General features: G+C 34.7%; 100 protein-coding genes, 2 tRNA genes and 6 pseudogenes (2 of these 108 only partly in view). 52 read left to right on the top strand and 56 right to left on the bottom strand.

Annotated features, from left to right (window positions below; all coding sequences use genetic code 11):
* A protein-coding gene (locus AC0J6S_RS03350; protein WP_474955428.1) for a succinate dehydrogenase/fumarate reductase iron-sulfur subunit crosses the window boundary here: on the top strand, window positions 1–116 show its 3' portion. Its footprint begins 631 nt before the window's first position; only the last 116 of its 747 coding nucleotides appear in the window; its start codon lies beyond the left edge, outside the window; it ends in the stop codon at window positions 114–116.
* A gap of 82 nt (window positions 117–198) precedes the next feature.
* Here the strand turns inward: AC0J6S_RS03350 and AC0J6S_RS03345 are convergent, their stop codons facing one another.
* Window positions 199–762 carry a hypothetical protein gene (locus AC0J6S_RS03345; protein WP_474955427.1) on the bottom strand — a complete coding sequence of 188 codons (564 nt, stop codon included), beginning with the start codon at window positions 760–762 and terminating at the stop codon, window positions 199–201.
* A gap of 71 nt (window positions 763–833) precedes the next feature.
* On the opposite strand from AC0J6S_RS03345, the gene AC0J6S_RS03340 reads away from it, so the two are divergent.
* A complete protein-coding gene (locus AC0J6S_RS03340) occupies window positions 834–1,604 on the top strand; it encodes an amidohydrolase (protein ID WP_474955426.1) in 771 nt (256 codons plus the stop codon).
* Here AC0J6S_RS03340 and AC0J6S_RS03335 read toward each other — a convergent pair.
* Entirely contained in the window at window positions 1,601–3,259 is a 1,659-nt protein-coding gene (locus AC0J6S_RS03335; RefSeq protein ID WP_474955425.1) for an Ig-like domain-containing domain, read from the bottom strand. The genes AC0J6S_RS03340 and AC0J6S_RS03335 overlap by 4 nt on opposite strands.
* 218 nt (window positions 3,260–3,477) lie before the next feature.
* Here AC0J6S_RS03335 and mce point away from each other — a divergent pair, with 218 nt between their 5' ends.
* Both mce and AC0J6S_RS03325 read left to right on the top strand, forming a co-directional pair.
* Window positions 3,478–3,879, top strand: coding sequence for a methylmalonyl-CoA epimerase (gene mce, locus AC0J6S_RS03330; protein WP_474955424.1), 402 nt, complete (start codon window positions 3,478–3,480; stop codon window positions 3,877–3,879).
* 142 nt (window positions 3,880–4,021) lie between these two features.
* Window positions 4,022–4,095, top strand: a tRNA-Ile gene (locus AC0J6S_RS03325).
* A gap of 403 nt (window positions 4,096–4,498) precedes the next feature.
* Here AC0J6S_RS03325 and AC0J6S_RS03320 read toward each other — a convergent pair.
* Window positions 4,499–5,086: a riboflavin synthase gene (locus AC0J6S_RS03320; RefSeq protein WP_474955423.1), complete on the bottom strand. Its 588-nt coding sequence runs from the start codon at window positions 5,084–5,086 to the stop codon at window positions 4,499–4,501.
* 58 nt (window positions 5,087–5,144) lie between these two features.
* Here AC0J6S_RS03320 and pdxA point away from each other — a divergent pair, with 58 nt between their 5' ends.
* The 9 genes from pdxA to AC0J6S_RS03275 all read left to right on the top strand — a co-directional run bounded on the left by pdxA (window position 5,145) and on the right by AC0J6S_RS03275 (window position 12,490).
* On the top strand, window positions 5,145–6,188 hold the full coding sequence (gene pdxA / locus AC0J6S_RS03315) for a 4-hydroxythreonine-4-phosphate dehydrogenase PdxA (protein WP_474955422.1): 1,044 nt from the start codon (window positions 5,145–5,147) through the stop codon (window positions 6,186–6,188).
* Window positions 6,189–6,279: 91 nt separating this feature from the next.
* The gene (locus AC0J6S_RS03310; protein ID WP_474955421.1) at window positions 6,280–6,822 is read left to right on the top strand and encodes a YceD family protein; all 543 of its coding nucleotides are present in this window, start codon (window positions 6,280–6,282) and stop codon (window positions 6,820–6,822) included.
* A 9-nt stretch (window positions 6,823–6,831) separates the two neighbouring features.
* A complete protein-coding gene (rpmF, locus tag AC0J6S_RS03305; RefSeq protein ID WP_007137315.1) occupies window positions 6,832–7,026 on the top strand; it encodes a 50S ribosomal protein L32 in 195 nt (64 codons plus the stop codon).
* Between the two features lie 171 nt (window positions 7,027–7,197).
* Entirely contained in the window at window positions 7,198–8,196 is a 999-nt protein-coding gene (locus tag AC0J6S_RS03300; RefSeq protein ID WP_474955420.1) for a beta-ketoacyl-ACP synthase III, read from the top strand.
* A gap of 23 nt (window positions 8,197–8,219) precedes the next feature.
* On the top strand, window positions 8,220–8,699 hold the full coding sequence (accB, locus tag AC0J6S_RS03295) for an acetyl-CoA carboxylase biotin carboxyl carrier protein (protein WP_474955419.1): 480 nt from the start codon (window positions 8,220–8,222) through the stop codon (window positions 8,697–8,699).
* Window positions 8,700–8,797: 98 nt separating this feature from the next.
* Window positions 8,798–10,144, top strand: a complete 1,347-nt coding sequence (accC, locus tag AC0J6S_RS03290) for an acetyl-CoA carboxylase biotin carboxylase subunit (protein WP_131908176.1) — start codon at window positions 8,798–8,800, stop codon at window positions 10,142–10,144.
* 265 nt (window positions 10,145–10,409) lie between these two features.
* Window positions 10,410–10,706: a hypothetical protein gene (locus AC0J6S_RS03285; RefSeq protein WP_474955418.1), complete on the top strand. Its 297-nt coding sequence runs from the start codon at window positions 10,410–10,412 to the stop codon at window positions 10,704–10,706.
* Between the two features lie 33 nt (window positions 10,707–10,739).
* Window positions 10,740–11,030: a hypothetical protein gene (locus AC0J6S_RS03280; protein ID WP_474955417.1), complete on the top strand. Its 291-nt coding sequence runs from the start codon at window positions 10,740–10,742 to the stop codon at window positions 11,028–11,030.
* 116 nt (window positions 11,031–11,146) lie between these two features.
* The gene (locus tag AC0J6S_RS03275; RefSeq protein WP_474955416.1) at window positions 11,147–12,490 is read left to right on the top strand and encodes a sigma-54-dependent transcriptional regulator; all 1,344 of its coding nucleotides are present in this window, start codon (window positions 11,147–11,149) and stop codon (window positions 12,488–12,490) included.
* Here the strand turns inward: AC0J6S_RS03275 and AC0J6S_RS03270 are convergent.
* The gene (locus AC0J6S_RS03270; protein WP_474955415.1) at window positions 12,483–14,918 is read right to left on the bottom strand and encodes a hybrid sensor histidine kinase/response regulator; all 2,436 of its coding nucleotides are present in this window, start codon (window positions 14,916–14,918) and stop codon (window positions 12,483–12,485) included. The two genes, AC0J6S_RS03275 and AC0J6S_RS03270, sit on opposite strands and share 8 nt — an antisense overlap.
* 112 nt (window positions 14,919–15,030) lie before the next feature.
* Window positions 15,031–16,944, bottom strand: a complete 1,914-nt coding sequence (locus AC0J6S_RS03265) for a S9 family peptidase (protein WP_474955414.1) — start codon at window positions 16,942–16,944, stop codon at window positions 15,031–15,033.
* 237 nt (window positions 16,945–17,181) lie between these two features.
* Between AC0J6S_RS03265 and AC0J6S_RS03260 the strand changes: the two genes are divergently transcribed.
* Both AC0J6S_RS03260 and mtgA read left to right on the top strand, forming a co-directional pair.
* Window positions 17,182–18,294 carry an NAD(P)/FAD-dependent oxidoreductase gene (locus AC0J6S_RS03260; protein ID WP_474956317.1) on the top strand — a complete coding sequence of 371 codons (1,113 nt, stop codon included), beginning with the start codon at window positions 17,182–17,184 and terminating at the stop codon, window positions 18,292–18,294.
* A complete protein-coding gene (gene mtgA, locus AC0J6S_RS03255) occupies window positions 18,294–19,040 on the top strand; it encodes a monofunctional biosynthetic peptidoglycan transglycosylase (protein ID WP_474955413.1) in 747 nt (248 codons plus the stop codon). Before AC0J6S_RS03260 ends, mtgA begins: the two co-directional genes overlap by 1 nt.
* 119 nt (window positions 19,041–19,159) lie before the next feature.
* On the opposite strand, the gene AC0J6S_RS03250 is transcribed toward mtgA, so the two are convergent.
* Both AC0J6S_RS03250 and AC0J6S_RS03245 read right to left on the bottom strand, forming a co-directional pair.
* Window positions 19,160–19,399, bottom strand: coding sequence for a GIY-YIG nuclease family protein (locus AC0J6S_RS03250; protein ID WP_474956316.1), 240 nt, complete (start codon window positions 19,397–19,399; stop codon window positions 19,160–19,162).
* A gap of 63 nt (window positions 19,400–19,462) precedes the next feature.
* Window positions 19,463–19,539: transfer RNA gene (locus AC0J6S_RS03245), tRNA-Ala, on the bottom strand.
* Window positions 19,540–19,664: 125 nt separating this feature from the next.
* Here AC0J6S_RS03245 and AC0J6S_RS03240 point away from each other — a divergent pair.
* From AC0J6S_RS03240 to AC0J6S_RS03225, 4 genes are all read left to right on the top strand, one after another.
* Complete coding sequence (locus AC0J6S_RS03240) at window positions 19,665–20,432, top strand: enoyl-CoA hydratase/isomerase family protein (RefSeq protein ID WP_474955412.1); 768 nt, start codon at window positions 19,665–19,667, stop codon at window positions 20,430–20,432.
* Window positions 20,433–20,767: 335 nt separating this feature from the next.
* A complete protein-coding gene (locus AC0J6S_RS03235) occupies window positions 20,768–21,232 on the top strand; it encodes a 6-pyruvoyl trahydropterin synthase family protein (protein ID WP_474955411.1) in 465 nt (154 codons plus the stop codon).
* A 4-nt stretch (window positions 21,233–21,236) separates the two neighbouring features.
* Complete coding sequence (locus tag AC0J6S_RS03230; protein ID WP_474955410.1) at window positions 21,237–21,989, top strand: UDP-2,3-diacylglucosamine diphosphatase; 753 nt, start codon at window positions 21,237–21,239, stop codon at window positions 21,987–21,989.
* A 162-nt stretch (window positions 21,990–22,151) separates the two neighbouring features.
* The gene (locus AC0J6S_RS03225; RefSeq protein WP_474955409.1) at window positions 22,152–22,964 is read left to right on the top strand and encodes an alpha/beta fold hydrolase; all 813 of its coding nucleotides are present in this window, start codon (window positions 22,152–22,154) and stop codon (window positions 22,962–22,964) included.
* A 127-nt stretch (window positions 22,965–23,091) separates the two neighbouring features.
* On the opposite strand, the gene AC0J6S_RS03220 is transcribed toward AC0J6S_RS03225, so the two are convergent.
* The 7 genes and pseudogenes from AC0J6S_RS03220 to AC0J6S_RS03190 form a co-directional block, all read right to left on the bottom strand.
* On the bottom strand, window positions 23,092–23,448 hold the full coding sequence (locus AC0J6S_RS03220; protein ID WP_474955408.1) for a hypothetical protein: 357 nt from the start codon (window positions 23,446–23,448) through the stop codon (window positions 23,092–23,094).
* A 148-nt stretch (window positions 23,449–23,596) separates the two neighbouring features.
* Window positions 23,597–24,864 (bottom strand): annotated as a pseudogene (locus tag AC0J6S_RS03215) (MFS transporter).
* Window positions 24,865–24,874: 10 nt separating this feature from the next.
* The gene (recJ, locus tag AC0J6S_RS03210; RefSeq protein WP_474955407.1) at window positions 24,875–26,575 is read right to left on the bottom strand and encodes a single-stranded-DNA-specific exonuclease RecJ; all 1,701 of its coding nucleotides are present in this window, start codon (window positions 26,573–26,575) and stop codon (window positions 24,875–24,877) included.
* 103 nt (window positions 26,576–26,678) lie between these two features.
* Complete coding sequence (locus tag AC0J6S_RS03205; protein ID WP_474955406.1) at window positions 26,679–27,026, bottom strand: HopJ type III effector protein; 348 nt, start codon at window positions 27,024–27,026, stop codon at window positions 26,679–26,681.
* A 14-nt stretch (window positions 27,027–27,040) separates the two neighbouring features.
* Window positions 27,041–28,093 carry a flavin monoamine oxidase family protein gene (locus AC0J6S_RS03200; protein WP_474955405.1) on the bottom strand — a complete coding sequence of 351 codons (1,053 nt, stop codon included), beginning with the start codon at window positions 28,091–28,093 and terminating at the stop codon, window positions 27,041–27,043.
* A gap of 2 nt (window positions 28,094–28,095) precedes the next feature.
* The gene (gene rsmI / locus AC0J6S_RS03195; RefSeq protein WP_474955404.1) at window positions 28,096–28,809 is read right to left on the bottom strand and encodes a 16S rRNA (cytidine(1402)-2'-O)-methyltransferase; all 714 of its coding nucleotides are present in this window, start codon (window positions 28,807–28,809) and stop codon (window positions 28,096–28,098) included.
* Between the two features lie 78 nt (window positions 28,810–28,887).
* On the bottom strand, window positions 28,888–29,937 hold the full coding sequence (locus AC0J6S_RS03190; protein ID WP_474955403.1) for a hypothetical protein: 1,050 nt from the start codon (window positions 29,935–29,937) through the stop codon (window positions 28,888–28,890).
* 249 nt (window positions 29,938–30,186) lie between these two features.
* Here AC0J6S_RS03190 and AC0J6S_RS03185 point away from each other — a divergent pair, with 249 nt between their 5' ends.
* Window positions 30,187–30,777, top strand: coding sequence for a thymidine kinase (locus AC0J6S_RS03185; RefSeq protein WP_073352621.1), 591 nt, complete (start codon window positions 30,187–30,189; stop codon window positions 30,775–30,777).
* A 130-nt stretch (window positions 30,778–30,907) separates the two neighbouring features.
* Here AC0J6S_RS03185 and AC0J6S_RS03180 read toward each other — a convergent pair.
* The 6 genes and pseudogenes from AC0J6S_RS03180 to asnS all read right to left on the bottom strand — a co-directional run.
* Window positions 30,908–30,988: pseudogene (locus AC0J6S_RS03180) on the bottom strand (transcriptional regulator); the annotation flags it as partial.
* Window positions 30,989–31,020: 32 nt separating this feature from the next.
* Entirely contained in the window at window positions 31,021–32,391 is a 1,371-nt protein-coding gene (locus tag AC0J6S_RS03175) for an energy transducer TonB (RefSeq protein WP_474955402.1), read from the bottom strand.
* A gap of 84 nt (window positions 32,392–32,475) precedes the next feature.
* On the bottom strand, window positions 32,476–33,228 hold the full coding sequence (locus AC0J6S_RS03170; RefSeq protein ID WP_474955401.1) for a hypothetical protein: 753 nt from the start codon (window positions 33,226–33,228) through the stop codon (window positions 32,476–32,478).
* Between the two features lie 8 nt (window positions 33,229–33,236).
* Complete coding sequence (locus AC0J6S_RS03165; RefSeq protein ID WP_474955400.1) at window positions 33,237–33,497, bottom strand: hypothetical protein; 261 nt, start codon at window positions 33,495–33,497, stop codon at window positions 33,237–33,239.
* Between the two features lie 301 nt (window positions 33,498–33,798).
* Entirely contained in the window at window positions 33,799–35,265 is a 1,467-nt protein-coding gene (rpoN, locus tag AC0J6S_RS03160; RefSeq protein ID WP_474955399.1) for an RNA polymerase factor sigma-54, read from the bottom strand.
* Window positions 35,266–35,358: 93 nt separating this feature from the next.
* Window positions 35,359–36,794 (bottom strand): annotated as a pseudogene (asnS, locus tag AC0J6S_RS03155) (asparagine--tRNA ligase).
* 308 nt (window positions 36,795–37,102) lie between these two features.
* Here asnS and AC0J6S_RS03150 point away from each other — a divergent pair.
* Window positions 37,103–37,561 carry an RNA methyltransferase gene (locus AC0J6S_RS03150; RefSeq protein ID WP_474955398.1) on the top strand — a complete coding sequence of 153 codons (459 nt, stop codon included), beginning with the start codon at window positions 37,103–37,105 and terminating at the stop codon, window positions 37,559–37,561.
* Between the two features lie 89 nt (window positions 37,562–37,650).
* Here the strand turns inward: AC0J6S_RS03150 and AC0J6S_RS03145 are convergent, their stop codons facing one another.
* Entirely contained in the window at window positions 37,651–40,077 is a 2,427-nt protein-coding gene (locus AC0J6S_RS03145; protein ID WP_474955397.1) for an efflux RND transporter permease subunit, read from the bottom strand.
* Window positions 40,078–40,274: 197 nt separating this feature from the next.
* Here AC0J6S_RS03145 and AC0J6S_RS03140 point away from each other — a divergent pair.
* Both AC0J6S_RS03140 and AC0J6S_RS03135 read left to right on the top strand, forming a co-directional pair.
* Window positions 40,275–42,545, top strand: a pseudogene (locus tag AC0J6S_RS03140) (cation:proton antiporter).
* A 1-nt stretch (window position 42,546) separates the two neighbouring features.
* A pseudogene (locus AC0J6S_RS03135) lies at window positions 42,547–42,877 on the top strand (DMT family transporter).
* A 241-nt stretch (window positions 42,878–43,118) separates the two neighbouring features.
* Here the strand turns inward: AC0J6S_RS03135 and AC0J6S_RS03130 are convergent.
* The 10 genes from AC0J6S_RS03130 to AC0J6S_RS03085 all read right to left on the bottom strand — a co-directional run bounded on the left by AC0J6S_RS03130 (window position 43,119) and on the right by AC0J6S_RS03085 (window position 51,342).
* The gene (locus tag AC0J6S_RS03130; protein ID WP_474955396.1) at window positions 43,119–43,586 is read right to left on the bottom strand and encodes a hypothetical protein; all 468 of its coding nucleotides are present in this window, start codon (window positions 43,584–43,586) and stop codon (window positions 43,119–43,121) included.
* Window positions 43,587–43,649: 63 nt separating this feature from the next.
* On the bottom strand, window positions 43,650–44,087 hold the full coding sequence (locus AC0J6S_RS03125; protein ID WP_474955395.1) for a hypothetical protein: 438 nt from the start codon (window positions 44,085–44,087) through the stop codon (window positions 43,650–43,652).
* 485 nt (window positions 44,088–44,572) lie between these two features.
* The gene (locus AC0J6S_RS03120; protein WP_474955394.1) at window positions 44,573–44,941 is read right to left on the bottom strand and encodes a hypothetical protein; all 369 of its coding nucleotides are present in this window, start codon (window positions 44,939–44,941) and stop codon (window positions 44,573–44,575) included.
* Between the two features lie 132 nt (window positions 44,942–45,073).
* Window positions 45,074–45,691, bottom strand: a complete 618-nt coding sequence (locus tag AC0J6S_RS03115) for an IS3 family transposase (RefSeq protein WP_474956315.1) — start codon at window positions 45,689–45,691, stop codon at window positions 45,074–45,076.
* A 360-nt stretch (window positions 45,692–46,051) separates the two neighbouring features.
* Entirely contained in the window at window positions 46,052–46,372 is a 321-nt protein-coding gene (locus tag AC0J6S_RS03110; RefSeq protein ID WP_474955393.1) for a transposase, read from the bottom strand.
* Window positions 46,373–46,939: 567 nt separating this feature from the next.
* Complete coding sequence (locus AC0J6S_RS03105; RefSeq protein ID WP_474955392.1) at window positions 46,940–47,536, bottom strand: hypothetical protein; 597 nt, start codon at window positions 47,534–47,536, stop codon at window positions 46,940–46,942.
* A gap of 9 nt (window positions 47,537–47,545) precedes the next feature.
* On the bottom strand, window positions 47,546–48,808 hold the full coding sequence (locus AC0J6S_RS03100; RefSeq protein ID WP_474955391.1) for a hypothetical protein: 1,263 nt from the start codon (window positions 48,806–48,808) through the stop codon (window positions 47,546–47,548).
* A gap of 304 nt (window positions 48,809–49,112) precedes the next feature.
* A complete protein-coding gene (gene frr, locus AC0J6S_RS03095) occupies window positions 49,113–49,676 on the bottom strand; it encodes a ribosome recycling factor (RefSeq protein WP_474955390.1) in 564 nt (187 codons plus the stop codon).
* A gap of 112 nt (window positions 49,677–49,788) precedes the next feature.
* Entirely contained in the window at window positions 49,789–50,496 is a 708-nt protein-coding gene (gene pyrH, locus AC0J6S_RS03090) for a UMP kinase (protein WP_315209481.1), read from the bottom strand.
* Window positions 50,497–50,562: 66 nt separating this feature from the next.
* Entirely contained in the window at window positions 50,563–51,342 is a 780-nt protein-coding gene (locus AC0J6S_RS03085; protein WP_474955389.1) for a patatin-like phospholipase family protein, read from the bottom strand.
* 105 nt (window positions 51,343–51,447) lie between these two features.
* Between AC0J6S_RS03085 and AC0J6S_RS03080 the strand changes: the two genes are divergently transcribed.
* On the top strand, window positions 51,448–52,047 hold the full coding sequence (locus AC0J6S_RS03080) for a thioredoxin family protein (protein WP_474955388.1): 600 nt from the start codon (window positions 51,448–51,450) through the stop codon (window positions 52,045–52,047).
* A gap of 377 nt (window positions 52,048–52,424) precedes the next feature.
* Here the strand turns inward: AC0J6S_RS03080 and AC0J6S_RS03075 are convergent, their stop codons facing one another.
* The 5 genes from AC0J6S_RS03075 to AC0J6S_RS03055 all read right to left on the bottom strand — a co-directional run bounded on the left by AC0J6S_RS03075 (window position 52,425) and on the right by AC0J6S_RS03055 (window position 55,679).
* Complete coding sequence (locus tag AC0J6S_RS03075) at window positions 52,425–52,955, bottom strand: hypothetical protein (RefSeq protein WP_474955387.1); 531 nt, start codon at window positions 52,953–52,955, stop codon at window positions 52,425–52,427.
* 4 nt (window positions 52,956–52,959) lie between these two features.
* The gene (truB, locus tag AC0J6S_RS03070) at window positions 52,960–53,661 is read right to left on the bottom strand and encodes a tRNA pseudouridine(55) synthase TruB (protein WP_474955386.1); all 702 of its coding nucleotides are present in this window, start codon (window positions 53,659–53,661) and stop codon (window positions 52,960–52,962) included.
* 6 nt (window positions 53,662–53,667) lie between these two features.
* Window positions 53,668–54,489 (bottom strand): undecaprenyl-diphosphate phosphatase, encoded by an 822-nt coding sequence (locus AC0J6S_RS03065; protein WP_474955385.1) that lies wholly within the window; start codon window positions 54,487–54,489, stop codon window positions 53,668–53,670.
* On the bottom strand, window positions 54,490–54,732 hold the full coding sequence (locus tag AC0J6S_RS03060) for a DUF3098 domain-containing protein (RefSeq protein ID WP_474955384.1): 243 nt from the start codon (window positions 54,730–54,732) through the stop codon (window positions 54,490–54,492).
* A gap of 71 nt (window positions 54,733–54,803) precedes the next feature.
* Window positions 54,804–55,679, bottom strand: a complete 876-nt coding sequence (locus AC0J6S_RS03055; RefSeq protein WP_474955383.1) for a cell division protein FtsX — start codon at window positions 55,677–55,679, stop codon at window positions 54,804–54,806.
* A 170-nt stretch (window positions 55,680–55,849) separates the two neighbouring features.
* On the opposite strand from AC0J6S_RS03055, the gene AC0J6S_RS03050 reads away from it, so the two are divergent.
* The 5 genes and pseudogenes from AC0J6S_RS03050 (at window position 55,850) to AC0J6S_RS03030 (ending at window position 62,088) form a co-directional block, all read left to right on the top strand.
* Window positions 55,850–59,092 (top strand): leucine--tRNA ligase, encoded by a 3,243-nt coding sequence (locus AC0J6S_RS03050; RefSeq protein ID WP_474955382.1) that lies wholly within the window; start codon window positions 55,850–55,852, stop codon window positions 59,090–59,092.
* A 258-nt stretch (window positions 59,093–59,350) separates the two neighbouring features.
* On the top strand, window positions 59,351–60,199 hold the full coding sequence (locus AC0J6S_RS03045) for an alpha/beta fold hydrolase (protein WP_474955381.1): 849 nt from the start codon (window positions 59,351–59,353) through the stop codon (window positions 60,197–60,199).
* A gap of 2 nt (window positions 60,200–60,201) precedes the next feature.
* Window positions 60,202–60,673: pseudogene (locus AC0J6S_RS03040) on the top strand (RNA polymerase sigma factor).
* Entirely contained in the window at window positions 60,663–61,259 is a 597-nt protein-coding gene (locus tag AC0J6S_RS03035; RefSeq protein WP_474955380.1) for a DUF485 domain-containing protein, read from the top strand. The pseudogene AC0J6S_RS03040 and the gene AC0J6S_RS03035 overlap by 11 nt, the downstream one beginning before the upstream one ends.
* A gap of 139 nt (window positions 61,260–61,398) precedes the next feature.
* Window positions 61,399–62,088 (top strand): zinc metallopeptidase, encoded by a 690-nt coding sequence (locus tag AC0J6S_RS03030; protein ID WP_474956314.1) that lies wholly within the window; start codon window positions 61,399–61,401, stop codon window positions 62,086–62,088.
* Between the two features lie 113 nt (window positions 62,089–62,201).
* Here AC0J6S_RS03030 and AC0J6S_RS03025 read toward each other — a convergent pair whose 3' ends face one another.
* The 3 genes from AC0J6S_RS03025 to AC0J6S_RS03015 all read right to left on the bottom strand — a co-directional run bounded on the left by AC0J6S_RS03025 (window position 62,202) and on the right by AC0J6S_RS03015 (window position 64,270).
* Entirely contained in the window at window positions 62,202–62,672 is a 471-nt protein-coding gene (locus AC0J6S_RS03025; protein WP_073352582.1) for an Lrp/AsnC ligand binding domain-containing protein, read from the bottom strand.
* Window positions 62,673–62,836: 164 nt separating this feature from the next.
* Window positions 62,837–63,586 carry a uroporphyrinogen-III synthase gene (locus tag AC0J6S_RS03020; RefSeq protein ID WP_474955379.1) on the bottom strand — a complete coding sequence of 250 codons (750 nt, stop codon included), beginning with the start codon at window positions 63,584–63,586 and terminating at the stop codon, window positions 62,837–62,839.
* Window positions 63,587–63,598: 12 nt separating this feature from the next.
* On the bottom strand, window positions 63,599–64,270 hold the full coding sequence (locus tag AC0J6S_RS03015; RefSeq protein ID WP_474955378.1) for a DUF4271 domain-containing protein: 672 nt from the start codon (window positions 64,268–64,270) through the stop codon (window positions 63,599–63,601).
* A gap of 103 nt (window positions 64,271–64,373) precedes the next feature.
* On the opposite strand from AC0J6S_RS03015, the gene AC0J6S_RS03010 reads away from it, so the two are divergent.
* The 3 genes from AC0J6S_RS03010 to AC0J6S_RS03000 are packed head-to-tail and all read left to right on the top strand — an operon-like array spanning window position 64,374 to window position 66,888.
* Window positions 64,374–65,099 (top strand): polyprenol monophosphomannose synthase, encoded by a 726-nt coding sequence (locus AC0J6S_RS03010; protein ID WP_474955377.1) that lies wholly within the window; start codon window positions 64,374–64,376, stop codon window positions 65,097–65,099.
* 12 nt (window positions 65,100–65,111) lie between these two features.
* Complete coding sequence (locus AC0J6S_RS03005; RefSeq protein WP_474955376.1) at window positions 65,112–66,452, top strand: dihydroorotase; 1,341 nt, start codon at window positions 65,112–65,114, stop codon at window positions 66,450–66,452.
* A 10-nt stretch (window positions 66,453–66,462) separates the two neighbouring features.
* Window positions 66,463–66,888 (top strand): DUF4296 domain-containing protein, encoded by a 426-nt coding sequence (locus AC0J6S_RS03000; protein ID WP_474955375.1) that lies wholly within the window; start codon window positions 66,463–66,465, stop codon window positions 66,886–66,888.
* A gap of 15 nt (window positions 66,889–66,903) precedes the next feature.
* On the opposite strand, the gene AC0J6S_RS02995 is transcribed toward AC0J6S_RS03000, so the two are convergent.
* Window positions 66,904–67,905 (bottom strand): NAD-dependent epimerase/dehydratase family protein, encoded by a 1,002-nt coding sequence (locus AC0J6S_RS02995; RefSeq protein ID WP_474955374.1) that lies wholly within the window; start codon window positions 67,903–67,905, stop codon window positions 66,904–66,906.
* Between the two features lie 127 nt (window positions 67,906–68,032).
* Here AC0J6S_RS02995 and tyrS point away from each other — a divergent pair, with 127 nt between their 5' ends.
* Entirely contained in the window at window positions 68,033–69,325 is a 1,293-nt protein-coding gene (gene tyrS, locus AC0J6S_RS02990; protein WP_474955373.1) for a tyrosine--tRNA ligase, read from the top strand.
* Here tyrS and AC0J6S_RS02985 read toward each other — a convergent pair.
* The 5 genes from AC0J6S_RS02985 to AC0J6S_RS02965 form a co-directional block, all read right to left on the bottom strand.
* Window positions 69,322–70,302, bottom strand: coding sequence for a LuxE/PaaK family acyltransferase (locus tag AC0J6S_RS02985; RefSeq protein ID WP_474955372.1), 981 nt, complete (start codon window positions 70,300–70,302; stop codon window positions 69,322–69,324). The genes tyrS and AC0J6S_RS02985 overlap by 4 nt on opposite strands.
* 144 nt (window positions 70,303–70,446) lie before the next feature.
* Window positions 70,447–70,785: a T9SS type A sorting domain-containing protein gene (locus AC0J6S_RS02980; RefSeq protein ID WP_474955371.1), complete on the bottom strand. Its 339-nt coding sequence runs from the start codon at window positions 70,783–70,785 to the stop codon at window positions 70,447–70,449.
* 134 nt (window positions 70,786–70,919) lie between these two features.
* Entirely contained in the window at window positions 70,920–71,477 is a 558-nt protein-coding gene (locus AC0J6S_RS02975) for a hypothetical protein (protein ID WP_474955370.1), read from the bottom strand.
* Between the two features lie 80 nt (window positions 71,478–71,557).
* Window positions 71,558–72,958 (bottom strand): hypothetical protein, encoded by a 1,401-nt coding sequence (locus AC0J6S_RS02970; protein ID WP_474955369.1) that lies wholly within the window; start codon window positions 72,956–72,958, stop codon window positions 71,558–71,560.
* A 32-nt stretch (window positions 72,959–72,990) separates the two neighbouring features.
* The gene (locus AC0J6S_RS02965; protein WP_474955368.1) at window positions 72,991–75,795 is read right to left on the bottom strand and encodes a TonB-dependent receptor; all 2,805 of its coding nucleotides are present in this window, start codon (window positions 75,793–75,795) and stop codon (window positions 72,991–72,993) included.
* A 177-nt stretch (window positions 75,796–75,972) separates the two neighbouring features.
* Here AC0J6S_RS02965 and AC0J6S_RS02960 point away from each other — a divergent pair, with 177 nt between their 5' ends.
* The 4 genes from AC0J6S_RS02960 to AC0J6S_RS02945 all read left to right on the top strand — a co-directional run bounded on the left by AC0J6S_RS02960 (window position 75,973) and on the right by AC0J6S_RS02945 (window position 82,014).
* Window positions 75,973–76,656, top strand: coding sequence for a response regulator transcription factor (locus tag AC0J6S_RS02960; protein WP_474955367.1), 684 nt, complete (start codon window positions 75,973–75,975; stop codon window positions 76,654–76,656).
* A complete protein-coding gene (locus tag AC0J6S_RS02955; protein ID WP_474955366.1) occupies window positions 76,657–77,715 on the top strand; it encodes a sensor histidine kinase in 1,059 nt (352 codons plus the stop codon).
* A gap of 345 nt (window positions 77,716–78,060) precedes the next feature.
* A complete protein-coding gene (locus tag AC0J6S_RS02950) occupies window positions 78,061–80,322 on the top strand; it encodes an inorganic phosphate transporter (RefSeq protein ID WP_474955365.1) in 2,262 nt (753 codons plus the stop codon).
* A gap of 474 nt (window positions 80,323–80,796) precedes the next feature.
* Window positions 80,797–82,014 carry a porin gene (locus AC0J6S_RS02945; protein WP_474956313.1) on the top strand — a complete coding sequence of 406 codons (1,218 nt, stop codon included), beginning with the start codon at window positions 80,797–80,799 and terminating at the stop codon, window positions 82,012–82,014.
* Between the two features lie 99 nt (window positions 82,015–82,113).
* On the opposite strand, the gene AC0J6S_RS02940 is transcribed toward AC0J6S_RS02945, so the two are convergent.
* From AC0J6S_RS02940 to AC0J6S_RS02920, 5 genes are all read right to left on the bottom strand, one after another.
* On the bottom strand, window positions 82,114–83,172 hold the full coding sequence (locus tag AC0J6S_RS02940) for a glycosyltransferase (RefSeq protein ID WP_474955364.1): 1,059 nt from the start codon (window positions 83,170–83,172) through the stop codon (window positions 82,114–82,116).
* Between the two features lie 178 nt (window positions 83,173–83,350).
* On the bottom strand, window positions 83,351–83,872 hold the full coding sequence (locus AC0J6S_RS02935) for a hypothetical protein (RefSeq protein WP_474955363.1): 522 nt from the start codon (window positions 83,870–83,872) through the stop codon (window positions 83,351–83,353).
* A gap of 82 nt (window positions 83,873–83,954) precedes the next feature.
* Complete coding sequence (locus tag AC0J6S_RS02930) at window positions 83,955–87,398, bottom strand: hypothetical protein (protein WP_474955362.1); 3,444 nt, start codon at window positions 87,396–87,398, stop codon at window positions 83,955–83,957.
* Window positions 87,399–87,591: 193 nt separating this feature from the next.
* A complete protein-coding gene (locus tag AC0J6S_RS02925) occupies window positions 87,592–88,848 on the bottom strand; it encodes an aspartate kinase (protein WP_474955361.1) in 1,257 nt (418 codons plus the stop codon).
* Between the two features lie 27 nt (window positions 88,849–88,875).
* Window positions 88,876–89,382: an N-acetyltransferase family protein gene (locus tag AC0J6S_RS02920; RefSeq protein WP_474955360.1), complete on the bottom strand. Its 507-nt coding sequence runs from the start codon at window positions 89,380–89,382 to the stop codon at window positions 88,876–88,878.
* Between the two features lie 170 nt (window positions 89,383–89,552).
* Here AC0J6S_RS02920 and fbp point away from each other — a divergent pair, with 170 nt between their 5' ends.
* Window positions 89,553–90,572, top strand: a complete 1,020-nt coding sequence (fbp, locus tag AC0J6S_RS02915; RefSeq protein WP_474955359.1) for a class 1 fructose-bisphosphatase — start codon at window positions 89,553–89,555, stop codon at window positions 90,570–90,572.
* A gap of 51 nt (window positions 90,573–90,623) precedes the next feature.
* On the opposite strand, the gene AC0J6S_RS02910 is transcribed toward fbp, so the two are convergent.
* Window positions 90,624–91,055 carry a tellurite resistance TerB family protein gene (locus AC0J6S_RS02910; RefSeq protein ID WP_474955358.1) on the bottom strand — a complete coding sequence of 144 codons (432 nt, stop codon included), beginning with the start codon at window positions 91,053–91,055 and terminating at the stop codon, window positions 90,624–90,626.
* A 178-nt stretch (window positions 91,056–91,233) separates the two neighbouring features.
* Here AC0J6S_RS02910 and AC0J6S_RS02905 point away from each other — a divergent pair, with 178 nt between their 5' ends.
* From AC0J6S_RS02905 to AC0J6S_RS02895, 3 genes are read left to right on the top strand one after another with little or no spacing between them, the layout of a single operon-like run.
* Window positions 91,234–91,827 (top strand): HupE/UreJ family protein, encoded by a 594-nt coding sequence (locus AC0J6S_RS02905; protein ID WP_474955357.1) that lies wholly within the window; start codon window positions 91,234–91,236, stop codon window positions 91,825–91,827.
* A gap of 1 nt (window position 91,828) precedes the next feature.
* Complete coding sequence (locus AC0J6S_RS02900; RefSeq protein ID WP_474955356.1) at window positions 91,829–92,260, top strand: deoxycytidylate deaminase; 432 nt, start codon at window positions 91,829–91,831, stop codon at window positions 92,258–92,260.
* On the top strand, window positions 92,261–93,835 hold the full coding sequence (locus AC0J6S_RS02895; protein WP_474955355.1) for a S41 family peptidase: 1,575 nt from the start codon (window positions 92,261–92,263) through the stop codon (window positions 93,833–93,835).
* 82 nt (window positions 93,836–93,917) lie between these two features.
* On the opposite strand, the gene AC0J6S_RS02890 is transcribed toward AC0J6S_RS02895, so the two are convergent.
* The 3 genes from AC0J6S_RS02890 to AC0J6S_RS02880 form a co-directional block, all read right to left on the bottom strand.
* A complete protein-coding gene (locus AC0J6S_RS02890; protein WP_474955354.1) occupies window positions 93,918–94,523 on the bottom strand; it encodes an FAD-dependent oxidoreductase in 606 nt (201 codons plus the stop codon).
* A gap of 5 nt (window positions 94,524–94,528) precedes the next feature.
* On the bottom strand, window positions 94,529–94,729 hold the full coding sequence (locus tag AC0J6S_RS02885) for a hypothetical protein (protein WP_474955353.1): 201 nt from the start codon (window positions 94,727–94,729) through the stop codon (window positions 94,529–94,531).
* 129 nt (window positions 94,730–94,858) lie between these two features.
* Window positions 94,859–95,434, bottom strand: a complete 576-nt coding sequence (locus AC0J6S_RS02880) for a MarC family protein (protein ID WP_394335933.1) — start codon at window positions 95,432–95,434, stop codon at window positions 94,859–94,861.
* Between the two features lie 186 nt (window positions 95,435–95,620).
* Here AC0J6S_RS02880 and AC0J6S_RS02875 point away from each other — a divergent pair, with 186 nt between their 5' ends.
* The 7 genes from AC0J6S_RS02875 (at window position 95,621) to AC0J6S_RS02845 (ending at window position 103,812) form a co-directional block, all read left to right on the top strand.
* On the top strand, window positions 95,621–96,439 hold the full coding sequence (locus tag AC0J6S_RS02875; protein ID WP_474955352.1) for a DUF4412 domain-containing protein: 819 nt from the start codon (window positions 95,621–95,623) through the stop codon (window positions 96,437–96,439).
* 85 nt (window positions 96,440–96,524) lie between these two features.
* Entirely contained in the window at window positions 96,525–97,100 is a 576-nt protein-coding gene (locus AC0J6S_RS02870; RefSeq protein ID WP_113634085.1) for a DUF3109 family protein, read from the top strand.
* A 252-nt stretch (window positions 97,101–97,352) separates the two neighbouring features.
* A complete protein-coding gene (locus tag AC0J6S_RS02865; protein WP_113664963.1) occupies window positions 97,353–98,330 on the top strand; it encodes a ribonucleotide-diphosphate reductase subunit beta in 978 nt (325 codons plus the stop codon).
* 294 nt (window positions 98,331–98,624) lie between these two features.
* Window positions 98,625–101,039 carry a ribonucleoside-diphosphate reductase subunit alpha gene (locus tag AC0J6S_RS02860; RefSeq protein WP_474955351.1) on the top strand — a complete coding sequence of 805 codons (2,415 nt, stop codon included), beginning with the start codon at window positions 98,625–98,627 and terminating at the stop codon, window positions 101,037–101,039.
* A gap of 236 nt (window positions 101,040–101,275) precedes the next feature.
* Complete coding sequence (locus AC0J6S_RS02855) at window positions 101,276–101,758, top strand: GyrI-like domain-containing protein (RefSeq protein ID WP_474955350.1); 483 nt, start codon at window positions 101,276–101,278, stop codon at window positions 101,756–101,758.
* A 126-nt stretch (window positions 101,759–101,884) separates the two neighbouring features.
* Window positions 101,885–102,361 carry an RDD family protein gene (locus AC0J6S_RS02850; protein WP_474955349.1) on the top strand — a complete coding sequence of 159 codons (477 nt, stop codon included), beginning with the start codon at window positions 101,885–101,887 and terminating at the stop codon, window positions 102,359–102,361.
* A gap of 104 nt (window positions 102,362–102,465) precedes the next feature.
* Window positions 102,466–103,812 (top strand): deoxyguanosinetriphosphate triphosphohydrolase, encoded by a 1,347-nt coding sequence (locus AC0J6S_RS02845; protein WP_474956312.1) that lies wholly within the window; start codon window positions 102,466–102,468, stop codon window positions 103,810–103,812.
* A 3-nt stretch (window positions 103,813–103,815) separates the two neighbouring features.
* Here the strand turns inward: AC0J6S_RS02845 and AC0J6S_RS02840 are convergent, their stop codons facing one another.
* Together AC0J6S_RS02840 and AC0J6S_RS02835 are read right to left on the bottom strand one after the other, a co-directional pair.
* Window positions 103,816–104,850, bottom strand: a complete 1,035-nt coding sequence (locus tag AC0J6S_RS02840; protein WP_474955348.1) for a DUF3078 domain-containing protein — start codon at window positions 104,848–104,850, stop codon at window positions 103,816–103,818.
* A 38-nt stretch (window positions 104,851–104,888) separates the two neighbouring features.
* Complete coding sequence (locus AC0J6S_RS02835) at window positions 104,889–106,670, bottom strand: 1-deoxy-D-xylulose-5-phosphate synthase (RefSeq protein WP_474955347.1); 1,782 nt, start codon at window positions 106,668–106,670, stop codon at window positions 104,889–104,891.
* Window positions 106,671–106,763: 93 nt separating this feature from the next.
* Here AC0J6S_RS02835 and AC0J6S_RS02830 point away from each other — a divergent pair, with 93 nt between their 5' ends.
* The 4 genes from AC0J6S_RS02830 to pbpC all read left to right on the top strand — a co-directional run.
* A complete protein-coding gene (locus AC0J6S_RS02830; RefSeq protein ID WP_474955346.1) occupies window positions 106,764–107,207 on the top strand; it encodes a nucleoside deaminase in 444 nt (147 codons plus the stop codon).
* 274 nt (window positions 107,208–107,481) lie between these two features.
* Window positions 107,482–113,142 (top strand): alpha-2-macroglobulin family protein, encoded by a 5,661-nt coding sequence (locus tag AC0J6S_RS02825; protein ID WP_474955345.1) that lies wholly within the window; start codon window positions 107,482–107,484, stop codon window positions 113,140–113,142.
* A gap of 128 nt (window positions 113,143–113,270) precedes the next feature.
* On the top strand, window positions 113,271–113,861 hold the full coding sequence (locus AC0J6S_RS02820; RefSeq protein ID WP_474955344.1) for a transposase: 591 nt from the start codon (window positions 113,271–113,273) through the stop codon (window positions 113,859–113,861).
* Between the two features lie 228 nt (window positions 113,862–114,089).
* Window positions 114,090–115,343: the 5' portion of a penicillin-binding protein 1C gene (gene pbpC / locus AC0J6S_RS02815; protein ID WP_474955343.1), read on the top strand. The gene runs 1,122 nt beyond the window's last position; only the first 1,254 of its 2,376 coding nucleotides appear in the window; the start codon lies at window positions 114,090–114,092; the stop codon falls past the right edge of the window.

Below are 115,343 nucleotides of genomic sequence, written 5' to 3'. Positions count from 1 at the left end.
GTTTTGGTAACTGTACTAATACTGGAGCTTGTGAAGTGGAATGTCCAAAAGGAATTTCTCTTGAAAATATTGCCAGAATGAATAGAGAATATTTATCTGCAAGTTTAAAAGGATAAAAAATTTAGATTATATAGTTAAAAAACGCATTCAATGTCAAATTTAAATGCGTTTTTTTTATGTAAAATAATCAATCTTAAATTAATCTTTCCAGCCCCAAGGTGCGGAAGGTGTTGTTACTGTTTTTGTTAAGTCAAATTTCACGGTAAAAAGTCGGTCAGAACCGATGCGTCTTAAGTTGTATGTAAATGAAGTTTCATCTAAAGTAATCCACCATACATTTGCAGCAGCATTTGGGATTAAATCACACGTTTGTTGATCTGCTGGAAAAAACTGAAGCGTTGATGAACCAGAATTAGATGCTTTTCCGCCGTATTGCGTCACCTTATCTTCGGAGCCGTCTTCGTGGCGGTGGTCGTGTTTCAATTGGATTCGGTCATTTTTATAGGTTAACACCCAAGTTCTTGATTTGTCCTCTCCCACAAAAAACGGAATCCTAATCGTATTTTCGTCACAATTGCGTACGTGCATTACTAATTTTTTATCCCGGAAAGTGTCATTGGCAGCGCCTTCTGTGATTTCGCCTTCAAATGATTTGCCACATTGTTTTTGTAAGTTTTCCCAAAATTGTTTTGCTCCTGATTTTTCTTGTCCAAAAATCAAAAGAGAGAATAACATGGTGCATACAAGAAGTATCTTTTTCATAAAATTGTTTTTTGCTAATATAATGAACTTCTGGTATTGTGATATTTCTTATTTTTATAAAAAATAAAATCATGCAAGTCACCCTGATCCAAGCTCCTTTAATTTGGGAAAATCCACAGTCAAATCGCAATTACTTTGAAGCAATAATCTATTCAATTACTGAAAATGTTGATTTAATTGTTTTACCGGAAATGTTTACGAGCGGCTTTACAATGAATCCCGAACACGTGGCTGAAACCATGGAAGGTGAAACAATAACTTGGCTTCAAGTATTGGCAAAAGTTAGAAACTGCGCCATTACGGGAAGTTTAGTTATTGCAGAAAATGGAAATTTTTACAATCGGTTAGTATTTGTATTTCCTTCCGGAGAAATTCAGTTTTATGATAAAAGACATTTATTTACTTTGGCTGGCGAAGACAAAGTCTATACCTGTGGAAACCAAAAAAAAGTTGTAGACTATTTGGGTTGGAAAATTTGTCCGTTGATTTGTTATGATTTGAGATTTCCTGCTTTTTCCAGAAATAGTGAGGATTATGACTTGTTGATTTATGTGGCAAGTTGGCCAAAAGTAAGAACGAATGCTTGGGATGCTTTATTGAAAGCGCGAGCAATAGAAAATATGAGTTATGCAATTGGTGTCAATAGAATAGGTGCTGATGCAAATGGTTACGAGTACATTGGGCACTCGCAAGCAGTCGATTTTCTAGGGAATTATGTACTGAAACCAGAAGAATCTGAAGGCTGTTTTACAGTACAGCTAGACCAAGAAAAAATGCTGGAAACCCGACAAAAATTAGGTTTTTTAAACGACAGAGATTCTTTTGAAATAAAAAACATCTAGTTCTGATTTTTCGTATCGGCTTTCTTTTTAGGTTCCGGAATGTAGGGAATGCTCAAATCAAAAATTTGATTTACGTCCCAATTTGCACGGACATCAATTTCTTTGGAAAAATAAATTACTTCTTCGGCCTGACGTTTTTCTAAATAATTTCCGGGATCCCACTCCTTGTTTTTGTTGGTGTCATAAATAGCGCGCAAGGTGTAAAGTGCAGGTTCAATTAAATTAAAGTCTACGGTGGTGTTTTTATCAGTGTATTCAGTGGTCAAAACATCGCCTTTTGTATTAGTGAGTTCAACAATAACAGGAAATTGTTTGATGTTTTCTACTGACACAGTGAGATTCCCGTACTCAGCAGTACTCTTAGTGCTTAATTTATACGTTAAAGTGTCATTTGTTTGTTCAAAAAAATCAGTCAGCGCTCCGGGTAAGAGTTTAAAAGTATAATTTTCCGAAGGTTCCTTTTTGAAGTCAAAATACAATTTTTGATTAAACTCATCGTATTCTGATGTAAAAACCACTGCGGTTTTTGAATTGTTGATCACACTTATTTTCGAATTTTCAACGCGAATTATTGGAGTCGAACTTTCTAGTGCAAAGCGCTCTCGGAATTTCAGGTTGCCTGTTTGGATTGCTGAAATCTTTAATGTATCTTTTTTCTGGTCTTTGATTTTAAAATTGAAGTTCGCTTCGTATTGGTCTTTGGCTACAGCCAAATTAAGCGAATCACTTTTGATGGGTTTGTACCAGACTTGTAGGGAATCCTTTTTTTGGAATTTAGTAATAATCGTAGACAAGATGTCATTGTTGGTTTTTAGTACTATTTTTGGACTTGCAGCCGCAGAATTCACATTGCCCTCGTATCCTAGGAACAATCTGTTTCCGGATGCTTGACTTGGTTTGAAAGTTTTGAAAGGAAGCGATTCCTTGAACAATTCTAACTCGTAAAGCGTATCATTTGGAATAGTAATAAAGTCTTTGCTAAATCCGATTTTATCCGTTTTTGGATTGTATTTATTGTTGCTATTGTAGTCTTTCATGGCTACAAGAAGGTATTTACCGGCTTTTAAATTCTCAAAACGAAAAGTCTTCAAACTATCTAATGTGTTGGTCACATATCTTGGGTTCTCATTATAAACTATTGAATCTTTGAAAGTGTCATTCACGTCATAAAGCATAACCGAAACGAATGACTCAACTTCTTTATCAAAAGCGCTTTTTACAGTTCCGCCAAGGCTTAAAGAGTCAATGTAATCACCGGTAGAAAACACATATTTGAATTGATTGAATGGATTTCCTTCATTATTATCAGCGATGCTTTGGCCAAAATTAAAGCTGTAAGTGGTGTTGGGTTGTAGTGTGTCTTTGATTTTTATTGTAATTGTTTTGCTCGCCGTTGTTGGTAAAATCAACGGTTCGTTTTTCATTGGGGGTGAAATAATCAACTGTTTGTTCAGGTTTTTCAATTTAATATTCTCGTCAAAAACTAGTTTGATTTCGTTTCCTTTGAAGTTTTTGCTAAAATTTTCCGGAAAACTTGCTTTTAAAACAGGGGCAATGGTATCTTTCAAACCGCCAGTGATGGAGCCTCTTTTTGCACATCCAACAGTAATTAAAAGCAATAGAAAGAAGGTATATTTTAAATTGTTTTTCAACATATCAAATCATAATTAGAATTTACAAAATAACAATTATAATTCCTGCAATCGAAATTTTTTAATGAATTATTGTGAGTGATTTAATTCCTCTTACTTTTTAGATTGCTTACTTTTTTTATTTTTAATGTTTAATTTTACACTAGTAAGTAATACAATATTAACTAGCAGCAATATTTGAATTTTCAAACCAAAGTAGCGTTGCTTTCAAAACATATATAATGAGAAAAATAGAACATATAGGAATTGCGGTTAAAGACTTAAAGGTTTCAAATTTAGTTTTTGAAAAACTCTTTGGTGCTCCGGCATATAAATTTGAAGATGTCGAAACCGAAGGAGTAACAACTTCATTTTTTTTGAATGGACCCAATAAGATTGAACTTCTTGCGGCAACTAATCCGGATAGTCCCATTGCCAAGTTCATAGAAAAGAAAGGGGAAGGAATTCATCATATTGCTTTTGATGTTGAAGATATTGTCTCAGAAATAGCACGTTTGCAAAAAGAAGGGTTTATAATCTTGAATGAAATTCCTAAGAAAGGAGCTGATAATAAGTTAGTTGCGTTTTTACATCCAAAAAGTACGAATGGTGTTTTAATTGAATTGTGTCAGGAAATTAAATAATTTTATTTTGGGTAAATGGGTAGTAATCTAATATTCAGCTGGTTTCTGTTTTAATATAGCTAATAATTGAATTATATTCAAATCTAAGTCAAAAATATTTGGAGCAAATGAAAAATAGTGGTAATATTGCACACTCTAAACCGGTCCTATAGCTCAGCTGGTTAGAGCACCTGACTCATAATCAGGTGGTCCCTGGTTCGAGCCCAGGTGGGACCACAAACCGCACTAATTTAGTGCGGTTTTTTTATTTATAAAATTTTTATTTGAACTAGTTTGTATAGTAGTTTTATGAAAAAGACACTCATTAGTTGAATTAGGATTGAAGATGATTTGTTTTTTAAAAATAGATTTTTATATTTGATCTTATGAAAATAGTTCAGAAAAACGCATTGTGTTTTATTCTCTTTTTTTTTAGCATTTTTAGTGTAATTGCTAATGGAAATCCTCCTATGCCTACTAATAGAAGGCCTCCTCCTCCTCCAATGTTGCCGATAGATGAAAATATATTTTTACTACTGATAATCGCCTTACTATTTGGGATTTACATTATTTATAATTTTAAAATAAAACAAAAAACTCCAATGTAAATTGGAGTTTTTTGTTTTATAAAGTGGAATTTTTATTTGTTTGCGTACAATCGGGAAACATATTTTCCAATGACGTCAAATTCCAAATTTATTCTTGTTCCTACTTCAAAAGTGTTGAAATTGGTGTGTTCATAGGTATAAGGGATAATAGCTACACTAAACTGATTTTTCTTTGAGTCTACAACTGTCAAACTAACTCCATTTACTGTGATGGATCCTTTCTCTATAGTGATGTTGTTTAGGTTTTCATCATATTCAAAAGTGTAAAGCCAGCTTCCGTTAGTTTCTTCGGCGGTGATGCAGGTGCCTATTTGGTCCACATGTCCTTGTACGATGTGTCCGTCAAGTCTGTCGCCTAGTTTCATAGCTCTTTCCAGATTGACGCTGTCACCAATTTTCCAGTCGGATAGGTTTGTTTTTTTTATGGTTTCGTCTATCGCTGTTACTGTGTAAGAAGTGTCTTTTATAGCAACAACAGTAAGGCATATTCCATTATGAGCAACACTTTGGTCTATTTGAAGTTCGCTGGTAATCGATGAATTCATCGTGATATGCACGTTAGTGTTCTCTTTTTTTATTTCTTGTATGGTGCCAAGGGTTTCTATAATTCCTGTAAACATTTCTTGTTTTATTTTACTAAATTTGCACTTCAAAATTAGCAATAAATAACGGTATGTCATGATGAAAAAAGCAGAAAATATAATCGTAGGAATTTCTATAGGAGATTTAAACGGTATTGGAAGCGAGGTTGTTTTAAAAACGTTCGAGGATTCTCGAATGTTAGAGTTATGTACGCCGGTTATCTTTGCAAATGTTAAGTTGTTGTCTTTTGTAAAAAAAAGTTTTCAATCAACTTCCTTGTTGCATGGTATTGATAAACTGGATCAAATTGTTCCTGGGAAAATTAATGTTTTGAATCTTTGGAGAGAAGGTGTGGACTTGAATCTGGGTGTAAATGATCCAAAAGCAGGAGAGTATGCTATAAAATCATTTGTTGCTGCGACCAAAGCTTTGAAAGAAGGCTTGGTTGATGTTTTGGTAACGGCGCCTATAAATAAATATAATATCCAGTCTGAGGAGTTTAAGTTTCCTGGACATACGGATTATTTAGATCAGGAATTAGAAGGGAATGCACTTATGTTGATGGTTCAGGATAATTTAAGAGTGGGGTTGTTGACGGACCATATTCCTTTAAGTGAAGTGGCATCTCATCTTACGGAGGAACTAATAAAGAAAAAAATTGAAACAGTCAAACAATCTTTAATTCAGGATTTCAGTATTAATAAGCCTAAAATTGCGGTTCTGGGGTTAAATCCGCATTGCGGTGACGGTGGAGTTATTGGCACTGAGGATGACTTGATATTAAAACCTGCATTGAAAAAAATATTTGACAAAGGGACTTTAGTTTTTGGACCTTTTGCTGCAGATGGTTTTTTTGGCAGTAACCAATACGAGAAATACGATGCTGTTATAGCTACTTATCACGATCAAGGGTTGATTCCTTTTAAAACATTATCTTTTGGTAAAGGAGTAAATTATACTGCGGGTTTAGATAAGATTAGAACGTCGCCTGACCATGGTACTGCTTATGACATAGCAGGAAAGGGAATAGCGGATTTCAACTCGTTTAAAGAGGCGGTTTATTTGGCTATAGATATTTACCATTCCAGAAATCAATATGCCGAAATTAGTGAAAAACCTTTAAAAACAAAAGAAAAGTAGTTGTGAACAAAAAAAAGTGAATAACATTATTAGATTTGCAATAATTTTATATCTTTGCACTCCCGAAGTTTAGGGGCAAATTGTTGTTGAAATGAAGAACACAAAAGAATATTTAATTCCTTTTATAGGATTAAAGCTAGGGAAACATCATTTTGAGTATCAAATCAGTAATGCGTTCTTTGAAATCTTTGATTATCATGAATATCGAGATTCAAATATCAAAGTAAATGTAGTTTTAGAGAAAAAAAGTACGCTGTTAGAGCTGAGTTTTAAACACAAAGGTTTTGTAAATGTACCTTGTGATCTTACCAGCGAAGATTTTGATTTGCCAATTAAAGGCAAAATGAAACTAATCGTTCGTTTTGGAGAAGAGTTCAATAATGAAAATGAGGAATTATTAATTTTACCTCATGGCGAATTTGAAATAGATGTTGCGCAATATATCTATGAAATGATTGTGTTGTCAGTGCCTCTAAGACGTGTTCACCCAGGCATAAAAGACGGAAGTTTACAGACTGAAGCTTTGACTAAGCTAAATGAACTTGCAGTAAAGGAAGAAAAAGAAGAAAATAAAGAAGAAGAAAATATTGACCCGCGATGGGACAAATTAAAGCAACTATTAACGGATAAATAATATAGTAAAATGGCACATCCTAAGAGAAAAATCTCCAAAACAAGAAGAGATAAAAGAAGAACACATTACAAAGCTACCGTAGCACAAATCGCTACTTGTCCTATCACTGGAGAAGCACATTTATACCACAGAGCATATTGGCATGAAGGTAAAATGTATTACAGAGGGCAAGTTGTTATAGATAAGTCTGTAGCTGTTGCTTAATCCATTTTTGTAAATGATATTCGAACTCTCACATCGTGAGAGTTTTTTTGTTGTCTATAATTTTGTTAAATAAGAAGTTCTAAATCAATTAGATTGGAATTTTTTTTGTAATTTTCAAGTCTTTTAAAAAATTTTCAAATGGTAACATTTGACTAGAAATAAACGCATACGATGAATACAATCACAGCCGCAATTACCGCTGTTGGAGCCTATGTTCCGGACTTTGTACTAACGAACAAAGCGCTCGAAGCTATGGTTGACACCAATGACGAGTGGATCACCTCTCGTACAGGAATAAAAGAAAGAAGAATCCTTAAAGATGAAGATAAAGGAACTTCTTTTTTAGCTATAAAAGCTGCTCAAGATTTATTAGTTAAAGCTAATATCGATCCGCTGGAAATAGATTTGTTGATTATGGCAACCGCTACACCGGATATGCCAGTAGCTGCTACAGGCGTATATGTTGCCACTCAAATTGGAGCAACTAATGCTTTTTCTTATGATTTGCAGGCTGCTTGTTCCAGTTTCTTATTTGGAATGTCAACCGCAGCTGCTTACATACAATCCGGTAGATATAAAAAAGTACTTTTAATTGGTGCCGATAAGATGTCCTCTATTGTTGATTATACTGATAGATCAACTTGTATTATTTTTGGTGATGGCGCTGGCGCAGTATTATTCGAACCTAATTATGAAGGATTAGGATTGCAAGACGAATACTTGCGCAGTGACGGAATTGGCAGGGATTTCTTAAAAATTGATGCTGGAGGTTCACTTCATCCTACTTCTATTGATACAATAAAAGAGAACAGACATAATATTATCCAAGACGGTAAAACAGTGTTTAAATATGCAGTAACAAATATGGCGGATTCTAGCGAATTACTTCTGAAAAGAAATAATTTGACAAATGAAGACGTAGATTGGTTAGTTCCTCATCAGGCCAATAAACGTATCATCGATGCAACAGCAAATAGAATGAATTTAGAAGATTCTAAAGTGTTAATGAATATCGAAAAATACGGAAACACCACTTCGGCTACTTTACCACTAGTACTTAGCGATTTTGAGCATGTATTCAAAAAAGGAGATACGATAATTTTTGCTGCTTTTGGAGGTGGATTCACATGGGGATCCATTTATCTAAAATGGGCCTACGATAAAAAATAAATTTAAACTAAAAACAAATAATTATGGATTTAAAAGAAATTCAAAATCTTATCAAGTTTGTAGCAAATTCAGGAGTTGCAGAAGTTAAGTTGGAGATGGATGATGTAAAAATCACTATCAGAACAACTTTAGAAGGAAATGTAACAGAAACCACATATGTTCAGCAAATGCCTGCTCAAGCACCACTTCAGCAAGCGGCAGTTCCTCAGCAAATTGCTCCGGTAGCAGCTGCTCCAGAAGTTCCTATAGTAGAAAACGCTCATTATATCACTATAAAATCACCAATCATTGGAACTTTTTATAGAAAACCATCTCCGGATAAACCAATGTTTGTTGAAGTAGGTAAAACAATTTCTAAAGGTGACGTTCTTTGCGTAATCGAAGCGATGAAATTATTTAACGAAATTGAATCTGAAGTTTCTGGTAAAATTGTAAAAATATTGGTTGACGATATGTCGCCAGTTGAATTTGACCAACCTTTATTCTTAGTAGATCCATCATAAGAAATTATAAATTATAAATTATAAATTTTGAATGATGAGTTTTCGTTATTTGAAATAATTTAAAATTTAAAATTCAACATTTAAAATTTCAAAAAAAGATGTTTAAAAAAATATTAATTGCAAATAGAGGGGAAATTGCGTTACGCGTAATTAGAACGTGCAAGGAAATGGGTATCAAAACAGTTGCTGTTTATTCTACTGCTGATGCCGAAAGTCTACATGTTAAGTTTGCTGATGAAGCGGTTTGTATAGGACCACCTCCAAGCAACTTGTCCTATTTGAAGATGTCGAATATAATTGCCGCTGCCGAAATTACAAATGCAGATGCAATACATCCAGGATACGGATTTCTTTCTGAGAATTCCAAATTTTCTAAAATTTGTCAAGAACATGGAATCAAATTCATTGGAGCATCTCCGGAAATGATTGATCGAATGGGAGACAAAGCTTCCGCAAAAGCAACTATGATTGAAGCAGGCGTTCCCTGTGTTCCTGGTTCTGTTGGGATTTTAGAATCGTATGACCAAGCCTTACAATTATCAAAAGATTTTGGTTTTCCGGTAATGCTTAAAGCGACTGCTGGTGGTGGAGGAAAAGGAATGCGTGCGGTTTGGAAAGAAGACGAATTATTAAAAGCATGGGAAAGTGCACGTCAGGAATCTGCTGCAGCTTTTGGAAATGACGGAATGTATCTTGAGAAATTAATTGAAGAGCCTCGTCATATCGAAATCCAAGTGGTAGGTGATGCCTACGGTAAAGCATGTCACCTTTCTGAAAGAGACTGTTCTGTTCAAAGACGTCATCAAAAATTAACTGAAGAAACTCCATCTCCATTTATGACAGAAGAATTACGTCATAAAATGGGAGAAGCAGCGGTAAAAGCAGCGGAATATATTAAGTATGAAGGTGCAGGAACGGTAGAATTCTTAGTGGATAAACACCGTAATTTCTACTTCATGGAAATGAATACGCGTATCCAAGTTGAGCATCCTATTACAGAGCAGGTTATTGATTATGATTTAATTCGTGAGCAAATTCTTGTTGCAGCTGGAGTAGCGATTTCAGGAAGAAATTATTTGCCGCAGTTACATGCAATTGAATGTCGTATCAATGCGGAAGATCCTTATAATGATTTTCGTCCGTCTCCCGGAAAAATCACTACGTTGCATATGCCAGGAGGACACGGTGTGCGTTTAGATACTCACGTTTATTCGGGGTATACTATTCCACCAAATTATGATTCAATGATTGCAAAGCTGATTACAACTGCGCAATCTCGTGAAGAAGCAATTAGCAAGATGAGAAGAGCGTTAGATGAATTTGTAATCGAAGGCATAAAAACTACGATTCCTTTCCACAGACAGTTAATGGATGATCCTCGTTATATTTCAGGAGACTATACAACTGCATTTATGGATACTTTTAAAATGAATGATCCGGAATAGAAATTATACAATTACGTTAAAGAACCTTGCAGTGATGCAGGGTTTTTTTTGTTTAAAATAGGTTCAAATACGACCTGTTTTGTATAAAAATTATACACGTTACTCAGTCTATTACCCACTTTTCCCAAATAAAAAAAATATTAAATTTTAAAAAACGTTGTTTTTAATGGGTTTAGAGCTGTTTTGTGTAACGTTTGAAGTATGGTATGATTATTCGATTATACTAAACAACAATAACAAATAAATAATTTAAAAAATACATATCATGAAAAAATTAATTTTATCCGCAGCAATCGTTTTAGGAAGTTTATCAACTTATGCTACTTCAGTTCCAGTCACAAATGAGGTTACAAAAACGGTAATGGTTCAAGAAGAATACACCGAAGTGAAACTCGAAGAAGTTCCAGTTGCAATTACTGAGGCGTTGAAGGTTGCTTATCCTAGTGCGATTTTAGACAAAGCATATATCACTGCAAAAAAGGAGTACAAATTAGATATAACTCTTGGAGATAAAAAAGGAAATCTGTTTGCGGATGAAACCGGAAAATGGATTCAAAAATAAAAGATTAAATAATAGCAATTAAAATAAAATATTATGAAAAAATTACTCTTATCAGCGGCAATCGTTTTAGGAAGTTTATCAAGTTATGCGGGGGAAGTTCCAACAGTGCAGGTACAAAATCAATCTTCTGTTCTTCAAGAAGGATATATTGAAGTTGAAAAAGTTCCTGATGCTGTCAAAAAAGTGCTAGAAACAGCCTATCCGGGAGCAGTTCTCGGAAAAGCATACATCAATACAAAAAAAGAATATAAACTAGAAATCACAGTTAAAGACCAAAAAGCTACTGTATATGCGGATGCCGCTGGAAACTGGATAAATAAATAATTTAGGAAAATTTTTATTTTAAAAAGAGAGATTGTTTTCACAGTCTCTCTTTTTTTGCAAAAAATTATGAGAATACAACTTAAATAACTTTATTTTAGCATTAAAGTTAAAATGTAATGACCAAAATTTTATTGATTGAAGATGATGTGGCTTTTTGTAAATTATTAGAAAAATTTCTGATAAAAAAATCCTTTGAGGTAACGACAGCATTTTCAGCTGCGGAAGCGAAATCTAAAGTAAAAAACAATGAATTTGATCTGATTATCACAGATTTAAGACTTCCTGATTATGATGGAATCCTTCTTATGACTGAAATAAAAGCTAAACATCCTGCTGTCCCAGTGTTATTAATGACTGGATATTCGGATGTGAGCACTGCTGTAAAAGCGATAAAAAATGGCGCAGCAGATTATATCTCCAAGCCTTTCAATCCAGAAGAAGTACTTTTGGTTATCAATAATGCTTTGCATTCAGATAGTAAAGAATTAAATAATGTTGCTTCAATTTCTAAAAGTGTAAAGCAAGCAACAAAAAAAGCAGAAAATAATTTTGTTCAGGGAATTTCTAAAGCTTCCCAAAAACTTGCTGAGTACATCCAACTGGTGAGTCCAACAAATATGTCGGTTTTAATTATCGGCGAAAGCGGAACTGGAAAAGAAGTGATTGCCAAAAGTATTCATGAAAACAGTTCCAGAAAAAACAGTAATTTCATTGCGGTTGATTGCGGTTCCATTCCAAAAGAGTTGGCTGCGAGTGAATTTTTTGGACATGTAAAAGGATCTTTTACCGGTGCAATTCAGGATAAAATCGGTTTTTTTGAAGCAGCAAATGGAGGAACTATTTTCTTAGATGAAATAGGAAATCTTTCTTATGAAAACCAAATCCAACTGTTACGTGCTTTGCAGGAAAGAAAAATTAAACCCGTAGGCAGTAATAAAGAAATCAACGTTGATATCAGAATTATTACCGCAACAAATGAAGATTTGCGAGAAGCAGTAAAAAGAGGGGATTTTCGCGAAGATTTGTATCACAGGATCAATGAATTCTCCATCCATTCGCCTTCATTAACAGAAAGAAATGAAGATTTAATGCTCTTTTCAGATTTTTTTCTGGAAAAATCAAATCAGGAGCTAGATAAAAATGTCCTCGGATTTTCATCTGAAGTGATGGCTATTTTTCAAAATTATAGATGGCCTGGAAATCTTAGGGAACTTCAAAACTGTATTAAAAGGGCAATACTTTTAACACAAGGGGATTTTGTTGAAAAAGCGGCGCTTCCGGCTGAATTTTTTCAAAATGAAGAGAAAGTAACTACTGATTTTTCTTTATCAGAAAATGAAAAAGAAACTATTATGGAAGCTTTAAATAAAACAAATAACAATAAAACAGAAGCGGCTAAATTGCTTAAAATCAACAGGAAAACATTGTATAATAAATTAAAATTGTACAATATTAATTAATTTTTTCCTTTTCCAGATGTACAAAAAGAGCTGTTAGTTTATTTTTTAAATCGGAAACTGCTTGTTTAATTTCATCCGAGGAAAGATCCTCAAGTTCCAATTGGTCTAAAATTATACTAATATCCAATGCTTCTATTTGTTTAAACATTGGATTCATTTTATGGGCGATATTTTTTATTTCCTTAAAATTGCTTTCAGTCTCAGCTTGTTCTAATTCATTTAAACTTTCTATTGTATTCGTCATAAACGATTCTAAAATTTCTTTTAAAGCCTCTTTGTCATCAGCTAAGAATAATTTTAGCGGTTTCAATGTGTATGTTTTTGTTGTGTTTTGAGGACGACTCATTACAGGTAAAACTGCAGGAATTTCACTGATATCTAGAATAGCTTTGATGGTTGCCAAAACAGTTTTTGGGGTGTAAGGTTTCCTGATAACAGTTGTAAATCCAGAATTTTGGTAGTGTTCTAAATCGATGTCATTTCTTCCGGTTACAGCGATGACAGGTTGATTTTCATAATTAGAGATGGTTTTGTTTTGTAATTCTTTCAAAAATGAAAAACCATCCATAACTGGCATCTGAATATCAGTTATGATAAAGTCGAAAGCGTTGTTTTTTATCCACGAAAGTGCATACTGTGCCTTGTCAAAGGGGAAAACAAGATACTGCTGCTGCCGCAAAACCTCTGTGGTCAATTGCAATAAATTTTGATCGTCATCAATAATAATCGCGGTGTATTGTTTTTTTGAGATTTCGATTCCTGTTTCACTACGAGATAATTGCGTATCAAAAATTAACGGAATTTGGATTTCAAAAATACTTCCAGTACCCAGTTTACTTTTCAAATGCAATTCACCGCCTAAAATAGCGATCATTTTTTTAGAAATCGTAAGGCCCAAACCTGTTCCACCATATTTTTTTTCTATTTTTTCATCAGCTTGTGTAAATTCTTCGAAAATTAATTGTTGGTTCTTATCTGCAATTCCAATACCGGAATCTTCGATTAGTATGATTATTGTACCGGTTTCTGAATGAATGTTAGCTTCAATTTTTATAAATCCTTCTTCGGTAAATTTGAAAGCATTCCCAATGATATTTGATAATATTTGTCTTAAGCGAAAAGGATCTCCAATTATTTTTTGGTGTAGTTTAGGATCAATTTCAATGATGAGTTGTATCGGTTTTTGATTGTAAACGGATTGAATGCTGTTGCTTACTTCAGTAATAATATCGGGCAAAGAGAATGCAATTTTTTCAATGGAAATTTTTCCAGCTTCGATTTGCGTGAAATCCAATAAGTCCTGAACCAGTTTTGAAATATAGTCGGAGGAACCCTTGATGTTCTTGGTAAAGTGCAATTGTTTGGTGTTTAAATCTGAATTACCTAGCAGTTCAGTATACCCAATAATAGTACTTAAAGGCGTTTTTAAATCATGGCTTACTGTTGAAATAAGTTGCTCTCTGCTGGTAAGTAATTTTTTAGCCTTAAGATTAGCAGCCTCTAATTGTTTCTTGTATGATTGTGTCTTAGAAAAATCATTTAGTATTAAAATCAGAAAAAATAATGTCAGCAGTAACCCAATTATCGCTGCGGTAGTAACAATTTGATTGGTTTTTTTTAAAGATTCCTCTCTTCCTAAATAGCTTTTGGTAGTGTTAAGAATAATTTCCCGTTCTATAATTCCAAGAACTTTTCTCAATTGGTCCGAGATTGAAAGTTCGTTTTGAAGCAATTTATTTTCCTCAAGACTCAATAGTTTTTTTTTATTTGCGGTCTCTTTTTGTACTTCATTCAGCAACATTTTTGAAACTGATAAAATAGAATCAGATGCCTTTTTACTTAACGTATTGGTGCTGTCATCAGGGATGTTTTGATTGAGATAGGCAACATATTTCTTGAGTACGTTGCGCTCATAGTCTCCCATCATTGCTGGGTTTTTTGCAAAATCCTCCAATTGAAGTTTCCGCATCGAAGACTCCATTTTTGTCAAATCAGAGATGGCATTACTGACTGCAATTTCATCTTCGGTTTTGTTTTTTATAGCTTTTAATTGCTGAATGTTCTGAATTTTTTTGGATAGTAAAACTTGTACACTATCCAGTAATTTAATCTGATATGGAGTAGAAACCACTGCTTTTAAGGAATCAATGTCAACTTTCAGCACTGTAGTCTTTGCAACATAATTTTTGAAATCTTTCTCGGATTCCGACTGAATAGCGATTCTGGCCAGACTTTCTGTTTTGTATAAATCGGACAAGACATTGCTTACCTTCAAAATAGACCCGTTTTTCTCGGTAAAACTTCTTTCAGTTGAAGAAAAACTCTTGTTTTCAGAATATAGAAACCAGCCGACGCTTCCAAAAAGCAGCACTAAAACTAGGTAGCTTACGAAAACTTTTATCGGAATGTAGCTTTTTTTGTTATCCATTTTTCAAAGATAAAAATTAGAAAAGGCTTTAAAGTTAAGATATTCAAAATATTTTGGCATCAACAAAAAAACCTCACGGAAAAGTGAGGTTTCATTTATCAATAATTCTAATCTATAAGGTTTCTTTCAGCCATTTGAAAAATTCACCTTGCCAAACCTGAGCATTTTGAGGTTTTAACACCCAATGGTTTTCTTCCGGAAAATATAAGAATCTGCTTTTTATGCCACGTAATTGTGCTGCTTGGAACGCTTCTTGACCTTGTCCAATTGGTACACGAAAATCTTTTCCGCCCTGAATAATTAAAATGGGTTTGTTCCATTTTTCCACCAAAGTTATTGGATTAAAAGTCGTGTATGTTTTTTGAGCCACAGTATTGTCTTTTTCCCAATATGCACCACCAAAATCCCAATTGCTAAAGAAAACTTCCTCAGTAGTTCCGAACATACTTTGGGTGTTATACACGCCGTCGTGGGAAATAAAAGTTTTGAATCGGTTATTGTGTATTCCGGCTAAATAGAAAACAGAGTATCCGCCATAACTGGCGCCAACACATCCTAATCGAGATGCATCAACATATTTTTCTTTCACCACATCATCAATCGCTGATAGATAGTCATCAATTACTTGTCCGCCCCAATCTTTGCTGATTTGCTCATTCCATTCCACACCGTGACCCGGCATTCCGCGTCGGTTTGGAGCCACAACAATATACCCGTTAGCAGCCATCAACTGTAAATTCCATCGGTAGGAATAAAATTGTGTCAATGCCGATTGTGGTCCGCCTTGACAATACAAAAGGGTAGGATATTTTTTTGAAGCATCAAAATTAGGTGGAAGAACCACCCAAACTAACATTTTTTTGCCATCCGTTGTCGTTACATATCTTCTTTCGGTTTTGCTTAACGCCAAAGAATTATAAGTCGCCGTATTGACATTTGAAAGTTGTTTCCAAGTATTTTTGTTTAAATTATAAGAAAAGATTTCCGCCGCATGATTCATGTCAGTTTTCGTTACGATGATGTTATCTCCGGAAAAACCAACTAAATCATTGACATCAAAATCGCCTGTAGTGATTTGGCTAACGGTGATTGCTCCCGAAGTTTTGGGATTGGTCAGACCTGGAAAATTAACTTCAAACAATTGTTTGGTTCCGTCTATCGGCGCCACAAAATAGATTTTTTTCCCGTCAGGACTCCAAATGAAATGATCAACTGTTCCGTCCCAATTCGCCGTTAAGTTCATTTTCATGCCTTTGAAACTCACTATCAGGTCGTTTTTATCGGCTTCATAACCGTCTCGCTTCATTTGCAACCAGGTTAGATTTCCTGTTGGAGAAAATTGTGGTGCGGTATCATATCCTTGGTTTTCTTCGGTTCTATTAATGGTTTTTCCTGTTTCAAGATTGTACTCGAAAACATTGGTGTTGGTAGAAACAGCATAATCGGTTCCTGCTTTTTTCTTGCTAACATACAAGATGCTTTTGCTGTCTGGCGACCAGATGTAATCTTCGTCTCCGCCAAAAGGTTTTTGTGGACTGTCAAAATTTTCGCCTTTCATAATGTCAATTCCCGCTGCGCCTTCTTTGTTTTCTTTGTAAAAAACATGATTGTATTTGCCTTCGTTCCAAGTGTCCCAATGGCGGTAATTCAAGCCGTCATAGATTTGAACGTCTGATTTTTCCAGTTCCGGATAAAAATCTTTTCCGTGGACTTTTTCGGTTTTAACTTCTTCATTATAAACGATATATTTCCCATCCGGAGAAACATTTTTATCTTTTAATAATTCTTTAGTATCCTTTACTTCAGTTGGATTTCCTCCATTTACGGGTAAAATGTAGAATTTAGAGTCCGATTTGTTTTCTTGTACCGAAGGAGTAGTAACTTTATAAACTACATTTTTTCCATCTTTGGAAATGCCTAAAGGAGTTACTCTTCCTAGTTTCCACAGCAGTTCCGGAGTCATTACATTTTGTGCCATAGCAGTTAAACTCATCATTAATAAGGGTATAAATAGTATTTTTTTCATTGTAATAATTGATTTTTTCGAATGCTAAAATTAGCCAATTTAAATTGATGTTTTTTCGTTTTTAACACTTGCTTTTTAGCCCCGATAAAAGTGGAAATTCTTTCTGGTCCTGAAGTTGCTTAAGGATCTTGAAACAAGTTTAGGACTAGAAAGATTGCAACGGATAGCGGGATTAGCTTTTGAAATAAATCTATGATAAATCCAAAAAATCATTATTTTTATGAAAAATATTTAGACATGGATTTGAGCTATTGGGAATTAAAAAACTGGTTTACTGATGTAGATTATACGATTGTGGGAAGTGGTATTGTAGGCTTGCATGCTGCCTTACGCTTGCGCGAAAGATTCCCGGAAAGCAAAATTCTGGTATTGGAAAAAGGAATGTTGCCACAAGGTGCGAGTACTAAAAATGCTGGTTTTGCATGTTTCGGAAGTCTTTCAGAAATTATAGACGATTTAAAATCCCATTCGGAAGAAGAAGTGATACATCTTATCCAAAAACGTTGGAAAGGATTGCAATTGTTGCGAAAAAGACTCGGTGATGACACGATAGATTTTAAACCGTATGGCGGATATGAGTTGTTTTTAAAAGACGACGAAAGTTGTTACAGTGAGTGTGTAGGAAAATTGCCTTTCATTAATGAAATTTTAAGACCACTTTTTAAAGCGGATGTTTTTGTCAAAGAAGTCGACCGTTTTGGGTTTAATGGCATACAGGAATATTTAGTTTTTAATCCTTTTGAAGCACAGATTGATACCGGAAATATGATGCAGGCGTTGTTGAAAGAAGCGGTATCTAAAAATATTTTAATTTTAAACCAACAAACTGTTACCTCATATTTCGACAAAGGAGATGGAGTAGAAGTGGCGCTTGGCGATTTCAGTTTTATTACCAAAAAAATATTGTTTGCTACGAATGGTTTTGCAAATGCATTGACAAATGGAGCTGTAAAAGCAGCCAGAGCACAAGTTTTAATTACGGAACCCATTAAAAATTTAGATATAAAAGGAACTTTTCACTTAGATAGAGGGTATTATTATTTTAGGAATATTGGCGACAGAATACTATTGGGCGGAGGAAGAAATCTCGATTTTGAGACGGAAAATACAACTGAATTTGGGCAAACAGAAATTGTCCAAAAAAAATTGGAACAATTATTAAAAGAAGTAATTTTGCCGAATCAGGATTTCAAGATTGCACACCGTTGGAGTGGGATTATGGGTATTGGCAACAGCAAGAATCCAATTGTTTCGCAACTGTCTGACAATGTTTATTGTGGAGTACGATTGGGCGGAATGGGAGTGGCAATAGGCAGTTTAATTGGAACAGAATTAGCAGATTTAGTATAATGGCAACAAAAATAACACCAAGAAAATCAAGACAACCCGTTAAAAAACAACCGACCTCTTTTATGAGCAAACTAACCCGTTTTTTATTTAAAGTATTGTTATGGTTCTTCGGACTCTCTCTATTTTTTGTGATATTTTTTAAATTTGTACCGGTTCCGTTTACACCATTAATGGTGATTCGGGCAATTGAAAACAAAGCTGCCGGAAAAGAAGTTTTTTTCAGCCACGACTGGGAACCAATTGAAAATATATCGATGAATCTTCAAAAAGCCGTAATTGCCAGTGAAGATGGAACGTTCCTGAAACATAATGGTTTTGATTTTGTCGCGATGCAAAAAGCATATAAAAGCAATGAAAGAGGTCGAAGAATAAAAGGGGGAAGCACCATATCGCAACAAACGGCCAAGAATGTATTTCTTTGGCAAGGCCGAAGTTATTTGAGAAAAGGACTTGAAGCCTATTTCACTGTTCTGATTGAAATTATTTGGGGGAAAGAGCGTATTATGGAAGTCTACTTGAATAGTATCGAAATGGGGAATGGTGTTTATGGAGCACAAGCGGCTGCAGAACATTGGTATCGAAAAGATGCATCGAGTCTAACACCGATGCAGGCAGCTGGAATTGCAGCAATTTTACCCAATCCAAGAAAATATTCGGCGACCAGTTCTTCCTCGTATATCAACAGACGAAAAGCTAAAATCGTCCGCGTGATGCGAACTGTTGGTAAAATAGATTATTCGAAATAGTTGTCTTTGATTCTAAATATAAAAAAACCGTAAACTCTCACTTAAAAGATTTTACGGTTTTGTTTTGTGGAGAATACCGGATTCGAACCGGTCACCTTCCCGAACGCTTTCGGGACACTCTATTTTGATGATTCTTTTGATATTAAAAATTCAATATATTTTCTACTTTTCTTCTTTTTGATTTCCATCTCTCTTTGCACAGCCAATGACCGTGAATCAAAAATTTCAAAATAAACCATTATCCAATCTTTAGCTGCTTTTGTGTAAGCACTTCTGCTATTTAAATGGTCATTAAGTCTATTTTCAATATTTTTACAGGAACCAGTGTAATATTTGTCTAAAGTTTTAGAGAAAATAATATAAGTATAAAACGTAGGCTTTAAAATAAAAAAGCCTCACATTTCTGTCAGGCTTGATTTTACTGGTGGAGAATACCGGATTCGAACCGGTCACCTCTTGCCTGCCAGGCAAGCACTCTAGCCAAATGAGCTAATCCCCCAAACGTGTTCGCAAATATAACATATAAATTTTCCAAAAAGCAAATTTCAAAATACAAATCCATTCTATTTGAAAAAAAATCAAATCCTGCTTTACTTTTTTTAACTTTACATCAAAATCCCCACTATGGCATCAGAAAACCCAACAGGTTCAATCTTCACAACAATCGAAAACAAAATTGCAACCCTTTCATTTGGTCATCCTTCGAGCAATTCTTTTCCCAGAGAATTGTTAGATCGTCTAATGAATGAGTTCGCTGTTTTGAGTTCAAATCCAGCTGTTTCGGTGATTGTTATTCAAAGTGAAGGCTCTGGAGCTTTTTGTGCAGGCGCTTCTTTTGATGAACTTTTGGCCGTTTCGGATGAAGCTGCAGGAGCCCATTTTTTCTCTGGATTTGCACATTTAATCAATGCCATGCGTTTGTGTTCCAAGCTTATTGTGGGTCGCGTTCACGGAAAATCAGTAGGTGGCGGTGTAGGAATTGCGTCCGCTTGCGATTATACATTGGCCACAAAAAATGCTTCCATAAAATTATCAGAATTAGCGATCGGAATTGGTCCCTTTGTGATTGAACCCGTTGTTTCTAAAAAAATCGGTAAAACAGCTATGGCCGAAATGACTTTAGCAGCTCACGAATGGAAAACTGCTGATTGGGCCGCAGCCAAAGGATTGTACGCCAAAACTTTCGAAACCGTCGAAGAATTGGATGCCGCAATAGCTGATTTCAGCGCTAAATTGGCCAGTTATAATCCCGAAGCTTTAATGGAAATGAAAAAAGTCTTATGGGAAGGAACGCAACATTGGGATACATTGTTGTTGGAGCGGGCCGCGATTTCAGGAAAATTAGTTCTTTCTGATTTTACCAGAAAAGCGTTAGGCCAATTCAAAAAGTAATTTTTTCAGGATTTATTCTGAATTTTTTTCAGGAGCTATTTCCTGCTGTTCACTATGTCTTTTTATAAGGTGAAGAAAAATCACCTTATAAAAAGGATGCCTCCCGAAGCTTCGGGATCATCAGGGCTAGACCTCAGTGTAATCCAAATTATTTTTTTACCATTATGAAATTAAGGTTCATTAAAACCTTAACTTAATTTTTCTTCATTTCTTAATGGTTTAACTATTACATTTTTTATGCTTACTCGGGTTTTAATTCCTTAAAATCGTTTGCCCCACATTTACATCTCATTTCTCATATCAATTTGCTAAATTTGCATCAAAATTATACTCCGATGAGCAATATCAGAATTACAAAACAATTTAGTTTCGAAACCGGACACGCCTTGTATGGCTATGACGGGAAATGTAAAAATGTTCACGGACATAGTTATAAATTGTCAGTAACGGTAATTGGAACTCCAATTACAGATCGTTCCAATGTGAAATTCGGAATGGTAATTGACTTCACGGATTTAAAGCATATTGTAAAAGAAGAAATTGTAGATCAATTTGACCATGCGACCGTTTTCAACGGAACAACGCCGCATATCGAGTTGGCAAATGAATTGATGAGCCGCGGACACCACGTTATTTTGGTAGATTACCAACCAACAAGCGAAAATATGGTAGTAGATTTTTCGCAAAGAATCATCAACAGATTACCGCAAGGAATCACTCTTTTTTCTCTAAAATTACAGGAAACCGAATCTTCTTTCGCCGAATGGTATGCCAGTGATAACATGAAATCCATACTGTAACTTCATGCAATTACCCAATAATAAAAAAATATATTTCGCCTCAGATCAGCATTTTGGCGCACCAACACCTGAATTGAGTTTTCCGAGAGAACAAAAATTCGTGGCTTGGCTCGACGAAGTAAAAGACGATGCTGAAGCTATTTTTCTATTGGGCGATTTATTTGATTTTTGGTTCGAATACAAAACCGTAGTCCCAAAAGGGTTTATTCGTGTTTTAGGCAAAATCGCTGAAATACGAGACAGCGGGATCCCTATATATTTCTTCGTGGGAAATCATGATTTATGGATGGAAGATTATTTTCAGAAAGAGCTGAATATTCCCGTGTTTCATGACAATCAGGAATACACTTTTGGGGATAAAACATTCCTTATTGGCCACGGTGACGGAAAAGGTCCCGGAGATTTAGGATATAAACGCATGAAAAAGATATTTACAAATCCGTTTTTCAAATGGCTTTTTAGATGGCTTCATCCGGATATTGGTGTCAAATTGGCGCAGTATCTTTCTGTAAAAAACAAACTGATTTCCGGCGATGAAGATGTGACTTTTCTTGGCGAAGACAATGAATGGCTGATTCTTTATTCCAAAAGAAAACTGGAAACCAAACACTACAATTACCTTATTTTTGGTCACCGACATTTGCCTATGAAAGTACGCGTAGGAGAAAATGCTGAATATGTCAATCTGGGTGACTGGATTACATATTTTACCTATGGTGTTTTTGATGGGGAGAATTTTGAGATTAAAAAGTATTAGTAAAATATCAAGATTGTTTGCAATTTCCTGTTTTTTGTTTGCTTAAAAAGCTTACAAATATTCTAGTGCTTATTTATCAACGCATGCTTTTTACATATATTTGACCAATAGCAAAGTTATGCGTCAGAACTATGGTGCAGTAAAAAAACGAAACTTACACACATGAGATTTAAAATATTACTTTATACATTGATTTTCTCTTTGGGTGTAAATGCCCAAATAAAATACGGCTCAAATAACGGAAAGTATTTAACAATAAAAGGGACAGAAATTTATTTTGAAGAGTATGGCGAAGGAACTCCTTTAATGTTAATACACGGAGGATTTGGAAGTATTAATGACTTTGAAAAGGTTATTCCAATTCTTTCAGAAAAATATAAAGTTATTATTTCTGATGCACCTGGACTCGGTCGTTCAGAATATTCAAACAGTCCGTTAAGTTATAAATTATTAGCAGATTATAATTCCGAAATCATTGATAAATTAAAACTAGATAGCCTTTATGTCATTGGCTGGAGTGATGGTGCAATTACTGGTTTAATTCTTGCAAAAAACAGACCTGATAAAGTAAAAAAGCTTATAATTTCAGGAGCAAATTATAAAATGGAAGGATTTAAAAATATAGAAGAAGCGAAAAGCTGGACAGACACAAATTGGATTGAAAAAAATTGGTCACATTGGATAAAATATTATCAAAAATTATCATCAAAAGATTGGAAAAGATATGTTGCAGAGGCTAGACGAATGTGGTTTCAAGAACAATATTTTCCAATATCAGATTTAGAAGCAATAAAAATACCAACTTTAGTGGTTTATGGAGACAATGATATGTATACTCTAGAACACGGTATTGAGATTCATAATGCTATAAAAAAAAGTCAATTTTGTGTAATTCCAAATTGTTCGCACGAAGTGTTTGGGGACAAACCTGAAATAATTAGCCAAATATCAATTGACTTTTTAAAACAAAAATAATTGCCCTATGGCTAGATTGTCGATTGGATAGCACGATATCTTTTTTGTACTAATGATGAGGAGTATTTACAACTATGAGAAAGGAAATAATTTTTCGCTCAAGTTATAAATAGTCAAAAATCAATCTCTAATTCATCCCCTCTCTATACAAATAATCATCCAGATTTATTTTAAACAAAGTGCCTTCCACCAAGTCTTTTACGGCATCTAATTCTTCCATGGAAACAGCCAAATCAATTTGGGAACAAGGTGTTTTTAATAAAAATTTGTGGCATTTATTTTTCAGTTCACAATCGTCGCAGCATTTATTTTGGATATAACTCTCTTCAATACAGCGCTTAAATAGTTGCAGTTCTTGTTTGGTAAAATAAAAACCCATTTCTCTAAAAACCAGTTGGACTTTGTCCAATACTACATCATTATCCTTTCTCCAGTAAAAAGCTGTGCCTAAATGGTTATGATATATTTGTTTTATTTCTTGCATCTGTCATCAATTTGAAGCAAATATAAGTATTATTTATATTTGTTCTAAATAATAAAACATAAAAAAGACATAAAAAAAAGTCGGTAAGTAATCTTAGATTAATTTACTGAAAGATAATAAGAAGTGTTTTTTCTACAAAAACTATTTATTACTCGCTCTTTTCGTGTTCCTCAACATCTTTTTGTAAGTCCAGTTTTCTAAAAGTAGGCGATACGGCACCGGTAAGAAATACGGTAATCAATGTCATGCTTCCGCCAAAGACCACTGCGCTAACGGTTCCCATCAGCTTAGCAGTTAATCCGCTTTCAAAAGCACCCAATTCATTAGAGGAACCCACAAATATAGAATTCACGGCTGCAACTCGGCCTCGCATGTGATCCGGAGTTTTCAATTGCAAAATAGTTTGGCGTATCACCACCGAAATCCCATCGAAAACACCGCTAAAAAATAAAGCTGCAACGGACAACCAAAAAATAGAAGAAAGTCCAAAAACGATAATACAAATCCCAAACGCAAAAATTGCCGATAACAGTTTCATACCCGCATTTTTAGTAAAGGGAATGTATGCAGAAATAATCAGCATCAAAAAAGCGCCAACAGCCGGAGCGGCTCTCAAAACACCAAATCCCTGCGGCCCACTTTCAAAATATCTTGAGCGAAAATGGGCAACAACGCAACGGCTCCACCAAAAAGAACGGCAATCATGTCCAGTGATAAAGCGCCTAAAATTGTCTTATTGTTGAAAACAAATTTCACGCCTTCTTTCAAGCTTTCCATAATGGGTTCGCCAATCTTAGGATTTAAAATAGGCTTAGTTGCTATACGGGTTAAAGCGATTAACGCAAAAAGTGAACATCCCAAAACGATAGACATTGACCAATGAACGCCAATCCAATTGATCGAAAAACCGGCTACAGCAGGTCCTAAAACCGAACTTATTTGCCATACGGAACTGCTCCATGTGGCAGCATTGGGATATAATTTTTTAGGAACAATCAATGCCAAAAGAGAAAATATCGTCGGGCCAAGAAAAGCGCGAACCAATCCTCCTAAAAACACGAAAAAGTAAATGGAATATAAAATAGTTTGGGTAGAAAAGTCTTTGATGAAAGGGGGCCACGTGAATAATAACAAACCCAAACTGATGATTGAAAACCCTAAAATACATTTGAAAAGCAATCCTTTTTTCTCTTTTTGATCAACGATGTGGCCAGCAAATAATGCCATCGAAATGGCTGGAATGACTTCCATTAATCCAATGATTCCTAACGACAGCGGATTTTTGGTCAAACTGTATACTTCCCATTCAATGACAATAAACTGCATCGACCAACCAAAAACCATAGCGAAACGCAATAATAAAAAAATATTGAATTCTTTATAACGCAGTGCCGAATAAGGGTCGTTTTTTTTCATAACAATAGAATCATTCTTTAATATCTCGCAATCGCAATTGCAAACTTAATTTACCTTTCCATTCGTTTTCATCGATACAATACAAGGCTTGAAAAGGTTTTTGATGAGTAATCAGCTCGATTTTGTTTCCCAAATTAAACCCAATAGCAGCAATACCTTCGGTCCCGAGGCTTCGGGATTGTTTGACAAAAAGTTTTAAATGTTCTTCATCCTGTCCAAGAGGTTTTCCATAACCGGTGTCTTTGATGTTTTTGGTCAGGAAAATTGGTGTCATATTTTGTGGTCCAAAAGGTTCAAATTGTTTCAGGATTCGGATTAATTTTGGAGTAATATCTGCAAAGTCAATTTCGGCATCGACCGCAATTTCTGGTGTCAGCATGTCCGGATGAATCGTTCTTTCGACTTCTTTTTCGAACGCATCTTTGAAGATTTGGTAGTTTTCTTCCTTTAAAGTCATTCCTGCGGCATACATGTGACCTCCAAATTGCTCCAAATGTTCGGTACAGGCTTCGAGTGCATTATAGACATCAAATCCTTTTACGGAACGTGCCGAAGCGGCATATTTATCGCCACTTTTGGTAAAAACAAGCGTCGGACGATAATAGGTTTCGATCAATCGGGAAGCGACAATTCCAATCACGCCTTTGTGCCAATCTTCTTGAAAGACAACTGAGGTAAAACGTTCTTTTTCATTATTTTCCTCAATTTGTTGTAACGCTTCTTTGGTGATTAATTTGTCTAGATCCTTTCGTTCCGAATTATAGGCTTCAATTTCTGAAGCAAATTGTTGGGCTTGCTCAAAATCAAATTCGGTTAATAATTCCACCGCATGATTCCCATGTTTGATGCGTCCTGCAGCATTTATTCTGGGCGCGATGATGAAAACAACATCGGTAATGTCTAAGGTTTGTTTTTTTATTTGGTGAATGATGGCTTTGATTCCTGGTCTTGGGTCAGAATTGATAACTTGCAATCCAAAATAAGCCAGCACTCTATTTTCTCCGGTCATCGGCACGATATCAGCAGCAATCGCAGCCGAAACTAAATCCAGATACGGAATCAAATCATCAATAGTTTCATTTCGGTTTTGCCCCAAAGCCTGAATCAATTTGAAACCTATTCCGCAACCGCACAATTCATCATAGGGATAGGTACAATCGTCACGTTTTGGGTCGAGAACGGCAACAGCTTCGGGTAAGAATTCTCCTGGTCTATGGTGGTCACAAATGATGAAGTCGATGTTTCGTGCTTTGGCGTAAACCACATGATCGATGGATTTTATACCACAATCCAAAGCAATGATAAGTGTAAATCCATTATCATCAGCAAAGTCAATTCCCTTAAAAGATATTCCATAGCCTTCGTTATAACGATCCGGAATGTAGGTCGCCACGTTCGGATAATAGGTTTTTAAATAGGAAGAAACGAGTGAAACTGCCGTGGTTCCATCTACATCATAATCACCAAAAACGAGAATATTTTCCTCATTTTCAATTGCTTTTTCAATTCGGGCGACTGCTTTTTCCATATCTTTCATCAAATATGGATCGTGCAAATCCTCTAAACTTGGACGAAAAAACCGTCTGGCATCTTCAAATGTTTCAATACCGCGTTGTACTAATAAAGTGGCCACAAAATCTTCTACATTTAACGCTTTCGCTAAATGTTGTACAGTCTCCTCGGAAGGTTTTGGTTTTAAGGTCCAACGCATATTGATTTGGTATTATAAAATTTAGGTATTCAAAAAGGGAACCACCGCTAATTCGCTAATTATTTCTGTCGATTTATAATAGGAATTAGCATTTTTACAATTTTTATTTTTTCAACACTAAAGCACTTCCGTAAAAGGCAATTCCGTCCCAACCGGTTTTCATGAAATTGCGGATGTTTTGATGATCAGTTCCGTTTGGATTTTGTAAAACATCTTCGTAATAATAGGCTCCAAAACAGGCTAGTGTTTCTGCCTCTGATAAGTTTTGAATTTCGGCGAAAGAAAACACTTTGCAAGATCCTGAATTTTCTCCAGCCGCATTGTGTTGCAAGCCGTTCTCGAATGCTATGGGTGTAAAGTCGTAGTTTTCTTCGATAGTAGCAATAGTTTCCGAAAATGCGATTGCTTCAGGTGTTTGTTTTAATTTTTCTAAGAAAGCGGCTATAGTCATATTAATTTTAATTGTTAGAATTGAGAAGCAATTGTTTTCGCGGCAAAAATAGCGCCATCCATATAACCAGGGTTTTGAGTGGCTGTTTCTGCTCCGGAAACATATAATTTATCGTTTAATAATGGTGTTTTAAAAAGCGAATGTCCGTTGTTTTGGTGCGCTAATACGAGTTGTTCATACGGCTGAAATGTAAGCGGTTCTTTCCTCCAAACGTTCTCATAATAGGCTACATAATCCGAAGCTTCTGGCCCAAAGAATGTCGTTAGTTGCGCTATTACTTTTTCTTTGCGTTCTTCAAAGGAAAGTACTGCGGTTCCACCGTTTAAAAATCCTTTCAACGCAAAACTGGAATTATTGGCGGTGCTGTGGTCATACATTTCCTGAATGATGCTTGCTTGGCTGAATAAAGTCCCAGAATAGTTATTCTGTTTCCAAAAAGGAGTTTTATATTCTACAGCGAATTTAATGGATTCGCCCATCCAAGTATGGGTTTTCTTAGCTAATTGTGTGAAATTATCAGGTAATTTGGGTTCAAAAATCACCGAGTTTACAAGCAAATTAGGTGGAATAGTGCTGATTACTTTATCGGCTGAATAACTTGTTCCGCTTGAATCCGTTACTACTAATTGATTATCTTTCTCTTTTATTGCGACTATTTTGGTTTGTGTTTTAATATGTTGCAGACCAATTTCAGAAACTAATTTTTCAATTAGTGTTGCAGTTCCGCCTTTAATGCGAAAAGAAGGTTCTTCAGAATCTGAGATTTCAAATTTTTGCGGCGGCACAAAAGACATCGTTTCAAATAATGAAATGCCCTTTGTATATTGTCTAAAATAAGGGAGTTCTAAAGTGTGGAGTACTTCTAAAAGATGCTGATGTTGATTTCCAAACCAAGTCGCACCCAGTTCCATCGTTACTGCAGTTGTACCTGTTATGGTGTTTATGCGGCCTCCAATTCTGGTATTAGCTTCCAATATAAGAACTTCTATTCCTTTTTTTTGAAGTAAAAAAGCAGTATAAAGCCCACAAAGTCCAGCTCCAATCAGAATAACTTTTTCTTTTTTCATGATTATTCGTCAGCTGAGAATTTAGATTTTTTGGGTTCTTTTGTTATTGGTTTTCCACCTACAACCACAACAATTTCTCCTCGTGGAGCTATTTTTTCAAAATGAGTCAAAACTTCTCGAACTGTTCCGCGAACATTTTCTTCATGTAATTTTGATAATTCTCTACAAACACAAATCGGTCTTTCTTCACCAAAATAAATAATGAAGTCCGCTAATGTTTTTAGTAATTTATGTGGTGAAACATACAAAATCATCGTTCTGGTTTCTTCGGCTAAAGCCAAATAACGGGTTTGTTTCCCTTTTTTGTCAGGTAAAAAACCTTCGAAAACAAATTTATCATTTGGTAAACCACTATTGACTAATGCCGGAACAAATGCTGTTGCTCCAGGCAAACATTCTACTTCAACTCCATTTTCAACACAAGCGCGGGTTAATAAAAAGCCTGGGTCCGAAATAGCAGGTGTCCCTGCATCTGAAATTAAGGCGATATTTTCTCCAGCTTTCAACCTCGAAATTAGATTTTCGATTGTTTTATGCTCGTTATGCATGTGATGGCTGTACATGTGGGTGCCAATTTCGAAATGCTTTAACAATTTTCCGCTCGTACGTGTGTCCTCGGCGAGAATCAAATCGACTTCTTTAAGAATCCGAATCGCTCGAAAAGTCATGTCTTCGAGATTGCCAATAGGCGTAGGAACGATGTATAATTTTGACATAGAGTAAGTAATTAAATACGAAATTTTAAGAAAGTCTGCATTTGTTCAAATGTAGATTCAGAAAAAGTTACAGGATAATTACAAGAATTTTTTCTCTATAATATCCATGAAACGATCTTCATAATCTTGTTTTCCTTGCCAATTGTTGTAGTCTGGTTTTACCATTTCCTGAACAAAATCGCGGGTTTCGTAGAAAGTATCAAAGGTGATAAGTTGACTTAAAACACGGTTGTAATCTTCGCTGCTGTTGCCAAAAAGATGTTTTATAAACGCTAAACGGTCGTTCAAATCGATGTTGATTCCCTTAGCTAATTTATCGTTCAAAGAAACTATTTTTGGCTCCGCTTTTTCAGCAGATTCTGCTGAAATATTTTCTAATTTTGGCTCTTCAGCAGGTAACACTTCTTTGGGAGTTTCAATAACTATTGCAGTTGGAATATTTTCTATTTGCTGTTTTTTTACAAAAAGTGTGTCGTGGTAATTGCTTCCTAATAAATCTTCAAAAGAGATTTGGACCGCTTCCGCTTTCTTAGGAATTTCCAGCTCGGTCTGTACTTCTTTCTCTTGTGATAATTCAAAAGCAGGTTCAAAAGGCGCTTCAGCCTCTATTGTTTCTTCTTCTATTTCCATTTCTGTGTTCGCAACTGCTTCTCGTTCTACCACAGTCTCTTCCTCTTCCTCGCTCGCGTCAATTACTTCGTCTGTTTGTTCCAAAGGCGTTTCACTTGCATCTTCATCTACAGATTCCTCAGTTGCCGTTTCTTCTTCATCGACAGCACTTTCTTCTTCTGTTGTAATAGCTTCTTCTTTCGGTGAAGCAGTTGTTTCTTCGGTTTTTTCCAAAGTCGTTTCAGTAACTTCTTTTATAACAGTTTCTTCAATTACAATTGCTGCTTCTGGTTGAGTCGATTCGGTTTTGTCATAAATAGTTTCTATTTCTTTGCTGATTTCTGTAATGCCAATAGTTGGTTTGGGTTCACTGAAATGTTCGTCCACAAATCGTAAGACAGAAAGTTTTTCATATAGCTTCTGTGTTTCCAGATATAATTGATTGATATCAGATTTATTTTTTAGCTGTAATATTCTGTGTGCAATGCTGATTAAATCGGCTTCCAATTTTTTTTTCATAACTGTTGAAATTATAGGGTGTTAGGCTGGGCTTTTTAGATGCGTTTTTGTATTACCTTTTTATATCGCCCCCACAAAAGGGATTCTTTGTGTACGCGATTTTTATTTTTTTAATTAAGTGCTCGCGAATCTCCGATTTGATATAAATTTTATACTTTTGAAACGACGTAAAAGTATAAAAATTTTAAGTCGGTTTGTCTATTACAAAGTAATAAAAACTATTCATTTTTTAAGTCAGAAAAATACAAAATGTTTCTCGAAAATACAGTAAATCATAAAGAACAATTTGGTTGGATCGAAGTCATTTGTGGCTCCATGTTTTCGGGTAAAACCGAAGAATTGATCCGTCGTTTGAAAAGAGCGCAATTTGCCAAGCAAAAAGTCGAAATTTTCAAACCGGCAATCGATACGCGCTATGATGATGAAATGGTGGTGTCACATGATGCTAACGAAATTCGTTCCACACCTGTTCCTGCTGCTGCAAATATTGCTATTTTGGCGCAGGGTTGCGATGTGGTAGGCATTGACGAAGCACAATTTTTTGATGACGAAATTGTCAAAATTTGTAACGATTTGGCAAATCAGGGAATCCGGGTAATTGTTGCCGGATTGGATATGGATTTTAAGGGAAATCCTTTTGGTCCGATGCCCGCATTAATGGCAACTGCCGAATATGTAACCAAAGTTCACGCCGTATGCACCCGCACCGGAAATCTAGCGAATTACAGCTTTCGTAAAACTGATAATGATAAATTGGTTATGTTAGGCGAAACTGAAGAATACGAACCGTTGAGCCGTGCCGCGTATTATCATGCGATGCGGAAAGATCAGGAGAAGTAAAATCCTCTCCCCAACCCTCTCCAAAGGAGAGGGAGCCGGAACTGGATTGAAATATAAAGTTGTGAAAAAGACAAACCCTTTCAAATTTTTAAATTTTGAAAGGGTTTTTTTAAACTTTCTGGTGGAGTGGTTATAGTTCAATCTGAATTTTTACTTTTCCGCCTAAACCTTTTTCCACAATATCATACAAGGTTTTAAGGGTAAGGTTATTCTATTATTGTTTAAGAAAATGTTTCAATAATTTTAATAGCCATATTCATTTTCATTTGTATTGATTTTTATTGGGAAACTATACAATACTCTAACATTTTCTCCGGTTTTAATTGCGGGTATCCATTTTGGACACATTTTCATGACCCTAATAGATTCTTCTCCAGTACCATAATCCAAATCCTTAATTGCTTTAATATTTGAAACGGAACCATCCTGTTCGATTACAAACTCAACTATAACTTCTCCTTTAATACCTACAAATTCAGTACGATATTTAGAAAATATGAATTTATAAAATTCTTTTATACCTCCTGGAAATTCAGGTTTTGTATCAACTTCTGTAATATTGTAAATTATACCTTTACTTTTGTTATTCTCAATTTCTGCGTTCTTACTGTCAACTTCAGAATTTGTTTGTAATTCAATAATGTCTTTATTTGTTTTAAAAATTAATTCAGGTTCTTTTAAAATAAATTTCTCATTTAAATTTTCGATGTTTATTTGGGTCTCATTTTCATGACTTTTTCCATATATTTTGTAAAAGTCATCATTCACTTTATTGAAGAAGTATTGTATGTCTTCTGCTAGATCAGTTAAATAATATTCTTCTTCGGATATTTTTTCTTCCATTTCATTTTCTCCTGCATCAAATATGACATTTTTAATATTAGCATTAAAATCATCTTTAAAATACGGCATATTGAAATTTTTCCTTTTTGTATTTTTATCAATTATCTTGTTTACATCATTATCAAATCGATCCTGATATTTTTTTTGAGGAAATGGATTTTTATTCAGAGAATTGATATCAATTATGCTGATATTTGGGATATATTTTGTTATTAATTTGCCAGTTGATCTAGTTCGACTTAAATACTTGACTACTATATTGTTTTTAAATTCTGCAAAAATTTCCTTGTCATCACTTAATGAATAATACATCCATTCGCCAATAAAATTACCTCTATTATCTATCTCACCTTTTAAATGTTTTAAGTCTAATTTTACATCTATTAACGTATCATTGCTGTATTTCAATATTTTTAAATCTTGATTTTTTAAATCTTTTGATTTTATTGCATAAGACCAAATACCATTTTTTTTACCATTTAGATAATTACCCTTAGTTAGATATAATTTCTGGTAATAGCTAAGTAGATTATTTGTAAATGTCCATTCGCCATCTCTCATATTATTTTTAAATACACCATTTATAGAAAATTCTTTGTCATCGGAAACATATTTAAAATATCCATCGAAAATTCTTTCATATTCTTTGTTTTCAAAATATTCATATTTTGCAGAACCATATTTATAATGTCCGTCATATATTTTTTTCTCTTGTGAACTTATATTTTGGATTGTTATTATTAATGCAAATAATATTATTTTAGATTTCATAATTTTATTTTTTTATTCAAATACAATAAAGTCTTCATTGTGGCTGTTGTGACTGAAACGAAACTTATGTTAATATAAGATTTTTTAAATTTGTTTTTCTTCTTTCGAAATCAAAACCTCTCTACCGTTAATTATTTTGTAAGTATATTGGTAGCATTTATTTAAATTATCATTTCTTTCTTGTTTAATGAGAATGTCTAAATTAAAATTTCTTTTTTTTGAGAAAATACTGTAAGAATTGTAGCAAAGTCCACCAGAACCATAAAGTATTATATTTTCTCCTTCATAATCTATTTCAGTCATTTCATCGAAATCAATAAAAGGCATGCTTAAAAATTTTTTAGATTCTAATCCTGACCCTTCATTTATTTGATAAGCCCTAAATGTTGCGATTCCTCTTTGTCCATTACCAACTTCAGCAATTAATAATTCTTTCACATTGTCAAAGTCAATATCAGCAAAAAAGAATGGAACATCTGTTGTCCCAAAACTTTCCGAATTATTTATTTTAGAGGATTTGTATTCTAAATTCAATAAATTTTTGTTAAGGCTTTTTATCTCTAAACTGTCTTTGCTATAAGTGAATGGAAGGTTACTTTTTAAAATGCTAAAGTTGTTATTTGTGACAGTATATGTGGTGCTATCTGCAATATTATACAACTCAATTATTGCTGGGCCAATTACGTGATTAGAACATACTATTTTAGGTATCCACGTAGATTTTATTTTGTAACCATTTGTTTCATTAGAATATTCGATTACTACAGTTTTATCCTGTGCTTTTGTGCAACTTGTTAATACAATTAAGCAAATAATTAACAGTAAGTTATTTTTCATCTTTTTAATTATTTGTTCATATATTTAGATATTGCTATTTTTATTTCAAAAATTTCGGTTTTAGAGAAATGATTTCTATCAATACTCTCAATGATCATTCTGTTAAAATCATTCCACGGTAATTCACTTGAACCCCGAACATTAAATCCCCCATTTATTTTATTATCAAATCTATTTCTTATTGAAGAATCGGCTCCATTGTCCCAGCTTGAATCACCCCACTCAATTGAATGGTCATTTGAAATATTTACTTTGTCATTTACTTTCATTTTTATCTAGTTTAAATATTATTGAAAATCACCCATATTATAAATCTATAAAAATATTTTCAACTTTTAAATTGAAATATATAGTCATTTAAATTCGATTATAGCAACAAGCTAAATCTGTTTTCTTATAATATCATATTTTTTTTAAAGTCCATTTGCAAGATGAGTTTTTTTATCCTCATATACAATACCCACTGCTAGTGATATTTAACATATTGTGAAACAGTAAAATTTTTCCCATAAAAAAAGGGGAAACTTGTTTTAAACAAATTTCCCCTTTTTAGTATTTTTAAATTCTAAATTACATCTTCTTCCTCATTCTCGCCACCGGAATATCTAATTGTTCTCTGTATTTTGCAATTGTTCTTCTCGCAATTGGATAGCCTTTTTCTTTAAGAATTTCTGCTAATTGATCGTCAGGAAGTGGTTTTTTCTTGTCTTCTTCCTCAATTGTGTTCTGAAGAATTTTTTTGATTTCCAATGTAGAAACATCTTCGCCTTGATCGTTTTTCATCGATTCCGAGAAGAATTCCTTTATCAGTTTCGTCCCATAAGGCGTTTCCACATATTTGCTGTTCGCCACACGTGAAATCGTCGAAATATCAAGACCTACCATATCGGCAATGTCTTTCAGAATCATCGGTTTCAGTTTAGTTTCATCACCGTCCAGGAAATATTCTTGCTGGTAATGCATTATCGCATTCATAGTTACAAAAAGCGTTTCCTGACGTTGGCGAATCGCATCGATAAACCACTTAGCTGAATCCAGTTTTTGTTTGATAAACTGCACCGCATCTTTTTGTTGCGCCGATTTATCACGGGAATCTTTGTAGGTTTGCATCATTTCCTGATAATCTTTGGAAACGTGCAGGGAAGGAGCATTTCGTCCGTTTAAGGTCAGTTCCAACTCGCCTTCCACAATTCTAATGGCAAAATCAGGAACTACATTTTCCGTCACTTTATTGTTTCCGGTAAAAGATCCGCCTGGTTTTGGATTTAGTTTTTCTATTTCGTGAATAGCTTTTTTAAGTTGCTCATTCGAAACATTGTATTTTTGTAACAGCTTGTCGTAATGCTTTTTGGTAAACGCATCAAACTGATTTTCGATGATATCAGTAGCCAATTCTACGGATTCCGTAGGTGTTTTGTGTTTCAATTGCAGCAATAAACATTCCTGCAAATCACGTGCTCCTACACCGGATGGTTCCAATTCATGAATCACCTGCAACATTTTTTCCACCATTTTTTCATCGGTGTAAATGCCTTGCGTAAATGCCATATCGTCCACCATATCAGCAACACTTCTGCGGATATAACCCATGTCGTCAATACTTCCAACGAGAAATTCAGCAATTTCGCGCTCTTCATCATTTAAGATAAAAGTGTTCAACTGATTGATTAAATCCTGATGAAAACTTACCGGAGCGGCAAAAGGTGTTTCGCGATCTTCATCGTCGTCACTGTAATTGTTAGCCTGCGTTTTATAGTCCGGAGTTTCGTCGTTGCTTAAATATTCATCAATGTTGATGTCTTCGGCGTCAATGCGCTCTGATTCGGCATCATCATAATCGTCATAATCTTCGTTTTCGAACTCGTCCTTTTCATACTCATCTTCTTCTTTTCCGGCTTCCAAAGCTGGATTTTCGTTCATTTCTTCCAATAAACGTTGTTCGAAAGCTTGCGTAGGCAATTGAATTAACTTCATCAGCTGAATTTGCTGTGGAGATAATTTCTGTGATAATTTTAAATTTAAGAATTGCTTTAGCATTTTATATTTTGTTGTTTTTGTTTAAAGTTTCAGGTTTCAAGTTGCCTGAAATACCGGAACTTGAAACTTGAAACGTTGAACTTGAAACTTTTTTTAAAATTCCGCATTCATTGGCGTTCTTGGAAAAGGAATTACGTCACGAATGTTTGTCATTCCTGTTACAAATAATACCAATCTTTCGAATCCAAGTCCAAAACCAGAGTGAACCGCTGAACCGAATCTTCGGGTATCAAGATACCACCATAATTCTTCTTCATCAATTCCTAAGGCTTTCATTTTTTCAACCAAAACATCAAAACGTTCTTCTCTTTGAGAACCTCCCACGATTTCTCCAATTCCAGGGAAAAGGATATCCATTGCGCGAACTGTTTTTCCGTCTTCGTTCAAACGCATATAAAATGCTTTGATATTTGCTGGATAATCAAACAAGATTACCGGACATTTAAAGTGTTTTTCTACCAAATAACGTTCGTGTTCTGATTGTAAATCAGCACCCCATTCGTTGATGATATAGTTGAATTTTTTCTTTTTATTTGGCGTACAATCTCTTAAAATATCAATAGCTTCGGTATATGAAACTCGTTTGAAATTGTTTTCTAAAACAAAGTTTAATTTTTCTAGAAAGCCATTTCACTTCTTTCTGCCGCTGGTTTAGATTTCTCTTCATCCAATAATCGTGTTTCCAAGAATTTTAAATCCTCCGGACATTTGTCCAAGGTGTATTTGATTACATACTGAATAAAATCTTCGGCCAAATCCATGTTATCATTCAAATCATTGAAAGCCACTTCAGGCTCAATCATCCAAAATTCCGCAAGGTGACGTGAAGTATTCGAATTTTCGGCTCTAAACGTAGGTCCAAAAGTATAAATTTGGCCCAAAGCCATTGCAAAAGTTTCTCCTTCCAGTTGTCCCGAAACCGTTAAGTTCGTTTCTTTTCCGAAGAAATCTTCTTTATAATTCACTTTTCCTTCTTCGGTTCTTGGCGTTCCGTCAAATGGCAAAGCAGTAACTTTAAACATTTCACCGGCACCTTCCGCATCCGAACCTGTGATGATTGGCGTGTTCACATACACAAAACCTTTTTCTTGAAAATAACTGTGAACCGCATACGACAATACCGAACGTACTCTCATAATCGCTCCAAACATATTCGTACGAACTCTTAAATGTGCATTTTCGCGCAAGAAATCCAAGCTCGGTTTGTTTTTTGGTTGTATCGGGAATTTCTCTGCATCAGAATCTCCAAGGATTTCCAGTTTAGCTACCTGAATTTCAAATTTCTGTCCGGCACCTTTACTTTCTACCAAAGTCCCTGTTACAGATATTGCTGCTCCAGTCGTAATTCTCTTCAAAGTTTCGTCTGGCGTGTTCTCAAAATCGACAACACATTGTATATTATCAATGGTCGAGCCATCGTTTAAGGCAATAAATTGATTGTTTCTAAAAGTTCTCACCCATCCTTTTGCATTTACTTCGTGAAGCGTCGTGGTACTGTTTAGTAAGTCTTTAACTTTTGTATGTCTCATTTTACGTATATAATTGATATTAAAAATTGTCTCTTGACTGAACTGCAAATATAAATGATTTGTTTGTAAAGTCATTGTAAGAAATAGGGTAATCAGGAGCTATTTCCTGCTATTCGCTATATCTTATACTTTTTAAAGAAAAAAGTAAAAGGATGCCGCTGTTATCAGGGCTAGGTTGTGGTGGAATTTTAGGTTTTCAAACAAAATTAGAAGCTGTCTCAATAAAAATCGACAGTATAAGCAAAAGACTGCAGGTATAAATATTTTAAAAACTTGACAAACCTACTAACAGTTTGTATTTTTGCGCCATGAATGATAATTTTATTGCAGAGTATTTTGGTATCGGGATTCAAAACGGTAAAACTCCTGAGAACTTAGGTGTATTATGGCGAACAGCACAAAACCTCGGTGCAAGTTTCATTTTTACTATCGGTAATCGCTATGCTAAACAGGCTTGCGATACGCATAATGCTGTAAATTCAATTCCTTATTTTCATTATGAATCGTTCGACGACTTCTATAAGAACTTGCCAAAAGGTGCCCGATTGGTAGGTGTCGAATTAGATGAAAACGCAAGTGATTTAGAAATTTTTGAACATCCAAGACGTTGTGTATACCTATTGGGCGCTGAGGATAGCGGGCTATCAAAAGCAGCTATTGCGAAATGTCATTACCTGGTAAAATTCAAATCTGAAAAAAGTTTGAATGTTTCTGTTGCCGGAAGTATTGTTCTTTATGATCGAGGACTAAATAAACCCAGATCATAAAAAAACCGTTTATTATATTCTATTTTAAATCTAATCCTGTCAGGATACAAAAACCTGACAGGATTGGAAAGATTATATTATAATAGGGACTAATTATCCAATTTTTTCTTTTCTAAATCATCAATTTCGGCATCGCTTGGTTCGATGATATCTATTTTGGGTTCGATAAAATCCTGTTCGTTGGCCAGTGTTTTATTCAAGGTGAGAACCAAAGCCGGCAGCAACATCAAATTAGACAGCATTCCGAACAATAATGTCAGTGAAATCAATCCGCCAAGTGCTATTGTTCCTCCAAAACTGGACAACATAAATACTGAAAATCCAAAGAACAGTACGATAGAAGTATAAAACATGCTCAAACCGGCATCGTTAAATGTGGCGTAAACTGATTTGCGGATTTTCCAGTTATTTTTCTTTAATTCCTCGCGGTATTGAGACAGGAATCGCACTGTGTCATCCACCGAAAGGCCAAACGCAATTCCAAAAACCAATATCGTCGATGGTTTCAGTGGAATGTCTAGAAAGCCCATGATTCCTGCGGTTAACATTAACGGCAATAAATTAGGAATGATAGAAACCAACACCATTTTGAACGAACGGAACATAAAAGCCATCAAAAGCGCGGTCAGAAAAAAGGCAAATGCCAGCGACGAAAGCAAATTGTCCAGCAGATATCCGGTTCCTTTCTGGAAAACCAACGCTTTTCCGGTGATGGTCACTTTATACTGATCGGACGGGAAAATTTTATCTGCTTTTTTACGAATTTCGGATTCAATTCTGGCAATATTATCGCCGTTTTCATCGCGCATAAAAGTTGTGATGCGGGCAAATTGACCTGAAGAATCCACGTAGCTTTTCATCAAATTGTCTTTTGAATTTTTGCTGGCATTTTTAGCATATGACAAAATAAACGACTGTTCCTGAGAACTTGGCAATTCGTAATAGTCGGGGTTTCCGTTGTAATACGCTTGTTTCGAATATTTAACCAAATTGACAATAGAAATAGGTTTTGATAACTCCGGAATTTCGTCAATGGTTTCCTCCAGTTCGTCCATACGCCTTAGCGTAGATAATTTCATGACTCCTTTTTTGCGTTTGGTGTCAATCATGATTTCGAGTGGCATCACACCGTCAAACTCTTTTTCGAAGAAAACAATATCTTCAAAAAAGGCTTCTTTTTTCGGCATATCTTCAATCAAACTGCCGGAAATACGCATTTCATAGATTCCCACAATGCTAATTACAAGAAGAACAATCGAAACGACATAAATTGAAAACCGATTGTATTTTACGTTTCTCAGAATCCAATCCATGAAAACCTTCACATAATTACGGTCTAAATGCTCGATGTGACGTTCTTTTGGTGCCGGAATATAACTGTGAAAAATAGGGATAACAATGATACACAAAAAGAAAAGTGCCATGATATTGATAGAAGTAACTACACCAAACTCCAATAATAACTTATTGTTTGAGGCCACAAATGTAGCAAAACCAATTGCTGTGGTAAGGTTTGTCATCAAGGTTGCCATTCCCACTTTGGTGGTGACGCGCTGTAATGCTTTGGCTTTATTATGATGAATTTTGTACTCCTGATGGTATTTATTGGTCAGGAAAATACAATTCGGAATCCCGATAACGATGATTAATGAAGGAACTAAAGCCGTTAAAACCGTGATTTCGTAATTCAATAATCCTAAAAATCCAAACGACCACATCACGCCAATAATAACAATAATCATTGATATTAATGTCGCTCTAAAACTTCTAAAAAAGAAAAAGAAAAGCAGTGAAGTGACTAATAATGAGGCGCCAATAAAGATGCTTATTTCATCCGTTATAGTTTTTGCGTTCAGCGTTCGGATATACGGCATTCCCGAAACACGCAGGTCGATTCCGGTTTCTTTTTCGAATGTTTCTACAGCAGGAACTAATTTGTCAAGAACAAAATCTTTTCTCGCCGCCGTGTTTACAATTTTTTTATCCATGTAAACCGCAGAGCGAATGCTTCCCGATCTTTTGTTGAAAAGCAATCCTTCGTAAAAAGGCAAATCATTGAATAATTCTTTTCTTATTTTTTGAAGATATGCCGGGTCAACAGTTTTGCTTTGGTCCACAAAAGGAACCAGTTCAAAGGTTTCCAGCGATTCATTTTTTTGTAATTTCTTTAAGTCATTGAGCGAAACGACTAAATCAACCGCTTTGTCTCCTTTCAGCGTATTCATCATTTTACTCCAAGAAGCGTAGGCTTTTGGGGTGAATATGGCGTTGTCTTTTACACCGATGATGACCAAATTCCCTTCTTCACCAAATTTATTCAGAAAGGCGTTGTATTCGATATTTACAATATTATCATCCGGTAATAAATTGGCTTCTGTAAATGTGAAGTGGATATTTTTCCATTGTAGTGCTAAGAGCGCAGTTATCGCAACAATAATGGATAACATTAAAATTCTATTTCTAAGGACAATTCGGGCAATTAACTCCCAAAATCCCAAACTAAACCACTTGATCATATTTGATGTTTAACGGCTGCAAAGGTAGTTAAAACCGCTATAAATCATTTGATTTAACGGAAACTTTTTAGAAGTATATGCCAATATTAACGCAACTTTATTTTATTTGCAATTAAATATTTTTTTGAGATATAATTGATACATTTGAATTCTCATCGTGATGGTTCACAGTTGAAAATGCTGACATAAAATAGTATATGAAGAATTATAAAAATACAGTTTTTTATTTGGTGATAACCGGCGGTTTTACTGCATTGATGTATTGGATTATAACCAAAGGAAAACGTTTAGAAGTAGCAGAAACAATTGTTACACATGAAAGCGGAAAAGGTTCCTGGGGCGATTTTTTAGCTTCTATGCAGCATAATTTTCAGGATCCTTTGGCTATTCTTTTGGCACAAATTATAACAATTATTCTTGTTGCCCGTGTTTTTGGCTGGATTTTCAAGAAAATTGGTCAACCCTCAGTAATCGGAGAGATTATCGCGGGAATTGTGCTCGGGCCTTTCCTTGTTGGGATTGTATTTTCCGGAATTTTCTTTAGCTTTATTTCCCGCTGAGTCCTTAGGGAATTTAAAATTTTTGAGCCAGATAGGATTAATCCTTTTTATGTTCGTCATCGGAATGGAACTTGATTTGAAAGTACTGAAAAATAAAGCCAATGAGGCGGTGGTCATCAGTCATGCCAGTATTGTTATTCCTTTTGCTCTTGGAATAGGACTAGCATACTTTGTGTACAATCGATTTGCTCCCGAAGGTGTTAAATTCCTTTCCTTTAGTTTGTTTATGGGAATTGCGTTGAGTATCACCGCATTTCCGGTTTTGGCCAGAATCGTGCAGGAACGAGGAATTCATAAAACGAAACTTGGTGCGATTGTCATTACTTGTGCTGCTGCCGATGATATTACGGCTTGGTGTATTCTGGCGGTGGTAATTGCCATCGTTAAAGCAGGAACTTTTGTTAGTTCGCTATATATTATTATGTTGGCAGTACTTTATGTTATCGCTATGATATATATTGTAAAGCCATTTCTAAAGCGAATTGGAGATTTATATGGTTCAAAAGATACTATTATCAAACCGGTTGTGGCCATCTTTTTTTGGTGCTTATTATTTCATCGTATGCTACTGAAGTGATCGGAATTCATGCCTTATTTGGTGCGTTTATGGCTGGAGCTATTATGCCAGATGTTCCAAAATTCAGAACGATATTCATAGAAAAAGTAGAGGATGTGGCGTTGATTCTTTTGTTGCCTTTGTTCTTCGTATTCACGGGTTTGAAAACTGAAATTGGTCTTCTTAACGATCCGTATTTATGGAAAGTGACCGGTTTTATTATTTTGGTGGCCGTGGTGGGGAAATTTCTGGGAAGTGCTTTGGCAGCCAAATTTGTTGGTCAGAGTTGGCGTGACAGTTTGACCATTGGTGCCTTGATGAACACTAGGGGTTTGATGGAATTGATTGTTTTAAATATTGGATTAGAGCTTAAAGTTTTGACCCCTGAAGTGTTTACCATGATGGTAATTATGGCGCTGGTCACTACTTTCATGACGGGACCGGCTTTGGATTTAATCAATTACATCTTTAAAACGAAAGATGGAGTTGAAGTTTTGGAACCGACAAACCATAATAAATACCGAATTCTAATTTCTTTTGGTAACAATGAAAAAGGAAAATCCTTGTTGCGATTGGCCAATAGTTTGGTAAAAAAACAGAAAAGTACTTCCAGTATCACCGTGATGCATTTGTCTTTAAGTGATGAGGTGCATACTTTTAACATGGAAGACAAAGAAAAAAATAGTTTTTATCCCATTGTTGAAGAATCCCAACTGCTGAAACAGGACATCACCACCATTTTTAAAGCAACGATGGATATTGAAACTGAGATTGCTGATGTCGCTAATCAAGGCGATTATGATTTGTTATTGATAGGTTTGGGAAAATCAATATTTGAAGGTACCATTCTTGGAAAAGTAATTGGTTTTACAACCAGAATCATCAATCCGGATCGTTTGATCGATAAGTTTACAGGAAAAGAAGGCTTGTTTGAAAACTCTCCTTTTGACGAAAGAACGAGACAGATTATTTCTAAAACCAAGATGCCAATTGGGATTTTGATTGATAAAGATTTGCAGCATGTAAACCATGTTTTTATTCCTATTTTTAGTCCCGAAGATTCGTTTGTGATTGATTATATTCAGAAATTAGTGTACAATAATAACTCAAAAATTGTCATTTTGGATATAAATGGACATCTTACGACGAACTTTGTAATGAACAGCGCTATTGATTCTTTGGAACAAAAATACCCAAACAATATAGTTCTGATATCTGATAAAATTATTAAAGAGGAATTTTTGGCGCAGCAGGATTTAATGCTGATTAGTCTCGAAAGTTGGAAAGAACTAGTGGATTCAAGAAGTGATTGGTTGAGTGGCGTTCCGTCGGTATTAATTTTAAAACATTAAAATGAATTGGATTTTATTAATTATCGGCGGTCTTTTTGAAGTGGGTTTTGCCACTTGTTTAGGCAAAGCCAAAGAAACTTACAGGAATGGCATCAACATTATGGTTGGGCGGATTTTTGGTTTGCCTAGCAATAAGTATGGTCTTGCTTTACAAAGCTACGCAAACATTGCCTATAGGAACTGCTTATGCGGTTTGGACGGGAATAGGGGCAGTAGGAACAGTTCTTGTTGGAATTTTTGTATTTAAAGAACCAGCTGATTTTTGGCGAATCTTTTTCATCACCACATTAATCAGTTCTATTATTGGATTGAAATTCGTTTCGAGTCATTAAAAGGAAATTCAATCTTTTGAAATAAAAAATCCGTCTCGTTAGTTTAACGAGACGGATTTTTAAGATAATTTGAAGTAGATTTAGACTTTCATGATTTCGGCTTCTTTCCCGCTCGTGAACACAATGTAATCAAACCATATTTCAAAATTTTTTAAATACAGGCACAAACCAAAATAATAGTATCCATTAACAATCATCATGAGCTAGACGCTCGCGTCAGAGGAGTAGTAAATCTATTAATTTATTCTTCGAGTAAGTAGTACGTCTTCCATTTTAAATGCGTACCATCATTTAATTTATGAATTATATAAACGCTATTAGTGGATTGATAGTTGTTATTTTGGAATTCTTTTAGTGTTATATAATTTAATCCCTTTAAAGTCTTTAGCTTTTCTGGTTTTATTCCTTTAGGAGAAAAAACAGTAGAGCTGTAAAGAGAGAATATAAATGTAGGGATACCAAGACTAGTTGCAAGACCATTTTTAGACTTTCTAATTCCTTCCTCCCTAGCTATCTTTGTTGCATAGCCCTTTAAGTAAAAGCTAAACTGAGCTTCAGTCCTTGTTTTATTTATATGGTAATTTGCTACAGACTTATCATTTAAATTAATTAATACTGTAGTTAGTTTTTGATTATCTGCTTCTTGAGAAAATGACAAACAAAAAAATCCAAGGCAGAAAATAGAGATTATTTTTTTTATTGTTGACATGGTGGATTTGAATTTTGAAAATTAATAATTATTACCAAATCATAGTAAGTAAATAATGTATTTTCAGTTTAGGCTGTATGTTTTCCATTTTAAATAAGTTCCATCATTTAGTTTATGAATAATATATGTTGGAGAAGTTGTTTTGTAGTTATTTTCTCTAAATTGTTTAACCGTAATGTAGTCAATACAAACTAAGGATTTTAATTTCTCTGGTTTTGTATCAAAAACATAAAAACCAATCGAAAAACGTGGCAAACCAGCACTGTTTTCCTCAATGAGATTTTTATAATGTTCATTCATAGCTTTATCTCTGGATTTCTTTGTTTGATATTCTATTATATGTATATTAAAAAAGGCAGTAGTGGTGTCTTTATCAATATAATATTCTTTTAAGGCTTTATCATTAATATCTAAAAAAATCGTCGTTTTCTGTTGATTTGATTTTTGTGCAAAAGAAATGCAGCAGAAGCTTAATAATAGAAGGGCTGTTTTTACTGACATGGTGTGTTGTTTTTTATAAAATCAAAATAAATTTTTAAAATTTTCACTCTTTCCACTTGAGGAATAGCCGCCCAAGCTGCTGTAGGTTGCGGTGGTAATCCTGTATTGTAATTTATATCTTCCCGTCCTACGAAGTCTTTTGACTTCGTAATTATTTAAACGATTCCTGATAGGTAAACATACTAAAAGTCTTCCGGCTTTTTGTGAAAAAGTTTTATAAAATCTCGAGGTTACTTTTCAATTCATAGATCTTACAATAGGTAAAACAAAAAACGCTACAAAACAACCAAACAGCTATTTTGTAGCATTTTATATCCATTACAAAGCAGATTTTTTTAAAGCTATCTAAGGGAAAAGTCGTGAAACCTTCATTGCTTTTACGTTTTTCAACGACTCTCATATTCGTAAAGTCATGAGATTTTGCGAAGCTCAAAACAATAACTTATTCACTCTTCTTATAGCAAGGGATTTTTCGGAGCTTTTTATTAATTGCATTCTACTGTTCTTAATAAATAATCAGCGTAATAGTATCTATTTTTATATAATATTAAGAAGAGATAGTGTTTTTCAGGCCTATCACTTATGATTATTTGCTCTAATTGAATATTGTTCTTAATATTTTTCAACGTTTTATTTTTTAATTTGAAATTGGAATTAACAGCAGTATTGAAATAGATTTTCCTTTTCCCAATTAGAATATTAAATCCAGATATTTCTTTTATCCCATAATGCGTCCTATATATTACGGCATCAAATTTATTATTGAATTCAAAAATGATAGTATCACTTGGTTTTTTTTGTGAAAAAACGTGACCAAATAAGAGCAATAAAAATAGTGTAACTAAATTTTTCATAATTTAAATTTTTTATTTACAATTTTGTTTTGCACTCAGATAGCATGTATTATATAAGTTCTCTCGTCCTGAAAAAAGGTTACATATTTACACTTAATCCAAAAATAGATTTACAATTCATTTTTAGTCCTGTTATTGGTTTACAATAATAGGGTTTTTTACATAATAATTCTTCCATAATTTTTCTGCGATTATATTGTTTTGATGTACTTGATTCGGTGTAAGATTACCTATACTCATATGTGGTCTTTCATCATTATAAAGTTTAATAACGGCATCCAATAATTCTTTGGCTTCTGGTATGTCATCGACCTGATAATCATTTAAGTATTCTTCTTTTATAATCCCATTGACTCGTTCTGCTATTGCGTTTTCTAAAGGATCTCCATTCTCTGTCATACTTATACCAATATTATTGGTTTCTAATAACTTCACATATTCAGTACTACAATATTGTGTCCCTCTATCTGAATGATACATTAATTGTAATGATTTTTTATGCTCCGTTGAAAGACTTAGAATTGCCATTTCTAAAGCCTGAATAGTTTCAGATGTTTGCAAACTATCTCCTAAATGATAGCCGATAATTTTTCTAGAATATGCATCGGTAACAAAACTGATATATAGAAAACAGTCTTTAATCTTCCAATAAGTAATATCACTTACCCACAATTGATTGGGAGTACTAGGAACAAAGTTTCGAATAAGATTTGGATATTTCTTGAATCTATGGAATGAATTGGTCGTTATAGTCTGTTTTTTCTACGTCTAACTAAAAGATAATTAGCGGATAAAACATCAAACAACCTATCTCTTCCCATTTTTATCTGATGCTCTAATAAGAAAGGTTGTAAAAGTTCATATAACTTTCTTCCTCCCATATGACGATGATTTTTTTCTGATTTTTAATACCTCACAAACAATTAATTCATCTTCAAAAACAAGTTGTTCTTGATACCAAAAATGTTGATAATATGCCTGTCGAGTTACACCAAGTAATTGGCAAAATTTGCCTAAACCAATTTTAGGATAATTGTGTTTCATCTCCTGAATTACTTGGTATTGGACTTTTTACAATTTTGATTTTAAATTCCTGTTCAGCTATCTCAATCATTTTTCGATAAGCTCAGCTAAAAGTCGAGCTTCTTTAAGTTCTCTTTGTAACTGTGATACAGATTCTTCTAATTCTCTATCAGATAATTTGTTTGTTTGATCTTTCATTCTAGGCAAAGGTACAATACTGGGAGTTGAATAATCATATCCAATATCTCTTAACCAATATGTTAAGCGTGAATTGCCGATATTATACTTATGTTCAATTTCTCGCCTTGTTGATGTTCCAGTTAAAAATTCATTACAAACAAACCTTTTAAATTCTTCACTATATTTTGATTGCCATTTTGATGAAGATTCTTTTGAATATCTTTCCATAATTTTACACTTTTGTGTAAACCTATTTTCGGACAAGACATCTATATTGTAACATACTTTAATTTTTAAATACTACCACAAATCAAAATTATATTAATCAGTAACTAGCATCACGAGTGGGACGCTTGCGCCAAATGTTATTATGTTTAGGAATAACCCCCATGATTTTGTCATTCCGACGAAGGAGGAATCTCAACAAACGTGAGCAACAAACAGAGATTCCTCCTTCGTCGGAATGACAAATAAACTCTTAACCTTATGACATTCCGCGCGAACGTCCCGCTCGTTAACACAAACTATATTGTAACATACTTTAATTTTTAAATACTACCACAAATCAAAATTATATTAATCAGTAACGAGCATCACGAGTGGGACGCTTGCGCCAAATGTTATTATGTTTAGGAATAACCCCCATGATTTTGTCATTCCGACGAAGGAGGAATCTCAACAAACGTGAGCAACAAACAGAGATTCCTCCTTCGTCGGAATGACAGAAAAAAAACTTCTGTTATTTTTAAATAATTGCACCCAACAGGTTAGTAGATATTTTATCGATAAGAAAAATCAATAATAAGCCAATCTATACATTCCAATTTTTTTCCACTGACCCTTTATTCTTTCCATTAAAATTACAGTAGTACTACCCTCTAGTAAACTGAAAGGAAAATAAGTGTAGTTTATAAGTGCAAACTTACCATTTGAGGTCAATATAGGTTTTGAGAGTTTTATAGCTGCAGCGAGGTGTTCTGTTCCTTTATGTAAAACAACAAAGTCTGACCTCTTTTCGTTTTTGTCAAGAATCTTTATTGATTTGTTTCTAATGTCTTTTCTGCTCCATTGGTAGGAAATAGTATCATTTTTGTATTTATCTTTTAATAATTGTATTTCAGCGGAATCTATGGGCCAGTAGTAAGGACGTTTACCCACAGGTTCTATTCTAACTTTTGTTACGTCTTCAGGATTATCTTTATCCAAAAAGGCCTTCTCGTAGTATTCTAGGGGCATTCGTCTTGTAGTAGCCTCTTTTATTAGTATTTTAATAGCTTCCTGTCCTATAAATTCTTCATTAATAAAATCGTTTACAACTTGTAATTCTATATTTCTTGAAGAAGAACAGGAAATAAAAAGTAAACAAAACGAGAAATAAATATAATTTTTCATATGGATAATTTAATTGCAAGGTTTTCCTTGTGGTTCTTGTATGCCCAATGTTGTGTTGTTATCCTCTGCAAGGCGTGTGTGTGCTATTCTCTTTCTTTCTTCATAATTAGGAGCATTATAATCGTTAGGATATTTATCCTCGAATAGTTGAGTTCCTTTTAATGTTGACATTGCTAAATCTTGATATAATTGGCTTGCTTCAGTTTTTACAGGAACGTTTGTGTGAAATTCTTGTAGCGCATTAGCCATTATATCTAAATAACTTTCAAACATTTGACTATGATGAGGATCCGTGGTGCCTACGTAATTATTCGCAGCATATTTCATAAACAAACAATCATAGTTGTCTAAAGCGCAAACATCTCCATTATTTTTATAATCATCGTACAGAGACATAAAATGGGCATGAATCAACTCATGTACAAGCACTGATGCAATTGCCAAAGTAGTAGGAGGTCGATTGTTGTTGCCTGTTCCGTTTATATATGTTTCTCTTATAGTGATAACGTAATTGTTTTTAGATCCATCAAGCTTTGTGTCTGCAATAGCATCAGGATCTTCTGGAGTACCTAGAATAATTCGAATGTTATAGACTCCGTCTTTTGGTATTCCAAATTTCTCAAATATGTCTGCGATATTGCTTTCTGATAAATTTTTTAGTTGACTGATAATTTTTACAAGACAAGGTGGCAGCTTACTATCATCAATTCGATCCACTATGTCCTGAGCTGTAACTTCTGCGCTACTGGGGCTATCACCACCACTTCCCATGGAATTCCAACTAATGCTTATTGGCACTTCTTTGCCCATCTCATTCAAGGAAACAAAAGTACTCGGATCTTTGTAGCTATTGATTACTATTACTTCATGTAAAATACTACCATCAATGGTTCTAGTTGTACTTTGAGTTCCATTTTGTCCTGTTTTATTCCCTTTTTTTGGTGCCAAATCTGTGATATACTTATTGTTTTTTAATTTATAAGCTCTTATGAAATCACCATTCAACCTCGTCATAACTATTATACCATCAAAAGAATTTTTAGTAGAGAATGCTGCTGTGAATTCATTATAGATCATGGTCTTTATTGTGTCTCCAATTCTTAAAATCAAAGCACGACTGCGGTGATTTTGTATTTTCGTTTTGATAGGAATAACTATTAGTAATTCTGAAGTGTTGGTTAGTTGTTCTTGCGTAATTTTTTCAAAATCAAAATCAAGATTGAAATTTGTAGTTTTTGCAATAGTATTGGATGAAGTGTTTTGATTTCTCAAAAATAAAATTGCTTCGTTTTTAGATACTGTTTTAATGTTTGATTTATTTTGTAATACAGACTCTTCTATACTACAAGATTGCAAAAAGCATAGGACTAACCCAATAAAAAGGACATGGACTTTCCGCTTTAATTCAAACGTTTGTTTGTTTGTTTGTTTTCATAAAATGTTTAGTTCGTTTATATTTCATAAAAATAAGAAGTATTCTACAAGCTACAATACCCACTTTTAGTGATATTTACCAAAACTAAAAACCCGTCCAATTACAATAACAGGACGGGTTTTAATATAATTTGAAAGGGAATTACACCTTCATAATTTCAGCTTCTTTCACTACCAAAAGTTCATCAATTTTTCGAATGAACGTATTGGTTAAGTTTTGAACTTCTTCCTCGGCACTTTTACAAATGTCCTCAGATGTCCCGTCTTTTTCAAGTTTTTTAATTTCGGTATTGGCATCCTTCCGTGCATTTCGAATACCTACTTTAGCATCTTCAGCTTCTACTTTGGCTTGTTTGGCAAGGTCGCGTCTTCTTTCCTCAGTCAATGCAGGAACGCTAATGATAATTACATCACCGTTGTTCATAGGATTAAAACCAATATTTGCCACCATAATTGCTTTTTCAATTACGTGCAGCATATTTTTTTCAAAAGGTTGCAATGTGATTGTTCTGGCATCAGGAACACTGATTTTTGATACCTGCGAAAGTGGCGTTGCAGATCCGTAATAATCTACAAAAACACTTCCAAGCATTGCTGGAGATGCTTTTCCCGCACGGATATTCAAAAATTCTTTTTCTAAATGCGCAATAGAACCTGTCATGGATTCCTTGGTACTATCTAATATAAATTCAATTTCTTCAGTCATAATTTAGATTTTTAGATTTTTAGACTTATTACGTTTTTAGATTTTTTTAGATTTTTAGTGTTGCTAATCATCTTGTTTGTCTATCTAAAAATCTAAGGAGTCTAACAGTCTATTATATATTTACTACAGTTCCTATATTTTCTCCTTCGCAGATTTTCAATAAGTTTCCTACTTTATTCATATCGAAAACAACGATTGGTAATTTATTTTCCTGGCTTAATGTAAATGCAGTCGTATCCATTACATTCAATCCTTTTTTAAGGACATCTTCAAATGAAATAAAATCGAATTTCACAGCTGATGCATTTTTTTCTGGATCGCAATCATACACACCATCTACGCGAGTTCCTTTTAGAATCACATTGGCATTTATTTCAATACCACGTAAAACCGCTGCAGTGTCCGTTGTGAAATACGGATTTCCGGTTCCGGCTCCAAAAATTACAATTCTTCCTTTCTCAAGGTGACGATCTGCTCTTCTTTTAATATATGGTTCTGCTATAGACTCCATTTTCAACGCCGTTTGTAAACGGGTTTTCATTCCTTTTTCTTCCAGCGCGCCTTGTAATGCCATTCCGTTGATTACCGTTGCCAGCATTCCCATATAATCGCCTTGTACTCTATCCATCCCTGCACTCGCGCCGGCAACTCCTCTAAAAATATTCCCACCGCCTATTACAATTGCTATTTCTACTCCTTTTTCATGAATTTGCTTGATCTCATCAGCATATTCAGCAAGTCTTTTTGGGTCAATTCCGTATTGCAAGTCGCCCATTAAAGCTTCGCCACTTAGTTTCAGAAGGATTCTTTTGTATTTCATGTGTGTGTTGAGTTGTTTGGTGCAAATATAGAATATTATTTTTTTTAAAATAATGTTGCCTAAATTTTATAAAGTAAGTTTTTCGTAGGATTTTTTAGCGGCTTCATAACCAATGTTAAAAACCGCATTCATCTTTACTTTACTGGTTTCAAAGGTGCTATAAATACATAAATCCTTGGGTTCTATCACCCAATCACAAATATTAAATTTATGCATATTTGAATTTGCCGAAAGAATATCAAAAGCGCGAGTGGTCACTGCCTTGATGGAACGCAAATCTTTGGCTTCAATTTTCTGAATAGGACTTACATAAACTCCTATGACAGTATCACATTGTCCTTGCAGAATATCAGTGGGAAAATGATTTAAAATCCCGCCGTCACTGTATATACTCCCTTCGATTTCATACGGCGACAGAATTCCCGGAAAGGCAGAAGAGGCCAAAATGGCATCGACGATTTTTGTGTTGGGACCAAATACTTTTAATTTTCCCCGAACCATATCGGTTGCTGTAATTTGAATCGGAATTTTCAAATCGCTCAAAACGGCATCGCCAAAAATACTGTGAAAATAAATGCGGAAGGATTCGGAATCAATTAGTCCAGCTTTTTTAAACGTGAAGTGTTTCCAATGAAAAAGATAAATGGATTTGAAAAATTCCAAAATTTCTTCAGGTGTTTTTCCCCAAGCATACAAGGCACCTACGATTGATCCCGCGCTAGTTCCCGCAATTTGACACGGTTTGATGTCTTGTTCTTCCAGAAATTTAATCACCCCAGCATGTGCTAACCCTTTAGATCCACCACCGGAAAGTACTAATCCTATCGATTTTGTTTTTAAATCCATCTTAACTATTTGTTATAAAATTACTCTTTTTGTCGAATTGAAAGTGACAGATATCATATTTATGCTCCATTTTTATGGTAACTTTGTGAAAATAAATAATTCATTATGAAAATTCCAGTAGCCAAAGCATTGTTTAATAGCCATTCGTATCCAGAATATAGAAAACTTATTTCAGATTTATTACTTGAAAAAAAATCAACCGGTGACGAACAATCAGAAGATTTAACACAGTATAGTGAACTGAATGAAACCCGAATGCATCGTCTTGATAAAACGATTCAAATATCAGAAGAGATTATTCAGAAATTAAAATCCTTGAAAAGCGAATATATTTGGTTAGTGATTTCTGAAGGTTGGTGTGGAGATGCCGCTCAATTATTGCCAATTATCAATAAGATGGCAGTAGAATCCGGCAAAATTGATTTAAGAATTGTGTTGCGCGATGAAAATGAAGAATTGATGAAGTTATTTTTAACCAATAAAAAGCAAGCGATTCCAATACTGATTGTCGTAGATAAAGAAACGGGAAGTGTGCTGGGAAATTGGGGTCCGAGACCTAAAGCTGCCGCGAATTTAGTTGTTGATTATAAAAAAGAATTTGGTGTTATTGATGAAACTTTAAAAACTAACTTGCAATTATGGTATTTGCACGATAAAGGAATCAGTACTCAAGATGAAATAATTAATTTAATGCAGACGCTATAGTTAAAATTCAAACTGCGTGTAAACTTCTTAAAATCAAACAATTAATTTTTTTGTAATTAAAAAAATTGTATATTAGTAATCTGAAAACCAAGTCTGCTATTTGATTTACTTTTTTGTTGGTGTTTAAAAATATTGTTTAACAATTTAAATAACATCGCTATGAAAAAGCTATTTGAAAAGGTTTACGATTATTTGTCTAATTTACTATTTGGAGGTAAGAACATACCTCATTATTAAATTAATTTGGCGTAGCCAAGTAGAAAAAAGAGTATGGATTAACAGTACTTTAATTTTAGAAAAAACACATAATAAATCCAATTTTGTATTTATCATGTGTTTTTGCTTTTTATTCGATTGGAGAATTTAGAAAGTATTCTTTAAAAAGTGATTAAAGAAAGTCCTAAACTGACGCTTCCAGTATCTTTTTGATTATTAATAGGAATCGCGTAATGGCTTAGTTCAATAAATATAATCAAATCGTCAGGTGTTTGAACACCTAAACTTATTTTTTTATAATCTCCCATTAAATCTCCGCGGCCCAGCGCCACTGCTTTTCCTAAACCTAGTTGTAATGCAATTCGAGTGTCTTCACTAATTTTTGGACTTAATTTTAAATTTGCAAAAACTGGAACAATAACTAATTTTTCGGTCCATTGCCAGTCTATTCCAGTATTGATTCCTATAGCAATCCATTTGTTGTAATGTACTCCATAGCCTATTTTAGTGTTCAGTCCATCGGGCAGGAACCAAGAGCTGTTTTTGTTGCCATTCGCATCTGTTTCTCCACGTTCCGGATTTCCTTTAATAGGAATGGCTACATCAAATTGTATATAAGTAAATTTTTTATTTTGGGAAAAAGCAGAAAAAGTAAAAAAAAGCGAAACGGTTAAGATTCTTAAAAGTCTCAAAATATTAATTATTTGATGCTAAACTATCTTCGAAAGCGACAACATCTATGCCGTCTTTTACGTCGTAATCACCAATTTTTGTTCGGCGTAAAGCCGTTAAATGCGAACCGGAATTCATTGCTTTTCCAAAATCAAAAGCTAGGGAACGAATGTAAGTTCCTTTGCTGCAAACGACTCTGAAATCAACTTCTGGAAGTGCTATTCTGGTAATTTCAAATTCGTGAATGGTTGTTTTTCGCGTCGCAATTTCAATGGTTTCCCCTGCTCTGGCATGCTCATACAAGCGAACACCATCTTTTTTTATTGCCGAATAAATAGGTGGTTTTTGATCGATTTCGCCCAGAAATTGTTTTACAGTTTCATAGATTAAAGCTTCGTCAATATGTTCCGTTGGGAAAGTTTGGTCTACCTCTGTTTCTAAATCATACGAAGGCGTAGTGGCTCCAATATAAAACGTTCCGGTGTATTCTTTGGCTTGACCCTGAAGTTCGGTGATTCTTTTGGTGAATTTTCCGGTACAAACTAATAACAATCCAGTTGCTAAAGGATCCAAAGTTCCGGCGTGACCAATCTTGAATTTTTTTGGCAGATTCAGTTTGGTAATTAATGCCCATTTCAATTTATTCACCGCCTGAAATGAAGTCCAATTCAAGGGTTTGTCAATGAGTAAAATTTGTCCGTCTTGGTAATCTTCGGCTGTCTTCAAAGAAATTTATTTAAAGTATGAAAAGTAAATCAATAAAAAGATTCCTACGATTATTCGGTACCAACCCCAAGGTTTGAAACCGTATTTTTTAATGATTTCAATGAAGAATTTAATTGCTATAATGGCAACGATAAAAGCAACTACGTTTCCTATCAAGAACAATTGTATGTTTTCGTCTGATTTTAAAATTAATTCATAGCCTTTCATTTGTGAAGACTCATAGGTTTTCAAGAATACAGAATAACAGGTAACCGCCATCATTGTTGGCACCGCCAAGAAGAAAGAGAATTCCGCCGCGGCATGACGTGTTAATCCTTGTTGCATTCCTCCAATGATTGAGGCAGCAGAACGACTTGTTCCCGGCATCATCGCTAAACATTGCCAAAAACCAATGATTACGGCTTTTTTAATGGTGATGTCTTCCTCTTTAATAACCGTTGGACTTTGAAAACGACTATCGATAAAAAGTAAAATTATGCCACCTAAAATTAATACAATCGCAATCGGAATTGGATCTCCAAGAACTGCTTCAATTTTATCATCGAATAATTTTCCTAAAACCAAAGCTGGAATTACGGCGCAAATCAGTTTTATGTAAAAGTTGATGGCAACACTTTTTGAAGAGAAATCGAAAAATTTCTTCCAATATAAAACGACAACCGCCAAAATGGCTCCAAATTGAATAGAAACCTGAAAAAGCTTCACAAAATCATCTTCTTGAATTCCAAAATAAGAACTCATAAAAATCATGTGCGCGGTTGAGGAAACAGGAAGATATTCTGTTAATCCTTCGATAACAGCAATTAAAAATGCTTGTAATGTATTCATTTATGCTTTTTTGGGATTCTTAAGAATGGCATAAATGGTAATTCCAAAACCGATTAAAACGGTAGTGGGCGCCAATCGGATTCTTCTGAAATTGAAGATGTCTTCACTAAAAACATTAGGATCTTCACTTCCTCCCCCTGCCATTAGAATAAATCCTAAGGCAATAACTCCAATCCCAATTAATAAGATTTTGTAATTTATTTTATCAAAAAGGAATTCTGGTTTCTGATCTTTATTTTCCATTTGTGCTGAATTTAGTTCAGCATCTAAAAATGCCGAATGATAATGAGTTTATATTAATCAACTAATAAATATTAGTATAAATCGTCTGTTCTCAAGTTCAAGAAACGTTGTGTAGCGAAGTAAGTGCTTAACCAAGTAATCAAAACGCCAATTCCTAATACGGCCAATAACACCAAGCCAATCATAGCTTTATCCTCTAAAATACCAAGATTAGGAAAACTGGTTTCAACATAAATCAAAACGCCAATTAATGCTAAAACTGCCAAAACTGCTCCAATCATTCCTAGTTTTATGCTTCGCATTACAAATGGTTTTCTGATAAAAGCTTTTGTAGCACCTACCATCTGCATGGTTTTGATGATAAATCGGTTTGAGTGTATCGATAAACGCAACGAACTATTAATCAGTAATACGGCAATAACAGCAAGGAATCCGCTGATTACTAAAATCCACATACTCACTTTTTTGATATTGTCGTTCACTAAATTCACTAATTGTTTGTCATATACAATATCCGAAATCATAGTATTTTTACGCAAGCCAGCTTCAATTTTTGTGATACTGTCCTTAATTACATAATCTCCTTTCAAGTGAATATCGTAGGAGTTTTGCAATGGGTTTTCACCAAGAAATTCCATAAAATCCTCGCCAATAATATCGGTATGTTCTTTAGCAGCTGCTTCTTTAGTAACATAAGTATATGATTTTACGAATGGACTTGCTTTTATTTGGGTTCCAAAAGCTTTCACAATACTGTCATTAGCTTCGTTTTTGAAAAAAACCGTCATGGCAATATTTTCTTTGAAATCGTTGGCTAATTTTTTAGAATTAATAATAAAAAGTCCCAATATTCCCAATAGAAATAAAACTAAGAATACACTTAGCACTACTGAAAAATAAGAGGAAATTAACCGGCGTTTTTGAAAATTATCAAAGGAAGAACTCATAGTTTAGTGAAATTATTGGGTAAAAATAATAAAGAATTTCTTTATTTGAAGTTAATAACGTTCAAAGTTTCAACTTTCGTACAATAAATGTAAATTTGGCACCTAAAAATAGTCATCGTGAGAAAGCTTTCGCAGCTTTGTCCCTTTGCAACTTTGCAACTTTTATAGAAATGAAATACAATCCGAACGAAATAGAAGCCAAATGGCAGAAATATTGGTTAGAAAACGAAACGTTTAAAGCCGAAAACAACTCAGAAAAACCTAAATATTACGTACTTGACATGTTTCCTTATCCTTCCGGAGCGGGATTGCACGTGGGACATCCGTTAGGATATATTGCCTCTGACGTGTATTCCAGATACAAAAGACATCAAGGTTTTAATGTGTTGCACCCAATGGGCTACGACAGTTTTGGGTTGCCAGCGGAACAATATGCGATACAAACGGGTCAGCGTCCGGAAGATACGACTTCAGTAAATATTGACGGTGGAACGGATAAAGAAGGAAATAAAATTGCCGGATACAGAAAGCAATTGGACAAAATTGGATTTTCTTTCGATTGGAGCAGAGAAGTGCGCACTTCAAATCCGGATTATTACAAACATACACAGTGGATTTTCATCCAATTATTCAATTCTTGGTACAATAAAAACAGCGATAAAGCCGAAGATATTGTGACTTTGGTTTCCATTTTTTCAACAGAAGGGAATGCAAATGTAAATGCGGTTTGTGATGAAAATATTGAAGCATTTTCAGCAAATGAATGGAATGCTTTCGCAAAAGAACAGCAGGAAAGAATTTTGTTGCAATACAGATTAACTTATTTGGCTGAGACTGAAGTGAACTGGTGTCCGGGATTGGGAACCGTTTTAGCAAATGACGAAATTGTAAATGGCGTTTCAGAGCGTGGCGGTTTTACGGTTGTTCGTAAAAAAATGACACAATGGAGCATGCGAATTTCGGCCTATGCGGAACGTTTGTTGCAAGGTTTAAATGATATCGATTGGAGTGAAAGTATCAAAGAAAGTCAAAGAAACTGGATTGGAAAATCCGTTGGAGCAACTGTTTCTTTCAAAGTCGAAAGTCAAAAGTCAAAAGTCGAAAGCGAGCAATATATAGATGTTTTTACTACAAGACCTGATACTATTTTTGGAGTTACGTTCATGACATTGGCACCAGAACACGAATTGGTAGAACAAATTACAACTGCTGAACAAAAAGCGGAAGTCGAAGGCTATATAGAAAAAACGTCAAAACGTTCCGAAAGAGAACGTATGGCCGATGTAAAAACTATTTCTGGAGTATTCACAGGTGCGTATGCAGAACATCCGTTTACTAAAGAACCAATTCCGGTTTGGATTGGCGATTATGTTTTGGCAGGTTACGGAACAGGTGCGGTTATGGCGGTTCCTTGTGGCGATGAAAGAGATTATGCTTTTGCGAATTTCTTCAAAGGGCAACAAGGTATGTCAGGCATTAAAAATATTTTTGATAAAGATATATCTGAAGTTGCTTTTGGAGCTAAAGATGGTTTTCAATTGGTAGATTCTGATTTTCTAAATGGATTAGATTACAAAAAAGGAACTCAAAAAGTAATTGCCGAATTAGAAAAATTAAACCAAGGAAAAGGAAAAACGAATTACCGTTTGCGTGATGCCGTTTTCTCTCGCCAGCGTTATTGGGGAGAGCCGTTTCCAGTATATTATGTGAATGGTTTGCCGCAAATGATTGATGCGCAACATTTGCCAATTATTTTGCCGGAAGTAGAAAAATATTTACCAACCGAAGACGGTTTACCGCCTTTAGGAAACGCTACGGTTTGGGCTTGGGATACCGAAACAAATTCAGTAGTTAATACGGATTTGGTTGACAACAAAACGATATTTCCTTTAGAATTGAACACGATGCCAGGTTGGGCGGGAAGTTCATGGTATTGGATGCGTTATATGGATGCGCACAATGAAAATGAATTTGCCAGCAAAGACGCTTTGGCATATTGGGAAAGCGTAGATTTATACATTGGCGGAAGCGAACACGCAACCGGACATTTATTATATTCTCGTTTTTGGAACAAATTCCTAATAGACAAAGGTTTTGCACCTACTGAAGAACCATTCAAAAAACTGATTAATCAGGGAATGATTTTGGGAATGAGTGCGTTTGTCTTAAGAGCAGAAGTAAGTTCTCATTTATGTTCAGGTGATTTAGATGAAGAATTTATGAACCTAAAACTTCCTGCAACAATTATTGAATATGATTTATTAAAAAAATACAATAAACTAAAAGATAGGTTAGCTTCTCTAAATTCAAAAATGCATAATAATGATAAAATTGAGACTTTATTAGATAATTATTGGGTTTATCGAATAATCGACATTGTAGATAGTAATCTTGAGGGAGTTGAGTATCAAGATAAAATTAAAGAATCTTTTACGGAATCTGACATAGTTGATTTAAAAGAGATTACGGTTGTTTTGTCGCGTTTGTTGCAAATCTTAGAGAAGCAACATTCTGATGAAGCATTTAGATTAAGTTTTAATCCATATGATCCTTTCTCAGTAGCTTTCAATTTTAGTCCAATCAGAATTGATTTAAAATTTATTAATGAAAGTAATAATGAATTGTTAATTGATAAGTTTCTCAGGGATTCAAAATATTCTTTAGAATTTAAAGACGCAAACTTTATTTTATTTGGTAATAGTTCAAAATTTACTGTTGGTCGCGAAGTTGAAAAAATGTCTAAATCATATTACAATGTAGTAACTCCGGATGATATTTGTAACGAATACGGAGCGGATACGTTGCGTTTGTACGAAATGTTTTTAGGACCATTGGAACAAGCAAAACCTTGGAACACGGCAGGAATTTCGGGAGTTTTTGGATTCTTGAAAAAACTGTGTCGTTTGTATTTTGATGATAATGGTTTGATTGTGACGAATGACGCACCAACAAAAGACAACCTGAAATCATTACACAAAACCATCAAAAAAGTAGCGGAAGATATTGAGAGTTTCTCTTTCAATACATCAGTTTCTCAATTTATGATTTGTGTGAATGAATTGTCCACTCAAAACTGTCATTCTCGTGCGATTCTGGAACCATTAGCGATTGTAATTTCGCCTTATGCACCTCATATTGCCGAGGAATTATGGTCGTTGTTGGGAAATACAGGGTCGATTGCAACGGTTGCTTTTCCTGTTTTTGAAGCTAAATATTTAGTGGAGAGCGATAAAGAATATCCAGTTTCTTTCAACGGAAAAATGCGTTTCACGATGGTTTTACCTTTGGATTTAACCAAGGAACAAATCGAGGAAATTGTAATGAAAGACGAAAGAACAATCAAGCAATTAGAAGGAAGAACGCCAAACAAGGTGATTATTGTTCCTGGAAAAATTATCAATTTGGTGGGATAAGTAATTGTGAATGGTGAATTCAACTCAATTATTAAATATTTTAAGATCCAAATCTCAACTAGCGTTGGGATTTGGATTTTTTTTGTTCTTCTTACAGGTTGACTAATATTTATGTGTGATATAAGCCACGGTGTTTGTTAAGGTTTACTGTTTAGTAGTTGGTTAATTGAAAAAAAATATTTCATTACTTGTAACATTTTTATGCTTCTCGTATCAAAAGGCAGGATCCGATTAATTAACAATTTAAAACTATTAAAAATGAAAAAGTATATTCTAATTATTGCTGTAATTGTGTTTTCTGTTATATGTTCTAATGCATTTGGACAAAAAAAATCAGATCCGTTTGAAGTCGTAAAATCAGGAAAAGGAGAACAATCCATAATCTTTCTGCCAGGATTTGCCAGTTCTGGAGAGGTTTGGAACGAAACCCAAGCAAATTTTGAAAAAGAGTTTACCTGTTATACTTTTACGATGGCTGGTTTCGCCGGAGTTCAACCACAACTAAATCCTTCATTTATAAATTGGGAAAAAGCAATTGTGAATTACATTCAAGAGAATAAAATCGAAAAACCAATTATTGTTGGTCATAGTATGGGCGGAGGACTTGCATTGGCTATCGCTTCCGATTATCCAGACTTAATTGCTAAAATTGTAGTTGTTGATGCGCTTCCTTGTTTGTCGGCTTTAAGAGACCCTGCTTTAAAGTCACAGGAAAACAATGATTGTACTGCAATGAATAATCAAATAGCAGCTATGTCAGAAGACGAATTTTATCAAATGCAAAAAAGAAATATGGCGATGCTTTTGGCGGATGCCTCAAAGCAAGACAAAGCAATTAGCTGGAGCATGAAATCAGACAGAAAAACGTTTAGCGAAATGTATTGTGACTTTTCCAACACTGATTTGAGAGATAAAATAGGGGCAATAAAATGTCCTTCATTAATATTATTAGAATATGGTTTTTCTAATTATAAAACGCCTGTCGAAGCACAGTTTGTAAATTTAAAAACGGCCAATTTTCAATATGCTACTAAAGGTTTACATTTTATAATGTATTATGACAAAGAATGGTATATGGCACAGCTTACAAATTTTATAAAATCGTAATAATGGAGTTCGAAAATATCTATAAAACCTATTGGGACAGAATATTCAGGCTTTGTATGGGTTTTGTCAACGATTATGATATTGCGCAGGACTTGGCTCAGGAAACGTTCATTATTGTCTGGCAAAAGCTAGACACCTTTAGAAACGAATCAGGCATTGGTACCTGGATTTTTAGAATTGCTTCTAATAATTGTTTACGGCAGATTGAGAAAGAGAAACGATTCCTTAAATCAGAATTGCCTCTTCATATCACCGAAGAAAAACAATATTCTACAGAACCTCAGATTCAGTTTTTGTATAAATGCATTGCAGAATTACCAGAAACGGAACGTATCATCATTTCACTAGAACTGGAAGATGTTAAACAAGCAGAAATAGCTAAAATCGTTCGGGCTTTCTGAAGCTAATGTTAGAGTGAAAATTCATAGAATAAAAGATAAATTAACTCAAAAGTTTAAAGAAAATGGACAATAATATAGACTTTAAAGATTTATGGAAACAACAAGTTGTAAATTCTCCAAATATAGAAGAATTACTTGCTAAGCTAAAACATTTTAAAAAAACAAGTTTGCGAAGATTAATACTTACAAATGCTATGCTGATTGCAACTTGCGTTTTAATACTTTTAATTTGGTATTACTACCAACCGCAATTTCTTTCAACCAAAATAGGAATTGTTTTGAACGTTGCCATAATGGCTATCTATCTATTGGTTTATAATAGATTATTTGATGCGTATAAAGAACTGGACAACACCGATAGTAATGCGGAGTATTTACAAAAATTAATAGCAATTAAAACAAAACAAAAGTTCTTGCAGTCCAAAATGTTAAGTATTTACTTTGTAGTTCTCGGGCTGGGAACATGCTTATACATGTATGAATACGCATCAATGATGTCTTTTTTGTGGGGATTTTTTGTGTACGCTGTTTTATTATTTTGGATGGGATTTAATTGGTTTTACTTGCGTCCAAGACAAATAGTTAAGGAGAATTCGAAAATCGATTCGCTAATTGATACCTTTCAAAGAATTAATAATCAATTAGAAGCAGATGTATAGCTCCACTGTGGGAAATTAATTTGTTGCCATCTCTTGCTAGATTTTTTATTTAACAAATGCCACTTTGACATTTTTAAAAATTGGTTCAGATTTTGATCATTCTTTTATAACTTTAACAATACAATTAAAAAACAAAAATATGGGAATGGGTTATTTGATTCTTGCCGGAGCAATTATGCTTTTCAGCTGGTTAGTTAGTTCAAGACTAAAAAACAAATTTGAACATTATTCTAAATTACAATTACAAAACGGAATGTCAGGCGCAGAAATCGCCGAAAAAATGCTTGCCGATAACGGAATTCGCGATGTGAGAGTAATCTCGACACCGGGACGTTTGACGGATCATTACAATCCAGCCGATAAAACCGTAAATTTAAGTGAGGCGGTTTATAATCAGCGCAATGCCGCTGCGGCTGCTGTTGCGGCGCACGAATGTGGTCACGCTGTGCAACATGCTGTGGGATATCAATGGCTGACGATGCGTTCTAAATTAGTACCCGTGGTGAATGTGGCATCAACGTATATGCAATGGATTTTGCTTGCCGGAATCTTGATGATGAAAACTTTCCCATCATTATTGTTGATTGGAATTATCATTTTTGCAGCAACCACTTTGTTTTCGATAGTTACATTACCAGTCGAATATGATGCAAGTAATCGTGCATTAGCTTGGTTAGAAAACAAAAGAATGCTGACGCAACAAGAACAGGCAGGAGCTAAAGATTCATTGAAATGGGCTGCCCGAACATATGTCGTGGCTGCTTTAGGATCAATTGCTACGCTGTTGTATTACGTTTCCATTTATATGGGCGGAAGTAGGAGAGATTAGACTGTTAGATATTTAGACTGCTTAGATAATTAGAAAAGCCGTTTGTTTGTAAGCAAACGGCTTTTTATTTGTGCTCATGATCTAACAATCTAAAAATCCAATTATCTAAAAATCTAAAGTTGAATCTGTCTGTCGATTTGTTGGTCTAAGGAAATGAAGGTTTCTGTTCTGGAAACGCCTTCTATCGCTTGGATTTTGGTGTTGAGTAATTGCATTAGATGCTCGTTATCCCGGCAGATAATTTTTATCAGAATCGACCAGTTACCCGTAGTATAATGGCATTCTAACACTTCCGGAATTTTCTTTAAATCTCGCACTGCTTCTGGATTTCGGGCTGCTTTGTCAAGATAAATCCCAACAAAAGCCATTGTATTGTAGCCTAATATTTTATTGTTTACAGTGAATTTTGATCCCGAAATAACGCCGGATTGCTCCAGTTTTCGCAACCGTTGATGAATTGCCGCTCCTGAAATTCCTATTTTATTGGCGATTTGAAGAATTGGTTTTCGGGCATCTTCCATCAGGTCGCGTAAAATCTCTTTATCGATGCCGTCAATTTCTACTATTAGGGAATTGATTTTCATGAGTTGTTATTTTAAACTAAAATATTAAATTTAGTTTGAATTGGAAATTAAATTTAAGTAAAAAACGATTAGTGTAAAGAGTAAGTTGCCTTTTTTATAATTTAACCCATAAAAAAAGCCATTCGGATTGCGAATGGCTGTAATTGTATCTGAAAAATATTTTTCTATTTTCCTTTATTGGCTTCAATAATATATTTTTCCAAAGCCATTGTCATGGAAGGCGTTGCTGGTGTTGGTGCAAGAATATCGACTCTTAAACCGTGATCTAACGCTTCTTTTTGAGTTGTACTTCCAAAAACGGCAATTCGGGTATTGTTTTGTTCGAAATCCGGGAAATTCATAAACAATGATTTTATTCCGGTTGGGCTAAAGAAAGCCAAAACATCATAATATACATCGGCTAAATCTGATAAGTCACTCATTACAGTTCTGTAAAAAACGGCTGGTGTCCAATCTACTTTTAATGCGTTTAGCGTTATTGGAGCATCGGCATTCAATTGATCTGAAGCAGGTAATAAGAATTTTTCGTCTTTGTATTTCTTTATCAGTGGAGATAAATCAGCAAAATCTTTTGGTCCAACGTAAATTTTACGTTTTCTGTACACTACATATTTTTGCAGGTAAAAAGCGATGGCTTCTGACTGGCAGAAATATTTTAATCCTTCCGGAATTTTGTAACGCATTTCATCAGCTACTCTGAAAAAGTGGTCAACAGCATTTTTACTGGTTAAAATAATCGCGGTGTAATGGTTAAGATCGATTTTTTGAAGTCTAATCTCTTTGGCATTAACTCCTTCTACGTGAATAAAAGGTCTGAAATCAATTTTTACTTTATGCTTGTGTTGAAGTTCAAAGTAAGGTGAATTTTCCACCTTAGGCTCGGGTTGTGACACCAAAATTGTTTTCACTTTCATATATAACGTTTTCTAAGCACTCCCTTTTGTAAACCAATAATACATAAAATAATAGGGAGCTATTTCGAGAGCGCAAAGATATAAAATAAAATAAAACAACTTACCGAATATTAAATTTTGATAGTTTTTTATTGAAATCAAATACGTTAGAGCATTGATAAGTAATACTATAGTTATAATCACCAATGGAATATTTCTTGAAATGGAGTCGTAATAAAACAAAATTATATTTAAAGGAAGTATTATTAATCCAATATAGGTTCTGTAAGTCACTTTTTGCAGATTGAACTGCTCCATAAATTCTTCGATATTGAAGGATGTAGCAATTATTTTTTCAATCAAATATTTTGATAAAATGAAGAAAACCAGAAACGTAAATATCTGAATGTAGAGCAACCAATCTGTTTTTGAGGCATGACCAAAATAACTCAGCGAAATTTGAATAAAGAACGCAAGAGAAATGATTTGGACACAAAATAATGCGACAGTAAATCCACTTTTTAAGTGGCTGCTGTCCCTATAAACTTTGGTGTATTTGTTGGAAAAAATTAGATTTGCGAAATCACCAAATCGATTTTCGAAAACAGATTTGGTAATAGCAATAATAGCAAATGACAGAACGAAAAGCACGGTTGCCCAGTCTTTGTTCTCAGTTATTCGGGGATGAAGTATAATTTCGATCATAACGGTGCAAAATTACTAATTTTTCTATCATTCTTTTTATTATAATTTTATTAAGGCTGAAATGGCATAAAAAGTTTACTTTTGCGGGGAAATTAGTCGAAATATGAATGATTGTATTGTTATAATTCCTACCTATAACGAAATTGAAAATATTGAAAGCATTATTCGATCGGTGCTTTCGCAACATAAACCCTTTCATGTTCTAATTATTGATGATAATTCACCGGATCACACTGCTGATAAGGTCGTTTTACTCCAATCAGAATTTGAAGGACGTTTGTTTTTGGAAAAAAGAGAAAAAAAATCAGGTTTGGGAACTGCTTATGTTCATGGATTCAGATGGGCACTGCGACATAAATATGATTTCATTTTTGAAATGGATGCTGATTTTTCCCATAACCCAAATGATTTAGAAAAATTATACAGCGCTTGTCATTTTGGCGATGCTGATTTAGCGATTGGCTCCCGTTATGTCACTGGTGTAAATGTGGTAAACTGGCCATTGAGCCGCGTTTTGATGTCATATTTCGCATCGGTTTACGTGCGAATGATTACTGGAATGAAAATTCATGATGCTACAGCAGGATTCGTTTGTTACAAGAGAAAAGTTTTAGAAGAGATCAATTTAGATAAAATAAAATTTGTTGGATACGCTTTCCAAATTGAAATGAAATACAGAACCTACTGTAAAAAATTTCAAATTACAGAGGTGCCAATTATTTTTACCGACCGAACAAAAGGGCAATCCAAAATGAGTAATTCGATAATTGTCGAAGCCGTTTTTGGGGTTATTGCGCTCAGATTAAAAAGATTATTCAACACATTATAAGAAAAAGATACGATGCACAGGGTTTTAATTAAGAATGCCAAAATAGTAAATGAAGGAGTAATTTTTGAAGGTGATGTATTAATTGAGAATGACTTAATTGTTGAAATTTCAGAAAGTATCAGTGCTAAATTCTCGGATTGTAAGATTGTTGATGCTGAAGGAAATTATTTGATTCCGGGCGCAATTGATGATCAAGTACATTTCAGAGAGCCAGGACTCACGCACAAAGGCGATATTGAATCCGAATCCAGAGCTGCAGTTGCAGGCGGAATTACTTCCTATATCGAGCAGCCAAATACGATTCCAAATGCGGTTACCCAAGAAATTTTAGAGCAAAAATACGAATTGGCAGCCCAAAAATCGTATGCGAATTATTCATTTATGATGGGTGCTACCAATGATAATTTGGAGGAAGTTTTAAAAACAAATCCAAAGAATGTTGCTGGTATCAAAATATTTTTAGGCTCCTCAACCGGTAATATGTTGGTGGATAATGAAGCAACATTAGAGAAGATATTCTCCAGCACACCCATGCTTATTGCGGTGCATTGTGAAGATGAGACGACAATCAAAAACAATTTAGCGAAATATAAAGAAGAGTTTGGAGAGGATGTTCCTGTTACGGTACATCACCTGATCCGAAGTGAGGAAGCATGTTATATTTCGTCTTCCAAAGCCGTTGCGCTAGCTAAGAAAACAGGTGCTCGCTTGCATATTTTTCATCTTTCGACAGCCAAAGAAATGGATTTGTTTACCAACAAAATTCCATTAGAAGAAAAGAAAATTACTGCCGAAGTTTGCGTGCATCATTTATGGTTTACCAATGATGATTATGCGACGAAAGGTAATCTAATCAAATGGAATCCTGCTGTAAAAACAGCCAATGATAGAAAAGTACTTTGGGAAGCCTTGCTGGATGACCGAATTGATGTTATTGCTACAGATCATGCGCCACACACTTTAGAAGAGAAAAAACAATCCTATTTGAATGCTCCATCCGGTGGGCCACTGGTTCAACACGCTGTTGTAGCAATGTTTGAAGCGCACCATCAAGGAAAAATAAGCATTGAAAAAATTGTAGAAAAAATGTGCCACAATCCGGCGAAAATTTTCAAGATAGAGAAACGTGGTTTTATCAAAGAAGGCTATTATGCGGATTTGGTTATCGTGAATTCAGGTTTGCCTTGGAGTGTGAAAAAAGAAAATATTTTAGCTAAATGTGGTTGGTCACCGTTTGAAGGTTTTACTTTCAAATCCAGAATTACCCATACTTTTGTCAACGGACAATTGGTTTACACCGCTTTTAAAGTAAAAGATATTCGTGCAGGAAAACGTTTATTATTCGAAAGATAAAATTTAGCAGATGAAAAAAATCATACTATTTGCAACAGCATTTACTCTCTTTATAAGCTGTAAAGACGAAGTAGTCAAAAAACCGGAACGTCTTATCGAGAAAGACGTGATGATTGATGTTATGTATGATTTAGCTGTTTTGGAAGCAATAAAATATCAAAATCCAGTCTCTTTGGATACTTTTAAAATAAATCCAAGAGATTTTATTTATAAAAAATATAAAATTGACAGTCTTCAGTTTGCCAAAAGTAACGTGTATTACGCATCAGATTATGAAGATTATAAACTGATGTTTGAACAAATTACAAAACGATTGGATGCCAGTAAAAAAAGTGCTGATTCATTAGTAACTATTGAAAAAAAGAAAAAGAAACCGGTTCTTCAAAACAATAAAAAACTAGCTCCAATTGTTGGTGACACTACAAAATTGAAATAGAAAAATTGCAGATTTTTAAAGTTTCGAAATCTCTTTTATGTACTGGTGAATGTCCTTGAAATCAGTTTTCAAGAAGTCTTTAATCTTCTGATTTGAATAGGTGTTTTCCGAGTAAGAAGCTCTTGCAGTGGCTTGCGATAATTTTCTCTTTTGCTGAAAAACGTTTGAAACAAACCAATCCAATCTCCAAAGAATTTCCATTAAAAAAGGTTTGGCATGAGTTTTAGGTCGTTGCACGTCGAGTGCATCAGCCATGGCATTCAAAATGTCACGAAAAATACTATTTTCTGCAATCAAAGTAAAGCGTTCGTTTTTGATTTCGCTTTGCATCAACTCATGCGCCATTCGAACAACATCAGTAACGGCAACAAACCCTGTGAAGCCCAAAGTGTAAAATTTCAACCCGTTTTTTACTTTCGTAAAAAGTTGTCCGCTTCCTTGCTCTCTAAAACCAGGACCAAGAATTACGCCCGGATTTACAATTATTACCTCTAAACCTTCTTGCTGTCCACGCCAGATTTCCATTTCGGCACCATATTTAGAAATGGCATAATCATTATGGTACTTTTCCGGATTCCATTCGGTTTCTTCTGTAATGAATTTTTCATGAGGTAGTAAATCGCCTAAAGTGGCAATGGAACTTATAAAACAAAGTTTTTTTATTTGATAGGCGATACAGAAATTCACAATATTCGCAGTGCCCTCAATATTTGTTTTTCGCAATATATCTTCATCTTTAGGGTCAAAAGAAATCAAAGCGGCACAATGATAAACCGTGTCAATATTTTGAAAGGCTATTTCTAACGAAGGGACTTCGGTAATGTCTGCTTGAATCCATTCGATTTGTTCGAAAAATGCTTCCTTTTTGTACATGGAGAACAGTGACTTGGTTTTCTCTAGTGAAGCGACACTTCGATAAATGGCACGCACTTTTGCTGTCCCGATACTTCGGGATTCAATTAAATGAAGCAATAAATGTGCGCCTACTAAACCGGTTCCTCCTGTGACTAAAATCATGCTACGAAAATACGAATAATTTTTTTCGAATAACCTACTAAACAAATAACCTAATCCGCAATAAATTTTATCTTTGTGCACGCGAAGCCTAAAAGGCTGAATTGACGAAAGTAAATTGATTAAAAAGATGAATAATTTTATTGAAGAAGTAACTTGGAGAGGTATGCTCCACGATGTTATGCCCGGCACAGAAGAACATTTGATGGAACAAATGCGTGTGGCGTATGTGGGAATTGACCCAACTGCCGATTCATTGCATATAGGACATTTAGTAGGAGTGATGTTATTGAAACACTTTCAACTAGCGGGACATAAACCATTAGCTTTAGTGGGTGGTGCAACAGGAATGATTGGGGATCCATCCGGAAAATCGAATGAAAGAAATTTATTGGACGAGGCAACATTACGTCACAATCAAGAAGCGATAAAAGGACAATTGGCTCGTTTCTTAGATTTTACTTCTAATTCGGCTAATTCGGCTGAGTTAGTGAATAACTACGACTGGATGAAAAACTTTTCTTTTCTTGATTTTATTCGTGATGTAGGGAAACATATCACTGTCAATTATATGATGGCAAAAGATTCTGTGAAGAAACGTTTGTCTTCTGAAGCTGCCGAAGGAATGTCATTTACAGAGTTTACATACCAGTTAGTTCAAGGATATGACTTTTTGCATTTGTACAGAGAAAAGAATTGTACGTTACAAATGGGTGGAAGTGACCAATGGGGAAATATCACCACTGGAACCGAATTAGTTCGCAGAATTGCCAGTGGAAAAGCGTATGCATTGACTTGTCCGTTGATTACAAAAGCAGACGGAACCAAGTTTGGAAAATCAGAAGGTGGAAATATCTGGTTGGACTCGGCTAGAACTTCTCCGTATAAATTTTACCAATATTGGTTGAATACATCTGATGTTGATGCAGAAAAGTACATTAAGATTTTTACTTTTTTATCGAAAGAAGAAATCGAAATGCTAACTGAAAAACATAGAGAAGCGCCACATTTACGTTTGTTACAAAAACGTTTGGCCGAAGAAACTACTGTGATGGTTCATTCAGCGGAAGATTTAGAAAATGCAATTAAAGCATCGAATATTTTGTTCGGAAATTCAACTTCGGATGATTTGAAACAATTGGACGAAGCGACTTTCTTAGACGTTTTTGATGGTGTTCCTCAAGCGGAAATCAGCAGAAATGAAATTGAAGCCGGAATCAATATTGTTGACGTTTTAAACGAAAAAACAGGATTTCTTAAATCAAATGGTGAAGCAAGACGCGCTTTGACGGCTAATTCTATTTCAGTTAATAAAGAAAAAGTTGCCGAAGAATTTGTGCTTTCGACCAAAGATTTAATCAACAATCAGTTTGTATTGTTGCAAAGCGGTAAGAAAAATTATTTTGTGGTGAGAGTGGTTTAAAGAACCATCAGGTTACAACCTCGAATATCAGAATTATCAAAACGTCCCAATACCTCGAAAGAGTTGTTGGGATTTTTTTTGCCCAAATCTTGGGTAGCAATAAATGAACAGGAATTGATATTAGCCAAATCGATCACATTGATTCCGCCTGTTTTTCCGTCTTGGATATAGGTTAAAGCATCTTCTGTGTCACGAATAAGTATTTGAATCCAAGAAGGGCATTCAAATACGCCTTTTCCTAATGAATAGGCTTGCGAAAGCAATTCGGTCATCCCATATTCAGAATGTATGGCTGAAACGCCAAATCCTTGACACAATTGTTCGTGCAATTCTTCCCGAATCATTTCTTTACGCTTACCTTTCATGCCGCCTGTTTCCATGATAATGGTATGTTGCAATTGAAACTGATGCTGCTCTATTAAATCCAATAAAGCAAAAGTAACACCAATCAGAATGACATTTTGACCGGCTTTGTCTAAAGCAATTAGCTGGGTAATCAGTTCGTCGTAATTGTGCAGGTAAAAACCACTTTCAGGATGATTGGAAAGTTCAATTAAATCCTTGACCATGTAAATTAACGAAGAACCTTCCCGTTCCAGATAGGAGGGAAGCAACGCCAAAACGACATAATCTTCAATATTACCATAAAATTCAGAAAATCCTTTGCAGTAACTTTCTTCATACAAAGTAACATCGGTAACCAGATGTTTGCTGGTTATCATTCCGGTTGTACCGCTACTGGTGAAGGTTTCCTGAATGGGATTGGTATTCGAAACCACTTGATGACTCTTAAAAAACTGAATCGGTAAAAATGGAATCTGCTGTAAAGACTTTATTTTGTGAGGATCTGTTTTTAAAAAATCACAAAATTCCTTATATACTTTATTGTTTTCGTATTGGTAACGAAACACTTTCAAGGCAATTTTCTCAAATTGTTTTTGACTGGAAATAGCAAATATATCGGAGGAAGTGATCAAGTTTTTTTTGCAAAAGTAATCAAAAATTTAAAGGCAAACCAATATCGGAATTGGATTAATACTAAGCTGCGGATTGGTTCAATTACAACAAGTCATAAAAAAAGCCCCAATTAGAATTGGAGCTTTATAGCTGTATTTTTGAAATTATCGTATGATTAATTTTCTCGTTGCTGATGCCTCTTTTTCATTAATTTTTATAATGTAAACACCAGAAGAAAGATTTGACACGTTTAATTCTCTTGAGCTTATCATGGTTTGAAGTACTTTCTTTCCTAAAACATCAAAGATAATTATTTCTTTATCAAGGTCATTTTTCGTAGAAATGTAAATTTTACCATTACTCACAGGGTTTGGGTACAAGCTTAAACCTTCTATAGTGGCGGTTTCTTGTGTTCTTGGTGACGGTTTAGTTTCTTGAGCACTAACACTAAGAGAAAATAAAAGAACCAATACAGTAATAATATAAAAGTAGTTTTTTGCCATCAGATAATTTTGAATAGTAAATATACAAAATATATTTCAAAAAGCATACCAAAAAAAATCCCTCAAAAACTTGAGGGATTGAACTAAAAAAGCATTCAGTTGGTTTGATTTTTTTTGACACGCAGTCTGGAGTGTTATTTTTTAGTTTCCCACTTTCTTAACTCGATATTGTAATGAGTTACATCGTCTGGAAATTCTATGATAAATTCTCCATTTGAATTTATAGTGTAAAATTCACTCAAGTCTTCTCCTTCAAGATATTTCGAAAATAACATGGCAGTTTTCTCCTGAAGTTCTGCTACTGGCATTTTCCATGTTCTGAACTTTTCTTCATAAGTTTCAATTGCTTTTTCGTCATTGTATTTCACAGACCCTACGGTGGCTACTTTTTTAACCTGAAGGCTCGGAGCAATTTTTGTAATTGCGAAATAGGCAGTTTTTTTTTCAGTATCAAAATAATAAAATAGCAAATCGCTTGAGTTACTTTTTTTCTTATAATAGGAATCAAAAACAGTGTCGAATTTGGTTTCGTTAGTTGCTTTTGGAGCCAAATCGTCGTAATAGCGAACAATAGAATATTTGAACTTTGTTTGCTCTTCTTTAGTTAAAAAATCGGTAGGATTTATTTTTTTTTGCTCTTTAACACAGCTGGAAAGAATAAAAAACACAACAAAGAATAAAAAATTTTTCATTTTGAAATTGTTTAGAATAATTAAAGAGCTTAATCTAAACAAAGATTAAGCCCCTTAGGTATTTTTTAAATCGAGTTTATTTAATAAACTTTAGTAACCGGGTTAAATTCAGCCCAACCATCAGTCCAGTCTGTTGTTCCAAAAGCACCTCTGTAAGCAACTTTTGTAAAGAATGCGTCAGCAAGTTTTGGGTTAATAAATGATGCACCAGCTGTTAATGCACCAGTGGTAACTCTAAAATCAGGATTTGAAGCGTATCCAGTACTGTTGTTTGTACCAAAGAAAATGTTAGTATTCAAGCCTAGGTCCAGATAAACTGCTGCTAAATCGGTGTTAACATTAGTTTCATTAGTTGCATTCCATAAGGTTTGAATAGTGCTTGCGGTTGCAGTCATACCCGTACCTACAGAGAAAGTAACTAAAGGAGCACTCATGTAATTATTTAATAGAGCTCCAGTTCCTGTGGTATAATTATCAACAACTGATTGTTGATTCATACGTAAACCTCTCGGCATACCTACAAAGGCAGAGTTAGCAATTGTCAATGCAGTTCTTCTTCTCAAATCTAAAGCGTGTTGGTAGTTACCATTAACAGATTGAGTATTGGTAATTTTCGGTCCAACACCTGTAATGTTTGAGAAAACTCCAGTAGTAATCAATGTTGTTAGGTTATCATTAGGTCCATTGTCAGTTTCAAAAATGTTAGAACCTGATTGATCGGCATAACTTCCGTAACGAACAGATACACCAAATTGTACTTTTCCTGTAAAACCGTAGTCAACATCAAAACAATCATCCCACATTGCAAAAGCAACAAGGTGTTTTGAATTCATAGACCCACCAAACCACTCAAAACCATCATCTCCACCAAAGGATACTTGTGTGTAATCCATTTGAGTTCCGCTACCTACACCACCAAGTGTGATAGAATTAGTTTCATTGTTTGGCGTCAATTCAATACCTGCGAATTCTACTCTTACATATTTCAAAATACCAGAATTATCTGCATTATTTGTACCTCCAAAAATTACAGCGGGAGTGATTCCTTCAATTGCTGGGTCTGGTTGATTAACTGGTGCGTTACCTAAGATTACTAAACCTCCCCAATCTCCTCTATCACGTGTTCCTGCTGCAAGCGCAGATGTAAACACAATAGGTGCGGTTGCAGTTCCTTCAGCTATTATTTTTCCGCCTCTGTCAATTACCAAAGTTCCTTTGGTTGCTTTATCACCAAAAATTGTTGTGCCTGGCTCAATTGTCAGAACAGCTCCGCTTCTTACAAACACTTGACCTTTTATAAGGTATTTTTTGTCTTTTGTTAGCGTTCTGGTTGTAAGGTCACCAGTCAATTCAACTGGTCCGCTAGGAGTAACTGTAGGTGGAGTAACATCTACAACAATTGGATTGTCATCATTGCTACATGAATTTATCGTCAAAATAGCTGTTAGTAGACTGGCCATTAAAAAAAGATTTTTTTTCATTGTGTTTGTTTTAATAATTAATTTATAGTTGTTTAGAAGTTATGGGTTATGTTCAGAGAAATTAAGGTGCCTCTTTTAAATATAGATGTTGCGTTGTCAATGTTTTTATTGATTTTCTCATCTCTGTTCGAATCTTCAAAAAACTGATACTTTGCATTTAATAAATCTTGAATTCCTAATTTAAATGTAGTTTGCTTATAAGTTTTTGCAATCGTTAAATCTAAATTGTTTCTGGAAAGTTCATATATTGTTGGGAAGTTTCTGTCTCCAACAGAGAAGATTCGGTTTCCAAAACGGTTGTAAGTTAAGTTAGTTGAGAAACCCGTTTCATCAGCATACCCTAAAGCAACGTTTACAATATATGGTGATTGTCCTTGTAGAGCTCGAACTTGAGTTTGAGAAGTAACTGAACCACCTAAATCAACTTTTGATACGATATAAGATGCATTGACATTTGCTGAAATTCGACCTAAATATAAATTATCGGTCATTTCTTTGAATGATTTTCTAATTTCTAATTCTAATCCATAATTATACGCATTATCTGCGTTTGCGTAGTTGAATTGAGGTTGCTCTGTTGTAATTTGGGTAACGTTTTCTATCGGTTGATCAAACCTTTTGTAAAAAGCACCTAAGCTTACTGTTTCTCCTTTAGTTGGGTAAAACTCGTACCTAAAATCAAGATTATCGATTTTTGCGGTTTTCAGTTGTGAATTACCAACTCTTGCAGCTTCATTCTCATAGTCATAAAATAAGAAAGGAGCAATTTCTCTAAATTCAGGACGATTGACGGTTTTGCTATATGCCAGTCTAAGCAAAGATCTTTCGCTGATGTTGTATCCAATGTTAAGAGATGGTAGCACTGATGTGACTGGATTTTTAATATTTTCCGGTCCAAAATCAGTAACACTTTGTAAAGATAGAATGTTGTGTTCAACGCGAACACCGCCAGTAATATCAAACTTTTTTAAGGGCAATTCGCCATAAACATACCCTGCTGTCAATAAATTATCAGCACTGTAGGAATCAATAGTACGCGTTCCTTCTCTCATTATCCAACCGTTAGTTGCATTCACATTATCTGAATTAAAGATTGTGGTTAGCGGAAGTTGTTTCAACTCATTTACACGATCAACACCTAAATCAGGTAGGTAATAAGAAACATATCTGGAATCAAATTCTCTTTTTCTGTAGTCTACGTAATACCCCGTTTTTAGTTTAATGCTTCCTAATTCTTCATCGTTCTTAACTCTGTCAATAGTGTGTGTGTAGTTGGCACCATTGTTTATGGAATATTCACTTAGTGTTCCAAAATATCTTCCTGTATCAAATAAATTAGTAGATGATGGATCTATCATTTCATAAGGAGCATCTGGATTAGAAGAATCTTTTATAGTTCTAAATCTTCTTAAATCTGGCTCTGATTCATACATATAATTGTAACCTGTAACCCAGTCAATTTGATTTTTATCATTCAACTTGTGAATTCCCTCTAATTGACCTATGTATATGGAACGTGATTTGTATCCTAATAAATAATTTCTAAATAAATCATCACCTCTTTGAAGAAAATTATTACCATTTCTGATAATCGTTTCATTTTCGCCAATCTGGTTTAATAAATTCTTGAATTTTAAAGTATTATTATTGTTCAATTTCAGGATCCAATTGGAAAGAAACGTAATTCTCGATTCATTCTGGTACGTGTCGTCTAGATAGTTCAACCAAAGCGGTGGTCTGCTTTCTCCTTCATTCAGGGTTGTGTAACGCGTAAATTGTCTTTGGTATGTTTGAAAACTATTAGAATAATTTAAAGAGTTTAACGATTGCAAACTCATACCATTTTTAAATTTTTTATTTCTTCCAAAAGCAAATCCGACACTGTTATCCAAAAACGCAGTATTTTTAGTCGGATTAAAATTGTTCTGTAATTTAGTGTTTGATGCAACCACACCTACTTGAGGATAGGTATTTATCAATGCTGCCGAAGGGAAAGTACTTGGTAAAGTTCTGAATTCATAATCAAAACCTAAAAAGTCTGTTTTTGAACCTTCACTTTGAAACTGATCTTTTAAAGAGGTGTCAACACGGTATCCAAATCCTAAAGATACCCTGTTAAAGTCAGTAATATTTTCGGATGTGGTAATATTTATAATTCCTCCGGAAAAATCGCCAGGTTTATCAGCAGATCCGGTTTTGTAAATTACCATTTTGTCAATAGCATTCGATGGAATTAAATCAAAAGCGAATGTTCTTTTATCAACCTCTGTGCTTGGTGCAACTGAATTGTTGATAAGGACATTGTTGTAACGTTCGCTCAAACCACGAATCATAATAAATTTTCCGTCTACAATAGTAACGCCGGGAACTCGTTGTATTGCTTGAGCCGCATTATTATCAGTCCCTTTAGATATTTGCTCGGCAGAAATAGCACTAACAACTTGTTTAGCTTCTTTGATTTCTAACATTACTGCTGTTTCTGTGTTTCTTTTTCTAGTAGTTTTAATCACAACATCTTCCAATGTAAATCCAGCAGAACCTAATGTTTTGTTTAAAGTTATAGTTTCATTGGCAAGAACCGTTACAGGAACCTCTACTGACTCATAACCTACAAAACTGAACTGTACGATGTAACTTCCTGCGGCTATAGAAATAGAGTATTTTCCGTCAATATCAGTATTTGTTCCAATGTCTGTTCCTTTAATAAGTACGTTTGCAAATGGCAAAGATTGATTGTTAGCATTTTTATCTGTCAAGATTCCAGCTATAGTTCCTTTATTTTGTGCGAAAGAAACAGCAGTTATGAATAACGTTAAAAACAATAATTTGAATTTCATTTGATCTAAATTTTTCTGCAAAGTAACACCTGAAATGTAAAACGTAAGTTACTGACTTGTTATGGTTATGTTTTGTTTTGGGTCCAAAAAAGTACCTAATATTAAATTACGGTTAACAGCTTTTCAATACCCCATTTATTATTACATTTACAATTCAAAAACAATTTTCGGCGCTTTATGAAGAAAAAACACACCAAGATTCTATTAGTAGACGACGAACCGGATATCTTAGAAATTGTAGGGTATAACCTCTCTCTGGAAGGGTATCAAATCTTTACGGCGGCAAACGGGAAAGAGGCCGTCGCAGTAGCGAAAAAAGAAATTCCAGACCTTATTATAATGGATGTTATGATGCCAGAAATGGATGGAATGGAGGCTTGTGAAAACATCCGAAAAATTCCCGAACTTAGCAATGTCCTGATTACGTTCTTGACTGCCAGAAGTGAAGATTACTCTCAAGTAGCTGGTTTTGAGGCAGGTGCAGATGATTATATCACAAAACCCATAAAACCTAAGTTATTAGTCAGTAAGGTAAAAGCTTTGCTGCGCCGATTAAAGGAAAAAGAAGTCAACAGCACAACACTTAATGTAGGTGGAATAGAAATCAATCGCGAAGAATACAAAATTGTAAAAGATAATGTTGAAATTGCTTTACCAAGAAAAGAATTTGAATTGTTTTATTTATTAGCTTCAAAACCAGGAAAAGTATTCAAACGCGATGAAATTCTGGACAAAGTTTGGGGCAATGAAGTGGTTGTGGGCGGAAGAACGATTGATGTTCACATCCGAAAATTACGGGAAAAAATTGGCGAAGATTTTTTCAAAACAATCAAAGGAGTTGGGTATAAGTTTGAGGTATAAATGACAATAAATTTTAAAAAAACATATCGTTTTGCCGTAAAGTCGGCTCTGTATATTACTCTTTTTTCTACAGGATTGGTTGGTTTTCTTACCCATTGGTTTTTTAGTTTTTCCTACCAGTTTTGTTTGGTTTTTGCCTTGTCAATCGCTACTTTCTCCTTTATTGTGATTCAATATCGTGTGGAGCGTTTCATTTATAAGAAGGTAAAAAAAATATACGATGACGTTTCTTTATTAGAATCAAGCACTTTTAGAAACCAACCCATAACTACTGATATGGCCACGCTTACTCGTGAAGTCAAAAAGTTTGCCACCGATAAAAAGCTAGAAATAGAAACTTTAAAAGTCCGTGAAGAGTATAGAAGAGAGTTTCTTGGAAACGTTTCTCACGAACTCAAAACCCCACTTTTTATGGTTCAAGGGTATTTGTCAACTTTACTCGACGGAGCCATGAACGATAAAACAATCCGAAAAAAATACTTAGAGCGAGCCGAAAAAGGAGTGGAAAGACTCATCTATATTGTTCAGGATTTGGACATGATATCCAAGCTAGAAATTGGAGACCTGAATTTAGAAATAGCGGAATTTGATATTGTTAAGCTTGTTCAAAATGTGTTTGATTTGCTCGAAATGAAAGCTTCCAAGAAAGATATTTTGTTGATGTTTGACATGAAATACAACAAGCCGATTATGGTTGTTGGTGATCAGGAAAAAATCCAGCAAGTGGTGATGAACTTGATTGTAAACTCCATTAAATACGGAAAGTTAAACGGATCAACCGAAGTCAGTATTGAAGACTTAACAGATGAAAAAGTAATTGTTCGTGTTACTGATAACGGAGAAGGAATAGAAAAAAAGAACATTCCCAGACTTTTTGAACGTTTTTACAGAGTGGATAAAAGCGGTGCAAGAACTGAAGGTGGTTCCGGTTTGGGATTATCCATTGTAAAGCACATTATAGAAGCACATGATGAGAAAATTTATGTAGACAGTACATTTGGTGTCGGTTCTGAATTTTCTTTTACATTGGAAAAAGCTAAGTCGCCTATATATAAATAGTTATAGAATTACTTGGGTTTCAGTACTGATTATTTATTAAGTATAGAGCTGGATTAAGAAGTCATATTATAAATAAATTCTTTAAGAGTTTTTATTCAGTGCAAATAACAATAAAATGTAACTTTATAGTAGACAAATTATATTTGATTCGAGTTTTTTAATGCAATTTGATATAGGATTAAAAATAATAATTTATTGGTCTTTTGGATTGATAGTTCATTACTCAGAAAGACATTGATATAAGTTTTGATGCATCATCGATGAGGATTAAAAAGTTGATATGGTTTGTTTTTTATCATTAACAACTGCTACGTAAAGTAGTGTAAATATTTTTTTTAAATAGGCATGGAACAAATATATATAGTAATGCTCGTGGTATTGGGTGTTTTGGCAATGATTGATCTTGTAGTTGGGGTTAGTAATGATGCTGTGAACTTCTTGAATTCAGCGATTGGTTCTAAGGCAGTCTCCTTTCGTACTATTATGATTGTTGCTAGCTTAGGTATTTTAGTCGGAGCTCTATTTTCTAGTGGAATGATGGAGATAGCGCGCAGCGGAATATTTATTCCGAGCATGTTCAGTTTTGATGATGTGATGATTATTTTTCTGGCTGTTATGATCTCTGATATCATATTATTAGATGTGTTCAATTCAATAGGATTACCAACATCAACAACAGTATCTATTATTTTCGAACTCTTGGGAGCAGCGTTATGTTTAGCAATTTATAAAATTTATATTTCAGACAACAACTTTGCAAATTTAGCGGATTATATAAATACGGAAAAAGCCTCTCAAATTGTATTCAGTATTCTTCTTTCCGTTGTTTTATCTTTTACTCTTGGAAGTTTTGTGCAGTATATTTCACGGTTGATATTTACATTTCAATATGAAAAAAGAGTTGCTTACATAGGTGCAATCTTTGGTGGAATTGCAATAACAGCGATAACTTTTTTTATTTTAATTAAAGGTCTAAAAGGAGTCTCTTTTATTCAGGAAGAGACTCATGAATGGATAAAAGCGAATCAGGCACTAATAATAGCAGTAAATTTTGTGTTTTTTACCTTGTTGTCGCAAGTTCTGATGACTTTTTTTAAAGTTAATATTCTCCGCCTAATTATAATTATTGGCACTTTTGCCTTGGCTCTAGCCTTTGCAGGGAATGATCTGGTAAACTTTATAGGGGTTCCAATTGCAGCCTATAATTCGTATAAGATATTTGACGGTTCAGGCGTTGCAGGGGATCAGTTTATGATGGGGGCTTTAGCAGATGAAAATATAGTAGCGCCGTTCTATTTTTTATTACTTGCGGGTGTTATAATGGTTATAACTTTATGGACCTCAAAAAAGGCAAAAAATGTTATTGAAACCGGTTTAAATTTATCTAGACAAGGTGATGGCGTAGAGCGATTTTCTCCCAATATGTTATCGCGATACATTGTGCGTTTTGGTGTTTTTATGGGGCGCGGCGTAAATTATTTTTTACCAAAATCAATCCAAATTAAAATTGATAAACAATTTGAAAAATCAGAGATAAAAGGAAAAAAAAGAAAGGACGAGCCTGCCTTTGATATGGTTCGTGCTGCTGTAAACCTAATGGTGGCCAGTATTTTAATTTCAATAGGAACTTCGTTGAAGTTGCCACTTTCCACAACCTATGTCACATTTATGGTGGCAATGGGTACTTCATTTGCGGATCGTGCTTGGGATCGAGAAAGTGCGGTGTATCGTATTGCAGGTGTTTTTAATGTCATCGGAGGATGGTTTGTTACGGCAATTGTAGCGTTTTTTTCTGCTTTTATTTTTGCATATTTCCTCAAAGTAGGGGAAGTGTATGCTTTTATTGGATTGCTTGTAGGTTTAGGAATTTTGCTATATCGTAGTTCGCGAAAGCATAAGGAAATTGTAAAGATCCAGCAAGAACAATTACTTTTGAAAAGGGAGGATATTGTTACTATTAATGAAGTAATCAGTGAATGTTCAATCCAAATTTCCAGAGTGGTTAATGGTTCAAATGTGATTTACAGCGGTGTCATTGAAAATTTAAGTCTTCAGGATTTAGGACAGTTAAAAGAAAATAGAAAAGAACTTAGAAAACTTGAAAAAGAGGTTGATGAACTAAAGAGTAATGTATATTATTTCATAAAGAATCTTGACGAAACCTCTACAGAAGGCAGTATGTTTTATGTCATGATTTTAGGGTACCTGCAAGATATGATTCAGTCTCTAGGTTTCATCACACAAAATAGCTACTCACACATTAATAACAACCACAAACAGTTAAAGTTTAATCAAATCCGAGATTTAAAAAGTCTAGTAAATGAACTTGAAAAATTATTTGCAGATATTATTGTTATTTTTGAAGAAGGTTCCTTTGATAAAATTGATAATGTTTTAAGAACTAAAATTGAAATTTCCGATAAAGTGTCGCTTTTAATCAAAAAGCAAATTGAGAGAATAAGAACGGTTGAAACTAGCCCGAAAAATAGCAAATTGTACTTTTCGCTACTATTAGAAACGAATGATCTGATAAAGGCAGCAATGAATCTATTAGATTTGTTTAAAGAATTCAATACTCATGCTAACATAAAAGGCAATAAATTCTAATTTCAAAAGTTATTTTCTTTTCAAATGGTTGGTAAAACTGGGGCTGTTTCGTAATCACCGAACTTTATTTGGCGTACAAAGGTCTTGTATATGTTGTGGGAAACTCAATATAAACAAATAAAAACAGAATTGATTTTACCGCGCTATGACATTACGAATTCTAAGTGGTTATAAGTGTTGCATTTTTTGAGTGTAAATTACATGACAAAAAAATTAGAATATAAAACCTATTGCTGTAGACGCCAATAACAATTTCTTAACATTGGCGTTTAACTTAACAATAGCGTAACGTTAAGTTAACATTTTGCTATCGCCTTTGTTGTTTTTAACAAACAACATTTGATCTTGAAAAGAATAGCGGTAATTATCACAACTTTATTTGTTGTGAATATAACATTTGCGCAGGTGGATCCTGTCGTAGATAGTTCCAAAACCAAGGAAGTACGTACGCAAAGAACTACAAGTAAAGAAGAACTGACTCAATCTATAATTTCTATATTGGACTCGATCAAAAAAGTAAGTGTCATACAAGAAGAGATAAAGGAAAAAAAAGAACGATGGTACGATAAAATCAGTATAGGAGGCTATGTACAGGTCAGATACAATGGATTGTTTTCTTCAAATGATAAAGTATCTTGTGATCAATGTGATAAATCTTGGGGAACAACTTCTACAGCAGAGGATGCAAGATCCAATAATGGGTTCTTTATAAGACGAGCTCGAATCGTATTCTCAGGACAAGTACATCCAAATGTATATTTTTATGTTCAGCCAGATTTTGCGAGTTCACCGTCATCAGGAGTAAATCACTTTACACAGATTAGAGATGCTTACGTCGATGTTTCATTTGATGCAAAGAAGGAATATAGAGTGAGAATTGGACAAAGTAAAGTTCCTTTTGGATTTGAGAATATGCAGTCAAGTCAAAACCGATTGGTTTTAGATCGTAATGATGCGTTGAACAGTGCGGTGGCAAATGAAAGAGATTTAGGCGTTTTTTTTTACTGGGCTCCAAGCAAAATCAGAGAGCGTTTCGCCATGCTAATCAGAGATGGTTTTAAAGGAAGTGGAGATTATGGTGTATTTGGGTTTGGTGTATACAACGGACAAACCGCAAATAGATCGGAAGCGAACAGAAACTTGCATATGGTTGCAAGAGTAAGTTATCCTTTGACAATTGGAAACCAAATTATCGAGCCAGGGATACAAGGTTATACCGGTAAATGGGCTTTTACCAATGAACTTTCGCCTGGAGTTACTACAGCAAACAAGCAATATACAACGGACCAACGAGTTGCGGCAACTTTTGTGCTTTATCCAAAGCCATTTGGAATACAGGCTGAATATAATATAGGTAGAGGTCCTCGTTATAATAAAGTGACAAACACTGTGGATGTTTCTGATTTGGAAGGTGGTTATGTAACGCTAAATTATAAATTAGATTTGCCCAAACATCAATTGATTTATCCGTTCGCTAAATTCCAATACTACGATGGAGGTAAGAAGTTTGAAAAAGATGCAAGAAGTTATATTGTAAGAGACTATGAGTTTGGATTTGAATGGCAACCTTGGAAAGCATTTGAGTTTGTAGCAGAATGGGTTATTGCAGATAGAACATTCGAGGACAGCGCTCTTCCAAACAACAGGCAACGAGGAAATTTGTTGCGATTACAAGCGCAGTTTAATTTTTAATAAATCATTTAAATTAATTTCGTCCAGCAGAGGACTACTGGTTGTTAGTCACGTATTCTTTTGAAGTCAATAGCCATCTCTTTTTTAGTTTTTATTTTTTTATTTTCTATCAAAAACTTGAAATAATTTTTGCCAGTCTATCGAGTTGTCTAAACGAGGTAGCCCTTTGTAATCCTGAATTTCTTGAATATTTTCCATTCTAAAATCATTTTGATTCGCATAAGGAACTAAGCCTTCCTTTTTTAATTTTTTAGCCAAATATTCCTGTTCGTATTGTCCTGGTGTTGGAATAAAAAATGCTTTTTTTCGCAATTGCGCAAGATCCATTATTGTAGTGTATCCGGAACGGCAAAGGACCATTTCACTTTCGTTAAAAGCTTGTTCGAGTTCACTTGAATTCATGAAATTGTAATAAGTTACATTTCCTTTTACAACAATTTTCTGCTCCGATTCTATGTTTCCTTCAATGAAAATTGCATTTCCTTTGAACTGATTGATTTCGTTTTTCAAATGATTTTCCAGTATTCCTCGTTGAGGTTCAGGACCGGAGAGAATCACGAGCAAATCATATTTTTTTGGTAATAGTTTCTTTTGAAGTCGGCTCAAAGGGCCTATATATTTAGTTTTGAGGCTGAGACTTTCAATATGACCTAGTTTTCCGGTTAGATTTATGGAACCTTCAAGATCCGGAACCCAGCATTCTACATACTTTTTTATAATATATTGATGTACTTTACTTGTTATCCAGGTGGTGTTTCCAGTCATGACATTCAATTGATGGGTAATAAACACGGATGGGACTTTCTTGCTGTAAACTCCTAATCGATTGTCTGAAATAATACCGTCTATTGCATATTGTTTAATCCAGTTTTCAATTATTTTTTTTTCTTCTAAAATAGCTCGGATCATTCTTGGACCATTCTGTATTAATTTCCATTTGAAATTGGCGCCATTTTTAGCATATTCTATTTGGTAGGAGGGAAGTTCCAGTGCTTGTAGGGTAGGGAATTCTTTTTTTAGTAAAGTCAGTGCAATTCCATCGGATGCAATAATGGGAGTGTAATTGTTTTCTAATAAGGCTTTGATAATGGGAATACATCGTGTTGCATGGCCTAAACCCCAATTTAATGGTGCGATTAGGATAGTCTTTTGTTTCATTTTCAAATCCATATGCGATAAATAGGTTCGTTGTTTTTTATTTGAAAGTTAGGAAATGAACCCGTTTTGTATATTTCGAAGGTATTACTAAACTATTAAATTATGAGGCAATTATACTTTTATAGAAAAATAAAGGCTACCCTAGCAGATAGCCTTTGTAAAATATTTTATAAAAAAATTATTCTTGAATATACGTTTTATTACCGTTGGAGTTGATGTAGTATTTTCCTCCCCTAGGACCAGTATATACTTTTTTTCCATTGTATTCACCTGTTATTTTATCGGCAATTTTAGGTGCTTTTTCAGTAGTCTCTTTAAGTTTTTTTGCTGGCTTGGTGGCTGTGGCTGTGGCTTTCTCTTTTGCTTTTGTTGCTTTTTCTTTTACAACTTCAGTTTTTTCTTTTGCTGTCGTTGCTTTCTCTTTCTCTTTTGCTTTTGTTGCTTTTTCTTTTACAACTTCAGTTTTTTCTTTTGCTGTTGTGGCTTTAGATTTAGCTTTTGCTGCTTTTTCTTTGGCAACTTCAGTTTTTTCTTTTGCTGCCGTAGCTTTTTCTTTTGTAGCATCTGCTTTGGCTTTTGCTTTAGCTTTTGCTAATTTTTGTGTGGTAGCTTTTGTTGCTTTCTTTTCAGTTGCCGTTTCTTGGGAATAGGCGCTTACTGATAAAATAATAGTTAGTAACAATACAAATAATTTTTTCATAGCTTTTTTTTATGTTTAGTTATATAAAAATAGCAAAAAAATATATTCAAAATGAATTCAAACAAAAATATCCTTTTTTGGATTAAAAATAAGCTCTCAACTGCATGCTCCCAGTATGAATGGCTTGGCTTGTTTCGCTTTTTCGACCTTGGTAATTAAAGTTTATGTCTAAAAACTGTGTGATATTTTTTTGCAAAAGTAATCTCCATGTCAAATTTTGCCCTGTTTGCAAGCCTTCCAGCATTTGAAATCCTACAGAAGAAAATTCATTTCCATCAAATTTATTTTGGTAAAAAGAAACTTCGCCGTTCATCGTAAATTTTTTAGTTCCGGCATAAGAAAAGGCAGTCCCAAAACGGTTTTGCAGCAACGTTTCTGAAACTCCTATCTGATTTTCTTTCTTTTGTAATTCATAAAAAAGATCCCAACTGGTACTTTTGGAAAACAAATAACTGATTTTAGGAGCCAATTGATATCCGCTAATATCGAAGTTTTTCTCGGGGAAATTCTCAGATTCGATGGCGGTTTGAATCGTTTTTGCAAAAAATCCAAAAAGCCAGCTTTTCTGGTACAAATGATTGTATTGCATTTGATGAGAACTGTTGGTAGCTTCCTGCGAACCTATCGACAATAAGTTTTTTGTTTTATTTTCTAAATAGGAATACGTAGTAGAATGGTTTTGCTTTCCTCGATTGTAGAACAAACTGTTTCTTAAACTGGAATTCAGTCCCAGCACATTTTCATTGGAACCGCTGAACGGATTTAAGTCGAAATTGTTTCCATCACTTCTAATTTTTCGGTCGATTATAAAGGCAGTTTGATTGTAGAAATAGGAAAGTAATTTTTTTAATCCTTTTTCATTTTGCCATTGATTTGGGTTTAAGGTCACGGATTGGGAGAACTTATTCTGATGTGTTTTGATGTAAATCCGATTCGGTAAAAATACCCGAATAAATGTCGCCTGATCAATAAACGGAGCGACTTCAAATTCCTGTAATTCCTGAATTCCATTATTGTTGTAATCGTTCCAAGTGTAAACGCCTTGTCCGGCCGGTACTTCCAGATAAGTAAATTCCTGTTGCGGAATGGTTCCGGAATTAGTCTCGTAAACCGTTGTGCTTTGAATTAATTGATTAAAAAAACGATCCGTGTACACGATTCTGGAATTCAATGTGGGTTCTTTTTTTCGTGTGGCATCCACGAATTCTAAGACTCTATAATTGGCATAAATGGACAAATCACTTTTATTGGTTTGAATTAATTTCGATTTCAGCATAAAAGTTTGGGACGAATTCACCCGCTGAATTAAATTCCCGACACTTTGGTTTTGCAAGCTGTCATTGGTCCTTCTAAGATAACCTAATTCTACAAAAACTTTAGTGCTATCGCCTCTTCCGGCATATAAACCATACTCTGTAAATTTTTGGCTCAAAGCCGAAAACTGATTGGTCGTTTTGTCTTTTTCCTGATTATCTTCTAATCGCAGGCTGGAACCAACCCAATTTTTATCGAAATGCAAACGCATCTGAGACTGGTTTCTTAAGAATTTAGAAGATAAAGTAGGTGCGTCACTTTTTAGGAAACTGCCTTGGTTTTGAAAAGTCCAATTTTTTATTCGAAACAAACCATTTAAAACATGCCTGCTACCCGAAAAATTTTCGGAGAAATCTAATTTTTCAAATTGATACAATACTAATCCTTTATTAGTGGATTTTGGTTTTGGGTTTAAATCCAATTGCAATCCGGAAACTAATAGACTTTGATTTCCAATGCCAGCAGTTCCTAAGTTCCAGTCCCTGTCAAATTCGATGTTATAAAGCCGCTCCACTGAACTGAAATTGTTCTGAATAAATTGGTAATTGGCGAAAGCGTCCATCTGCCATCTTTTTGAAAAAATACGCTGTTTGGCATTTATTTTTCCGGCCAAACCTTTGTTATTCGCGTCATCAATGGTCGAAAACAAATTTTTATCATTGTTGCTGATGCCAATTTCAAAATCAACAGCGGTTTTATCAGTGGGTTTGTATTTTCCTAAAAAGGTGGCGACTTGCACTTTCGTTGGTGCAATAAGTTGAATTATGGGTTCATAATTCCCTTGCAGAATCCCGTTTATTGGAGCAATATATTGATAAACTCGAGTGATTGTGGCTGAATTTGTCACAATATAATTTCCGTTATTGGTTCCTACCAAAGTGAATTTCACATTGAATAATTCCTGTTGTGCGTCATTTGAATATTCGAAAATTTCTACAGCATTAAAGAGCGTTTTTCGATACAGTACTTTATTTTCAGAGTACGTGTCGGAATAGGCGGAAGGAGCAGTCATCAAACTTGGATTATCTCCGGCATTGACTAATATTTGGGCTTGTTCCTGTGACAAATTTTGTTGCAACGGTTGGTTTTTTAAGTCGTTTTCCGAATATAAATAGCCTCCAAAACTCCATTTCTTGTTGTCATGCGTGGCTCCGGCGTAGGTTACAAAACGGGTATAATTCCTGTCGGAATATTGGTATTCTATAGCAATCCGCATTTCAGAAGTGATGGTAAATAGTGGCGTAAATACAATTTCACCTGCATTATAATCTATTGTATAATCGTTATTTTCGCCTCGTTTCAGTAAAATCCCATTGACATACACTCGCTCTGAACCTGAAATCACCAAGACATATAATTCACCATTTTGCCCTTTTAATTTGTACGGACCCTGATTACCCTCTTGTCCCACAATATCACTTTTGGCATATTGACCGCGAACTAATGCCGCCGATGCAAATACATTCGTTTTGTTTTCTTCGGTTCCAAAGTTGAAATTTGTCGCCAGTCCCTGTACTTTTTTAGTGAAATTCAGGAATTGGGTGTTCCTGTTTTCCAGAAAGATATCGCCAGCACGAATATTCCATTCCTCGCTAAATAACTCCATGAAAACATTGTCAAACTGATCTAGTCGCTGAGAATAACCGCCATCTTGCAACGGAATATTACTGTCTTGAATGGAGGCTCTCAAACTTACTTTTTGGGAAATTTTCCCTGTGATTTGTAAGTCTAAATTGGAATTCAAAACGGCATTTTGATTATTTCCTATCGTCAAGCCACGCGTAATGCTTCCGGAAGTATTTAAACCATCAAAAGGTACGTTTTTATTGGTATTTTTATTTCCAATGGCATACAAGTCACCTTGTCCGACTTCATTGCTAATAACTTTTGATGCGTCATAAATGCGGTATTCTTTGGTAAGAATTTCGGGAAATTTCAAATACTGTATGGTCAGTGAATCGGATTTGAAAGCGCTGTTTTCCTTTAAAATTAAAGTTCCTTTTTCGAAATTTATTGCAAATAAAGCGCTGTCAATTTGTTTATCATTGGCGTCAAGCAATTTGAAAAAACTGGAATTAATACTTTCTTTTTCAATGTAAATGGTGTCGCGCGATGGAAGGATTTTTTTTGTCTTGTACAGCGAATTTATTTCCTGAGCATGGAGCCCAGAAAAACAGCTTATTACAATCCAAAAAAGTAATTTTTTTAACATAAATACTATAACACGAAAGTATCAAAAGTAGTATTTATAAATTGATAATCAGGACTTGCGGTACGCAGAAAATATCGGAAAAAATAAATAGTAATTGTTTCAATTGCAGTTCTTGTTTTTTACTTTAAAACAATGAAAAATGGGAATCAAATTTAATTTCGATTCCCATTTCTTACTACTTGATAATAAGTGTTTACGCTTCTTTTGTCACAACTTGCATCGTTTCACGACTGACTTGTTTCAATAAGACAATTTTGTTTTCTTCGACAGTTTGTGATGCTTTGTCATCGAAATGTCTAATGGTATATAAAGTGACATTTTCGTTAAATTCAACTTTAAATTTTTTCGATAAAATAGCATTCAGCGCTTTAAAATTATCAAATTTATCCTCCACACATACGGAGAAACTAATCGCTGAATTCTGAATTAAGTTTACTTTTATTTTAAATTGGTGAAACAAAGCAAAAATTTCGCTGATGTTTTCTTCCATGATAAAAGAGAAATCTATTGACGAAAGCGAAATTAAAAGTTGGTTTCTTTTAACAATAAAACAAGGTAAATACGGTTCTAAATCGACACCTTTAGAAACACTTGTTCCCTTTAATAATGGATTTATAAATGATTTTACATACAAGGGAATTTCTTTTTTCTGTAAAGGTTGCAGCGTTTTTGGGTGAATAACCGTTGCGCCGTAAAAAGCTAATTCAATTGCTTCACGATACGAAATCTGATTTAATAAACTGGCGTTCTCAAAATATCTCGGGTCGGCATTCATAACTCCGGGAACATCTTTCCAGATAGTAACACTTTCGGCATTCAGACAATAGGCAAAAATTGCAGCGGTGTAATCCGAACCTTCACGACCTAAAGTGGTGGTGAAATTATTTTCATCGGAACCCAAGAAACCTTGTGTGATATTTAAGATTTTGCGTTTTACGTTTTTTGCAATATTTTTCTGTGTCAATTCCCAATCTACTTCCGCATCTCGATAAGTTGCGTCTGTTTTTATGAAATTACGCACATCCAACCATTGCGTTTTTATGCCCATGAAATTCATGAAATGGCTTAGAATAGTTGTCGATATCAGTTCCCCGTAACTTACAATTTGGTCGTAAACAAAATTATAATTTGGAGATTTATTATGTGCTAAAAAATATTCTAAATCAGCAAATTGAGTATTGACAGCAGCGAAAACTTCGTTTTTTTCATCGTCAAACAAATCCATTAAAATTTGATTGTGGTATTTTTTCACTTCTTGAACCGATGATTTCATTTCAGCCGATTTGTCAAAATAGTTTTTGATTACAATTTCCAGTGCATTCGTCGTTTTTCCCATGGCAGAAACCACTAACAACACATCCTCGTAACCCACTTTTTGTAAAACGTCATATACGTTTTTGATTCCTGCGGCATCTTTTACAGAAGCTCCTCCAAATTTGAATACTCTCATATTTTTTAACAAAAATTATTCTTTATTTTATTTCAATTTATTCTCCACAAAATTGGAAATTCCAAGTTCGTCCATTTGCACCACATGCCAGTCTCGTAGTACTTTTGCACCTGATTTTTCATAGAATTCGATTGCAGGTGTATTCCAGTCGAGAACATTCCATTCCACTCTTCGAACCTGATCTTTTTTTGCCTGTTTTAAAATTTCAGAATACAATGCATATCCAAGTCCTGTTCCGCGCATTTTTTCTTTTACCACTAAATCTTCTAAATGAATTGTTTTTCCTTTCCAAGTAGAATAGCGATAATAGTACAATGCGATACCCACAATTTGCTTAGACTGTTTGCTATCGTTCGAGTCGTCTTTTATTTCGGCAACAAAAACATGAAAGAGAGGAACAGGACCAAAACCATCTCGAATTAAATCGTCAACAGTTATAAGAACTGCATTTGGCTCTTTTTCAAATTCAGCCAACTCTTGGATAAGACCTAAAACAGCTTGCATATCTTGCGGGTTTCCTCTTCGAATATTCATAAATTTTTATTTTAATGATTTAAAAACGCAATAAAATTGCATTTTTACGTATTAATTTTGTGTTTTATTCAGCAAATATACAATACTGTCAAAGTAAATAAATAGTATTGATTTTGTTTTCACAAAAAAAACGATATTTGTGACTTCAAATTAACTACATCGATTTCGTAATGGAAGAACGCAACAAAACACTAGGAGAATTTATCATTGAAAACCAAAATGCCTTTCAATATTCATCCGGCGAATTATCCCGAATTATCAACTCCATCCGGTTGGCTGCCAAAGTGGTGAATTATAAAGTAAACAAAGCCGGGTTGGTTGATATAATTGGTGCTGCCGGAGAACAGAACATTCAAGGCGAAGATCAGCAAAAACTAGATGTTTATGCAAATGAAGTTTTTATCCAAACTTTAATCAATCGTGAAATTGTTTGTGGTATTGCCTCGGAAGAAAATGATGATTTTATTACTGTGGAGGGAAGTGACAACAGTCATAATAATAAGTACGTGGTGTTGATGGATCCGCTTGACGGTTCGTCAAATATTGATGTTAATGTTTCAGTTGGAACGATATTTTCAGTGTATAGAAGAGTTACTCCAATAGGAACTCCAGTTACGCTTGAAGATTTTTTACAGCCGGGAATCAATCAGGTTGCAGCGGGATATGTGATTTACGGAACGTCGACGATGTTGGTTTACACAACAGGACATGGCGTGAACGGATTTACACTGAATCCGGCAATTGGAACCTTTTATTTATCCCATCCAAAAATGAAATTTCCTACTGACGGCCACATTTATTCTATTAACGAAGGGAATTATGTTCATTTTCCACAAGGAGTAAAAAATTATATCAAATATTGTCAATTAGAAGAAGGAGACCGACCGTACACTTCAAGATATATAGGAAGTCTGGTTTCAGATATTCACAGAAATATGATCAAAGGCGGAATTTATTTGTATCCTACGAGTTCTAAGGCACCTAAAGGGAAATTACGATTATTGTATGAATGCAACCCGTTAGCTTTTATTGCAGAACAAGCCGGAGGAAAGGCTTCTGACGGATTTAATAGAATCATGGAAATTGAACCAACAGCTTTGCATGAACGCGCTCCTTTTTTCTGCGGAAGTTATAACATGGTAGAAAAAGCCGAAGAATTTATGCATAAAGCTAAATTAAGTAAGTACTAGAAACAAAAAAAGCTTCCGTTTTTGGCGGAAGCTTTTTTCAAAAATTTTGTCTTACTTATTCATGTTTTTCATTTCGAAAATAAAAGTGTCTAGGTCTACTTCTTTACCTACTAGTTTAAGTGCTTTGTCAACGATGTAATCTACGTTTTCAGTATTAAAGCCCAAGCCTACACCAATTTTTCTAAGCATTACTTCTTGTTTTTCACCTAAATGATGATCTACATGCACAATACGGGCTAGATCATACAAGCGCTCCATTCTTTGTTCATATAAATAAGGAGGATTGATCGGGTAATTTGAAGAATTCTCTAAAATTTCCTCATATTCTGCTTGAGAAATTTCTAATCGAATTGCCAGTTTGTCTAAAAATGCTTTTTCTTCAGGAGAAAACTTCCCGTCAGTAAGCGCTACACGTACAATCGATGCAAAATGACCTTTGTTTCTTTGCTTGAATTCGCTATCAAATAAATCTGAAAATGACATAATTTTTGGTTTTATATCTTACAAAGATAAATCTATTTTTAAATTAATGATTTTAATTTTTTTAAATTTTTTATTCGAATTTGATCTCTTTTGAAATGTATTTATTTAAACAATCAAATCAATCATTTTAAAATTAATCGTAAGTTTACAGCCCCTTTATCAACCTAATTAATTACTGATGTCAGAATTTTGGATTTACTTTCAAATCGGATTAAAACACGTTTTAGATATTCATGCTTATGATCATGTTTTATTTTTAATAGCATTAGCAATTCCTTTCTCTTTCAAGGATTGGAAGCGAGTTGTACTTTTGGTTACCCTTTTTACCATTGGTCACACAATGGCTTTAATGCTTTCGGTTTTTGAAATAATTGCGATAAAAGTAAATGTGGTCGAATTATTAATTCCAATAACGATTCTAATAACGGCATTGTTTAATCTTTTTACGGCAGGAAAATCAAGTAAGAAAGAAAGTATAAACGTGGTGTTTTTTATAACTCTTTTCTTTGGAATCATTCATGGTTTGGGTTTTTCAAATTATTTCAAATCGATTCTGGGCGGTGATGCTGCGTCTAAAGTATTGCCATTGTCCGAGTTTGCACTAGGAATAGAAGCTGCTCAGATTGTAGTGGTTTTTGTTGTTTTGATTTTGTCATACATTGTTCAAACCGTTTTTAGATTTTCGAAACGTGATTGGACTTTAGTCATGTCGGCATTCATAATAGGAGTAGTGATACCATTAATTATAGAAAGTGAAATCTGGATAAGATAAAATGAACGAAAAAAAATTGAATAAGTACGATAAAGCGTATCTTAGAATTGCCAAGGAATGGAGTCTGCTTTCCTACTGTAAACGCAAACAAGTTGGTGCGATTATTGTGCGTGATAGAATGATAATCTCTGACGGATACAACGGAACGCCAACCGGTTTTGAGAATTGCTGTGAAGATGAGGAAGGATTAACGCGTTGGGATGTTTTACATGCTGAAGCAAATGCGATTCTGAAAGTAGCCCGATCCACGCAATCCTGCGAAGGCGCAACATTATATATAACGCTTTCACCTTGCAAGGAATGCAGCAAGTTGATTCATCAGTCCGGAATAAAAAGAGTGGTCTATCACAATGGCTATCGAGATGATTCGGGAATTCAATTTTTGATAAAAGCAGGAGTAGAGGTGGAACATATTTCAATTTTAGAAGAATAAATGAACTGTAATACTAAACATCTGCCAATTCTTATTTTTGCAACACTTGCTTTAGGTGTTGTCTTGGGTGGAATGTTGAATTTTCCTAACACAGCTGATTATCTTGTCAAAAACAATTCAAAAAGCAAGCTGAACAAACTCATTGATTTTATCGATAATGAATACGTGGATGATGTTAATACGGATTCTATTGTAAATCTTACTGTCGATAATATCTTGGCACAACTTGACCCACATTCCGTATATATTCCACCAAGTGATCAGCAGGAAGTGATGGAAAGTATGAAGGGAAACTTTGTGGGAATAGGGGTCAATTTTTATATGTATAAAGATTCTGTTGCGGTTATAAAACCAGTTGCAGACGGCCCTTCGGCAAAAGCTGGAATAAAGGCTGGCGATAGGATTTTGTATGCCGATAAAACAAAATTATTTGGACGTAAATTACCCACTGACAGTTTATATTCCAAACTAAAAGGAACTGTGGGTTCTGATATTGAACTAACGATTTACAGAAAATCCGAAGGCAAAAAAATAAAAGTAAAAATTAAACGGGATATAATTCCACTAAAAAGTGTTGACGTCGCTTTGCTTTTGGGGAATAAAACTGGTTATATAAAAATAAACAGATTTGCCGAAACTACTTATAAAGAGTTTATGGAAGGTTTGTCTAAAATTAAGCGACAAGGAGCTAAATCACTCATTATCGATGTTCGAGATAACGGTGGCGGTTACATGGAAGAGGCCATTGCCATTGCCGATGAATTGTTGACAGACAAACAACTGATTGTTTTCACCAAAAACAAAAACGGGAATATTGATAAAACATTTGCAACTGCAAAAGGAAATTTTGAAAAAGGAAATGTTTTCGTCCTAATCAATGAAAACAGTGCTTCAGCCAGTGAAATTCTTGCCGGAGCGGTTCAGGATAATGACAGAGGAACCATTGTTGGACGCCGTTCTTTTGGAAAAGGATTGGTACAGCGAGAAATGGATTTTGCAGATGGTTCAGCCGTTCGATTGACTATTGCCAGGTATTACACGCCAACAGGCCGCTCGATTCAAAAACCGTATTCAAAAGGAAATGAAGCGTATTTCAAAGAATCGGAAGCGCGTTTTGGAAATGGGGAATTGTATGAAAAAGACAGTATAAAAGTTTCGGACACTATAAAATTTAAAACTAAAAAGGGGAAAATTGTATATGGCGGTGGCGGAATTGTTCCGGATGTTTTTGTGCCAATCGAAGTGGAACACGGAAATGAAAGTACCGTTTATTTATTACAATCTGGAATCGTGGGTAATTTTGTTTTTGAGCAATTGGATAAGAATAGAAGCGTTTTCAAAGGGCTGTCTTTCGAACAGTTTCAAACTAAAATGAATGCCACTGATTTGTATTTCAATGCATTTCAAAAATTTATTCTGGGAAATGGTTTGGAGCTCAATTTTGATAAAAGTAAAGCTTTGGTAAAACGCTATTTAACGGCAGAGTTTGCCCGACAATTATATGGTGAAAGCTATTATTATGAAATTGTATTGCCCGAAGACGCTATGGTTAAAAGAGTTTTGAATCAGAAATAAACTGGAATATAATTGAATTTGGATTCTAATTACCGAGATAATAAATAGTTTAGAATTGAACGATTAAGTTCCATTCATTTTTCTACCGAATACTGTCGTGGGCGTGAGTCTGAATACCGTCATTCCATAAAGTAAGAATGTCTGTTGCAACTGCTGCGCCACTTCCGGCAGCAATAGCCAGTTGACTTCTCCAGCCTGCTAAAGTTCCCATCACGTAAATCCCATCAGCAACTTTGTGGTCATTGTTTTTGAGTTGTATTCGTTGTTTTTCGGGTAGTGATTTTTGATGTGGTTCTAGATATTCCATTAAACCTTCGATCGCAAAAGTATTTGCTGAACCAATTCCAATAGCAATTATACTCGTTTGGTAGCTTGTTTTATTAGTAGTCACTGTAAATTCAGGATAAATGCCTTCTATTTTAAGTACTTTTTCATTGGGAATTTGCACAATGTGCGGATACGTTTCTGAAAGATGTGTGATGCTGTCTTTCATCAAATCAGCGCCCAATGTTCTTGAAGGAATTCCGTATGCATTGTTGAATAGGGCTTCTTGAAGTGAAGATGTTTTTTGATGGGTAAAAACGCCGATTTTTTTATCGGCTACAAAAGATTTGTTTTTTGCCGAACCTAAAATAAGTGAGCATGACATTCCTGAAACGCCACCACCTAAGATAAGTACATCAAACACAACGATTACTTTTCGTTGGTTTTTTCTTCAATTCTTTTTGAAATTCTAAAGATTAACAGAATCATTACAGCACAAAACGAAGCTGCGATTCCAATAAAAGCAACGACACTATCTCCTTGAAATGGATTTCTAAAATCCAGCAAAGTAACATTAAAAAGGATTAAAGCGATTGCTAAAAATACCAATATGTTAGTAAAAATTTTCATAATACGTTATTGTTTTTGTTTTGAAAGAAACAAATAGTTGGGACAGTTTTTAAGCTGGAATGAAATTTATAAAAAAATCTAATTAATTTTGTAGCGCTAATTTAGAGGGTAAATTTATGAAAATTTAATTTAGACAAACAAACCTTTAACATTCGCAGCGAATAATTTAACAGCAATAGCAAGCAGCACAACTCCAAAAGTCTTTCGGATGACGCCAAGTCCATTCTCCCCTAGCATTTTTTCAATTTTAGAAGAGGATTTCAATACGATATATACCAGAATAATATTCAAAATTATGGCAATAACGATATTAATAGTATAAAACTGAGATCGTAATGAAAGTAAAGTGGTCATGGTCCCGGCGCCGGCAATCAGAGGAAAAGCAAGCGGAACAATGGATGCAGAACTGGCTTCCTCGTCACGATAAATTCGGATTCCTAAAATCATTTCCAACGCCAAAAAGAATAAGACAAACGAACCGGCAACGGCAAAGGAATTCACATCGATACCAATTAATTTTAAGAGTTCTTCCCCCGCAAAAAGGAAAACAATCATAATAACAGCGGCAACAATAGAAGCTTTTTCAGACTCAATGTGTCCATGTTTCGTTCTTAAATCAACAATTATCGGGATGGATCCCACAATATCTATTACGGCAAAAAGTACCATTCCTACGGTGATAATTTCTCTAATGTCGAATTCCATAATTTGCTTGTTTGTTTACTGCAAAAGTATAGAATTTAGTTTGGTTATCGACTACGTTGATTTTTTATTTATGGACGTAATTCATTCTCTATTTTTATTTAATAATTAGTATTTTTTATTTTTTAATAAAGTTTAAGTATCTGATAATCAATTTGTAAATTTGTTATTAATTTAAAATTTACAGCTATGAAAACGATACGATTGGTTTTTAGTGTAGTGCTGATGTTTCTTTTTGTAAATACTGCAGAAGCGCAAATTTTGAAAAAAATTCAGAAAAAAATTCAAGATAATGTAACGCGAAAAGCAGTTGAAAAAAGTATTGACACAACTGACGAAGAGAAGCAGAAAGTAATGGACAAGACATTGAATACTGATGCGATGGCAATGGCGTTTGGGAAAAATAAAGTTGATCCTTCGTTGGTTCCCGATTCTTATTCGTTCAGTTGGAAATATTCTTTGGAAATTCAGACTGAAAATGAAAAGGCGATGATTATGGATTATTTTTTAGAGCCCAATGCGGAATATTTTGGTTTCAAAATGGGAGAGTCCGGTGAAATGTTTATGGTAATAGACAGTAAAAATAAGTGGATGATTACGGCTTTTGAACAAGAAAAAGAAAAGGTTGCCATGGCTTCTAAAATGCCTGATTACTCTGAAATGACATCAAAAGAGAATGAAAGTGACGGATTTTCATACAAGTCACTTCCCAATAAAATAATAATGGGATATAATTGTAAAGGAATTGAGGCCACAAGTGCAGATTTTGTGATGGTATTTTATTACACAAATGAGGCTAAGGTGAGTTTTTCGGATATGTTTAGATCTCAGCAAAGACAGAAAACTCCGGATGTTTTAAAGCGCTATTTTAAAACGGGAGACCGACCTTTGATGATGACAATGAGTATGAAAGACTTAAAAGATAATGGAAAAATTACCACGATGAAGTGCGTTGTTTTAGAGAAAAATTCTCGAGAATTTCTAAAATCAGACTATAAATTCATGTAAATTATTTTTATATTCTTCTGTTTTGTTTTCGAATTTTATGATTTGGTGAAGTGCTTTTTTGGATTTCTTTGAATATCTTTGCAAAATGTTTCAACTAGGAAAAACCATCGTCTCAGAAGACTTACTCGAAAAAGATTTTGTTTGCAATTTGACCGCTTGTAAAGGCGCTTGCTGTGTAGACGGCGACGCTGGAGCGCCATTAAGTTTGGAGGAAACTAAAATCCTCGAATCTATTTATCCTAAAGTCAAACCATTTTTACGCAAACAAGGAATTGCCGCTATTGAAGCGCAAGGAACTTGGGTCAAAGGAACCGATGGTGATCTTGAAACACCATTAATCGATGATAAAGATTGCGCTTACGTAATTTTTGATGGTAAAACAGCTTTGTGCGGTATCGAACAAGCGTACAATCAAGGAATAATCGACTGGAAAAAACCGGTTTCTTGCCATCTTTATCCAGTGCGTGTAAAAGATTTTACGGAATTTGCTGCTGTTAATTATGACAAATGGGATATTTGTGATCCGGCCTGTTCTTTAGGTCAGGAGTTAGAAGTTCCGGTTTATAAATTTGTCAAAGAAGCTTTAGTAAGAAGGTTTGGAGAGGATTGGTATGCCGAGCTTGAGACAGTTGCCGAGGAACATAAAAATAATTCAAAATAGAATAAAAAAATCTTGTTTTCTATTTTAAAAATCCTATATTTTACGGTACTTTACATTATTTTTTAGATTTTAATAAACTGATTTACAGTTTTTTATAATTTGAATATAAAATCTATTTATTTTTCCTTTTGTTAAAAACTATGGCTTATTGTGGATAAGTTTGGCTTTTAATTTCATCAATATTTCGCAATCTTTGTAACTCTCAAAACGGAATTTATTTCGTTAAAATTTCAAAAAAAACAAACTACTATAATGGCACAACTTGAACCAATTTTACAAGAGAACAAAAATCGTTTCGTGATTTTTCCTATCAAACACCATGATATTTGGGAATTTTATAAAAGTATGGAAGCCAGTTTCTGGACTGCTGAAGAAATCGATTTGTCACAAGATTTAAATGACTGGAATAACAAACTTTCGGAAGATGAGCGTTATTTTGTTAAACACATTTTGGCATTTTTCGCAGCGTCAGATGGAATTGTAAATGAAAATCTAGCTGAGAATTTTGTGAACGAAGTGCAATATGCAGAAGCAAAATTCTTTTACGGGTTCCAAATCATGATGGAAAACATTCACAGCGAAACGTATTCGTTATTGATTGATACTTATGTGAAAGATGAAGTGGAGAAAGATGAGTTGTTCAATGCTTTAGAAGTTTTTCCTGCAATTAAGAAAAAAGCGGATTGGGCTTTGAAATGGATTGAATCAGATTCGTTTGCTGAAAGATTAATTGCTTTTGCAGCGGTGGAAGGAATTTTCTTTTCGGGAGCATTTTGTTCTATTTACTGGTTGAAAAAACGTGGATTAATGCCAGGATTGACATTTTCTAACGAATTGATTTCTCGTGATGAAGGTGTTCACTGTGATTTTGCGGTGCATTTACACAACCACCACTTGGTGAATAAAGTACCAAAAGAAAGAATCAGAAGTATCATTGTAGATGCATTAAATATTGAAAGAGAATTTATTACGGAATCGCTTCCAGTTAGTTTGATAGGGATGAATGCGGTTTTGATGACGCAATATTTAGAATTTGTTGCCGATAGATTATTGGTTGAATTAGGTTGCGAAAGAGAATACAATACTACAAATCCGTTTGATTTTATGGATATGATTTCACTTCAAGGAAAAACAAACTTCTTTGAAAAGAAAGTAGCCGAATATCAAAAAGCGGGTGTTATGAATACCGATGAAGATGCTCAGAAAATAAGTTTTGATGCCGATTTTTGATTTTTTTTTAAACCATTAAGGAATTAAGGGTTATTAAGTTTTAATTTATCTAAATATGTTGATGTTAAAGAAATCTTTTAAATCTTAAATGATTTACTGATTTTTTTTTGTTTCAGATGCTGATTAGCCCAGATAGTAATGAAAATCCTTTTTATTTTTTTCTTTAAAAAATAAAAAGATTGCAATGGATAGCTGGAAATAGCTCCAAAAATAGATGCTGAAACAAGTTCAGTATAATTTACAAATAACGAAAAACAGTGAAGGGATTTTCTGTTTTAAAAAACAAACAAAAGTATGTATGTAATTAAGAGAGATGGCCACAAAGAGCCGGTAATGTTCGACAAAATCACAGATAGAATTAAAAAACTATGTTATGGTTTAAATGATTTGGTTGATGCCGTGAAAGTGGCAATGCGCGTAATTGAAGGACTTTATGATGGTGTGTCGACATCGGAATTGGATAATCTTGCTGCCGAAACTGCTGCGTCAATGACTATTGCGCATCCGGATTATGCACAGTTAGCCGCTCGTATTGCAATCTCAAATTTACATTCGAATACTAAAAAATCATTTTCGGAAACGATGAATGATATGTTCAATTATGTGAACCCAAGAAACGGTCAATATGCACCGTTACTTTCTGAGGAAGTGCATAAAGTGATTATGGATAATGCGGAGTTTTTAGACTCCCATATTATATACAATAGAGATTTCAACTACGATTATTTTGGTTTTAAAACCTTAGAAAGATCGTATTTGCTAAAAATAAACGGTAAAATCGTGGAGCGTCCACAGCACATGCTGATGCGTGTTTCTGTTGGAATTCACTTAGACGATTTGAAATCGGTGATTGAAACCTACGACTTAATGTCGAAAAAGTTCTTTACGCATGCAACTCCTACATTGTTTAACGCCGGAACACCAAAACCTCAAATGTCTTCTTGTTTCCTTTTGGCGATGCAAGATGATAGTATTGATGGGATTTATGATACGTTGAAACAAACGGCTAAAATCTCGCAATCAGCGGGTGGAATTGGGCTTTCTATTCACAATGTGAGAGCTACTGGTTCTTATATTCGTGGAACAAACGGAACGTCAAACGGAATTGTTCCTATGTTAAGAGTTTTCAATGATACTGCAAGATATGTAGATCAAGGTGGAGGAAAACGTAAAGGAAGTTTTGCTATTTATATCGAAACTTGGCATGCGGATATCTTTGAATTTTTGGACTTGAAAAAGAATACAGGAAAAGAAGAAATGCGTGCCAGAGATTTGTTCTTCGCGATGTGGACTTCGGATTTATTCATGAAACGTGTGCAGGAAGACAGTTATTGGACCTTGATGTGTCCTAATGAATGTCCGGGATTGTATGATGTGTATGGCGAAGAATTTGAAGCAATGTACATTGATTACGAGAAACGTGGAAAAGGTAGAAAAACCATCAAAGCGCATGAATTGTGGGAAAAAATCCTAGAATCGCAAATTGAAACTGGAACACCTTACATGTTGTACAAAGATGCGGCGAACAGAAAATCAAACCAAAAAAATCTGGGTACCATTCGTTCTTCGAATTTGTGTACGGAGATTATGGAATTCACTTCGAAAGATGAAATTGCAGTTTGTAACCTGGCTTCACTTTCGTTACCAATGTTTGTGGAAAACAAAAAATTCAATCATGAATTGTTGTATACCGTTACCAAACGCGTAACCAGAAACTTAAATAAAGTAATTGACAGGAATTATTATCCGGTAATTGAAGGAGAAAATTCTAATAAACGCCACAGACCAATTGGTCTTGGAGTGCAAGGATTAGCTGATGCTTTCATCATGTTACGTTTGCCGTTTACGAGCGACGAAGCGAAGAAACTGAATCAGGAAATTTTTGAAACCTTATATTTTGCAGCAGTAACCGCATCGATGGAAATGGCCAAAGAAGAAGGTCCATATTCTACTTTTGAAGGTTCGCCAATTTCACAAGGGGAATTTCAATACAACCTTTGGGGAATGAAAGATGAGGAACTATCAGGACGTTGGGACTGGGCTTCCTTGCGAAAAGAAGTGATGGAACACGGAGTGAGAAACTCGTTGTTAGTGGCGCCAATGCCAACGGCTTCGACTTCTCAAATTTTGGGTAACAACGAGGCATTCGAACCTTACACTTCTAATATTTACACGAGAAGAGTACTTTCGGGCGAATTTATTGTCGTAAACAAACACTTGTTGCACGATTTAGTGGAGCGTGGTTTGTGGAACGAAACCTTGAAACAAGAACTTATGCGTAACAACGGTTCGGTTCAAGCACTTAATATTCCGCAAGATTTGAAAGAATTGTACAAAACCGTTTGGGAAATGTCAATGAAAGACATTATCGATATGTCACGTCAACGTGGTTATTTTGTAGATCAATCGCAATCATTGAACTTGTTTATGCAAAATGCCAATTATTCTAAATTGACATCGATGCACTTTTACGCTTGGCAATCCGGATTGAAAACGGGAATGTATTATTTAAGAACAAAAGCTGCGGTGGATGCGATTAAATTTACATTGAACAATGATAAAAAAGCAGAGCCAATCGAAATCAAAGAGCAATCAATAGCTGTTCCTGCAGTTGCAGAAGCAGTAGAAATGACTGCCGATGAATACAGAGCGATGCTTGAATTGTCTAAAAATGCTGGTCCAGACGAATGTGAAATGTGTGGATCATAAGTCATTGCGAGGAACGAAGCAATCTCATAATCACACCTTTTTGTTGATGTCAACAAAATGGTTTTAATTACTTAAAAGCAGTTATTATAATGATAACTGCTTTTTTTTTGGAGCTATTTCCCGCTTTTCGTTGCAATCTTTTTATTTTTAAAGAAAAAACAAAAAGGATTTTCACTTCAATCGGGGCTAAAATACAATCGTTTTTTATAATTGATTTAGAATCTAAAGCAATAAATATGACATTCCAATTAAATAATATACTGACTTGTGGATTTTCTATTGAAATAACAACTTCCCAGAGTCAAAATTTTGTAATAATCCAAGATCATTGGGTAAAATTTAATGCTGAATTGAAGAGATTAAATCTAAAACAAAATGATGGAAATTGGGAAAAATATGGGATTACCTATAAAATAAACGAAAGATATTTCTATATGGCATCGATTCCTTATTTTGGACAAGTAGTGCCAGATAATTTTGTTTATAAAGAAATTCCAAAAGGTGAGTATGTCTTTTTTGTTCATACCGGTAAAATGGATGAAATAAAAAATACGATTTACAACATCTATAAAAAAGTATTACCAAATTCAGGATTAAATATTGAGCACTATTCCAAAGCAGGTTTTATCCATTTTGAAAAATATGACTTTCGTTTTCAATGGAACAGGCCAAACTCAATAATTGAAATATATTTGCCTTTAAATACGGGTACTAAATAGTTTTTACTATTTAAATAACGTGTTTGATAAGCACATAATAAAGGGGTTTGCAAATGTTTTTTTTGTAAATAATTCACTATATTTGAGATAATTCACATTATAAACAATCCTTTTATACTAAATGCCATGGAAAATAAAAAATTTACTGTTACTGATGATTTACTAGCTTCCAAAGGCCAACGTCTACTGAATTTCGTTATTGATTTATTTATAATTTATGTTATCGAAATAAGTATTGGTACGACCATAATTCTAATTGGAGATTTAACGAAAAGTGATACAGCCTCAAATTGGGTTTCCTCATTAAGTATTGTTGAAAGTTTCTTTTTTGGACTTGTTATCTTGTTTTTTTATTATTTAACAACTGAAATGTATTTTTCCAGAACCTTCGGGAAGTATTTCACTAAAACAATGGTGGTAAAACACGATGGTTCAAGACCCATTATGAAAAATGTAATTATACGAACACTTTCTAGATTAATTCCTTTTGAGCCTTTTTCATTTTTAACTGCAGTTAGAGGATGGCATGATACATTATCGGTTACCTATGTGGTGAAAAAGCATGATTTTATAGCCAAAAAGAAACTGTTTTCGGAGGAATAAAAAAGCAGAAAAGATAAAATTAGCGGTCATTTTAGGCTGCTTTTTTGTTTTTAAACACATCCTTTTCTTTATATTCGCTCCTTCTAAATACCAAAAATAAAATGATGAACTGGGAACAACTTTTATCACTAAAACGACAAGGCGACAAAGGCAAAAGATTGCGTGTAGAACAAGATGATACCCGTTTGGGGTTTGAGGTGGATTACGACCGTATCATTTTCTCAGCCGCTTTTAGAAGTTTACAGGATAAAACACAAGTTATTCCGTTATCAAAAACTGATTTTGTACACACCAGATTGACGCATAGTTTAGAAGTTTCGGTTGTGGGTCGTTCTTTGGGACGATTGGTCGGTAAGAAAATCATTGAAAAATATCCACATTTGAAAGAAGTTCATGGCTATCACATGAATGATTTTGGTGCTATTGTTGCTGCGGCTTCGTTGGCGCATGATATTGGAAATCCACCTTTTGGACATTCCGGTGAAAAAGCGATTGGAGAATACTTTTCGATTGGAAAAGGACAGCAATACAAAGACCAGCTTACGGCAAAAGAATGGCAAGATTTAATTGATTTTGAAGGGAATGCGAACGGTTTTTCGGTATTGACGGCTAGTCGTCCTGGAATTGAAGGCGGACTTCGAATTTCGTATGCAACTTTGGGTGCTTTTATGAAGTATCCTAAAGAAAGTTTACCAAAAAAACCAACCAAAGACATAGCCGACAAAAAATATGGTTTCTTTCAAACCGATAAAGCTTTTTTTCAAGATGTGGCTTCTGATATGGGTTTGATTCCAAATAAATCAGGCGATAATATAGGTTTCGAAAGGCATCCTTTGGCATATTTAGTAGAAGCGGCGGATGATATTTGTTATACCATTATTGATTTTGAAGACGGAATCAATTTAGGATTAGTTTCTGAGGATTTCGCGTTGGAATATTTGATAAAATTGGTTAAAGACAGTATTGATACTTCTAAATACAAGACTTTGGAAACCAAAGAAGATCGCATTAGTTATTTACGCGCTTTGGCTATTGGAAGTTTAATCAATGATGCCGTAAAAGTATTTGTCGAAAATGAAGCCTTGATTCTGAACGGAAAATTCCCTTTTGCCATAATGGACAAAAGCAAGTACAAAGCCCAGATGGATGACATTATCAAGATTAGTGTCGATAATATTTACCAAAGCCGTGAAGTAATTGAGAAAGAAATCGTAGGCTATCAGATTATTCAAACGTTGTTGGATAAATTTATAACCGCTTTTAATAATAAATACAATGGAAATGCGTCTAATTACGATTCTTTAATTCTGAAAATGTTACCTGAAAAACACCATTTGGAGAAAGAAAATCTGTACGGAAGATTGCTGCATATTTGTCATTACGTGTCTCTGTTGACTGATGGAAATGCACTTGAGTTATTTGAAACTATCAACGGTAGAAAAAAGAATTAATATTTAAAAAACATATTCGATTCCAACTCCAATTGCTTGTCTTAATTGTGTTTTTGGGCCTTCGGTTACTTGTATTCCAGCAATTTCCCTTTTTGATTTAATGTCGTCATCATATATAACATGTGCTCCAATATTGGCTTTTACATATTGATTTACAACAAGCTGAACTTGCAAATCGCAATCAACATCTATATTTCCAAAACGATTAACATAATCAGAATATAAGCTCAGACGATTTTCTAAACTGATATTTTTGAAGATTTCTTTTTTGTATTTGTTGGTAATCAGAAAACCAAGTTCCATTTTTACTTGTTCACCAGCAGTTAATAAGTTTCCATCTAAATCATAAGTAGCTTTTACTACTCCAAAAGCACCTTGATTTGCTAATCTTTGGTCTAAAACTAAGGTTGTTTTAAATGTAAAAGGAGAGATATAGAACGTACGGTTTTTTTCTTTATTGATATTTTCTGCGCCTATTCCCATAAAAATATAAGCGGGTGCAAAGAGTTTTGAAATAGCAATTTCGTTATTTGGATAGGCATAACCGTTAGTAAATTGCGTATTAAAATTAAATTTAGCCGAATGAAACCAGTTAGAAAGTGTATCTTTTCTATATCCAAAAGTAGAGTTTAAATGGATGGCGTCGTCTGTTTTTCGAAGATCGATTCCGTCTTGCTTATTCAAACCGTATCTAATTATTAATTCATTTGACCAGTTATAATTACTACTGTTATACACTCTGTGAAATTTACCTTTAAATAAACCGGAAATTGAACTTGTTCCCCCAGCAGACCAGTTGACGAACGCAACTTCGGAAATGTCAAAGCCTAAACTGTTTTTTTTACTCCAATAGGATAATGGTAGATAATGCGTTTTTGTTTGTATTTTTAGCGGAACAGACAATGATTTGCCTGCAGTTGTTAGTGTGGTTATAGGTTTAAGTCCGTCGGAAAGAGTGGTGTTTGTCGCTTCTTGGGAAAAACTATTAAGAGGAAATGTGAACGAAAGTAGTAATAAGGTGTAGGTTAAAAATTTCATCTGAGAGTACTTGTGTTTGGGGTTGCAAAATAATTATTTTAATAACTCGAAAAAAGTTTTTCAAGACTTTTAACGTCAATTTTGCAATATTGTTGTAATTCCGCTACAGTTCCATGTTCAATAAACTCATCAGGAATACCCAAAACAGTAATTTTTGGCGCATAATTGTTCTCTGAGGCAAACTCGAGAATCGCACTTCCAAAACCGCCTTTTACAGTTCCGTCTTCTATAGTCACTATAGTTGTAAATTCAGTAAAAATAGTGTTTAATGCCTTTTTGTCTATCGGTTTTACAAACGGAAAGTCATAATGCGCAATGGTTTCTGGATGTTTCATTTTGGTTATAGCCGAAATGACATTATTGCCAATAGTTCCATTGGATAAAACAGCAACTTTTGAGCCTTCTTTGATGCAAACACTTTTTCCAATTGCTAATTTTTCATAGTTTCCAAGATGTTTCGTTTGCCAATCTTGGATGACTCCGCGACCTCTTGGATATCGAATGGCTATAGGATGAGTTAATCCCAATTGCGCTGTGTGTAAGATATTTTGTAACGCTATTTCATTCATCGGTGCATAAACAATCATGTTAGGAATGCATCGCAAATAAGCCAAATCGAAAACACCGTGATGCGTTGCTCCGTCTTCTCCCACTAAACCTGCTCTGTCCAAACAAAAAATTACCGGAAGATTTTGCAGCGCTACATCATGAATTATTTGGTCGTATGCTCTTTGTAAAAATGTCGAGTAAATATTGCAATAAACAATCATGCCTTGAGTGGCCATTCCGGCAGCCAAAGTCACCGCATGCTGTTCGGCAATTCCAACGTCAAAAGCACGTTTTGGAAAGGCCTCCATCATAAATTTTAACGAACTTCCGGACGGCATTGCCGGTGTAATTCCTATTATTTTTTCGTTTTTTATGGCCAAATCTAAAACGGTCAAGCCAAAAACATCCTGATATTTTGGAGGTAAATTTTCTTCTGATTTAATGTGAATTTCTCCCGTTAAAGCATCAAATTTTCCGGGAGCATGGTATTTTACCTGATCGTCCTCGGCCTGCTGCAGGCCTTTTCCTTTGGTGGTAATGATATGAAGGAATTTTGGCCCTTTTATTTTTTGTAAACGCTTCAATTCTTTGATCACGGCAAATATATCATGACCGTCTATTGGACCCGAATAATCGAAATTTAAAGATTTGATCATGTTGTTTTGCCTCGGATTTTTTCCTTCTTTTACGGCAGTGAGGTATTGTTTTAAAGCGCCCACACTTGGATCAATCCCGATGGCGTTATCATTCAGAATCACCAATAAATTAGCATCAGTAACTCCGGCGTGATTTAGTCCTTCAAAAGCCATCCCTGAAGCGATGGAAGCGTCGCCAATAACAGCAATATGTTGTTTACTGAAATCGCCTTTTAAATTAGAAGCAATTGCCATTCCTAAGGCTGCCGAAATGGAAGTAGAGGAGTGGCCTACACCAAAAGCATCGTAAATACTCTCACCTCTTTTTGGGAAGCCGGAAATTCCGCCGAGTTGCCTGTTGGTATGAAAATTTTCTCTTCTTCCTGTCAATATTTTATGTCCATAGGCTTGATGGCCTACGTCCCAAATCAATAAATCATTTGGTGTGTCAAAAACATAATGCAACGCAATGGTCAATTCGATGACTCCTAAGCTTGCGCCAAGATGGCCTTCTTTTACAGCCACAATGTCGATAATGAAATCGCGTAATTCTTGGGCAACTTGAGGAAGTTGGGCTTCGTCAAGCAAGCGTAAATCGGTTGGGTTATTGATGTTTGAAAGTAAATTATCTGACATAAAGCAAAGGTACGATTTGAAATTGTATTTTTGCAGTCGATAAAAAAAGTTGTTTCACAAAGAATTTAAATTTGCGAATTCGCGGTCTATACTATGATAAATCCTTTCACCGACGAATATTTTATGAAAAAGGCTTTGCAGGAAGCTGAAATGGCTTTTGAAAAGGGCGAAATTCCTGTTGGTGCTCTAATTGTCATTGATGATAAAGTCATTGCCAGAAGTCATAATTTAACTGAATTACTGAATGATGTTACAGCTCACGCTGAAATGCAATCCATTACCGCTGCTGCGAATTATCTTGGCGGGAAATATTTAATTGGTTGTACGCTTTACGCCACACTGGAACCTTGCCAGATGTGTGCCGGCGCTCTCTACTGGAGTCAGATTTCGAAAATTGTATATGGAGCCAGTGATGAACATCGTGGTTTTGTGAAAATGGGAACTCAATTGCATCCTAAAACTACTGTTGTTTCTGGGGTTTTGGCTAATGAAGCTTCGGAGTTGATGAAGCGATTTTTTGTCGAGAGAAGGAAGTAGAGTATTCAAGATGTGCACTAGCCCAGATAGCAGTGAAAATCCTTATGTGCCAATCCCGAAACTTCGGGACGGCATATAAGATTGTAACGAATAGCAGGAATAAGCTCCTAAAAAAATATCTTTAAAAAATAATTTCGTCTCAAAGAATTTTCTTCTTAAAATAATAAATTAAATATTCTACATTTACTATAATATAACGGTAACAAACTAGTTATTGTGTTACTTGTGAGATGTTGCAATAATTTAATTTATAACCCATTAACTCTAGCTTCAAGTGAAAACAAAAGGATTAATTTACGTGTTTTGTGTGTTTTTTTTGTTTCAAGCGTGTGGTAGAAAATCTGCTGCCGATTTTAATTCAGATTTCTCACTATTCAAAGAGTTTATTGTCAGTTTTACGGGAGGGATTGTCTCTTCAGAATCAGACATTAGGGTAGTTTTGGCTTTTGATAAAAAAGAATGGAAAGTCAATGAGGTTTTAGATAGTGACTTGTTTACTATTTCTCCAAGTGTAAAGGGAAAAGTAATTGCGCTTTCAACCAATACAATTGCTTTTGTTCCCGAAAAAAAGCTGGAATCGGGTACGGAATATCAAGTGACTTTACATTTGGATCAACTGAATCCAAAGGTAGCCGAAAAAGATAAAACACTTTCCAATTTCAATTTTACGGTAAAAACTATTAAGCAAGACTTTGTGGTCAATACGCTCGATGTTCAATCCTACAGCCAAGAATATCAATACTTGAATGCGGTACTCAAAACCGCAGACAATATCGATTTGGAAACTGCTAAAAAATTGATTGAAGCCGAGCATAACGGGAGTGATTTGAAAATTGTTTTCGAAAAAACGAATGCAGTTGGTAAAGAATTCAGGTTCAGAATTGATAGCATTCAACGATTAGAATCTAAAAGCAATCTTGGGATAAAATACGACGGAAGTGATTTTGATATCGATCAAAAAGGGACTATCGATTTCCCGATTACGGCATTGAAAGAGTTTAAAGTGGTTAAGACCGAAATTCAAGAAGGAGATAATCAAACTTTATCTATTAATTTTTCAGAACCCTTAGAAAAAGGACAAGATTTTAAAGGATTGGTTGCCATTCAAAACACAAATAATTTAAAGTTTTCTGCACAAGGTAACGTGTTGAGAGTTTATTTCAATAACGAAGTATCCGCTCAAAAACCCGTTGAAGTTGCTCCAGAACCAGTTGCAGAAGTTGTAACTATTGATTCTACGGCTGTGGTTGTTGACAGTGTTTTGGTTGAGGAACCTGAAGAAGTTGCCGCAATTGAGCCTGAGCCAGTTGTTGATTTGCAAAAGCCGACAGGAGAACTGTTGTTGGAAATTTTTCAGGGAATCGAAAGCGAATACGGTAGAAAGTTAAATGAGAATTATACCGAGAAAATATCATTTGATGAAATAAAGCCTAGCGTTCGGTTTATCAAAAATGGAACAATTCTGCCAAGTTCTAATAATTTGAAACTCAATTTTGAGGCTGTAAACCTGAGTGCTGTTAATGTAAAAGTGTATAAAATTTACAAAAACAATATCATGCAATTTTTGCAATACAACGAACTCAATGGCAGTCAAAACCTAAAAAGAGTGGCGCAACCCATTGCCAAATCAACCCTGAATTTAAAAGAAAATACATTACTAAATCTAAGTAAGTGGAACACTTTTGCTCTCGATTTATCTAAAATAATTACTCCTGAACCAGGTGCGATTTATAGAGTTGAATTTGTTTACAAGAAAAAATATTCTTTGTACAAATGCGAAACTGCGGAGGAGGATACAACCGATGAGGAAGAAGAGGTTGATGAGAATGATGTCAATTACAGCATAAATTCTTATGATGATTATTACGACGATGATTATGAATGGCGAGAAAGTCAGGATCCTTGCTCAAGTTCTTATTTTTATAATGCCAAAATAGCAACCAATATTCTGGCTACTGATTTGGGCGTAATTGCAAAAAGAGGCGAAAATAAATCGTATTTGTTTGCCGTAAATAATATTGTCACTACTGAGCCAGTTACAAACGCAAGAGTAGATTTGTATACTTTTCAGCAGCAAAAAATAACTACAGGAACCACCAACAGCGATGGAATTGCGACTTTTCAGTTGGATAAATTTGCCTATTTTGCTATTGTAACTCAAGGTGCGGAGTCTACTTATGTTAAATTAGACGACGGGAATTCATTGTCAGTGAGTAATTTTAATGTGTCTGGTGAGACTTTACAAAAAGGACTTAAAGGATTCATTTATGGAGAACGAGGCGTTTGGCGTCCGGGAGATAATTTGTATTTGTCTTTCATTTTGAATGATGCTTCAAATAAAATTCCACTAGGGCATCCTATCAAATTTCGACTATCTGATCCAAATGGAAAAGTAACGTATCAAACGGTTCAAAAATCGAATGAATGGAATCATTATGCATTTACAGTTCCAACAGCAAATGATGCGCCCACTGGAAATTGGGAGGCAATGGTTAGCGTGGGTGGTGCGAAGTTTTATAAAAGCATCAAGATTGAAACCATCAAACCCAATCGTTTGAAAATCAAAAATACTTTCAAACGAACTATACTTTCTTCAGCCTATCCCAATACGAGCAATCTTGAAGTGGCTTGGCTTCATGGCGCTGTAGCCAAAAATTTGAATGTGGAAATGCAAGCTAAATTTTCGCAACAAATAACGACTTTCAAAAATTATGATAAGTATATTTTTGATGATTTGGTTCGAAAATTCAGCACCGAAGAAGTTACTGTTTTCTCTGGAAAATTAGATGCCACAGGAAAAGCGAATGCTACGATAGACCCAAAAATACAAGGAGAAGCACCTGGAATGTTAAAAGCGTCGTTTATAACCAAAGTGTATGAAGAAGGCGGCGATTTTAGTACTGATGTTATAGCGACGACCTATTCTCCGTACCTTACTTATGTGGGGATAAAGTCGCCTGAGCCGAACAAATACGGCATGCTAGAAACCCGTACCATGAACCAATTTGATGTGGTTACGGTTGATGAAAACGGAAGACCAAAGTCGGTTAAAAACCTGGAAGTAAAAGTCTACAAGGTAGAATGGCGCTGGTGGTGGGATGCATCTAGTGATAATTTATCGAATTATAATGCTGATAATGCTACAACTTCGTATAAAACTTTTATAATCAATACCGATGCTAGCGGAAAAGGAAATATCCGTTTTGCCTTGACTGATGAAGAGTGGGGACGTTATATGATTCGGGTTTCTGATGCTGTTGGCGGACACGCAACGGCTTTAACGGTAAATATCGATTGGCCAACATGGTCTGGAAAAACGAGAAACACAGATGCTTCTACGGCCAATATGTTAGTGTTTTCAACCGATAAGGAGAAGTATGCTGTGGGTGAAAATGCTCAAATTTCGTTTCCATCTAGTGCAGGAGGGCGAGCTTTTATCTCTATCGAAAATGGTTCGAAAGTAGTACAAACGCTTTGGGCGAAGACCCAAAAAGGAGAAACCAAAGTTACCATTCCGATTACGGCGGCTATGGCTCCAAATGTGTATTTTAATATTACGCTGTTGCAACCACACGCTTCAACCAAAAATGATTTGCCAATCCGTATGTATGGAATTGTACCCATCGAAGTGGTTGATAAAAACACCATCCTTGCTCCCAAATTAGTAATGCCAGATGTGTTGCATCCGGAACAGTCATTTGCCATAAAAGTGAGTGAACAATCCGGAAAAGCAATGACCTATACCATCGCTATTGTTGATGAAGGATTATTGGATTTAACCCGTTTCAAAGCGCCAAATGCTTGGGATAGTTTTTATGTTCGGGAGGCTTTAGGTGTAAAAACCTGGGATATTTATGATGATGTGATTGGAGCGTATGGCGGAAAAGTAAATCAGATTTTCAGTATTGGTGGTGACCAAGATTTGGGTGGTGGAAAAGCCAAAAAAGCCAATCGTTTCAAACCCGTCGTGATTTATATGGGACCTTTTAAATTAGATAAAGGACAAACCAAAACCCATCAAGTAAAATTACCGAAGTACATAGGTTCTGTAAAAACTATGATCGTGGCTGGCGATGCAACTACAAGTGCATATGGAAGTGCCGAAAAAGCGACTCCGGTTCGCAGTCCGTTAATGGTTTTGGCATCGTTGCCTAGAAAAATTAGTCCATCCGAGAAAGTGACGATTCCAGTAACCGTTTTTGCAATGGAAAAAAACATAAAAAATGTTACGGTTCAGATTAAAACGAACAACGAATTAAAAGTTATTGGAAGTGCTGTTCAAACATTAACTTTCCCTCAGCCTGACGAAAAAATGGCCTATTTCAATTTGGCCGTAGGTTCTGTAACCGGAATTGGAAAAGTACAGATCGTCGCGACTTCCGGCAAGGAGAGATCCGTGTATGATGTGGAGATTGATATGACCAATCCGAATCCAGTGACCAATACATTCACTGATGTGATTTTGGAACCAAATAGTACTAAAACTATTTCGTGGAAAACATTTGGTGTTTCGGGAAGTAATAAGGCAAAACTGGAGGTTTCCTCGATGCCAACGATCAATTTAAACGGACGCTTACAGTATTTGATTCAATATCCACACGGTTGTGTGGAGCAAACGACTTCGTCGGTTTTTCCACAATTGTACTTAAATGATATTACCGATTTGGATGCTACTCGTCAGCAATTAATTCAAAAAAATGTGACCGCTGGAATTACTCGTTTAGGAGGCTTTCAATTATCAAATGGCGGAATGTCATACTGGCAAGGAGGAACCGTTGCCGATGATTGGGGTTCTTCGTATGCGGGACATTTTATGATTGAAGCAGAGAAAAAAGGGTACTTTTTGCCAATCTATTTCAAAACCAAATGGATTTCATATCAACAAAAAGAAGCCAAACAATGGCGATTTGTACCGAGTTACGGAAATGATTTGGCACAATCGTATCGCTTATACACATTAGCATTGGCGGGAGCACCAGATTTGTCTTCTATGAACAGATTGCGTGAAACTAAAGGAATTTCGAACGAAAGTAAATTGCGCTTGGCTTCAGCTTATGTATTGGCGGGGCAAAAATCAGCAGGTTTGACGTTGTTGCTGAATACTCCTATAGATAATAATTCGAATTATAATTATTACTATTATGGATCTGACGACAGAAATCGTGCCATGGCTCTCGAAACATTGTTATTGCTTGGGCAAAAGCAAAAAGCATTTGCAATGGCGACAAAATTGGCTAAAAATATGTCAAGTGACCAATGGATGAGTACGCAAACTACGGCGTATTGTTTGTATGCCATGGCTAAATTTTCCGTGAGTAATGGTCCAAAAGGAATCGATGTCCAGTTCAGTAAAGACGGAAAAACACAAGCGATTAAAACGATGAAAACCATCGCAGACCTAAGTTTGGTTGTCAAAACGGGTTCCAATAGTGTGACTTTAAAAAATAACAGAAAGAACATATTGTATGTTCGTGTGCTGAATACAGGAATTCTTCCAATTGGACAAGAAAAAGCGATTCAGAGTAATGTTTCGGCTTCGATTGTTTTCAAGAACAGAAAAGGAAGCGTTATCAATGTGTCTAAAATCAATCAAGGAACTGAATTTGTTGCTGAGGTTACGGTTAAAAGCCTGAAAAATGAACGTGTAGAAAATGTGGCGTTGTCACAAATTTTGCCTTCTGGTTTTGAAATTGTAAATACCCGTTTCACGGATTACGGAGATACCACCAATAACGTTGCTGATTATATTGATATTCGCGATGATAGAACCAATTTCTATTTTGGATTAAAAGGGGGAGAAGAAAAAACCTTTAGAATTTTACTGAACGCTTCTTATTTGGGAACGTACTATTTGCCAGGCTTGCAGTGCGAAGCGATGTATGACAATACGTTTTTGGCAAGAACTGAAGGTTTTTGGGTTCAAGTTGTGAAGTAGAATGTATCCTAACAGGTTTCCAAAACCTGTTAGGTATTACAAAAGTTTAAAGGGTTTTTATTTTTAGAATGAAATTATACCTAACAGGTTTACAAAACCTGTTAGGATGATAAAAAATGGTATTAGCTATGGAAAAAGATATTTTCGAATCAGGTCAATATTATCACATATACAATAGAGGAAATAACAGGGAGAATATTTTTATTGAGGAGAAAAACTATAATTATTTTCTTAAGAAAATGAAGAAATATCTTTTACCAATGGCGGATGTTTATGCTTACTGTTTACTCAAGAATCATTTTCATATTGTGTTAAGAATTAAAGACAAAGAAGAGTTGCCAGAAAAATTAAAAGAAAAAATTCATGTGCCTTTTTCTAATTTTTTTAATTCGTATGCCAAAAGTATCAATAATGCTTATAATAGAACAGGAAGTTTATTTCAAGAGCATTTGCAAAGAAATAGAATCGAAAATGAAGAGTATTTGAAACAATTAATAGTGTATGTCCATTTAAATCCTATAAAACATAAATTTATTGAATCATTCGAAACGTATTTGCATTCATTATACCGTTCTTATTTGTCAAATAGAGAAACGAATATTGATAGAGATTTTATTCTCGAATTATTTGGAGGTTTAGATAATTTTAAGTTGTATCATGATGAAAGAAGATTAGTATATGAAGGAGTAATTGATTCGATTGATCAACTGGATGACTAGATAATATTTGGATTTACTAATCCTAACAGGTTTCCAAAACCTGTTAGGTATTTATATGTTGTACTAAGCTAATTTTCATTTAGCGATGGAAAAAAATATACCTACCAGGTTTCCAAAACCTGTTAGGTATTTATATGTTTTACTAAGCTAATTTTCATTTAGAGATGGAAAAAAATATACCTAACAGGTTAAAAAAAACCTGTTAGGACAAAACAAACAAAATTCATTTTGAAAAACAAACTAATAGCGTTCCTGCGACGCATCATTAATTGGATGAAAAAAAATAAAATCAAATCATCAATAGCCTTTTTGCTGTTGGTGGTTTATTATTTTTCGTTACCAAGAACTTTGTTTCAGGAACCTTATTCTACGGTGATTGAAAGCAAAGAAGGAGAATTGCTTGGCGCTAAAATTGCTTTTGACGGGCAATGGCGATTCCCTGCTCAAGACAGTGTTCCCGATAAATTTAAAAAATGTATCGTTTATTTTGAGGATGAATATTTCTACAAGCATCCGGGATTCAATCCTGTGGCGATGGTCAATGCTTTTCAGCAAAACAGGAAGGCAGGCAAAGTCGTTCGTGGCGGAAGTACTTTGACACAACAAGTCATTCGATTATCCAGAAATGGGAAAGGGCGGACTTATTTTGAGAAAATAATCGAACTCATTCTCGCTACCCGATTAGAATTAGGCTATTCTAAAAGCGAAATTTTAGAATTATATGTCGCTCACGCCCCTTTTGGCGGAAATGTGGTGGGGCTTGAAATGGCTTCTTGGCGGTATTTTGGCGTGCAGTCCCATCAACTGTCTTGGGCGGAGAGTGCTACTTTGGCTGTTTTGCCAAATGCGCCTAGTTTGATTTATCCAGGAAAAAATCAAATTAAATTATTGAGCAAGCGCAACCGACTTTTATTGAAATTAAACCAAGAAGGAATAATTGATAAACAAACTTACGAACTTTCGATAGCCGAACGCTTGCCACAAAAGCCATATGACTTGCCTCAAATTGCACCTCATTTACTGCAACGTGTTGCTAAAAACCAAGAAGGTACTCGTGTAAAAACAACTATAGAAATTGGATTGCAAAACAGAGTCAATCAAATTGCAAAGTATTATTATAACCAATACAAGCAAAATGAGGTTCATAATATGGCTATTTTGGTTATAGATGTTGCCAATAGAAACGTAATGAGTTATGTGGGTAATTCACCTACGGATAGCAACCATCAAAAAGATGTGGATATTATTGATGCGCCAAGAAGTACAGGAAGTATTCTGAAACCGCTTTTATACGCTGGTATGCTCGATGATGGAGAGTTGTTACCCAACACATTAGTAGCAGATATCCCAACGCAGATTGCGGGCTATACGCCACAAAATTTTAACTTGACATTTGATGGAGCAGTTCCAGCGCATCGGGCATTGTCGCGATCTTTGAACATTCCTTCTGTATTGATGTTGCAGGATTTTGGGGTGAATAAA

The sequence above is a fragment of the Flavobacterium sp. TS_SC_5 genome (genome assembly GCF_056156265.1).
The sequence above is the reverse complement of the archived record's forward strand: the minus strand, read 5'-3'. Positions and strand labels throughout refer to the sequence as shown.

Excerpts from the sequence above, each read along its gene's own strand:
- AC0J6S_RS03345 (WP_474955427.1), bottom strand. The coding sequence starts at position 762 with ATGAAAAAGATACTTCTTGTATGCACCATGTTATTCTCTCTTTTGATT.
- AC0J6S_RS03340 (WP_474955426.1), top strand. The coding sequence starts at position 834 with ATGCAAGTCACCCTGATCCAAGCTCCTTTAATTTGGGAAAATCCACAG.
- AC0J6S_RS03335 (WP_474955425.1), bottom strand. The coding sequence starts at position 3,259 with ATGTTGAAAAACAATTTAAAATATACCTTCTTTCTATTGCTTTTAATT.
- mce (WP_474955424.1), top strand. The coding sequence starts at position 3,478 with ATGAGAAAAATAGAACATATAGGAATTGCGGTTAAAGACTTAAAGGTT.
- AC0J6S_RS03320 (WP_474955423.1), bottom strand. The coding sequence starts at position 5,086 with ATGTTTACAGGAATTATAGAAACCCTTGGCACCATACAAGAAATAAAA.
- pdxA (WP_474955422.1), top strand. The coding sequence starts at position 5,145 with ATGATGAAAAAAGCAGAAAATATAATCGTAGGAATTTCTATAGGAGAT.
- AC0J6S_RS03310 (WP_474955421.1), top strand. The coding sequence starts at position 6,280 with ATGAAGAACACAAAAGAATATTTAATTCCTTTTATAGGATTAAAGCTA.
- rpmF (WP_007137315.1), top strand. The coding sequence starts at position 6,832 with ATGGCACATCCTAAGAGAAAAATCTCCAAAACAAGAAGAGATAAAAGA.
- AC0J6S_RS03300 (WP_474955420.1), top strand. The coding sequence starts at position 7,198 with ATGAATACAATCACAGCCGCAATTACCGCTGTTGGAGCCTATGTTCCG.
- accB (WP_474955419.1), top strand. The coding sequence starts at position 8,220 with ATGGATTTAAAAGAAATTCAAAATCTTATCAAGTTTGTAGCAAATTCA.
- accC (WP_131908176.1), top strand. The coding sequence starts at position 8,798 with ATGTTTAAAAAAATATTAATTGCAAATAGAGGGGAAATTGCGTTACGC.
- AC0J6S_RS03285 (WP_474955418.1), top strand. The coding sequence starts at position 10,410 with ATGAAAAAATTAATTTTATCCGCAGCAATCGTTTTAGGAAGTTTATCA.
- AC0J6S_RS03280 (WP_474955417.1), top strand. The coding sequence starts at position 10,740 with ATGAAAAAATTACTCTTATCAGCGGCAATCGTTTTAGGAAGTTTATCA.
- AC0J6S_RS03275 (WP_474955416.1), top strand. The coding sequence starts at position 11,147 with ATGACCAAAATTTTATTGATTGAAGATGATGTGGCTTTTTGTAAATTA.
- AC0J6S_RS03270 (WP_474955415.1), bottom strand. The coding sequence starts at position 14,918 with ATGGATAACAAAAAAAGCTACATTCCGATAAAAGTTTTCGTAAGCTAC.
- AC0J6S_RS03265 (WP_474955414.1), bottom strand. The coding sequence starts at position 16,944 with ATGAAAAAAATACTATTTATACCCTTATTAATGATGAGTTTAACTGCT.
- AC0J6S_RS03260 (WP_474956317.1), top strand. The coding sequence starts at position 17,182 with ATGGATTTGAGCTATTGGGAATTAAAAAACTGGTTTACTGATGTAGAT.
- mtgA (WP_474955413.1), top strand. The coding sequence starts at position 18,294 with ATGGCAACAAAAATAACACCAAGAAAATCAAGACAACCCGTTAAAAAA.
- AC0J6S_RS03240 (WP_474955412.1), top strand. The coding sequence starts at position 19,665 with ATGGCATCAGAAAACCCAACAGGTTCAATCTTCACAACAATCGAAAAC.
- AC0J6S_RS03235 (WP_474955411.1), top strand. The coding sequence starts at position 20,768 with ATGAGCAATATCAGAATTACAAAACAATTTAGTTTCGAAACCGGACAC.
- AC0J6S_RS03230 (WP_474955410.1), top strand. The coding sequence starts at position 21,237 with ATGCAATTACCCAATAATAAAAAAATATATTTCGCCTCAGATCAGCAT.
- AC0J6S_RS03225 (WP_474955409.1), top strand. The coding sequence starts at position 22,152 with ATGAGATTTAAAATATTACTTTATACATTGATTTTCTCTTTGGGTGTA.
- AC0J6S_RS03220 (WP_474955408.1), bottom strand. The coding sequence starts at position 23,448 with ATGCAAGAAATAAAACAAATATATCATAACCATTTAGGCACAGCTTTT.
- recJ (WP_474955407.1), bottom strand. The coding sequence starts at position 26,575 with ATGCGTTGGACCTTAAAACCAAAACCTTCCGAGGAGACTGTACAACAT.
- AC0J6S_RS03205 (WP_474955406.1), bottom strand. The coding sequence starts at position 27,026 with ATGACTATAGCCGCTTTCTTAGAAAAATTAAAACAAACACCTGAAGCA.
- AC0J6S_RS03200 (WP_474955405.1), bottom strand. The coding sequence starts at position 28,093 with ATGAAAAAAGAAAAAGTTATTCTGATTGGAGCTGGACTTTGTGGGCTT.
- rsmI (WP_474955404.1), bottom strand. The coding sequence starts at position 28,809 with ATGTCAAAATTATACATCGTTCCTACGCCTATTGGCAATCTCGAAGAC.
- AC0J6S_RS03190 (WP_474955403.1), bottom strand. The coding sequence starts at position 29,937 with ATGAAAAAAAAATTGGAAGCCGATTTAATCAGCATTGCACACAGAATA.
- AC0J6S_RS03185 (WP_073352621.1), top strand. The coding sequence starts at position 30,187 with ATGTTTCTCGAAAATACAGTAAATCATAAAGAACAATTTGGTTGGATC.
- AC0J6S_RS03175 (WP_474955402.1), bottom strand. The coding sequence starts at position 32,391 with ATGAAATCTAAAATAATATTATTTGCATTAATAATAACAATCCAAAAT.
- AC0J6S_RS03170 (WP_474955401.1), bottom strand. The coding sequence starts at position 33,228 with ATGAAAAATAACTTACTGTTAATTATTTGCTTAATTGTATTAACAAGT.
- AC0J6S_RS03165 (WP_474955400.1), bottom strand. The coding sequence starts at position 33,497 with ATGAAAGTAAATGACAAAGTAAATATTTCAAATGACCATTCAATTGAG.
- rpoN (WP_474955399.1), bottom strand. The coding sequence starts at position 35,265 with ATGCTAAAGCAATTCTTAAATTTAAAATTATCACAGAAATTATCTCCA.
- AC0J6S_RS03150 (WP_474955398.1), top strand. The coding sequence starts at position 37,103 with ATGAATGATAATTTTATTGCAGAGTATTTTGGTATCGGGATTCAAAAC.
- AC0J6S_RS03145 (WP_474955397.1), bottom strand. The coding sequence starts at position 40,077 with ATGATCAAGTGGTTTAGTTTGGGATTTTGGGAGTTAATTGCCCGAATT.
- AC0J6S_RS03130 (WP_474955396.1), bottom strand. The coding sequence starts at position 43,586 with ATGTCAACAATAAAAAAAATAATCTCTATTTTCTGCCTTGGATTTTTT.
- AC0J6S_RS03125 (WP_474955395.1), bottom strand. The coding sequence starts at position 44,087 with ATGTCAGTAAAAACAGCCCTTCTATTATTAAGCTTCTGCTGCATTTCT.
- AC0J6S_RS03120 (WP_474955394.1), bottom strand. The coding sequence starts at position 44,941 with ATGAAAAATTTAGTTACACTATTTTTATTGCTCTTATTTGGTCACGTT.
- AC0J6S_RS03110 (WP_474955393.1), bottom strand. The coding sequence starts at position 46,372 with ATGGAAAGATATTCAAAAGAATCTTCATCAAAATGGCAATCAAAATAT.
- AC0J6S_RS03105 (WP_474955392.1), bottom strand. The coding sequence starts at position 47,536 with ATGAAAAATTATATTTATTTCTCGTTTTGTTTACTTTTTATTTCCTGT.
- frr (WP_474955390.1), bottom strand. The coding sequence starts at position 49,676 with ATGACTGAAGAAATTGAATTTATATTAGATAGTACCAAGGAATCCATG.
- pyrH (WP_315209481.1), bottom strand. The coding sequence starts at position 50,496 with ATGAAATACAAAAGAATCCTTCTGAAACTAAGTGGCGAAGCTTTAATG.
- AC0J6S_RS03085 (WP_474955389.1), bottom strand. The coding sequence starts at position 51,342 with ATGGATTTAAAAACAAAATCGATAGGATTAGTACTTTCCGGTGGTGGA.
- AC0J6S_RS03080 (WP_474955388.1), top strand. The coding sequence starts at position 51,448 with ATGAAAATTCCAGTAGCCAAAGCATTGTTTAATAGCCATTCGTATCCA.
- AC0J6S_RS03065 (WP_474955385.1), bottom strand. The coding sequence starts at position 54,489 with ATGAATACATTACAAGCATTTTTAATTGCTGTTATCGAAGGATTAACA.
- AC0J6S_RS03060 (WP_474955384.1), bottom strand. The coding sequence starts at position 54,732 with ATGGAAAATAAAGATCAGAAACCAGAATTCCTTTTTGATAAAATAAAT.
- AC0J6S_RS03055 (WP_474955383.1), bottom strand. The coding sequence starts at position 55,679 with ATGAGTTCTTCCTTTGATAATTTTCAAAAACGCCGGTTAATTTCCTCT.
- AC0J6S_RS03050 (WP_474955382.1), top strand. The coding sequence starts at position 55,850 with ATGAAATACAATCCGAACGAAATAGAAGCCAAATGGCAGAAATATTGG.
- AC0J6S_RS03045 (WP_474955381.1), top strand. The coding sequence starts at position 59,351 with ATGAAAAAGTATATTCTAATTATTGCTGTAATTGTGTTTTCTGTTATA.
- AC0J6S_RS03035 (WP_474955380.1), top strand. The coding sequence starts at position 60,663 with ATGGACAATAATATAGACTTTAAAGATTTATGGAAACAACAAGTTGTA.
- AC0J6S_RS03030 (WP_474956314.1), top strand. The coding sequence starts at position 61,399 with ATGGGAATGGGTTATTTGATTCTTGCCGGAGCAATTATGCTTTTCAGC.
- AC0J6S_RS03025 (WP_073352582.1), bottom strand. The coding sequence starts at position 62,672 with ATGAAAATCAATTCCCTAATAGTAGAAATTGACGGCATCGATAAAGAG.
- AC0J6S_RS03020 (WP_474955379.1), bottom strand. The coding sequence starts at position 63,586 with ATGAAAGTGAAAACAATTTTGGTGTCACAACCCGAGCCTAAGGTGGAA.
- AC0J6S_RS03015 (WP_474955378.1), bottom strand. The coding sequence starts at position 64,270 with ATGATCGAAATTATACTTCATCCCCGAATAACTGAGAACAAAGACTGG.
- AC0J6S_RS03010 (WP_474955377.1), top strand. The coding sequence starts at position 64,374 with ATGAATGATTGTATTGTTATAATTCCTACCTATAACGAAATTGAAAAT.
- AC0J6S_RS03005 (WP_474955376.1), top strand. The coding sequence starts at position 65,112 with ATGCACAGGGTTTTAATTAAGAATGCCAAAATAGTAAATGAAGGAGTA.
- AC0J6S_RS03000 (WP_474955375.1), top strand. The coding sequence starts at position 66,463 with ATGAAAAAAATCATACTATTTGCAACAGCATTTACTCTCTTTATAAGC.
- AC0J6S_RS02995 (WP_474955374.1), bottom strand. The coding sequence starts at position 67,905 with ATGATTTTAGTCACAGGAGGAACCGGTTTAGTAGGCGCACATTTATTG.
- tyrS (WP_474955373.1), top strand. The coding sequence starts at position 68,033 with ATGAATAATTTTATTGAAGAAGTAACTTGGAGAGGTATGCTCCACGAT.
- AC0J6S_RS02980 (WP_474955371.1), bottom strand. The coding sequence starts at position 70,785 with ATGGCAAAAAACTACTTTTATATTATTACTGTATTGGTTCTTTTATTT.
- AC0J6S_RS02975 (WP_474955370.1), bottom strand. The coding sequence starts at position 71,477 with ATGAAAAATTTTTTATTCTTTGTTGTGTTTTTTATTCTTTCCAGCTGT.
- AC0J6S_RS02970 (WP_474955369.1), bottom strand. The coding sequence starts at position 72,958 with ATGAAAAAAAATCTTTTTTTAATGGCCAGTCTACTAACAGCTATTTTG.
- AC0J6S_RS02965 (WP_474955368.1), bottom strand. The coding sequence starts at position 75,795 with ATGAAATTCAAATTATTGTTTTTAACGTTATTCATAACTGCTGTTTCT.
- AC0J6S_RS02960 (WP_474955367.1), top strand. The coding sequence starts at position 75,973 with ATGAAGAAAAAACACACCAAGATTCTATTAGTAGACGACGAACCGGAT.
- AC0J6S_RS02955 (WP_474955366.1), top strand. The coding sequence starts at position 76,657 with ATGACAATAAATTTTAAAAAAACATATCGTTTTGCCGTAAAGTCGGCT.
- AC0J6S_RS02950 (WP_474955365.1), top strand. The coding sequence starts at position 78,061 with ATGGAACAAATATATATAGTAATGCTCGTGGTATTGGGTGTTTTGGCA.
- AC0J6S_RS02940 (WP_474955364.1), bottom strand. The coding sequence starts at position 83,172 with ATGAAACAAAAGACTATCCTAATCGCACCATTAAATTGGGGTTTAGGC.
- AC0J6S_RS02935 (WP_474955363.1), bottom strand. The coding sequence starts at position 83,872 with ATGAAAAAATTATTTGTATTGTTACTAACTATTATTTTATCAGTAAGC.
- AC0J6S_RS02930 (WP_474955362.1), bottom strand. The coding sequence starts at position 87,398 with ATGTTAAAAAAATTACTTTTTTGGATTGTAATAAGCTGTTTTTCTGGG.
- AC0J6S_RS02925 (WP_474955361.1), bottom strand. The coding sequence starts at position 88,848 with ATGAGAGTATTCAAATTTGGAGGAGCTTCTGTAAAAGATGCCGCAGGA.
- AC0J6S_RS02920 (WP_474955360.1), bottom strand. The coding sequence starts at position 89,382 with ATGAATATTCGAAGAGGAAACCCGCAAGATATGCAAGCTGTTTTAGGT.
- fbp (WP_474955359.1), top strand. The coding sequence starts at position 89,553 with ATGGAAGAACGCAACAAAACACTAGGAGAATTTATCATTGAAAACCAA.
- AC0J6S_RS02910 (WP_474955358.1), bottom strand. The coding sequence starts at position 91,055 with ATGTCATTTTCAGATTTATTTGATAGCGAATTCAAGCAAAGAAACAAA.
- AC0J6S_RS02905 (WP_474955357.1), top strand. The coding sequence starts at position 91,234 with ATGTCAGAATTTTGGATTTACTTTCAAATCGGATTAAAACACGTTTTA.
- AC0J6S_RS02900 (WP_474955356.1), top strand. The coding sequence starts at position 91,829 with ATGAACGAAAAAAAATTGAATAAGTACGATAAAGCGTATCTTAGAATT.
- AC0J6S_RS02895 (WP_474955355.1), top strand. The coding sequence starts at position 92,261 with ATGAACTGTAATACTAAACATCTGCCAATTCTTATTTTTGCAACACTT.
- AC0J6S_RS02885 (WP_474955353.1), bottom strand. The coding sequence starts at position 94,729 with ATGAAAATTTTTACTAACATATTGGTATTTTTAGCAATCGCTTTAATC.
- AC0J6S_RS02880 (WP_394335933.1), bottom strand. The coding sequence starts at position 95,434 with ATGGAATTCGACATTAGAGAAATTATCACCGTAGGAATGGTACTTTTT.
- AC0J6S_RS02875 (WP_474955352.1), top strand. The coding sequence starts at position 95,621 with ATGAAAACGATACGATTGGTTTTTAGTGTAGTGCTGATGTTTCTTTTT.
- AC0J6S_RS02870 (WP_113634085.1), top strand. The coding sequence starts at position 96,525 with ATGTTTCAACTAGGAAAAACCATCGTCTCAGAAGACTTACTCGAAAAA.
- AC0J6S_RS02865 (WP_113664963.1), top strand. The coding sequence starts at position 97,353 with ATGGCACAACTTGAACCAATTTTACAAGAGAACAAAAATCGTTTCGTG.
- AC0J6S_RS02860 (WP_474955351.1), top strand. The coding sequence starts at position 98,625 with ATGTATGTAATTAAGAGAGATGGCCACAAAGAGCCGGTAATGTTCGAC.
- AC0J6S_RS02855 (WP_474955350.1), top strand. The coding sequence starts at position 101,276 with ATGACATTCCAATTAAATAATATACTGACTTGTGGATTTTCTATTGAA.
- AC0J6S_RS02850 (WP_474955349.1), top strand. The coding sequence starts at position 101,885 with ATGGAAAATAAAAAATTTACTGTTACTGATGATTTACTAGCTTCCAAA.
- AC0J6S_RS02845 (WP_474956312.1), top strand. The coding sequence starts at position 102,466 with ATGAACTGGGAACAACTTTTATCACTAAAACGACAAGGCGACAAAGGC.
- AC0J6S_RS02840 (WP_474955348.1), bottom strand. The coding sequence starts at position 104,850 with ATGAAATTTTTAACCTACACCTTATTACTACTTTCGTTCACATTTCCT.
- AC0J6S_RS02835 (WP_474955347.1), bottom strand. The coding sequence starts at position 106,670 with ATGTCAGATAATTTACTTTCAAACATCAATAACCCAACCGATTTACGC.
- AC0J6S_RS02830 (WP_474955346.1), top strand. The coding sequence starts at position 106,764 with ATGATAAATCCTTTCACCGACGAATATTTTATGAAAAAGGCTTTGCAG.
- AC0J6S_RS02820 (WP_474955344.1), top strand. The coding sequence starts at position 113,271 with ATGGAAAAAGATATTTTCGAATCAGGTCAATATTATCACATATACAAT.